The organism is Streptomyces luteosporeus, from assembly GCF_039532865.1.
GTDB lineage: Bacteria > Actinomycetota > Actinomycetes > Streptomycetales > Streptomycetaceae > Streptomyces > Streptomyces luteosporeus.
This window is the reverse complement of sequence record NZ_BAAASL010000010.1, coordinates 178870-292357: the sequence shown is the minus strand read 5'-3', so window position 1 is coordinate 292357 and position 113488 is coordinate 178870. Positions and strand designations below refer to the sequence as shown.

Sequence of the window (113488 nt, the reverse complement as noted above, 5' to 3'; positions counted from 1 at the left end):
TGACCTCGTCGGCGAGCTTGTACACGTCCACCTGGGCACGGCCGCAGGACGGGCACGAGACGATCTCCAGCCGGCGCTGACGCAGACCCAGGGACTCCAGGATCTGGATGCCGACCTTGATCTCCTCCGCCGGCGGGGCGGAGAGGGAGACGCGGATGGTGTCGCCGATGCCCTCCGAGAGCAGGGCGCCGAAGGCGACGGCCGACTTGATGGTGCCCTGGAAGGCCGGACCCGCCTCGGTCACGCCCAGGTGGAGGGGGTAGTCGCACTGGGCGGCGAGCTGGCGGTAGGCGTTGACCATCACGACCGGGTCGTTGTGCTTGACCGAGATCTTGATGTCCCGGAAGCCGTGCTCCTCGAAGAGCGACGCCTCCCACAGGGCGGACTCGACGAGGGCCTCCGGCGTCGCCTTGCCGTACTTCTGCAGCAGGCGGCGGTCGAGGGAGCCGGCGTTCACGCCGATGCGGATCGGCACACCGGCGTCGCCGGCCGCCTTCGCGATCTCCTTGACCTTGTCGTCGAACTGCTTGATGTTGCCGGGGTTGACGCGGACGGCGGCACAGCCGGCGTCGATCGCGGCGAAGACGTACTTCGGCTGGAAGTGGATGTCCGCGATCACCGGGATCTGCGACTTGCGGGCGATGATCGGCAGCGCGTCGGCGTCGTCCTGGGTCGGGCAGGCGACGCGCACGATCTGGCAGCCGGAGGCGGTGAGCTCGGCGATCTGCTGCAGGGTCGCGCCGATGTCGGAGGTGCGCGTCGTCGTCATGGACTGCACCGAGACGGGGGCGTCGCCGCCGACGGCCACGGATCCGACCTGGATCTTGCGGCTGACCCTGCGGTCGGCGAGCTTGATCGGAACGGAAGGCATTCCAAGCGAAATCGCTGTCATCTGGCGAGCAACCCCAAGGTATGAATCAAGGTCCCGAGATCGGCGGGCTCCGACTCCGAGGTTACGGCACGAGCTCCCTTCGGAGCACATTGCCGGTCCCCTGGCGGGGGCGCGCGGGGGCGCCTGCGGCGGACTGTTCCCCAGCCCCGCCCCTTCGCCGTTTCCCGGGGGCAAGCCCCCGGACCCCCGGACCAGGCTTCGCCCGGTGTCCTCAAACGCCGGACGGGCTGAAATCAGCCCGTTGGGGGCACCCCCAGCAGTAGCTGGGGGAGATTGAGGACGACAGCCCCACTACGTCAGCCGTACCGGGTTCACCACGTCCGCGATGAGCACCAGCAGCGTGAAGCACACGAAGATGCCCGCCACCACGTACGCCACCGGCATCAGCTTCGCCACGTCGAAGGGGCCCGGGTCGGGGCGCCGGAAGACCTTGGCGACGGTGCGCCGTACGGACTCCCACAGCGCGCCCGCGATGTGCCCGCCGTCCAGCGGCAGCAGCGGCAGCATGTTGAACAGGAAGAGCGACAGGTTGAAGCCCGCCACCAGGAAGAGCATGGTGGCGATCTGCTGCGACGGCGGGATGTCGAGGTTGAACACCTCGCCGCCGACCCGTGCGGCGCCGACGACGCCCATCGGGGAGTCCGCCTTGCGCTCGCCGCCGTCGAAGGCGGCGTTCCACAGGTCGGGGATCTTGCCGGGCAGGTCGATCAGGGATTCGACGCCGGACTGGACCATGTCGCCCATGCGGTCGACGGACTGCCCGAAGGACTGCTGGACGACGCCGGTGGCAGGCGTGAAGCCGAGGAAGCCGGCGGTGACGTACTCGCCCTTGATGGGGGCGCCCTTGCCGTCGTACTTCTGGACCTGGTTGGAAATCAGGTCCGCGTGCAGCGTCTTCTCGGTGCCGTCGCGCTCGACCGTGATCGTGGCCGGGCCGGTGGTGCGGCGGATCTCCTTCTGGAGGGTGCCCCAGTCGCCGACGCGGTGGCCGTTGAAGGCGACGATGCGGTCCTTGGGCTGGAGGCCGGCGGCCTTGGCCGGGGAGTCCTTGGCGCCGGTGGGGCACTTGTCGGCCGGGCTGCTGGCCTTGACGACGCAGTCGGAGACCTGGGAGACGGTGGTGGTCTGCGTGGAGACGCCGAAGGTCATCATGACGCCGAGGAAGACCACGACGGCCAGGACGAGGTTCATGAAGGGCCCGGCGAACATGACGATCACGCGCTTCCACGGCTTGCGCGTGTAGAACATGCGGGTCTCGTCGCCGGGGCGCAGCTCCTCGTAGGCGGCGGAGCGGGCGTCCTCGATCATGCCGCGCCAGGGGGAGGTGGAGCGGGCGCTGATGCGGCCGTCCTCGCCGGGCGGAAACATGCCGATCATGCGGATGTAGCCGCCGAGCGGGACGGCCTTGATGCCGTACTCGGTCTCGCCCTTCTTCCGCGACCACAGGGTCGGCCCGAAGCCGACCATGTACTGCGGCACCCGGATGCCGAACATCTTCGCGGTCGACAGGTGGCCCAGCTCGTGCCAGGCGATGGAGAAGAGCAGGCCCACCACGAAGACGACTATCCCGAGGACGGTCATCAGTGCTGTCATGCGCGGGCCTCCGAGGTCGTACGAGCCGCCAGTTCGCGGGCCCGGGCGCGGGCCCAGGTCTCCGCCTGCAGGACGTCCGAGAGGGTCAGGCGGGTTCCCGCGGCGGGGGTGCCGTGTTCCGCCACCACCTCGGCGACGGTGTCCACGATCCCATTGAACGGCAGCTGCCCGCTCAGGAACGCATCGACGCACTCCTCGTTGGCGGCGTTGAAGACGGCGGGGGCGGTGCCGCCGAGGGCGCCGACGTGCCGGGCGAGGTCGACGGAGGGGAAGGCCTCGGTGTCGAGGGGGAAGAATTCCCAGGTGGAGGCCTTGGACCAGTCGAAGGCGGGGGCGGCGTCGGGCACCCGGTCGGGCCAGCCGAGGCCGATGGCGATGGGGCCGCGCATGTCCGGCGGGGTGGCCTGGGCGAGGGTGGAGCCGTCGGTGAATTCCACCATCGAGTGGACGTACGACTGGGGGTGGACGACGACCTCGATGCGCTCGAAGGGGATGTCGTAGAGCAGGTGGGCCTCGATGACCTCGAGGCCCTTGTTGACCAGGGTGGCCGAGTTGATCGTGATGACCGGGCCCATGGACCAGGTGGGGTGGGCCAGCGCGTCCTGAGGGGTCACGGAGGCCAGCTCCGCCTTGGTGCGGCCGCGGAAGGGGCCGCCGGAGGCGGTGACGACGAGCTTGCGCACCTCGGAGCGGGTGCCGCCGAGGAGGGCCTGGAAGAGGGCGGCGTGCTCGGAGTCGACGGGGATGATCTGCCCGGGCTTGGCGACGGCCTTGACCAGGGGGCCGCCGACGATCAGCGATTCCTTGTTGGCCAGGGCCAGGGTGCGGCCGGCCTCCAGGGCGGCGAGGGTGGGGGCCAGGCCGATGGAGCCGGTGATGCCGTTGAGGACGGTGTGGCACTGGCTGCGGGCGAGCTCGGTGGCCGCGTCGGGGCCGGCGAGGACCTCGGGCAGCGGCTCGCGGCCGTAGCGGGCGGCCAGGGCCTCGCGCAGGGCGGGCTCCTTGTCCGCCTGCGCGACGGCGACCGTGCGGACCCCCAGTCTGTGCGCCTGCTCGGCGAGCAGCTCCACCCGGCCGCCGGCGGCGGACAGGGCGGTGACCGTGAACCGCTCGGGGTTGCGCAGCACCAGGTCGATGGCCTGGGTGCCGACCGAACCGGTCGAGCCGAGGATCACGATCTCGCGCGGGCCGCCTCCGGGCACGGCGGCGGAGTAGCGCAGGTGGGGGTCAGCGAGGGAGTCCGTCATCCCCCCATTGTGGCCGTACCGCCGGTCCGGCCCGACAGCGCGTCCCGGCAGTACGACCCGGTGGGGTTCACCCGTTCATCGGATCGGGGGTTCTTCGGCTCACCGGATCGGCCGGTGGACGTTCTCGGCCTTGGACGGGCCGGGGGTGGCGTCCGCGATCCAGGGGCCCTCGCCGCTGGGGTCGACGATGCCGGCCTCCAGCCATGTGTACGCCCCGCCCATGACGCCCGAGACGACCTTGCGGTCGAGGTCGTCGGTGTTGGTCCACAGCCGCCCGAAGAGCTCCTCGACGCGGATGCGGGACTGCCGGCAGAAGGCGTCGGCCAGCTGGTACGCCTCGGTACCGTGCTCGCCGCGGGAGCGCAGGTGCTCGGCGCGCACGCAGGCGGCGCTCATGGCGAACAGCTCGGCGCCGATGTCGACGATGCGGCCGAGGAAGCCCTGCTTGGTCTCCATGCGGCCCTGCCAGCGGGACATGGCGTAGAAGGTGGAGCGCGCCAGCTTGCGCGAGGACCGTTCGACGTAGCGCAGGTGGCGCGAGAGGTCGCGGTGGCCGGTCGGGTGGAATTCGGCGTACGTCCGCGGCAGCTGCCCGGGGCCTGCGACCAGCTTGGGCAGCCAGCGGGCGTAGAAGCCGCCGGCGCGGGCGCCGGCACGGGCCTTGTCGCCCAGGGACTTGTCCGGGTCGATGAGGTCGCCGGCGACCGACAAATGAGCGTCGACGGCCTCGCGGGCGATGAGCAGGTGCATGATCTCCGTGGAGCCCTCGAAGATCCGGTTGATGCGCGAGTCGCGCAGCATCTGCTCGGCGGGGACGGCGCGCTCGCCGCGGGCGGCCAGGGAGGCGGCGCTCTCGTAGCCGCGGCCGCCGCGGATCTGCACCAGCTCGTCCATCATCAGCCAGGCCGCCTCGCTGGCGTAGAGCTTGGCGAGGGCGGCCTCGATGCGGATGTCGTTGCGGTCCTCGTCGGCCATCTGGCTGGAGAGGTCGACGATCGCCTCCAGGGCGAAGGTCGTCGCGGCGATGTAGGAGATCTTCGAGCCGACGGCCTCGTGCTTGGCGATGGGCTTGCCCCACTGCTCACGGGCCGAGGACCACTCGCGGGCGATCTTCAGCGCCCACTTGCCGCTCGCGGCGCACATGGCGGGGATCGACAGCCGCCCGGTGTTGAGCGTGGTCAGCGCGATCTTCAGGCCGGCGCCCTCGGGGCCGATGCGGTGGGAGGCGGGCACCCGCACCTGGTGGAAGCGGGTGACGCCGTTCTCGATGCCGCGCAGGCCCATGAAGGCGTTGCGGTTCTCCACGGTGACGCCCTCGGCCGTCGCCTCGACGACGAAGGCCGTGATGCCGCCCTTGTGGCCCTCGCTGCGGGGCACGCGGGCCATGACGACGAGCAGGTCGGCGACGACGCCGTTGGTCGTCCACAGCTTCACGCCGTCGAGGACGTAGTCGTCGCCGTCGGGCACGGCGGAGGTCGCGAGCCGGGCCGGGTCGGAGCCCACGTCCGGCTCGGTGAGCAGGAAGGCGGTGATGTCGGTGCGCGCACACCGCGGCAGGAACTTCTCCTTCTGCTCCTGCGTGCCGAACAGCTTCAGCGGCTGCGGCACGCCGATCGACTGGTGGGCCGACAGCAGCGCGCCCACGACAGGGCTGACGGAGCCGACCAGAGCCAGGGCCTTGTTGTAGTAGACGTGGTTCAGACCGAGGCCGCCGTACTTCGGGTCGATCTTCATGCCGAAGGCGCCGAGCTCCTTGAGCCCGTCGACCGTCTCGTCCGGGATGCGCGCCTCACGCTCGATGCGGGCGCTGTCGATGCGCGTCTCGCAGAAGTCGCGCAGCTTGGCCAGGAACTCCTCGCCGCGCCGGACGTCGTCCGGGGCGGGCGTCGGGTGCGGATGGATCAGATCGAGACGGAACCGGCCGAGGAAGAGCTCCTTGGCGAAGCTGGGCTTCTTCCAGTCCTGCTCGCGGGCCGCCTCGGCGACCTGGCGCGCCTCGCGCTCGGAGACCGGTCGTACGGATGGTGCGGTCATCAGGCACCTCACCGCTGGAGTCGAAGGTGTCCGGTCGACTACCGACCGGTACTACTCGTCCGTATGTACCCCCATGTACCTACCCGATCCCCACCGGCTCTACCAGTCCCCGTGCACACGAGACCGCGCCCCGGGCGGAAGCGGTTGCCCGGGGCGCGGTGGTTCGGTGGAGCGGTCCGTTACAGGCTCAGGCCCGTCAGGACGAGGACGCGCTCGTAGGTGTAGTCGTCCATCGCGTAGCGCACGCCCTCGCGGCCGACGCCGGACTGCTTGGCGCCGCCGTAGGCCATCTGGTCCGCGCGGTACGACGGCACGTCGCCGATCACCACGCCGCCGACCTCCAGCGCCCGGTGGGCGCGGAAGGCGGTCTGCAGGTCGTGCGTGAAGACGCCCGCCTGCAGGCCGTACGGGGAGTCGTTGACCGCGGCGAACGCGGCCTCCTCGCCCTCGACGCGGGACAGCGTCAGGACCGGGCCGAAGACCTCCTCGCAGGCCAGGGTGGTGCCCGCCGGCACGTCGGCCAGCACGGTCGGGGCGTACGTGGCGCCCTGGCGCTTGCCGCCCGCCAGCAGCTTCGCACCCGCCGCGACGGCCTCGTCCACCCACGACTCCACGCGCTTGGCCGCGTCCTCGCTGACCAGCGGGCCCACATCGGTCGAGGCGTCGGACGGGTCGCCCGTCACCTGGGCCTCGACGGCCGCCACGACCTTCGGCACCAGACGCTCGTACAGCGAGGCGTCGGCGATCACGCGCTGCACGGAGATGCAGGACTGGCCGCCCTGGTAGTTCGAGAAGGTCGCGATGCGCTGCGCCGCCCAGTCCAGGTCGGCCTCGGAGGACCAGTCGGCCAGGACGACGGCCGCGGCGTTGCCGCCCAGCTCCAGGGTGACGTGCTTGCGCGGCACGGAGTCCAGGATCGACCAGCCCACCGGGCCGGAACCGGTGAAGGATATGACCGGCAGACGCTCGTCCTGCACCAGGGCGGGCATACGGTCGTTCGGCACCGGCAGCACGCTCCACGAGCCCGCCGGCAGATCGGTCTCGGCGAGGATCTCGCCCAGGACGAGGGACGAGATCGGCGTCGCCGGAGCCGGCTTGAGGATGATCGGGGCACCCACCGCGATCGCCGGGGCGACCTTGTGCGCGCTCAGGTTCAGCGGGAAGTTGAACGGCGCGATACCGAGGACGACGCCGCGCGGGATCCGGCGGGTCAGCGCCAGACGGCCGGTCGAACCCGGGTCGGTGTCCAGACGCTGGGCGTCACCGGCATTGAACCGGCGGGCCTCCTCCGCGGCCCAGCGGAAGACCGAGACGGCACGGCCGACCTCGCCGCGCGCCCACTTGATGGGCTTGCCGTTCTCGGCCGAGATCAGCTGGACGATCTCCTCCGTGCGCTCCGTCAGCCGCTTGGCGACGTGGTCCAGAGCGGCGGTGCGCACGTGCGCGGGCGTGGTGGCGAACTCCTCGCGCACGGCGTACGCGGCGGCGACGGCCTCCTCGACCTGCGCCTCGGTGGGCACGCTCACGGTGCCGACGAGACGACCGTCCCAGGAGTTCGTGACGTCGAAGGTCTCCTCGCCGGTGGCCTCGCGGCCGGCCAGCCAGAACGCGTGGGGAGCAGTCACAATCGGCCCTTCCCAGGTGGGGGTGTGGATGTTGGCTCCCCCACGGTAGGTCTGGGACGGCGGTGCGTCGCTTGTCCGGTATGGAGCGCGAACCGCGGCGGGTGCGCCGCAATGGAGGGGCGCCTGCGGCGGGCCGAGCCCCGGCCCCGCCCTCTCCCCGTCTCCTAGCGGGGCTGCGCCCCCTAGCACCCCCGGACCGGGCTTCGCCCGGTGTCCTCAATCGCCGGACGGGCTGAAATCAGCCCGTCCGGCGTTTGAGGACCGGGGGTCCGGGGGCGGAGCCCCCGGGAGACGGGGAGAGGGCGGGGCTGGGGAACGGCCGCCCGCAGGGCCGCCCGACCGGCGGCTGGAAAAAGCGGCTCAAAACCGTCTGAAACCTGCGTTTGCCGACCAATCGGCCGGGGATTGATCCTCTCGCTCTCAAGATTGTTTCGCGCGGTGACCCCACCGCAACAGCACCACTCCAGCCAGTCACAGAACAGGAACCCGCATGCTCCCTTCCATGCCGCGCCCCGACCGCGAAGCCTTCCTCGCCGAACCACGCGTCGGCGTCCTCGGTGTTGCCGATCCCCGGGGCGGCGGCGGTCGCGGGCCGCTGGTCGTGCCGCTCTGGTACGACTACGAGCCCGGCGGCGAGGTCGTCCTCGGCACGAACCGGGAGAGCATCAAGGCCCGGCTCTTACGCGACGCCGGGCGTTTCAGCCTCTGCGTGCAGGACGAGAAGCGGCCGTACCGCTATGTCAGCGTCGAGGGCCCGATCACCTCGATCGAGGATCCGATCGATCCGGCCGTGCGCGAGGCCCTGGCCCACCGGTACCTGGATCCGCAGGAGGCCCGCGACTACCTCGCGGCGACCGTGGCCCAGTTGCAGGACGACGTCCTGTTCCGTATGCGTCCGGAGCACTGGCGCAGTGCCGACTTCGCCGCGTTCGCGGCGGACTTCGCCGGGGAGGCGTGATGAGCGGCGCCGGCACCGGCACTTCGTTACGCCCCGACACGCTCATACCCGGCATACCCGGCATACCCGGCTACCCGCGGGACGGCCTCATACCGGAGCTGTTCGAGGCGCAGGCCGCAGCCCGCCCGGACGCGCCCGCGGCCCGGCACGGGGAGCGCGTCATGACGTACGGGCAGCTCGACGCCCACGCAGACGCCCTGGCGGCGCGCCTGGTCGCGCACGGTGTCCGGCCCGGTGAGCTGATCGGCGTGTGCGGCAGCCGCTCGCTGGAGGCGCTGGTGGCCCTGCTGGGCATCCTCAAGGCCGGCTGCGCGTACGTGCCGCTGGACGAGGACCTGCCACCGGCTCGGTTGCGGGCCATGGCCGAGGACGCGGGGCTGAGCGCGGCGGTCGCGCTGCCGGGCAGTACGCGTCGCGTGCGCGGTCTACGCGCGTCGGTCGAGGTCGGCAGCGTCGATGCGCCCGCCGGGGCACACGCCGCCGTCCCGCGCCGGACCCGCTCCGCGACCGACTGCGCCTATGTGGCCTTCACCTCCGGTACGACCGGTCGTCCCAAGCCCGTGGCGATACCCCACCGTGGCGTGGTGCGCCTGGTGCTCTCCGACTCCGAGGTGCCGCCGCCCGGTCCGGGTGACGGCGTGCTGCACGCCTACGGGCTGTCCTCGGACGCCTCGACGATCGAGATCTGGGGCGCCCTGCTGACCGGCGCCTGCCTCGTCATCGCGGATCGCGAGGAGCTGCTCTCCCCCGACGCCCTGGAACGGCTCTTCCACGCGGCGGACGTGACCGTGGCCTACCTGACGACGAGCGTCTTCCACCTCGTCGCCCGTACCCGCCCCGAGGCGCTGGCGCTGCTGCGCTTCGTCTCCGCCGGCGGGGAGGCGATGGACCCGCGACTGGCGAACGCGGTCCTCGCGGCCTGCCCGGGCACGACGGTGGTCAACTTCTACGGCCCGACCGAGAACGCCGTGGTCTCCACCGCCCACGTGCTGCGCCCGCTGCCCGAGGACGCCACGAGCGTCCCCCTGGGCCGCCCGTTCGGCGCCTCCACGTGCCACGTCCTGCGCGCCGACGGCTCGGTGGCGCAGCCGGGCGAGGAGGGGGAGCTGTACGTCGGCGGGGACGGGCTGGCCCTGGGCTACCTCGGCGATGCGCGCCTGACCGCCGAGCGGTTCGTCGCGCTGCCCGCGGTGGAGCCGGGCGGGCTGCTGTACCGCACCGGCGACCGGGTCGTACGGACCGCCGACGGGCTGCTGGAGTACCGCGGCCGCCTCGACCGCCAGGTCAAGCTGCGCGGCGCGCGCGTCGAACTCGACGAGGTGGAGGCCCGGTTACGGGCCCACGCCGAGGTCGGCGAGGCCGTCGTCGAGATGGAGTCGGGTGCCCTGACCGCCTATGTGACCGCCGCCGCGCCGGGCCGCCCCCTGCCGCTGCCCGACCTGCGCGCGTACTGCGCCCAGTGGCTGCCTCCGCAGGCCGTACCCCACCTGGTGCCCCTGGACCACTTCCCGGTGACCAGCGGCGGCAAGGTCGACCGCACCCGTCTGAGGGCCGCGGCACCCGCGCCGCACGCGGACGACCGCAGGACGGGCACCACGGACGAGCCGAGGGCCGGGGGCCTGCTCGGCGTCCTGACAGAGGTGTGGCAGCAAGTACTGCGCGTGCGTCCCCTGCCCGGCGACGACTTCTTCCTCCTCGGCGGCGACTCCCTGCTCGCCTCGGAGGCCGTCACCCGCACCCTGGCCGTGCTCGGCCTCGACGCCGCCCTGGGCTCCACCCTGATCAGGGCCCTGCTGGCCGCGCCCACGCTGGAGGGCTTCGCGGACGCCGTACGCGAAGCCCGGGGCGGTTCCCTGCGGACCGCGGGGCCGGAAGAGGTCGTCGACTTCGTCCGGGAGACCGAGCTCGGCTTCCGCCTCCCGCCCGCCGAGGGCCCGGCCCCGTGCCCGCAGGACCCGAAGGACGTCCTGCTCACCGGCGCCTCCGGCTTCGTCGGCGCCCACCTGCTGCACCGTCTGCTGCACGCGACCACCGCCCGCGTCCACTGCCCCGTACGGGCGACGAACCCGGCCCACGCCGAGCAGCGGGTGCGCACCGCACTCGCCCGCTACGGGCTGCGCCTGGAGGAGGCCGAGTGGCGGCGTGTGGAGTGCTTCCCCGGTGACCTCACCCAGCCGCGGCTGGGCCTGCCGGCCGCCCACGCCGACGCGCTGGCCGGCCGGCTGGACCTGATCGTGCACAACGGCGCCCGCGTCAACTTTCTCTATCCGTACGAACAGTTGCGCGCGGCGAACGTCGACGGCACCCGGGAGGTCGTCCGCATCGCGGCGCGACGCCGCGTGCCGGTGCACTTCGTCTCGACCGTCGCCGTCGTCGCCGGATTCGGCACCGCCGGCGTGCGCGAGGTGGCCGAGGACCTGCCGCTGGCCCACGCGGACGGGCTCACCATGGGCTACGCGGAGAGCAAGTGGGTCGCCGAGGGAGTGCTGCGGCGGGCGGCCGAACAGGGCCTGCCGGTGGCCGTCTACCGGCCGTACGAGGTGACGGGCGACCGGGTGCACGGCGTGTGCAACACCGAGACGGCCATCTGCTCGCTGTTCAAGGTGATCGCCGAGACCGGGCTGGCCCCGGACATCGAGCTGCCCATGGACTTCGTCCCCGTCGACCACCTCGCCGAGTCCCTCGTGCACATCGCCACGCACCGGCCGGCCGACGGACGCGTCCACCACCTCACCAACCCCCGCCCGGCGATGCTCTCCGACGTCCTGGAACGGATGCGCGCGGCGGGCTTCGCCCTGCGCACGCTGCCGTACGACCAGTGGGTGGGCGAGCTGGTGCGACACGTCGCCGAGAACCCGACGAGCGCCACGGCGCCGTTCGTGTCGCTGTGCGTGGACCGCAGCCGGGGCGCCGACATGTCCGTGAAGGAGATGTACCTGAAGGGGACCTTCCCGGTGCTGGGGCGGCGCAACGCCGAGGAGGCGCTGGCCGGCAGCGGCCTGCACTGCCCGCCGGTCGACGCCGCACTGCTCGACCGGTACCTGGAGTACTTCTTCACCTCCGGCTACCTCGCCCGCCCCGTCGCCCGCACCCAGGAAAAAGAATCGGAGTGCACCGCATGAGCCTGCCCGAGACCCTCATCCCCGTCCCGGAGGCCGAGCCCGGCACCGCGGGACCGCCGTGCGCCTACGCCCGCCTGCGCACGGAGGCGCCCGTCGTCAAGGCGCAGCTGCCCAACGGCGAGACGGGCTGGCTCATCAGCCGCTACGAGGACGTGCGCGCCGCGTTCGCCGACCGCCGGCTCGTCCGGCCGCTGCTGTCGGCCTGGCCGCCCCGGGAGGGGGACGACGCCCCGCCGCCGGCCCTGCCGACCTTCCTGGAGATGACCGGCGAGCACCACGAGCGCGTCCGTCGCACCGTGCTGCCGATGTTCGGCCGGAAACGGCTGGAGTTCATGGCGCCCCGGATCCGGTCGATGGCCGGGGAACTCGTCGACGCCATGGTCGCCGGGGCGGACGGCGGGACCGCGGACCTCGTCGCCTCCTACGCCGACCCGCTGCCGCTGCGCGTGCTGTGCGAGACCGTCGGCCTGCCGTACGAGGACCGCGACGTCTACCTGCCGCACACCCTCGCGCTCCTCGGCGCGTCCGGCCTGACGATGGACGAGGTGCTCGCGGCCCTGAACGCGCTGCAGGACTACGCCGGCGACCTCATCTCCCGCAAGGAGAAGGAGGGCACCGGCGGGGACGGGGGCGAGGACTACATCCGGCTGCTGCTGGCGGAGAGCCGCCGGCCGGGCGGCGAGCTGAGCAGGGACGACGTCGTCAGCTTCGTCGTCACCATGCTCATGGCCGGCTACAAGACAAACATCCAGCACACGAGCAACGCCCTGCTCGTACTCCTCACCCACCCCGACCAGCTGCGGATGCTGCGCGAGGAGCCCGGGCGGATCCCCACCGCGGTGGACGAGCTGCTGCGGTACGTGCCGCTGATGAACGCCATCAACATCCTCGTCGCCACCGAGGACTTCACCCTGCACGGGCAGCACATCCGCGAAGGCGACGCGGTCGTCCCTGTGCCGGCGTCCGCCAACCGCGACCCGCAGGCGTTCGCCGATCCCGACCGCCTGGACCTCACCCGGACCCCCAACGCGCACGTCGCGTTCGGGCACGGACCCCACGCCTGCACCGGCGCACACCTCACCCGCATGCAGCTCGCCATCGCCATCGAGGTGCTGCTGGAACGGCTTCCCGGCATCGAGCTGGCCGCTGCGGCGGAGACCCTCCCCTGGGACGAGTCCACCCCGCTGCGCGCCCCGGCCCGGCTCCCCGTCCGCTGGTGACACGGTGACACACGAGGAAAGAGACCCGCACCCCATGACCGCACTCCCGCACTATCCCTTCAGCACCGACGGCGACCGGCTCGCCCCCGAACTCGACGACCTGCGCAGCCGCTGCCCCGTCGCCCGCGTCGGCACCAACTCCGGCGAGGAAGCCTGGTTGGTGACGGACTACGAGCTGGCCCGGCACGTGCTGCGGGACCGCTCCTTCGCACGCTCCGTCCTCGGCGAGGCGGACAGCCCCGCCCAGGACGCGCCCATCCTCGCGCCCGAGCTCCTCGACGCCATGAACCACCTCCAGCAGGCCGGACTGCGCGACGAAGTGCTCAAGGCCCTCGGCCGCGACCAGCCCGCACTGCCCGCCGACTGGGTCGCGGGCATCACCCACGAGGGCCTGGACGCGCTGGTGAAGGAGGGCGCCCCCGGCGACCTGCAGCGCCACTTCGCCGAATGGGTCGCCGCCCAGTGCATGTGCCGCCTCCTCGGCCTGCCCTTCGAGGACCACGAATGGCTCGCCGTGCGGGCCGACCTGGACCTCACCATGGTCACTCCCACCCACGAGGAACTCGCCCGCAACTGGGAGGAGATCCGCGTGTACATGCACGAGCACATGACCGGCCGCCGCCCCGGCGCACCCCGCGGCCTCGCGGACCGCCTCGCCGACCTCAACGCCGCCCACCAGGGGCTCACGGACAAGCAGCTGTCGAACATCGTGTCCGTCCTGTTCGTCAGCGGCTACGAGGACTTCGCGAGCTTCCTCGGCGTCGCGGCCTTCAACCTGCTGCAGCACCCGGACGTCATGAGCGCGGTGCGCGACCGGCCGGAGACGATGCCGCAGTGCGTGGAGGAGCTGCTGCGGTGCAGCGTCGTCCTCGGCAACGCGATCCCCCGCTTCGTCACGGAGGACGTCGAGCTGGGGCCGGCCCGGGTGAAGCAGGGCGACATGATCCTGCTCTCCCTGGACGCGACCAACTACGACCCGGCCGCGTTCCCCGACCCGCAGACCTTCGACCCCACCCGCTCCCCCAACCCGCACCTGCGCTTCGGCTACGGCCGCCACCACTGCCCGGGGGCGCACCTGGTCCGCCGCCAGTCGGAGATCGCCTTCCGCGTCCTGCTCGACCGCCTGCCGGGCGCCCGGCTGGCGGTACCGCCGCAGGAGGTGCCCTGGCACCCGAACCGGATGGCGATCATGCCGGCGGGCATACCGGTCGCTTGGTGAGCGACCAGGCGCCGTTTCCCGGGGCTACGCCCCGGACCTCGGGGGCGGTGCGGCCCGGTGGGCCGGTTTGTGCCCACCCGTTCCGCCCTGCGGAACGACTGCCCACAAACCGGCGGCTCAGCCGCCCGGAGGGCCGCTCGTCGCCTGGAGCGCCAGCCACAGCTCCATGCGGACGTCGGGGTCGTCCAGGGACCGTCCCAGGATCTCCTCCACCCGCCGCATCCGGTACCGCAGCGTGTGCCGGTGCACCCCCAGGTCCGCGGCCGCCGCGTCCCACTGTCCGTGGCGCGACAGCCATGCCCGCAGTGACGCGACGAGGTCGCCGCGCCCCGTCGCGTCGTGTTCGTGGAGCGCCCGCAGCAGCCCGTCGGCGAAGGCGCGGACCGCGTCGTCGGCGAGCAGCGGCAGGACGGAGCCGGCGGCGACCTCCTCGTGTTCGACGAGGACGCGCCCCCGGCGCCGGGCGACGGACAGGGCCTGTTCGGCCTGCCGGTGGGCGGCGGCCGCGCCGGTGGGTCCGGCCGGGCCGGAGAGCCCGAGCGCCGGCCCGGCGGGGGCGCTGTCACCGGCGGCGCTGCGCCGCTCCTCCACGGCGCGCGCGTACGCCTCGCACGCCCCCACCGCCGCGCCGCCGTCGGGGGCGAGGACGGTGACGCGCGCGCCCTCGGCGACGACGAGCACCGCTTCGGCCGCCCGGCCCGCGGCGGTCTCCGCGGCGTCGGCGAGGGCGCCGAGACCGTTCTCGTCGCCGGGTGCCGCCCCGGCGGCCTCCGCGGCCTCGGCGACGAGGATGCGGAAGGGCGCGTCGAGCAGGTTGCCGTACAGGTCGCCGGCGACGGCCCGCGCGTGGTCGGGTTCGCCGGCGAGGAGCATGCGCAGCACCGCGGCGCCGAGGCGGGCCTCGGCTTCCTGCAGGGCGCGGGAGCGCTCGGTGGTCAGGGTCAGCAGGGCGACGGCGGAGTGCACGGCGTAGCGCTCGGCGGTGCCGAGCGGGGCGCCGGTGCCGACGGCGAGGACGCCGCGGGCGCGCCGTCCGGAGCCGAGGGACTGCAGTTCGACGCGGTCGCCGCCCTCGTCGTCGGTGCCGGAGCCGACGACGGCGCTGGCGGGGGCAGGGCGCTCGCGCAGCCGTTCGACGTCGGCGCCGAGCCGGGCCGCGCGGCGTGCGGCCCATTCGGGTGCGGCGGCGACGACGGCGCCGGAGGCGTCGTAGAGGGCGGCCCAGCCGCCGAGGTGGGCGGCGAGGCGGGCGATGAGGGCGGCGGGGCCTTCGGGGGCGAGGGCGGCGCGGGTCAGTTCGCGCTGGGCCTCGAAGCCGGCGGTGACGGCGCGGTACTGGTCGGCGGCGATGGCTGCCGAGACGGCCTTGGTGATGGCGAGGAACGGGGTGCGGCGCGGCACCTCCAGCAGGGGCAGGCCCTCGGCCTCGGCGGCCTCGACGAGGGCTCGCGGCACTTCGTCGTAGTTGACGCCGACGGCGAAGCCGAGTCCGACCACGCCGGCGCCGACCAGGCGCCGCACGTAGCGGCGCATGGCCTCGGGGTCCTCGGCGTCGAGCTTCATGGCGGTGATGAGCAGCAGCTCGCCGCCGTCCATCCAGGGCACGGGGTCGGCGAGCTCGCTGACGTGCGCCCAGCGCACGGGCGTGTCCAGCCGGTCCCGGCCCGCGAGAACGGAGAGCTTCAGCGCGGAGTGGTGGACGAGTGAGGCGAGCGTGAGGGGCATGACACCTTCGGTGGAAGAACGGCTGTGACCGATTCTGCCTCAGTGGAGCGTCGTCGGTTCAGTTCGACAGCTCGACCAGCACCGGTGGTGTGCTGTCCCCCTTCGCCGAGGTCACGGAGAGGACCGCGCAGCCTGCGGGCACCGAGTGGGCGAGCTCCGAGGCGGACCACCGTTCCCGCTCGACCTTGCGCACGGTGACGGACTGGGCGGTCACGGCCCGGCCGGTGATCACGCGGCGCACGACGTGGGTGACGCGGGTGATCGGTTCGTGGGCGATGACCTGGCGGTCGGTGACGTCGCGGGTCTCGACCCATTCCTTGCCCCACACCTCGGCGAAGCGGGCGCCGTCCCACGTGGTCACCCCGGAGAACGCCATGCGGCAGCCCACCGAGCCCAGCAGCGCGCTGCGCAGCGCCTCGGGCACGTCGTCGAGGGTGCGCAGGGTCAGTACGGCGCCGGCGCGGGCGGAGCGCAGCCGCTGCAGTCCCCGTACGGACTCGGGGGTGACCGTGTGCGTCGCGTCGTCGAGGACGAGGCAGGCGAACAGGGAGCGGTCGGCGCGGGCCGCCGCGCATTCGGTGAACTGGGCGAGGATCAGCCGGGCCAGCACGCGCGAGGCCTCGGCGTGCCCGCGTTCGGGCAGGTCGATGCGCACGCGCAGCGGGTGTTCGAGGGTGCGCAGGGAGAAGGTGCGGCCGGGGCGGGTGGTGTCGAAGAAGGCGGCGAAGGCGGGCCGGTCGAGCAGGGCGAGCCGGTCGGCGAGCGCGGGGGCGGGGTCGCCGGGCCGGTGGGCCTGGCGCTGACGGGCGTCGAGCTCGCGGCCGAGCGCCTCGTGCCCGCCGGCGGCCAGGCGCTCGCGCAGGGCGCCGAGGGCGGCGGGCGAACCGTCGAGGAGTTCGCGCAGCTCGGGCACGGACGGGAAGCGGCCGTGAACGGCCCGGAAGGGGCCCAGCAGCTGGGCGAGCGCGGTGGCGGCCCGCCGGCTGTCCCCGCCGGGCAGGGCGGTGGTCAGGTCGCCGACGAGTCCTTCGGCGAGGACGGCGGCCGCCTCGTCGGGGTCGTCGGTGCCGCCGTAGAGGTCGAGGTCGTAGGCGGAGTCGGGGCGGCCGATGCGGACGACGACGTCGAAGGCGTCGTCCGGGGCCAGGGCGGCACCGGAGGCTCCGACGGCGACGACCGCGGCACGCCCGGCGAGGGCCTGCAGGCACAGCGATTCCAGGACGGGCCGCACGAGGCGTTCGGTCTTGCCGCAGCCGGGCGGGCCGACGGCCAGCAGGGAGGTGGCGAGCAGACCGGCGTCGAGGGCGCAGCCGGCGCCCCGGTGCCGGTACGGGTTGCGCTCGTCGTCGACAGCGGTGCCCAGGCGCACCTGGCCGGCCAGGAGGTCGTGGCGGGCGGTGCGCGCGGGCAGGTCGCGGGCGCCGGAGGGGTGGGCGCAGGCGGCGGCGCCCTGTTCGAGCACGGCGTCGGTGAACGCGGCGAGCCGGTCGGGCCGGGCGCGCGCCGCTTCCCAGGCGCGCTCGATGCGCGCGTGGTCCACGTCGTTCATGACCCCGGCGCGCGCGTCGGCCGCGAGCCGGTCGGCGGCGGCGTGCGCTCCGGCCGCGCGCAGGTGCGGCCACTCGGCGGGGTCGTGCGCCGTGCCCGGCCTCTCGGGCAGGGGTTCCCCGCCGTCGTCCCACAGCCGGCGCAGCGCCGGCGTCACCCAGCGGCGCCACACCTGCCCCCAGCGGCCCAGGCGCCCGAAGACGACGAGGAGGACGAGGGCGCACAGCGTGTAGTAGGCGTAGACGACCCAGACGGCCAGCATGCCGCCCTGCCGCCAGGAGTCGGGTGTCAGCGCGAACAGCGGCCAGATCCAGTAGTGCCCCAGGTAGCCGTTCCACAGCAGCGACCACAGCAGCCAGCCGCACAGCAACGCGATGACGGCCCCGCTGAGCAACTGGCGGCCCGGAATGCGATCGGGCTCCTCCGGCGGCCTGGGCCGGTACCCGAAGGCCCAGATCCCGGGCCCGGCGTCCGCCCGCGGCGCCCGCAGCCACGTCAGGAAGGACGAGGCATGGGCGACGGTGCCGTACGGGTCGGCCGCCTGCGGCAGCGACGGCGGGGCGGTCGCCGGGCGCCCCGGCCCGTCGGCCGGCCCGCCCGGCGACGGGGGGACCGGCGGCGCGCCCGCGGCACCGGCCGGCTTGTACAGCGGCGGCCCCGACGCCGCGGCCTCCGGGCCCGCCGGGTCGGGGCCCGGCCGCGGCCCGGGCGGGGACTGCCGGGGCAGCGGCACGAGGGGGGGCGCGGCCCCTGGCGGGGCCGGCGGGACGGCCGGGGGGGTGCCCCGCGCCCCGGCCGGGCCGGGCCCCGGCGGCAGCCCGCCGGGTGGCGCCGGCATGTCGCCCGTCATTCCTTCGGTGTCCATCGTTGCCCTCGCCCCCAGCCGGCCCTCGCGCCCGCCCGCGTGTGTGAACTGTCCGACCGGCCCAATCTAGTGGGCCACCATGTCCGATACGGACAACCGGACGCGTGCACTTCTCCCGAACGGAACATGCCCCGCCCCGGCCACCACCCCTAGCCTGCGACCAAAAGCCCGTACTTTCCCCTGGAGCTCTTCCATGACCGAACTGTCCGGAGGCGCCGCCCTCCCCCAGGAGCGCCGCGTCGTCACCGCGATCCCCGGCCCCAAGTCGCAGGAGCTCCAGGCTCGCCGTCTCGCCGCTGTCGCGGGCGGCGTGGGCTCCGTGCTGCCGGTGTTCACCGCGCGGGCCGGCGGCGGGGTCATCGAGGACGTCGACGGCAACCGTCTAATCGACTTCGGCTCCGGCATCGCCGTGACCTCGGTCGGCGCCAGCGCCGAGGCCGTCGTGCGCCGTGCCTCCGCGCAGCTGGCCGACTTCACCCACACCTGTTTCATGGTGACCCCCTACGAGGGTTACGTGGAGGTCTGCGAGCAGCTCGCCGAGCTGACCCCGGGCGACCACGCGAAGAAGTCGGCGCTGTTCAACTCGGGCGCCGAGGCCGTCGAGAACGCCGTCAAGATCGCCCGTGCGTACACCAAGCGCCAGGCCGTCGTCGTCTTCGACCACGGCTACCACGGCCGCACGAACCTGACGATGGCGCTCACCGCCAAGAACATGCCGTACAAGCACGGCTTCGGCCCGTTCGCGCCCGAGGTCTACCGCGTGCCGGTGGCGTACGGCTACCGCTGGCCCACCGGCCCGGAGAACTGCGGCCCGGAGGCCGCCGCCCAGGCCATCGACCAGATCACCAAGCAGGTCGGCGCGGAGAACGTCGCCGCCATCATCATCGAGCCGGTCCTGGGCGAGGGCGGCTTCATCGAGCCGGCCAAGGGCTTCCTGCCGGCGATCGTGAAGTTCGCCAACGACAACGGCATCGTCTTCGTCGCCGACGAGATCCAGTCCGGCTTCTGCCGCACCGGCCAGTGGTTCGCGTGCGAGGACGAGGGCATCGTCCCCGACCTGATCACCACCGCCAAGGGCATCGCCGGCGGTCTGCCGCTGGCCGCGGTCACCGGCCGCGCGGAGATCATGGACGCGGCCCACGCGGGCGGCCTCGGCGGCACCTACGGCGGCAACCCGGTGGCCTGCGCCGGTGCGCTCGGCGCCATCGAGACCATGCGCGAGCTGGACCTCAACGGCAAGGCCAAGCGCATCGAGGAGGTCATGAAGACCCGCCTCGCCGCGATGCAGGAGAAGTTCCCGGTCATCGGCGACATCCGCGGCCGCGGCGCCATGATCGCCATCGAGCTCGTCAAGGACCCGGCGACCAAGGAGCCGAACGCGGAGGCCGCCGGCACGCTGGCCAAGGCGTGCCACGCGGAGGGCCTGCTGGTGCTGACCTGCGGCACTTACGGCAACGTGCTGCGCTTCCTGCCCCCGCTGGTCATCGGCGAGGACCTGCTGAACGAGGGCCTCGACATCATCGAGGGTGCGCTCGGCCGTCTGTGAGCCGTCTGTGCGCCTGCCGTGCGCCGGTGAAGAACCTGTGCGGGGCGGGTGGTGGACGGGTGATCCGCCTATCGGACCGGCCGTAGCTGCCGTACGGTTTCTGCAGATGAATGAAACACCCCGTCCGCAGGGGACTGCGGGCGACGCCGTGCCGGTACCTCCCCAGTACGGGCACGGCCGTGCCTTCGCGCACGCTTCTCACCGATCGGACGGCCGCCCGCCCCACACCCCCCGGGGCGCGCGGCGCACCGGCCGGTTCGGCGGCCTCGGAACCATCCCCCCGGTTCCGGGGCCGCCGCTCGTGTCCCTCCTGCTCGGCCTCGTCCTCGCCGCCACGACCTGGCAGGTCGCCGCGCACGGGCCGCTACGGGCACTCGACGAGCGGCTGGGGCGGGCGGCGTACGGCCCGTCGGGGCTCACGCGTTTCCTCGCCGACCTGGGCAATGCGTCGGTGGCCGTGCCGGTGCTCGTGGCGGCGGCCCTGTGGGCCGCGCGACGGCATTGGCGCTCGTCCGTGGCTGCCGCGCTGGCCATGGCCGCCGTACCGGCCGTCGTCGTGCCGTTCAAGGCGTTGGTCGGGCGGGTGGGGCCGCCGGCCATGGCCGGTGCGCCGCACGAGTTCTTTCCGTCCGGGCACGCGGCCACGGCGGCGGTGGCGTACGGGGCGGCGGCGTTGCTCCTGTGCCGCCGGCGGGTGTGGCTTTGGGCTGTCGCCCTACTCAACGTTGCCGTTGGGGTGGGGCTCGTGGTGTGCGGGTATCACTGGCCACTGGACGTGGTCGGGGCGTGGGCGCTGGCCGGTGCATTGCTGATGTGCGTTGCCCGTGTGCGGGCCGGTGGGTGGCGTGTGCCCACCCGTTCCTCCCCCAGCTAACGCTGGGAGGGGCCCCCAGCGGAACGCCTGCCCACACGGCGCTTCCCGCTAAGGCCTGTGTGCCCCGTAAGGGGCGCGGGGAACTGCGCGACAAGCCACGATGCACCCGCGGATCACGTCCTAGCTGTCGAAGCCCAGCCCTAAGCGGTCCAGCGTGCGCAGCCAGAGGTTTCTGCGGCCGTTCTCGTCCGCCCGGGTCATCGCCCACTGGGTGATGCCGATGCCCATCGAGCGGACCGGCTCCGGGGGGAAGGGCAGGGGCTTGCTGCGGACCATTTCCAGTTCCGTGCGCTCCGTGCGCCTGCCCGCCAGCAGGTCGAGCATGACGTCCGCGCCGAAGCGCGACGCGCCGACGCCGAGGCCGGTGTAGCCGAGGGCGTAGGCGACGCGGCCGCGGTGGGCGGTGCCGAAGAAGGCGGAGAAGCGGGAGCAGGTGTCGATGGCCCCGCCCCAGGTGTGGGTGAAGCGCACCCCCTCCAGTTGCGGGAAGCAGCGGAAGAAGTGCTCCGCCAGGCGCTGGTAGGTGGGCGGGTGGTGGTCGTACTCGGCGCGGACGCCGCCGCCGTAGCGGTAGACGATGTCGTAGCCGCCCCACAGGATGCGGTTGTCGGCGGTGAGCCGGAAGTAGTGGAAGTGGTTGGCGCTGTCGCTCAGGCCCTGGCGGCGCCGCCAGCCGATGTCCGCGAGCTGCCCGTCGGTGAGGGGCTCGGTCATCAGGGCGTAGTCGTAGACGGGGGCGATGTACGGGCGCAGGCGCTTGACCAGGGAGGGGAACGCGTTGGTGGCGAGGGCGGCCTGGCGGGCGAAGACGCGGCCGTAGGGGGTGCGCACGGCGATGCCGGCGCGGCGTACGGACAGCTCGGCGCCGGGGGTGTGCTCGTAGAGGCGTACGCCCAGGTTCCGGCAGGCGCGCTTGAGGCCCCAGGCGAGCTTGGCGGGGTGGAGCATGGCGACGCCGGTGCGGTTCCACAGGCCGGCGAGGAAGGTCGGGGAGTCGATCTCGGCGCGGACGGCGTCGCGGTCGAGGAAGGTGTGGCCGGTGATGCCGAGCTTCGTGGCCTCGTCGGCGGCCAGGCGCAGTTCGTGGGCCTGGTGGGGGGCGGTGGCGACGTCGATCTCGCCGGTGCGTTCGAAGTCGCAGTCGATGCCGTGGCGGGCGAGGGCGGCCTCGATGCCGTCGAGGTTGCGGCGGCCGAGGTCTTCGAGGGCGGGGAGTTCGGCGGGCCAGCGGGCGTGTCCGTTGGCCCAGCCGTGGGTGAGGGAGGCGGCGCAGAAGCCGCCGTTGCGGCCGGAGGCGGCCCAGCCGGCCTCCTGGCCCTCGATGAGGACGACGTCCCGGCCGGGGTCGCGTTCCTTGGCGTTCAGGGCGGTCCACAGTCCGCTGTAGCCGCCGCCGACGACGAGCAGGTCGCAGTGCTCGTCGCCGACGAGGGCCGGCAGGGGGTCGGGGCGGGAGGGGTCGTCGAGCCAGTAGGGGCGGGGGGTCGCGTCGGAGAGTGCTTTCACATGGGTCATGGCGCCGGTGGCCATGGTTCTCAGCTCCTTTGTCGGCGTCTCCCGACCAGTTGTCCGGCGAGGACGCACAGCACGGCGACGGCGAACATCGCCGTCCCGATGACATTGATCTGAACGGGCGTGCCCCTTTGGGCGGATCCCCAGACGTACATGGGGAAGGTCACGGTCGATCCGGCGTTGAAGTTGGTGATGATGAAGTCGTCGAAGGACAGCGCGAAGGACAGCAGCGCGCCGGCGACGATGCCGGGGGCGGCGATCGGCAGGGTGATGCGCAGGAACGTCTGCAGGGGGGTGGCGTACAGGTCCTGGGCGGCCTGTTCCAGGCGGGGGTCCATGCTCATCACGCGGGCCTTGACGGCGGTCACCACGAAGCTGAGGCAGAAGGTGATGTGGGCGATGAGGATGGTCCAGAAGCCGAAGCTGACGCCCATGTTGAGGAAGAGCGTGGCCAGCGAGGCGGCCATGACGACCTCGGGCATGGCCATGGGCAGGAAGATCAGCGTGCCGACGGTGCCGCGGGCGCGGAAGCGGTAGCGGGCGACGGCGAAGGCGATCAGGGTGCCGAGGACGGTGGCGCCGAGGGTGGCCCACAGGGCGATCTGCAGGCTCAGCGAGAGGGAGCCGCACAGGTCGGCGACGCCGCAGGGGTGGGTCCAGGCGTCGGTGGAGAAGTGCTGCCACTCGTAGTTGAAGCGGCCGTTGGGCTTGTTGAAGGAGAACACCGTCACGACGGCGTTGGGCAGGATCAGGAACGCGAGGGTGAGCAGGCCCGCGATGACGACCAGGTTGCGGCGCAGCCAGCGCATCAGACGACCTCCTCCGTGCCGGACTTGCGGATGTAGAGCGTGACCATGGCGAGGATGGAGGCCATGAGGATGAAGGAGAGGGCGGCCGCGGTCGGGTAGTCCAGCACGCGCAGGAACTGGGACTGGATGACGTTGCCGATCATCTTCTGGTCGGCGGAGCCGAGCAGTTCCGCGTTGATGTAGTCGCCGGCGGCGGGGATGAAGGTGAGCAGGGTGCCGGCGACGACGCCCGGCATGGACAGCGGCAGGGTGACCTTGCGGAAGGTGGTCAGGGGCCGGGCGTACAGGTCGCCGGCGGCCTCCAGCAGGCGGCTGTCGATGCGTTCGAGCGAGGTGTAGAGCGGCAGGATCATGAACGGCAGGAAGTTGTAGGTCAGTCCGCACACGACGGCCAGCGGCGTGGCGAGCACGCGGTGGCCCTCGGTGACGCCGAGCGCGTTGGTGACGGTCAGCACGTGCAGCGAGTCCAGGGTGCGCACGACGGGGCCGCTGTCGGCGAGGATCGTCTTCCAGGCGAGGGTGCGGATCAGGAAGCTGGTGAAGAAGGGTGCGATGACGAGCACCATCAGCAGGTTGCGCCAGCGGCCGGCGCGGAAGGCGATCAGGTACGCCAGGGGGTAGCCCAGCAGCAGGCACAGAGCGGTGGCGGTGGCGGCGTAGGCGACGGAGCGCAGGAACTGCGGGTAGTACTCGGCGAGGGCGTCGGAGTAGGTGGCGAAGTGCCAGGTGACGCGGAAGCCTTCTTCGAGGGAGCCGGTCTGCAGGGAGGTCGAGGCCTGGTAGACGAGGGGGGCGGCGAAGAAGACGAGCAGCCAGGCGATGCCCGGCAGGAGCAGCCAGTAGGGGACGCGCTTCCTGCGGCGGACGGCCTTGTGCAGGGCGCTGTCGGCGGCGGGGGCGGCGGGTGGTGCGGGAGGGTGGTCGGTGGCGGTCGTCATCGTCACGTACCTGCCTCTCGCGCGTCGGTGCCCGCCTCGCCCGTCGTTCCGGCGGACACGGCCTGGGAGGCGTCGAGGCCGAAGCTGTGCGCAGGGTTCCAGTGCAGGAGGACCTCGGCGCCGGGGGCGAGGCGGGCATCGCGCTCGACGTTCTGCTCGTAGACGGACAGACCGGTGCCCACGGGGCTGTCGACGAGGTACTGGGTGGAGACGCCGGTGAAGCCGGCCTGGGTGATGCGGCCGGGCACGGCGTTGCGGCCGGCGGGGACACCGGCGGCGTCGTCGGCGTGGGTGAGGGTGATCTTCTCCGGCCTTATGCCGAGCAGGAGTTTCTCGCCCGGCCGGGCGCCGGCTGTACATCGTGCCCGGGGCAGGGTGAGTTTGGTATCACAGGCGCGCAGGACGATGTCGTCGCCGGAGGCGTCGAGGACGTCGGTGGTGATGAGGTTGGAGGTGCCGAGGAAGTTGGCGACGAAGGTGGTGCGCGGCATCTCGTAGAGCTCGGTGGGGGTGCCGAGCTGCTCGACCCGGCCGGCGTTCATCACCGCGACAGTGTCGGCCATGGTCATGGCCTCCTCCTGGTCGTGGGTGACGTGGATGAAGGTGATGCCGACCTCGGTCTGGATGCGCTTGAGCTCCAGCTGCATCTGACGGCGCAGCTTGAGGTCGAGGGCGCCCAGGGGCTCGTCGAGGAGCAGGACGTCGGGGTGGTTGATCAGGGCGCGGGCGACGGCGACGCGCTGCTGCTGGCCGCCGGAGAGCTGGTGCGGGCGGCGGCGGGCCTGGTCGCCGAGCTGGACGAGGTCGAGCATCTCCGCGACCTGCTTCTTGACGGACTTCACGCCGCGGCGGCGCAGGCCGAAGGCGACGTTCTCGTGGATGTCCAGGTGCGGGAAGAGCGCGTAGTTCTGGAAGACCGTGTTGACGGGCCGCTTGTAGGCGGGCAGTGCGGTCACGTCGCGTCCCCCGAGGGCGACGGTGCCGGTGGTGGGCTCGTCCAGGCCGGCGATCATGCGCAGCGTGGTGGTCTTGCCGCAGCCGGAGGCGCCCAGCAGGGCGAAGAAGGAGCCCGCGGGGACGGCGAGGTCGAGCGGGTGCACGGCGGTGAAGTCGCCGTAGGTCTTGCTGATGCCGGCGAGGCGCACGTCGGTGCCGCTGGTGCCGGTGGTGGCGGTTGCCGTCATGGTCTGGTCCAGGGGTTCGGGGAACGCAAACAGGAAAGGGTGACACACGGTGCGGCCTGGTTCCGAAACGGGCCGTGTCGCATGCCTACTCCTCCGCCGTCCGCGCACCTGTACCCACAGGCCGCTCCACCGGATTGGTTTGCCGATCCTGGCAGAGACCTCCGCTTCCAACAAGGGATTCCGTCGACAGTTTTCGGTCGTGCAACGGATTCGGTGACGGGGGCGGCCGACGGCGGGTGCCGTCCCCCGTCACCGGCGGGCGTCAGCTCACGCCGAGCAGGCTGGCCGCGAAGAGCATGCCGAGCAGCGGGAGCAGGACGGTGGCGACGATGCCGCACACCAGTCCGGCCGTGGCGGCGCCCTTGTTGGTGGCCTCCCCCTGGGTGGCCTTGTGCCGGCCGATGGCACCGAAGATGATCGCGAGGATGCCGAGGATGACGCCCAGGACCCAGAAGATGAAGGTCAGGCTGAAGACGACGCCGATGATGCCCAGCACCAGGCCTGCGGTGCCCATGCCGTTGCTGGGCTGCGGCGGCATGCCGCCGCCGTAGCCGGGCATCGGGTAGGGCTGCACGGGCGGGGCCGCGGGGTAGGCGGGCGGGGTGCCCGGCCCGGCCGGCCCGGGGTAGCCGTAACCGGCCGGGGGCTGCTGCGGCTGCTGGGGCGGGTAGGGCGGCTGGGCGGCGTACGGATTGTTCTGGTAGTTCGACATTGCGAAGATTCCCCTCCTGTCAAGGTGCCGGGCAAGCGTAGGGGGAGATCACCCGCCGGGGCAGCCCGATTCGGCTGTCGGTCCGGCATGCCACACTTCGTGCATGTCGAAGATCGAAGCGGGTGCGGGGGCGGCGCCGGCCGGTGGCGGGGCGGACGGCCCGCGGTCGGTGGCGGAGCTCGTGGCGGCCGTCGCGGGCGAGGAGCGCCTGAAGTACGTGTTCTTCTGGGGGCACCGGCCGCCGCGCGGCGGCGGCGCGGGGCCCGGCTGCTTCAGCCAGTGGTGGCCCTCCCCGTTCACCGTCGACGGCGTGGAGTACGCGACGGCCGAGCACTGGATGATGGCCGGCAAGGCCCGGCTGTTCGGCGACCGGGAGGCGCTGGCGCGGGTGCTGGCGGCGGGCCATCCCAAGGAGGCGAAGGACGCCGGGCGTTCAGTGCGCGGCTTCGACGAGCAGGAGTGGGTGCGCCACCGCTACGGGCTCGTGGTCGAGGGCAGCGTGCACAAGTTCGCGCAGCATCCCGAGCTGGGGGCGTATCTGCTGGGCACCGGGAGCCGTGTGCTCGTCGAGGCCAGCCCCGTGGACCGGATCTGGGGGATCGGGCTGGCCGCCGACGACGAGCGGGCGCAGGACCCGGCCCGCTGGTGCGGGCTGAACCTGCTGGGCTTCGCTCTGATGGAGGCGCGTCAGCGCCTGGCGGCCACCAGCGGTGCGGGGCCGGGCGGGGCCGGCATGTAGGCGCCGTAGGTGGCGTCGTCCGGGTCCTCGTTGTCGTTGTAGTCGTTGCTCGTGGCGTTGGAGTAGATGTACAGCAGGAGCATCAGCACCGAGGCGACGATGGCCACGGGGCCCAGGATGAGCCCGGTCAGCGCCTGCCCGCCGTTGGTCGCCTCGCCGGTGCGGGCCTTGCCCCGGCCTATCGCCCCGAAGACGACCGCGAGGACGCCGAGGATGACGCTGAAGACGACGCTGGGCGCCAGGATCGTGCCGACGATGCCGAGCACCATGCCGGCCGTGCCGAGCCCGTTGTTGGGCACCGGGGGCGGTGCGGGCCAGCCCTGCGGATAACCGGGCGCGGCGTAGCCGTAGGCGCCGGTGCCGTAGGCGGTCTGCCCGTACGGCGCGCCCTGGGGGCCGGCGCCGGGCGCGTAGGCGTAGGGGCCGCCCGGGTACGCGCTGGGGGTGCCGGGCCCGGTCGGGGCGGGCGGCACCGGGGGCACCGCGTCGCCGGGCGGGGCCGGCTGGGGCGGCACGACGGGCGCCGCCGGGGCGGGGGGCACTGCGGGCGCGGAGGGCGCGGGAGCCGCTGCGGCGGGGCCGGGCGCGGGCTCCACCACGGTGGGCGTCGGCCGGGCGGCCGGCTTCTCCAGCGGCACACGGCCGGGCTCCGGCGGGGCCCAGGGGTTCCCGCCCGGCTGGTCGTGCTGCGCGTCGTCCTTGTCGGACATGGTCCTCCCCAGTCGATACCCCGTCATGCTAAGCCCTGGGCGATGCCCCGGCGGCCATCGCGCATACGATGATCGGCACGCCGTCGCCCCGAAGCCCAGCAGCCATGGAGGCCCGCATGTCAGGACTCGACTCGTTCATCGCAGGGCTGCCGAAGGCCGAACTGCACGTGCACCACGTGGGGTCGGCCTCCCCCCGCATCGTCGCCGAGCTGGCCGCCCGGCACCCCGACTCCCCCGTGCCCACCGACCCCGAGGCGCTCGCGGACTTCTTCACCTTCCGCGACTTCGCGCACTTCATCGAGGTCTACCTCTCGGTGGTCGACCTCGTCCGCGACGCCGAGGACGTGCGGCTGCTGACCTACGAGGTCGCCCGCGACATGGCCCGGCAGAACATCCGCTACGCCGAGCTGACGGTGACGCCCTACAGCTCCACCAGGCGCGGCATCCCGGACGTGGCGTTCGTCGAGGCCATCGAGGACGCGCGCAAGGCCGCGGAGTCCGAGCTGGGCGTGGTGCTGCGCTGGTGCTTCGACATCCCCGGCGAGGCCGGGCTCGCCTCCGCCGAGGAGACCGCGCGCATCGCCTGCGACCTGCGCCCCGACGGCCTGGTCTCCTTCGGCCTGGGCGGCCCCGAGATCGGCGTGCCGCGGCCGCAGTTCAAGCCGTACTTCGACCGGGCCGTCGCCGCCGGCCTGCACAGCGTGCCGCACGCCGGCGAGACGACCGGGCCGCAGACGATCTGGGACGCCCTCACCGAGCTGCGGGCCGAGCGCATCGGGCACGGCACCAGCGCCACCCAGGACCCGCGGCTGCTGGCGCACCTGGCCGAGCACCGCATCCCGCTGGAGGTCTGCCCCACCTCCAACCTGGCCACGCGGGCGGTGACCGACATCGATCGGCACCCGGTCAAGGAGATGGTCGCGGCCGGGGTGCTGGTGACGATCAACAGCGACGACCCGCCGATGTTCGGCACCGACCTCAACACCGAGTACGCGGTGGCCGCGCGGCTGCTGGACCTCGACGCCCGGGGCGTCGCCGCGCTGGCGAAGAACGCGGTCGAGGCGTCGTTCATGGACGCGGCGGGCAAGGCCGCCCTGCACGCCGAGATCGACGCGTACACCGCCGCGTGGCGGGGCTGACGGCGCCGTGAGCCTGCCGCCGCCCGCCTGCGTCGCCGTCGCCCACCGCGGGGACCCGTACGTCCACCGCGAGAACACCCTGCCCTCCATCCGGTCGGCGCTGCGGGCGGGGGCCGGGGCAGTGGAGATCGACGTACGGCTGGCCCGGGACGGCGTGCCCGTCCTGCTGCACGACGCGACGCTGAAGCGGCTGTGGGGCCTGGACCGGCCGCTGGCCGCGCTGACGGCCGCCGAGGTGCGCGAGGCCACGGCGGGCGGCGTGCCGACGCTGCGCGAGGCGCTGGCGGAGATCACCGAGGGCGTGCGGCTGTTCGTGGACCTGCCCGACGCGGCGGCGGCCCCGGCGGCCGTCGCCGCGGTGCGCGAGAGCGCGGCGGGGGCGCACGTGTACTACTGCGGCGGGCCGGCCTCGATGCTCGCCGTGCGCCGGGCGGACGCGGAGGCGGAGATCGCGCTGACGTGGACGACGCTGGCGCCGCCGCGCCCGGCGCTGCTGGCCGCGGTGCGGCCGCACTGGCTCAACTACTGCTTCGGGCTGGTCACGCCCGAGCTCGTCGCCCGCCATCACGCCGACGGCCTGCTGGTGTCGGCGTGGACCGCCGACACCCGGCGCACGATGCGCCGGCTGCTGGGGGCCGGCGTCGACTCGATCACCACCAACCGCATCGGCGCGCTGCGCGCGCTGCTGGCGGGGTGAGCGGGGCCGTCACAAGCCGACGATCTCGTTCCACTCCTTGGCGAAGGCAGGCCGTTCACGGGCGGTCATGTCGCGGGCGGTGGCGAGCCGCTTGCGCATGTCGTCGGTGGGGAAGATCAGCGGGTTCTCCGCCAGTTTGGCGGTCTCCTTCTCCCCGGAGGAGGCCAGCACGTCGCGGGCGGCCGGCACCGGGCAGACGTAGTTGACGGAGGCGGCGAGCTCGGCGGCGACCTCGGGCCGGTAGTAGTGGTCGATCAGCGCCTCGGCGTTGCGCTTGTGCCGCGCGAGGTCGGGGATCATCAGGCTCTCCGCCCACAGCTCGGCGCCCTCCTCGGGGACGACGAACTCGATGTCGGGGTTGTCGGCCTGGAGCTGGATGATGTCGCCGGAGTAGGCCTGGGCGGCCAGGACGTCGCCGGAGGAGAGGTCCTTGATGTAGTCGTTGCCGGTGAAGCGGCGGATGTGGCGCCTGCGGACCAGGCGGCGCAGCTGGTCGGTCATGGTGTGGAAGTCGTCGGCCGTCCAGCGGGTGACGTCCGCGCCGTTGCCCATCATCAGCAGGGCGAAGGCCTCGTCCATGCCGGAGAGCAGGGTGACGCGGCCGCGCAGGTCGTCGCGCCACAGGTCGGAGGTGTGGCGTATCTCGCGGCCGAGTTTCTTGCGGTTGTAGGCGATGCCGGTGATGCCGGACTGCCAGGGCACGGTGTGCAGCCGGCCCGCGTCGAAGGAGGGCTTGCGCAGCAGCGGGTCGAGGTGGCGGTCGACGTGGGGCTGGGCGGCGCGGTCCATCTTCTGGACCCAGCCGAGCCGGACGTAGCGGGAGGCCATCCAGTCGCTGACGACGATGATGTCCCGGCCGGTGTCCTGATGGTTCATCAGGGCGGGGCTGATCTTGCCGAAGAACTCGTCGTTGTCGTTGATCTCCTCGGTGTACTTCACCGAGATGCCGGTGCGCTGCTCGAACTCCTGCAGGGTGGGCCGCTTCTGCGGGTCCTTCTCGTCCACGTCGATGTACAGCGGCCAGTTGGCGAAGACGAGCTTCTTCTCGGCGCCCGAGCGGTCGGCGGCGGCCCGCTCGCCCGGGGCGACGTACGCCGCGGGCACCCCGCAGCCGGCGAGGGCCGCGGCCCCGGCACCGGCGCCCAGCGCGCGCAGCAGGGTACGGCGGGAAAGGGGCTTCACGGGCGTCTCGCAATCGAACCGGCGGGGCGGGGCGGCGGTCGATGATACCGGGGGCGGGAGCCTGCTGCCCCGCCCCCGGGAGCCGCAGGTCAGCCCAGCGAGGTCATGACGTGCTTGACGCGCGTGTAGTCCTCGAAGCCGTAGGCGGAGAGGTCCTTGCCGTAGCCGGACTTCTTGAAGCCGCCGTGCGGCATCTCGGCGACCAGCGGGATGTGGGTGTTGATCCACACGCAGCCGAAGTCGAGCGCCTTCGACATGCGCATCGCGCGGGCGTGGTCCTTGGTCCACACCGAGGAGGCCAGGGCGTACTCGACGCCGTTGGCGTACTCGACGGCCTGCGCCTCGTCGGCGAAGGACTGGACGGTGATGACGGGGCCGAAGACCTCGTTCTGGACGATCTCGTCGTCCTGCTTGAGGCCGGAGACGACGGTCGGGGCGAAGAAGAAGCCCTTCTCGCCGACGCGGTGGCCGCCGGTGTGGACCTTGGCGTGGCCGGGCAGGCGCTCGATGAAGCCGGTGACCTGCTTGAGCTGGCCCGCGTTGTTCAGGGGGCCGTACAGCACGTCCTCGTCGTCCGGCTGCCCGGTCTTGGTGTCGGCGGCGGCCTGGGCGAGGGCGGTGACGAAGTCGTCGTGGATCGACTCGTGGACCAGGACGCGGGTGGCGGCCGTACAGTCCTGGCCGGCGTTGAAGAAGCCGGCGACGGCGATGTCCTCGACGGCCTTGGCGATGTCGGCGTCCTCGAAGACGACGACCGGGGCCTTGCCGCCGAGCTCCAGGTGGACGCGCTTGAGGTCGCGGGAGGCGGACTCGGCCACCTGCATGCCGGCGCGCACCGAGCCGGTGATGGAGGCCATGGCCGGCACCTTGTGCTCGACCATCAGGCGACCGGTCTCGCGGTCGCCGCAGATGACGTTGAAGACGCCCTTGGGGTGGCCCAACTCCTCCAGCACGCCGCCGATGATCTCGGCGATGAGCACGGTGGAGGCGGGGGTGGTGTCCGAGGGCTTGAGGACGACGGTGTTGCCCGCGGCGAGCGCCGGGGCGAACTTCCACACCGCCATCATCATCGGGTAGTTCCACGGCGCGACCTGGGCGCAGACGCCGACCGGCTCGCGGCGGATGATCGAGGTCATCCCCGCCATGTACTCGCCGGCCGAGCGGCCCTCCAGCATGCGCGCGGCGCCGGCGAAGAAGCGGATCTGGTCCACCATCGGCGGGACCTCTTCGCTGGCGGTCAGGGCCACCGGCTTGCCGGTGTTCTCGACCTCGGCGGCGACGAGCTCGTCGGCGCGGGCCTCGAAGGCGTCGGCGATCTTCAGGAGCACCTTCTGGCGCTCGGCGGGGACCAGGTCGCGCCAGGCGGGGAAGGCGGCCTCGGCGGCGGCCATGGCGGCGTCCACGTCGGCGGCACCGGAGAGCGGGGCGGTCGCGTACGCCTCGCCCGTGACGGGATTGACCACCTCGGTGGTCCGCCCGTCGGCGGCGTCCCGGAACTCCCCGTCGATGAAATTGCGCAGGCGGCGCAGCTCGGTGGTCACGTCGTGCCACCCCTTCGTGTCGGACGTCCAATGGCTGAGACGCACAGCCTAGTCAGGGGGGCCGCGCTTTCGACATACCCGCAGAGGGAGAACAACGGAATCAGTGCTTCCCAGGTCGCTTGACGACGAATTTCATCGTGAAGGGCTTGCCGCACCGCCGAGTCCTGTTGCATGGTGGGAGGCGTGGCCACTCGTAGCGCAGACCCCAAGAGCACGACCGGCACCCAGCCGATCGACGCCGTCTCCCTGGCGATCATCGAGCAGCTCCAGGAGGACGGCCGCCGCCCCTACGCGGCGATCGGCAAGGCCGTCGGCCTCTCCGAGGCCGCCGTCCGGCAACGCGTGCAGAAGCTGCTCGACCAGGGCGTGATGCAGATCGTCGCCGTCACCGACCCCCTCACCGTGGGATTCCGGCGGCAGGCGATGGTCGGCATCAACGTCGAGGGCGACCTCGACCCGGTCGCGGACGCCCTGACCGCGATGGACGAGGTGGAGTACGTGGTGGTGACCGCGGGCTCGTTCGACCTGCTGATCGAGATCGTCTGCGAGGACGACGACCATCTCCTCGACACGATCAACAAGCGGATCCGGACGCTGCCCGGCGTGCGCTCCACGGAGAGCTTCGTCTACCTCAAGCTCCGCAAGCAGACCTATACATGGGGAACTCGATAGCCGTGAGCAGCAAGGACCTCAGCAGGACGGCGTACGACCATCTGTGGATGCACTTCACCCGGATGTCGTCGTACGAGAACGCCCCCGTGCCCGTCATCGTGCGCGGCGAGGGCACCTACATCTACGACGACCGGGGCCGGCGCTACCTCGACGGCCTGGCCGGGCTGTTCGTGGTCCAGGCCGGCCACGGCCGCGCCGAGCTGGCCGAGGCGGCCGCCAAGCAGGCGCAGGAGCTCGCCTTCTTCCCGGTGTGGAGCTACGCCCACCCCAAGGCGGTCGAGCTGGCCGAGCGCCTGGCGCACCACGCGCCGGGCGACCTGAACAAGGTCTTCTTCACCACGGGTGGCGGCGAGGCCGTCGAGACGGCGTGGAAGCTGGCCAAGCAGTACCACAAGCTGACCGGCAACCCCACCAAGTACAAGGTGATATCGCGGGCCGTGGCCTACCACGGCACCCCGCAGGGCGCGCTGTCCATCACCGGGCTGCCCGCGCTGAAGGCCCCCTTCGAGCCGCTGGTCCCCGGCGCGCACAAGGTGCCCAACACCAACATCTACCGCGCGCCCTCCTTCCTCGACGAGGGATCCGGCGTCTCCCCCGAGGCGTTCGGCCGGTGGGCCGCCGACCAGATCGAGCAGCAGATCCTCTTCGAGGGCGCCGACACCGTCGCGGCCGTCTTCCTGGAGCCGGTGCAGAACGCCGGCGGCTGCTTCCCGCCGCCGCCCGGCTACTTCCAGCGGGTGCGCGAGATCTGCGACCGGTACGACGTGCTGCTGGTCTCCGACGAGGTCATCTGCGCCTTCGGCCGCCTGGGCACGATGTTCGCCTGCGACAAGTTCGGCTACGTGCCCGACATCATCACCTGCGCCAAGGGCATGACCTCCGGCTACTCCCCCATCGGCGCCGCGATCGTCTCCGACCGGATCGCCGAGCCGTTCTTCCGGGGCGACAACACCTTCCTGCACGGCTACACCTTCGGCGGGCACCCGGTCTCGGCCGCCGTGGCCCTGGCCAACCTCGACATCTTCGAGCGCGAGGGCCTCAACCGGCACGTGCTGGACAACGAGGGCGCCTTCCACACCACGCTGGCGAAGCTGCACGACCTGCCGATCGTCGGCGACGTGCGCGGCAACGGCTTCTTCTACGGCATCGAGCTGGTGAAGGACAAGGCCACCAAGGAGTCGTTCACGCCGCAGGAGTGCGAGCGGCTGCTGTACGGCTTCGTGTCGAAGAAGCTCTTCGAATCCGGCCTGTACTGCCGCGCCGACGACCGCGGCGACCCGGTCATCCAGCTGGCGCCGCCGCTGATCGCCGACCAGGGCACGTTCGACGAGATCGAGCAGATCATCCGTGGCGTCCTCACGGAGGCGTGGACGAAGATCTGACGTCGTCAGAGTGTCGTCAGGGTGTCGTCAGGGGTGCCTCGCGGGCGGATGAGCCCGATGGGAGGAAATGAGGCACCCCAGCGCCGAGCCTGGGCGGAGGCTAGGATCCCGGTTCCGTACGGTGCCAGTGACCCAATGGCCTCCGGTTCGTTCACCCGGTCGGGGGAGCGAACCCTCTCAAGCGACCCGAGGTGCTCGATATGGTGGCCCCGCCGGACAACGACGTGCTCTGGGCACGCGGACTCCACTACTCCTACAACGGCTCCCCCGCCCTGACCGGGGTGTCCATCGGCGTCCGCGAGGGCGAGATCCTCGCCGTCACCGGACCGCGCGGCTCCGGCAAGACCACGCTCCTGAAATGCCTGTCCGGACAGCTGCTGGCCGACCCGGGCGAGGTGTGGTTCAACAGCGGCCCCGTGCACACCCTCTCGCGCGCCGCGCGGGAGCGGCTGCGCCGCGACCGGTTCGGCTGGATCGACAGCCGGCCGCACCTCGTGCCCGAGCTGACCGGCTGGGAGAACGCCGCCCTGCCGCTGCTCGTGCGCGGCACCGGCCACCGCGCCGCCAAGCAGACCGCCACCGAGTGGCTCGAACGCCTCGACGTCGGCGACTGCGCCCGCAAGCGGCCCGGGGCCCTCACCCAGGCCCAGCGCCAGCGCATCGCCATCGCCCGGGCGCTGGCCGCCGACCCGACGGTGGTCTTCGCCGACGAGCCCACCGCGCCCCTGCACGCCACCGACCGCGCGCAGGTGCTGCGCACCCTGACCACCGCGGCCCGCTCGCACCACATCACCGTCGTGCTCGCCACCCTGGACGAGGAGAGCGCCTCGCTCGCCGACCGCACCGTCGGCCTCGTCGACGGCCGCCGCGGCTCGCTTCCCACGCCCGAGGCGTCCGAAGGGGAGGGCAGGGCCGCGTGCTCAGTCTCCGCCTAGCGCGCGGCGCCCACCCGCTCGTCCTGCTGCGCCGGCTGCTGGTGGTCCTCGCCGCGGCCGGGGCCGGTTTCCTGCTGCTGTGCGCGCTCGGGTACGCCGTGGCCCACCCGGACACGCCGCAGGAGTCGCTCGTGCGGCTGCTGTGGTGCCTGGCGCCGCTGGCCGCCGTCGTGCAGTTCGCCGTCGCCGTGGCCCGCAACGACCCCGCGACGCGGCCGCGGGACGGCATGGACGCCATCGGCTTCGGCCCCGTACGGCTGTCGGTGCTCGCCGCCACCTCCACCGCCCTGTCCTGCGGCACCGGCAGCGTCCTGGCTCTGCTGGCCTACCTGGAGCTGCGCGGCGACCTCGGCGGCACCCCGCTCAGCGGCGCGGCCGCCCGCGCCCTCGACGGGCAGGCCGGCCTGCCGTGGGGGGCCGCCGTGACCCTGCTGGGCCTGCTGCCGGCGCTCGGCGCCGGCGCCTGCGCCCTCTTCCTGCGCCCGAGCCGCGAGCGCAGGGCGCGCGGCGCCCACGCCGCACCCACCGATGATCCCGCGCCCTCCACCCCCCGCGAGGACCGCCCCGCCCACATCGGGCTGCCCTGGGGCGTTGCCGTCATCGCCTGCGGCCTGGCCCTGGAGGCGTACGTCGGCCACGCCCCGGCGCCCGCCCCCGAGACCCTGCTGGCCCTGCCCGGCCAGGACGGCGGCTCCTCCCCCGCCCTGCTCGGCGGCTGGCTGCTCACCTTCGCCGGCCTGGTGCTGGCCGGCCCCGGGCTCACCCACTGGTGCGGCGCCCTGCTGTCGTCCGGCCGGCCCGGGCCCGTACGGCTGCTGGCCGGCCGGATACTGCAGGACGCGGCGGCACGGGTCGGACGCCCGCTCGGCGTGCTGTGCGCCGTGGCCGCCGGGGCCGTGGCGGCCGTCGAACTGTACGGCGCGCTGTGGCGGCCCACCGGGCCCGGTCCGTTCGGGCCGCTGACCTGGCTCGGCGCGGGCCTGGTGATCGCCTGCGTGACCGCCACCGCGCTCACGGCCGCGGCCGACACCCGCACCTCCCGCGCGGAGACCTCGGCCGCGCTGGCCCGGCTCGGCATCCCGGCCTCCCTGCTGCGCGGCGCCGCCGCCGTGCGCACGGGCGCCCTGGTCGCCGTCCTGGCGCCCCTCACCTGGGTGATCGCCGAGCTGACCGCCCTGCCCCTGACCCGTTCTTGACCACTTCTTGACCCAAGGCAACTCCGCGGCCCGAAACCACGTCTGCTTCAAGAGCGACTGGAATTCAGGCGAACGGAGCTCTTGGTGATCATCGGCCTTGTCACGGCTGTCGCGGCCTCGGTGTGTTACGGCACAGGATCGGTCCTGCAAGCCGTGGGGTCGCGCAAGTCGGCCCGCAGGGAGGCCGCCAAGGCCTCCACCACGGGCACCACCCAGCACGGCGGCCCCAGCCTGTCCTCCACCGCCAAGGCCGCCGTGACCTGGGAGTTCATGGTCGGTACCGTCCTGGACTTCCTCGGCTTCGGCCTCGGCGCGCTCGCCGCGCGCATGCTGCCGCTGTTCCTCTCCCAGACCGTCATCAGCGCCAACCTCATCGTCACCGCGCTGCTGAGCATCAAGCTGCTCGGCATACGTCTGAACGGCAGGGAATGGGTTTCGATCGGCGTCGTCTGCTCGGCCCTTGTGCTCCTGGCGACCGCCGCCGGGCACGAGGGCAGCGGCGCCACCGCCATGTCCACGCACTGGTGGCTCCTCGCCATCTCCGTCGTCCTCATGGGCGGCGGCACCGTGGCCGTACGGCTGCTGGGCGCCCGGGCGGCGATCCTGGCCGGCCTGCTGTCCGGCCTCGGCTTCGGTGCCATCGGCGTCGGCGTGCGCATCCTCGACGGCATCGACCCCTTCGACCTGCCGACCATGCTCGCCGACCCCGCGCTGTACGCCATCCTCGTCTCCGGCTCCGTCGGCATGTACCTGCACACGGTGGCCCTGCAGATCGGTTCCGTGAACGGCGCGACGGCGGCCCTGGTCGTCGGCGAGACGGTGCTGCCCGGCATCATCGGCGTGATGTGGCTCGGCGACGCCTCCCGCGACGGCTTCGCCTGGGTCGCGGTCCTCGGCTTCCTCCTCGCCGTCGCAGGCGCGGTAGCGGTGGCCTGGTTCGGCGAACCGGACGCGCACGCGGCTGCGCCGCAGGCCGAGCCGGACACGCACGCGGCTGCGCCGCAGGCCGAGCCGGACAAGGTGCCCACACCTGTGGCGTGAGGCCTCCCTGGATGGTGCACCTGGTTGTGGGCAGGCGTGCCGCAGGGCGGCACGGGTGGGCACAACCGGCCCACCGGGTCGCACCACCCCGGGGTCCGGGGGCGCAGCCCCCGGTTACGGGAAGGGGCGGGGTGGGGGAAGGACAACCACCTCGTCCACCGCGAACGCGACGCCCACCCGGTCACCGACCTCCGGCGCATCCCCCAGCGGCACCGCCGCCTCAAGCTCCGGCCCGGCCTCCGGCCGAAGCCGCACCACCACGTGGTCCCCGCGGAACGTCCGCGCCCCCACAACACACCGCAAGCCGTCCCCCGCGGCAGCGACCCGTACGCCCGCCGGCCGCACCAGCACCCGTCGCTCCCCCGCCGCCGTGCCGTCCGGCACCGGCAGCTCGCCCCACGGCGTCCGTGCCGTAGGGCCGTTCACCGTTGCCGGAACGACGTTGCGGAATCCCAGGAAGCGCGCCACGAATTCCGATGCCGGCCGCTGCCACACCTCCAGCGGCGTGCCGATCTGTGCGACCCGTCCGCCTTCCTGCATGACGACGACCCGGTCGGCGAGGGCGAAGGCCTCGCCCTGGTCGTGCGTGACGGCCAGCACCGTCGTCCCCAGGCGCCCGAAGAGCTCGCGCAGTTCGACGACGAGCCGTTCGCGCAGGCCGCGGTCGAGCTGGCCCAGGGGTTCGTCGAGCATGAGCAGCCGTGGCCGGGGGGCCAGGGCGCGGGCGAGGGCGACGCGCTGCTGTTCGCCGCCGGACAGTGCGCCGACCGGTCGGCGCTGTGCGCCGGGCAGGCCGACCAGTTCGAGGAGTTCGGCGACGCGCCGCTCGGTCTCGGCGCGGTCCGTGCGGCGCATGCGCAGTCCGAAGGCGACGTTGCCTGCGACGTCGCGCTGGGGGAAGAGCTGGTGGTCCTGGAACATGAGGCCCACGCCGCGCCGGTGCACCGGTACGCCGCTCTGGTCGCGGCCGTCGAGGTGCACGCGGCCTTCGTCGGCGCTCTGCAGGCCGGCCACGACGCGCAGCAGGGTGGACTTACCGCTGCCGCTGGGGCCGAGCACGCAGACGGTCTCGTGCTCGGCGACGGTGAGGCCGACGGCGTCGAGCGCCGTGCGGGCGCCGAAGCGGACGGTGACGTCCTCCAGCCGGAGCATGGACATCTAGAACTCTCCCGTACGGTCGGTGCGCACGCGCTCCAGGACCAGCAGCGCGGCGGCGCACACCAGCATCAGGATCGTGCTCAGGGCCATGGCCTGCCCGTAGTTGAGTGCGCCGGGCCGGCCGAGCAGCCGGGCGACGGCCACGGGCAGGGTGGGGCTGTCGGGGCGGGCGATGAAGACGGTGGCGCCGAACTCGCCGAGCGAGACCGCGAAGGCGAAGCCGGCGGCGACGGCCAGGGCCCGGCCGACCATGGGCAGGTCGACTTCGCGCCAGGCCCGCAGCGGGGAGGCGCCGAGCACGGCGGCGGCCTCCCGGAGGCGGGTGTCGACGGCGCGCAGCACGGGCAGCACGGTGCGGACGACGAAGGGCACGCCGACCAGGGCCTGGGCGAGCGGGACGAGGATCCAGGAGGTGCGCAGATCCAGCGGGGGCTCGTCCAGGGCGATCAGGAAGCCGAAGCCGACGGTGACGGCGGAGGTGCCGAGGGGGAGCATCAGCAGCGCGTCGAAGCCGCGTACGAGCCTGCCCTCGCGGCGGGTGAGCGCGGCCGCGGCGAGGGAGCCGATGACGACGGCGACGGCGGTGGCCGCCGCCGCGTAGGCGAGGGAGTTGCCGATGGCTTCGAGGGGTGCGACGACGAAGGTGCCGGCGGTGCCGCCCGCGGAGGCGAGGGCACGGTAGTAGGTCAGGCCGTATCCGTCGGGTCCGTCGAGGGAGCGTTCGACGAGGACGGCGAGCGGCAGGATCAGCAGCAGGGCGATGACGGCCAGGACGGAGGCGAGCAGCGTCCACTGGGCGGCGCCGCGGGGGCGGCGGGCGGTGCGGGCGGCGTCCACGAGCCGCAGGGTGGCTTCGCGCCGCCGGACGGTGCGGGCGTGCACGAGGAGCAGCACGGCGACGGCCAGGAACTGCAGCAGCGTGAGCACGGCGGCGGTGGGCAGGTCGAGCAGTTGCGCCGTCTGCTGGTAGATCTCCACTTCCAGCGTGGCGTAGCGCGGGCCGCCGAGGATCTGCACGACGCCGAAGGAGGTGAAGGTGAAGAGGAAGACCATGAGGGCCGCGGCGGCCACGGCCGGGGCGAGGGCGGGCAGCGTGATCCGCCGCCAGGCGGTGAGGCGGCCGGCGCCGAGGACGCGGGCGGCCTCCTCCTGGCGCGGGTCGAGCTGGGCCCACAGTCCGCCGACGGTGCGGACGACGACGGCGTAGTTGAAGAAGACGTGGGCGAGCAGGATCGCCCAGACGGTGGTGTCCAGGCGGACGCCCCACAGTTCGTCGAGCAGTCCGCCGCGGCCGAGCAGGGCGAGGAAGGCGGAGCCGGCGACGACGGTCGGCAGGACGAAGGGGATGGTGACCACGGCTCGCAGCAGCTGTTTGCCGGGGAAGTCGAAGCGTGCGAAGACGTACGCGCCGGGGAGCGCGAGCAGCAGCGTGAGCGCCGTGGAGGCGGCGGCCTGCCAGGTGGTGAACCACAGGACGTGGCCGGTGGCGGGGTCGCCGAGCACCTCGCCGATGCGGGCGAGCTGCCACTGGTCGCCGTCCTTCAGGCCGCGGGCGACGATGGCGGCGACGGGGTAGGCGAAGAAGATCCCGAAGAAGGCGAGCGGCCCGGCCATCAGGGCCAGGCGCGTCGCGGTCCGCCGGGCGCCGCCGCGCGGGGCGGCACCCGGGGGTGCGTCGGTCACTTCAGGACGAGCGAGGACCACGTCTTGATCCACTGGTCGCGGTGCTGGGCGATGCGCTGCGGGTCCAGCGTCGCCGACTGCGTGATCTTCGCGCCGTACTTGGTGAACAGCTCGGGGACGCGCGCGTCCCGGTTGACGGGGTTGACGAACATCTGCAGCGGCATGTCCTCCTGGAAGGTCTTGCCCACCAGGAAGTCGATCAGTGCCTTGCCGCCCTCGGTGTTCTTCGCCCCGCTCAGCAGGCCGGCGTACTCGACCTGCCGGAAGCAGGTGCCGGTCGCCACGCCCGTGGGCGCCTCGGCCGGCTCGGGCTTGACGCCCATCACCTCGGCGGGCGGGCTGGAGGCGTAGGAGACGACGAGCGGCCGGTCGCCCTTGGCCTTCTTGCCGGCGGCGGAGCCGGAGAAGCGGGTGTTGTACGCCTGCTCCCAGCCGTCGACGACCTCGACGCCGTTGTCCTTGAGCTTCTTCCAGTAGTCCTGCCAGCCGTTCTCGCCGAAGGCGGCGACGGTGCCGAGCTGGAAGGCGAGGCCGGGCGAGGAGGTGGCGACGTTCTCGGTCACCAGGAGGTTCTTGTACTCCGGCTTGACCAGGTCGGCGAAGGTCTGCGGCGGCGCGAGCTTCTTGTCGGCGAAGTAGGCGCGGTCGTAGTTGACGCAGATGTCGCCGTAGTCGGTCGGGGTGACGCGGTCCTTGGTGTCGCCGCGCAGCTCGGCGGGGACGCGGTCCGCGCCCTTGGCCCGGTAGGGCGTGAACAGGCCCTTGTCGAGCGCGCGCGACAGGAGGGTGTTGTCGACGCCGAAGAAGACGTCGCCCTGGGGGTGGCTCTTGGAGAGGATGGCCTGGTTGACGGCCGCACCGGCGTCACCACCCTTGATCACCTGGACCTTGTAGCCGGTCTGCGCGGTGAACTGCTTCAGGACCGCGTCGGAGGCCACGAACGAGTCGTGGGAGACGAGCCGGACGGTCTTGTCGCCGGAACCGCTGCCGCCGGAGCCCGAACCGGAGCCGGAGTCCGGGCTGCCGCAGGCGGCGAGGACGGGCAGGCCGAGGGCCGCGGCGGCCGTCGCCACGACGGCACGCCGAAGGATGGTGTTCATGGTGGTGCTGACTCCCTACGCCGGTACTAACCGGATCAGGTCCGAGGGTCTGCGGGCCGTGCCGCACTCTCAGCGCTCGCTGCGCTCCCCTGTCGGAATGTTCATTTGTACGAAGTGCGCGACGTTGCGCGAAGGAACCGTACCAGGGCGGCCGCGGGCCCCTGCCGGGCCCGCGGCGGCCGCTCAGCGCTCGGCGGCGGCCAGCTGGCCGCAGGCTCCGTCGATCTCCTGGCCGCGGGTGTCGCGGATGGTGACGGGCACGCCGTGGGCGGCGATCGCCTCGACGAAGGCCCGCTCGTCCTCCGGGCGGGAGGCCGTCCACTTCGAGCCCGGGGTGGGGTTGAGCGGGATGAGGTTGACGTGCACCCGCCTGCCCTTGAGCAGCCGGCCCAGCAGGTCACCGCGCCAGGCCTGGTCGTTGATGTCCCGGATGAGGGCGTACTCGATGGAGATCCGGCGCCCGGACTTCTCCGCGTACTCCCAGGCGGCGTCGAGGACCTCGCGGACCTTCCAGCGGGTGTTGACCGGCACCAGGGTGTCGCGCAGCTCGTCGTCGGGGGCGTGCAGCGAGACCGCGAGACGGCACTTGAAGCCCTCGTCCGCGAACCGCAGCATCGCCGGGACCAGACCCACGGTCGAGACCGTGATGCCGCGCTGGGACAGGCCCAGGCCGTCCGGCTCGGGGTCGGTCAGCCGGCGGATGGCGCCGACGACGCGCTTGTAGTTGGCCAGCGGCTCGCCCATGCCCATGAAGACGATGTTGGACAGCCGCGCGGGACCGCCCGGCACCTCGCCGTCGCGCAGCGCGCGCATGCCGTCGACGATCTGGTGCACGATCTCGGCCGTCGACAGGTTGCGCTCCAGGCCGGCCTGGCCGGTGGCGCAGAACGGGCAGTTCATGCCGCAGCCGGCCTGGGAGCTGATGCACATCGTCACCCGGTCCGGGTAGCGCATCAGCACCGATTCGACGAGCTTGCCGTCGTGCAGGCGCCACAGGGTCTTGCGGGTGGTGTCGTCGTCGCACGAGACGTGGCGCACCACGCTCATCAGCTCCGGCAGCAGCTCCTCGGCCAGCTTGGTGCGGGCCGCGGCCGGGATGTCCGTCCACGCCTCGGGCTGGTGCGCGTACCGCGCGAAGTAGTGCTGGGACAGCTGCTTGGCGCGGAACGGCTTCTCGCCGATCGCGGCCACGGCCTCGCGGCGCTCGGCGGGCGAGAGGTCGGCGAGGTGCCGCGGCGGCAGCTTGGCTCCGCGCGGGGCGACGAAAGTGAGTTCTCCGGGCTTAGGCATGGTCCTACCAGTGTCGCAGACGCGGCGAGGGGGCCCGCCGTCCTGTGGACGACGGGCCCCCTCGCGGTGAAGACGCAGGTCAGGCGGCTTAAGGGATCAGCCGACCCCGACGAAGGCCACCATCAGCAGCCAGACCACCGGAGCGGTCGGCAGGAGCGAGTCCAGCCGGTCCATGCTGTGCCGATATGCGGCTGCCGCCGCGTGGCGCCGTGTCACCCGCTGCCGACGAAAGCCACCATCAGCAACCACACCACCGGTGCCGTCGGCAGGAGCGAGTCCAGCCGGTCCATGATCCCGCCGTGGCCGGGGAGCAGGGCGCCCATGTCCTTGATGCCCAGGTCCCGCTTGATCATGGATTCGCCGAGGTCGCCCAGCGTGGCGCTGACGGCGACCGCCAGACCCAGCAGCAGACCCTGCCACCAGACGCCGCCGTCGATGAGGAACTGCATGCACAGCGCGCCCGCCACCATGGCGAAGAGCACCGCGCCGACCAGGCCCTCGCGGGTCTTGCCGGGGCTGATGCGCGGGGCGAGCTTGTGCTTGCCGAACCGCCAGCCCACCGCGTACGCCCCGGTGTCGCTGACGACGGTCAGGATCAGGAAGGTCAGCACCCGCCAGGCGCCGTCCTGCGCGGCCAGCATCAACGCCACGAAGGTGGCGAGGAAGGGCACGTAGAAGGCGGCGAAGATGCCGGCGGTGACGTCCTTGAGGTAGTCGTCCGGCGTCTCCGTCATCCGCCACACCAGCACGGCGAGCGCGGTGAAGGCCATGGCCACCCACGCGCCCTCCGCGCCGCTCACGTACCCCGCGACGGTCATCGCGGCGCCGCCGATCGCCAGCGGCACCAGGGGGGCCCGGATGCCCTTGCGCTCGGCGAGGCGGGAGGTCAGCTCCCACAGCCCGACCACCACGGCGATCACGACGACGCCGAGGAAGACGGGCTTGTAGATGAACAGGGAGGCGAGGATGACGGCACCGAGGCCGACGCCCACCCCTATCGCCGCGCGCAGGTCCCGGCCGGCGCTCTTCTTCGCCTTGGGCGCCTGGGGGGCGGGCTCGTGCGGCCGGATGGCGGGCTCCCCTGTGTCACGGTGATCGCGTTCGTCGTGGAACAGGGGGCCGCCGAGGTGCGCGGCCCCCTGCTCACGGTCGTCATCGTCGTCCTGGTATCCGCCTTCTCCGGGCACAATGGGCATGGGGCGAGTCTGCGCCGCGTCGCCCATGTCGTGCACAGGACCCGCCGGGAGACCGTCCTCCCAGCGGGTGCCGGGAGGGGGTCCGGCGTCGGTGGCCCCCCAGTGACCGGGGCGCGGCGGGGCTCCCCAGGATGCGTCGTTCATCAGACCTCGAGGAGCTCGGCTTCCTTGTGCTTGAGCAGCTCGTCCACCTGCGCGACGTACTTCGCGGTGGTGTCGTCGAGCTCCTTCTCCGCGCGGCGGACCTCGTCCTCGCCGGTCTCCTTGTCCTTGACCAGCTTGTCGAGGAGGTCCTTGGCCTTGCGGCGGATGGAACGGATGGAGACCTTGGCGTCCTCGGCCTTGGTCTTCGCGACCTTGACGTACTCCCGGCGGCGCTGCTCGGTCAGCTCGGGGAAGGTCACCCGGATGATGTTGCCGTCGTTGCTCGGGTTGACGCCGAGGTCCGAGTCGCGGATGGCCTGCTCGATGTTGCGCAGCGCGGTCTTGTCGAACGGGGTGACGACGGCCATGCGCGGCTCCGGCACCGAGAACGACGCCAGCTGGTTGATGGGCGTCAGCGCGCCGTAGTAGTCGGCCACGATCTTGTTGAACATCGCCGGGTGCGCACGCCCGGTGCGGATCGCCGCGAAGTCCTCCTTGGCGACCACGACGGCCTTCTCCATCTTCTCCTCGGCCTCGAGGAGGATCTCTTCGATCACCACTTGCTCCTGGTGTTATCAGTAAGCAGAGCCTCGCCCCTGCGCGCGTCTTCTCCTGCACGGTGTCCGACCGGCAGGCAGTTGTCCATCCCCGTGCCGAGGTCTTCCCCCGGCACGGAGTTGCCGTCCGCCTCATTTCGGCGGCCAAGGCGGACGGCTGCGGGTCGTCAGTCCCGCGTGGCCTGGTCGCTCACGAGCGTGCCGATCTTCTCACCCTTCACCGCACGGGCGATGTTGCCCTCGGCGAGGAGCTCGAAGACCAGGATCGGCAGCTTGTTGTCCATGCACAGGCTGATGGCGGTGGCGTCGGCGACCTTCAGTCCGCGGGCGAGCACCTCGCCGTACTCGAGGGCGTCGAACTTCACGGCGTCGGGGTTCTTCTTCGGGTCGGAGTCGTAGACCCCGTCGACGCCGTTCTTGCCCATGAGGATCGCCTCTGCGTGGATCTCCAGGGCGCGCTGGGCGGCGGTGGTGTCGGTGGAGAAGTAGGGCATGCCCATGCCCGCGCCGAAGATCACGACGCGGCCCTTCTCCAGGTGCCGCACGGCGCGCAGCGGGATGAACGGCTCGGCGACCTGGCCCATGGTGATGCCGGTCTGGACCCGCGTCTCGACCCCCTCCTTGGCGAGGAAGTCCTGCAGGGCGAGGCTGTTCATCACGGTGCCGAGCATGCCCATGTAGTCGGACCGGGCCCGGTCCATGCCGCGCTGCTGCAGCTCGGCGCCGCGGAAGAAGTTGCCGCCGCCGATGACGACGGCGATCTCGTAGCCCTCGCGGACGACGGCCGCGATCTCCCGGGCGATGGCGTGCACGACATCGGGGTCGACGCCGAGCCCACCGCCGCCGGCGAAGGCCTCACCTGACAGTTTCAGCAGGAACCGACGGCGTGTGCCCTGCTCGGCGTGTGTGTCGTCGGCGGCCTGCGTGGCGTCCGCACCCTGGTTCATTGGAGTTCTCCTCGTGCACATACCAAGAAGGCCATTGCCGGATGGATCCTTGCGGTTCCCTCAGCGGCAATGGCCTCCTCGTCACATCAGCGGTCGGCCGGTGGGCGGCCGACTGCGTACGACCCTAGCGGGTCGCGGGTCATTCGCTGCCCTGCGGACGGCTCAGGCGCCGACGCGGATGCGGGCGAAGCGCTTGAGCGTGACGCCGGCCTCGTCCAGGACCTTCTGGACGGTCTTCTTGTTGTCCTTCGCGAAGGCCTGGTCCAGCAGGACCTGCTCCTTGAAGAAGCCGGTGACGCGGCCCTCGACGATCTTCGGCAGGGCGGCCTCGGGCTTGCCCTCCTCGCGAGCGGTCTCCTCGGCGATGCGGCGCTCGTTCTCGACGACGTCGGCCGGGATCTCCTCGCGGGAGAGGAACTTCGGCGCGAAGGCGGCGATGTGCTGCGCAACGTCCTTGGCGACCTCGGCGTTGTCCTTGTCGAGCTCGACGAGGACACCCACCTGCGGGGGCAGGTCGGCGGCCGTGCGGTGCATGTAGGCGTAGACCTTGCCGTCGGCGAAGTGCGCGAAGCGGTCCACGACGATCTTCTCGCCGAGGGTGGCGTTGGCCTCGTCCACGAACGCCTGGACGGTCTTGCCGGCCTCGATCTCGGAGGCCATGAGGGCCTCGGCGTCGGCCGGAGCGGTCTTGGCGATGTGGGCGGCCAGGGCGTCGGCCACGGCGACGAACTTCTCACCCTTGGCGACGAAGTCCGTCTCGCACTTCAGCTCGACGATGACACCGGAGGTGTTGTCGTCGGCGATGAGGGAGGCGACGGCGCCGTTCTCGGTGGTGCGGCTCTCGCGCTTGGCCACACCCTTCAGGCCCTTGACGCGGACGATCTCGACGGCCTTCTCGAGGTTGCCCTCGGCCTCGTCGAGCGCCTTCTTGCAGTCCATCATGCCGGCGCCGGTCTGCTCACGGAGCTTCTTGACGTCAGCGGCGGTGTAGTTCGCCATCCTTCAATCCTTCTCGTGCACTGGGCCTTGCCGGGCCCCACGCGGGGCCTCGGGCAGGCTGGTCCGTCTTGAGGTCACCACACCTGTCGGCTCCCGTCCCGCTGACGGGGTCCGACAGTGGATCCGCCGGGCGTACGGCGGGGGCTTGCCGCCCCCGCCGTACGCCCGGTGCGGCAGAGCCTTAGGCCTGCTCGGCGTCCGCGGCCGGCTTCTCGGCCTCGGCGGGGGCCTCGGCCTCGGCGGCGGCCGGCTCGTCGGCCTTCTTCTCGCCCTCGAGCAGGTCGCGCTCCCACTCGGCCAGCGGCTCGCCGGCGGCCTTCTCGCCCTTGCCCTCACCGGCACCGCCGGAGCGGGCGATCAGGCCCTCGGCGACGGCGTCGGCGATCACGCGGGTGAGCAGGGTGACGGAACGGATCGCGTCGTCGTTGCCCGGGATCTTGTAGTCGACCTCGTCGGGGTCGCAGTTGGTGTCGAGGATGGCGACGACCGGGATGCGGAGCTTGCGCGCCTCACCGACGGCGATGTGCTCCTTCTTGGTGTCGACGACCCAGATGGCGCTCGGCACCTTCTGCATCTCGCGGATGCCGCCGAGGGTCTTCTCCAGCTTGGCCTTCTCGCGGGAGAGGACCAGGAGCTCCTTCTTGGTCAGGCCGGAGGCGGCCACGTCCTCGAAGTCGATGAGCTCGAGCTCCTTCAGGCGCTGCAGGCGCTTGTAGACGGTCGAGAAGTTGGTGAGCATGCCGCCCAGCCAGCGCTGGTTGACGTAGGGCATGCCGACGCGGGTCGCCTGCTCGGCGATGGCCTCCTGGGCCTGCTTCTTCGTACCGACGAACATGATGGAGCCGCCGTGCGCGACGGTCTCCTTGACGAACTCGTAGGCGCGGTCGATGTACGACAGCGACTGGAGCAGGTCGATGATGTAGATGCCGTTGCGCTCGGTGAAGATGAAACGCTTCATCTTCGGGTTCCAACGACGGGTCTGGTGACCGAAGTGGACGCCGCTCTCCAGCAGCTCCCGCATCGTGACGACGGCCATGGCCGTGCTCCTTGAGGTATTCGGTTTCCACGACGACCGGGCGGTCGCCGCGCCTGACGCCCCGGTGCGTCCGCCGCGGTCGGCGCCCGTGCGGGGAGCCGTTCCGAGGACCGAGGGACACGGCCACCGTGCTGCCCGGAAGGGCGAGAAGCGCCGGTGGCGGGGCGTGCGAAGTCGATCCGGTGACCCGGATCGCCATGAGAAGTGTACGGGACGGCAGAAGGCGCGGGTGACGGCGTTGTCCACAACCCCCGAGTAGTCCACAGATCCTCGCCAAGATCCCCACGAGTCGGTGATCGGGGCCATGGTCGTGGCATGCGACGACGACTGCTTCTTGTCCTGGTGGCAGTGCTGCTGGCGTGGGCGCCGGCGGCTGCCGCCGAGCCGCCCGGCGGCGAGCGGGCCTGGCCCGTCCCGGGGGCGCACGGGGCCCGGCCCCTGGTCCTGCGGGCCTGGGAGCCGCCCCCGGTGCGGTGGGCCGCCGGCCACCGCGGAGTGGACCTGGCGGCGGCCCCGGGCACACCGGTGCGGGCGGCGACGCCGGGGCGGGTGTCCTACGCGGGCGAGGTGGCGGGGCTCGGCGTGCTGGCGGTGGAGCTCGCGCCGGGGCTGCGCACGACGTACGAGCCCGTGCGGGCGGTGGTGCAGGAGGGAGAGATGGTGCGGGCGGGGCAGGTGATCGGGGTCGTGACGCCGAGGGCGGGATGGCACTGCGGGGTGGGGTGCGTGCACTGGGGGCTGCGGGACGGGGAGGAGTACCGCGATCCCCTGAGCCTGCTGCCCCCGTGGCTCCTGCGACGCCCACCGTCGCGCCTGCTGCCGCTGGTGGTGAGCGTCCCGTAGGGGCGCGGGGCAGTGTCGATCTGCGGCTCCGCCGCGCGGGCGCGCCAAGCCACGGCGAACGCGCAGGTGTCGGCTGCGGGCCGTCCGTGGCCGATCGCGCAGTTCCCCGCGCCCCTACGGGGCGCCGTGGTGCCGCGTGACGAGGATCCGCCGGGCAGGCGCTAGCCGCGCACGCCCCGCAGGGTCATGCCCACCGCCGCCTCCGTGATCGTCGTGGGGTCCTCCGCCGCGCCCAGCTCGATGCGGCGGACCGCCGCGTCGACGACACCCTGCAGCAGCATCGCCGCCAGCCGCGGCTGCTCGTGGCCGAGCGCCTCCAGTGCCTCGACGACCATCGCGATCAGGCCGCCGTGCGCGGCGCGGATCTTCTCGCGGGCGCCCGCGTCGAGCTCGCCGGCGGAGATCGCCACCACGGCCCGGTGCCGGCGGTCGCCGACGAGTGCCAGCTGCCGGCGCACATACGCCTCGATCTTGTCCTCGGGGGTGGCGGCGGCGGCCATCGCGGCTTCCACCTCGGCGGCCCAGACCGGGAAGTCGACGGCGCACAGCTCCTCGACGACGGCGGCGCGCGAGCGGAAGTACTCGTAGACGGAGGACCGGGCGAGGCCCGTGCGCTCGGCGAGCGCGGGGAAGGTCAGCGCTTCCGTCCCGCCTTCGGACAGCAGGGAGCGGGCGGCGTCCAGCAGGGCGCCGCGCTGCATCGTCCGGTGCTCGGCCACTGAGGCCGCTCGAATCCTGGGCACGCTCCCACTTTACGGACAGGAGCGGGCCCGGACGACGGTGGAGGGACGATTCAGCGACGTCGGCCCCGGCACGCTCAGCGCCCGACGTCCGCGAGCTTGGCCCGCAGTTGCAGGACGGACTTGGTGTGGATCTGGCTGACCCTGCTCTCGGTGACGCCCAGCACCTGGCCGATCTCGGCGAGGGTGAGGCCCTCGTAGTAGTAGAGGGTGACGACGGTCTTCTCCCGCTCGGGGAGGGTGTTGATCGCCCGGGCCAGGAGCCGGCGCAGCTCGTGGTCCTCGGCGACCTCGACCGGGTCGTCGGCCGCGGTGTCCTCCAGGGTGTCCATCAGGCTCAGCCGCTCGCCGCCCTCGCCGCCGACGTGCAGCAGCTCCTCCAGGGCCACCACGTTGGCGAGGGACAACTGACTGAAGACGGCGTGCAGTTCCTCCAGGGAGATCTCCATCTCGGCCGCCACCTCGGCCTCGGTGGGCGTGCGGCGCAGGGCCGCCTCCAAGGTGGCGTACGCGCGCTCCACGGCGCGCGCCTTCTGGCGCACCGAGCGCGGGATCCAGTCGAGCGCGCGCAGCTCGTCGATCATCGCCCCGCGGATGCGGGTGATGGCGTAGGTCTCGAACTTGATGGACCGGCCCGGGTCGAACTTCTCGATGGCGTCGATCAGCCCGAAGATCCCGGAGGAGACGAAGTCGGCCTGTTCGACGTTGGGCGGCAGCCCGACGCTGACGCGGCCCGCCACGTACTTCACCAGGGGCGAGTAGTGCAGGATCAGCTGCTCCCGCAGCCGCTCGTCGCCCGTGGCCTTGTACGACCGCCACAGCTCGTCGAGCGTCGTGGGTGCGGGAGGGCGCACGGCGCCGCGCGCTGCGGGCGGTACCGCCGCGCGGTCGGACCCGGAGGTGTGCTGGGGCATTCGTCGTTCTTCAGCCGTTCTGCCGTGGACGTTGATCAGGTGGTGTGACGATCGGTCGATGGGAGATCGGGCGGTACGAAGGGATGATTTCCGTGAGCGTAGCGTGACCGGGACGCTGCGGTGAGCGATGGACTCCCTTCGGTGGGTGGAGATGCGGTCCGCCGGCGGCGGCGCGCCGCACGACGGCGGCCGGGACGCGGGGCACGGGGCCGCTCGGCGCCCGCCGTATCGGCCGGCCGGGTCGTCGCCTTAACCCTTTCACCCGATCACCCCAGGTCAAGAACCGCCTCGCCGCGCAGGGGGGCGCCGTTGGAGGGGCTTGGAGCCTTCGTCTGTTGACGGCTCGTCAGCCAATTGCCAGCGATCGCCCAGCCGTTCCACGAACCCCAGCGCCTGCAGTTCGTACAGGCTGGCGAGTGTCCGCTCGGTGCCGAGGCCCGCCTCCCGGGCGAGAAGGGCGAGGCCCGCACCGCCCCGGCCGGGCACGGCCTCCAGCACCGCGGCGGCGGCCGGCGCCAGCAGGTCCCGGGCGAGGACGGGGCCGCGCCGGGCGGGTGCGAGCTCTCCCATGGTGCCGACCAGCTCGGCGATTTCGTCGGCATCGGTGACCAGACACGCCCCCTCGCGCAGGAGTTCGTGCACGCCCGCCGACAGGCCGGAGGTGACCGGCCCCGGCACGCCCATCGTGTGCCGCCCCAGCGCCCGCGCCCGGCGCGCGGTCACCAGCGACCCGCTGCGGTACTGCGCCTCGACGACGACCGTGCCCCGGGTCAGGGCGGCGATGACGCGATTGCGCAGCACGAACCGGGCCCTCGTGGGGTGCCCGCCCGGTGGCAGCTCCGCCAGCACCAGGCCCTGTTCCGCGATCCGGTCGATCAGCTCGGCATGGCCGCGCGGGTAGGGGACGTCGATGCCGGAGGCGAGCACGGCGACCGTGGCCCCGCTCACGGCCAGCGCGCCCCGGTGCGCCGCGCCGTCCACTCCGAAGGCCGCGCCGGAGACCACCACCCAGCCGCGCTCGGCCAGCCCCGCGCCCAGCAGGGAGGCCACGTGGGAGCCGTAGTCGGTGCAGGCCCTGGCTCCGACCACCGCCACCGAGCGCAGCGCCCACAGCCGCACGTCCGGGCTGCCGCGCACCCACAGCCCGACGGGCCGGGCGTCCGCCAGGTCGTCCAGCTGGCTGGGCCACTGCAGGTCGCCGGGGATCAGGAAGCGCCCGCCGAGCCGGGCCACGGTCTCCAGGTCGCGCCCGGGGTCCAGGGCGGCGGCCCGGGCCGCGCACGCCGCGAGGCGGTCCTTCCGGGCACCGGGCGGGGGTGGCCCGGCCCCGGTCAGGGCCTGCAGCAGCGCCTGGGCGCCCAGCTGCCGCAGCCATCGCCCCACCTGCTCGTCGCCGGGCTCGGTCAGGCGGGTCAGGGCGGCCCGGGCCAGCCGCTCGGATGCGTCCGGGCCGCTCATTCCCAGCCGCCCGCCCGCACCGCGCCGCGCCGGACGCCCGTGCGCAGCTCCAGTGCCTGGAGCACGTCGCCGGCATCCGGCCGGTCGTGCCCGGCGAGGTCGGCCACCGTCCAGGCGACCCGCAGCACCCGGTCGAGCCCGCGCGCGGTCAGCAGCCCGCGCTCCATGTCCCGCTCGGCCTCGGCCAGCGCCCCGGGCACGACGCTCCAGCGGGTGCGCAGCTCGTGCCCGGGCACCTGGCTGTTGGTGTGCCAGGGCGTGCCGGCCAGCCGGGTGGCGGCGCGCTCGCGGGCGGCCCGCACCCGCGCGGCGACGTCCGCAGTCGACTCGGGCCGGGCCCCGGGCCCGGTCAGCTCCGAGCGGGTCACGGGCTCGACGGTCACTCTGAGATCCACCCGGTCCATCAGCGGCCCGGAGAGCCGGCCCAGGTAGCGCCGGACCGCGCTCGGCGGGCAGTCGCAGCCGTCCGCCGTCATCCCGTGCCGGCCGCAGGGGCAGGGGTTGGCCGCGAGAACCAGCAGGAAGGAGGCCGGCAGCCGCATGACCCCGCCCGAGCGGGCCACGACCACGTGCCCGGACTCCAGGGGCTGGCGGAGGGTGTCCAGGACACGGCTGGAGAATTCGGGCGCTTCGTCCAGAAAAAGCACCCCGTGGTGAGCCAGGGACACCGCCCCCGGCCGGGGCAGGCCCGAACCTCCGCCGACGAGCGAGGGCATGGACGCCGAGTGGTGCGGCGCGCAGTACGGCGCGCGGTCGATCAGCGGCTGCCCGGCGGGCAGCACGCCCGCCACCGAGTGCACCGCGGTGACCTCCAGCGACTCGTGCGGCGTGAGCGGTGGCAGCAGGCCCGGCAGCCGCTCGGCCAGCATCGTCTTTCCGGCCCCGGGCGGGCCCAGGAAGAGCAGGTGGTGCCGGCCCGCGGCGGCGACCTCCAGCGCCCTGCGCGCCCGGGCCTGCCCGGCGACCTCGGCGAGGTCGGGCCGGCCCGCCCCGTCCGGCGCGATCGCGGGGATGCCGCTGCCCGGCAGGGCGAGCCCGGCGGACACCGGGTCCGGCCGGCCCTCCGCCGCCGGCTCCTCGTCCTCCTCGGGCACCGGCGCGTCCGTCAGCACCGCGATCAGCTGGCGCAGGCTGCGCACGCCCAGCACCGAGACGCCGGGCACGAGGGCGGCCTCCGCCGCCGTCCGCTCGGGCACCACGACCTGGCGGTACCCGGCGTCGGCGGCCGCCAGGACAGCGGGCAGGACGCCGCGCACCGGGCGGACGCGGCCGTCGAGGCCCAGCTCGCCGATCATCACCAGGTCGGCGATGGACCGGGGGTCGATGCGCTCGGCCGCCCCCAGGACCGCGCAGGCCACGGCCAGGTCGAAGCCGCTGCCGCCCTTGGGCACCGAGGCGGGGCTCAGCCCCACCGTGAGCTTCTTCTGCGGCCACTCGGCCCCAGAGTTGGCCACCGCGGCCCGCACCCGGTCGCGGCTCTCCGTCAGGCTCTTGTCGGGCAGGCCCACCAGGGTGAAGGCGGCGACGCCCGGCTCCAGGTCGGCCTGGACCTCGACCACCACGCCCTCGACTCCCGCCAGGGCCACCGAACACGTCCGTGCGAAGGCCATCAGGCCACCCCCCGGACGTGCTCGACCACGGGCGCGCCCCGGTCGGGCACGACGACGCCCACCAGGTCGATGCGCACGCCGCCCGCCGGTGCCCCGCCGTGCCGGAGGAGCCAGTGGGCGGCCAGGGTGCGCAGCCGCTCGGCCTTGGCGGGGGTGACCGCCGCCATCGGGTGCTCGTAGGGGCCCGCGCGGCGGGCCTTGACCTCGCAGATCACCAGGGCGTCGCCGTCGGCGGCGACGATGTCGAGCTCGCCGGACCGGCACCGCCAGTTGCGGGCGAGGACGCGCATGCCCGCCTCGGCGAGCCTGCGGGCCGCCAGCTCCTCGCCGTACCGCCCGAGCGCCCTGCGCGCTCCGGCGGACGTCCGCTCGCACTCTTTTCCAGCCGGGTTCCGGGACATCGGCACCACCTCCGGCACCGACTGTGCCGCCCCGGCCCGCAACTGTTGGATCTTGGTGGATAACCCGGCGCCTGGGGAAAACCCGGTGACCCGATCAGGTACCCGGAAGGTCCAGGTCCGTCTTGTTGAGCTCCTCGATGTTCACGTCCTTGAACGTGAGCACCCGCACCTGCTTCACGAAGCGTGCCGGCCGGTACATGTCCCAGACCCACGCGTCCGCCATCGACACCTCGAAGAAGACCTCCCCCTGCACGGAGTGGACCTGCATCTCGTAGTCGTTCGTCAGGTAGAAGCGCCGCTCGGTCTCGATCACGTATTTGAACAGACCGACGACGTCGCGGTACTCCCGGTAGAGCTTCAGCTCCATCTCGGTTTCGTACTTCTCGAGGTCCTCGGCGCTCATGGCATGTTCCCCTTCAGCCGTGCGTCCCCCCATTGTGCGTCAGGCGTGCTCCGTCTCCAGCAGCACCGGCGCACTCGGGGGTCCCTCGTCGAGCAGCGTGCGCAGCAGCTCGGCGAGTCTGGTCGGGTACACCGTCTCACGGGTGTCCAGCAGTTCCCCGCAGCTCCACCAGCGCAGCCCGTTCAGGCTGCGCCGCTCCAGCTCCGTCCCGCCGCCCGTCCAGGTGGGCTCCTGGCGGGTGCGGGCCAGGTAGTAGCGCTCGTCCTGGTCCCAGCGGCGGCCGGCGAAGGGGAAGGAGCACCTGCGCCGCCACAGCAGCGGCCCGAGCTCGACCTCGGTGATCCCGGTCTCCTCGGCCAGCTCCCGCCGCGCGGCGCTCTCCCAGTCCTCGCCGCCCTCCAGCCCGCCGCCGGGGGTGAACCACCAGGTCAGGGAGGGGTCGTCCGGCTCGTAGCCGTGCAGCAGCAGGATCCGGTCGGCCGGGTCGAGCAGGATGACGCGCGCGGCCCTGCGCAGCGGCCCGGGCTCGCTGCCGGACCCGCCGCCAGGCTCATGGCCGGGCCCGCCGCCAGGCTCATCGACGGGCTCGCGACCGGGCTCGCGACCAGGCCCACGACCGGGCTCACCCATGGGACGACACCGCCGTCCTGCCCGGGCTGCGGGAGCGCCACCGGGCCAGCGGGCCGTACGCGGCTCCGCCGAAGATCAACGCAGCACCCAGGCCGGCGGCGGTGACGATCAGCGGCAGCGGCCCGGGCCGGGAGGTGCCGCCGGGCAGGGCGGCGAAGGCGTCCGGTCGTTCGATCATGCCCCAGCCGGAGACGGGCCAGGCGGTGGCGTCCACCCGGGCCCGTACGGTCTCGCGGGGCACCGAGCCCTGCCCCGTGCCGGCCATGTGGCTGCGGGAGTCGACGGAGTCGCTGCGGTGGTCGCCGAGGAGGAAGAGGTGCCCGGGCGGGACGGTGGCGGAGAAGGGCGCCGGGGAGGCCGGGCCCGCCCCCTGCAGATACGGTTCTTCGACCGGTTGGCCGTTGATCGTCAGCCGGCCCTGCGGGTCACAGCAGGCGACCTTGTCGCCGTCGACGCCGACGACGCGCTTGACCATGGGCACCGAGCCCCAGACCTTGTCCTCGAAGACCACGATGTCCCCACGCCGCACCTCGGCACCGGAGACCCGCTCGGCCAGCACCCGGTCCCCGCGCCCGATGGTGGGCGCCATGGAATCGGTGGGCACGGTGTAGGGCCGGTAGAGCCAGGCGGCCCAGGCGAACCCGCCGAGGAAGAGCACGCAGCCGACGGCCACGGCCAGCCCGGACAGCACCCTGCCCGTGCGGCCCGGGCCGTGCTCGTCGCGTCCCTCTGTGCTCATGCCGCCCCCGCCCGGGTCGATGATCGGTGCGCGGAAGCGCCCGGGAACGGCGCGGCCGTTCCCCGCTTGCTCCGCGACCGCACCCTACCCGGGGGTACCGCCCGAGGTCAGCCCCTCGGCGTCGCGGCGGGCGCGGCCTCGCGCAGCGCGCCCGCGTCCCGGCGCAGGATCCGGCGGCGCCGCCACAGCACCAGCGGCACCGCGCCCGCGAGGCCGAGGGCCGCCGGCGCCGAGCCGGCCGCGGCGCTGAGCCCGGGCTGGTCGAAGGTGTCCGGCACCGGCAGCGTGGACCAGCGGTCGACCGGCCAGGCGACGACGATGGCGCGCCCGACGACCTGGTCCTCGGAGACCGTGCCCTGGAAGCGGTCCAGCTCCTGGTGGTAGCGGGAGTCGAGGGAGTCCTGGCGGTGGTCGCCCATGACCCAGATCCGGCCCTGCGGCACCTTGATCGGGCCGAAGGGCTTGTCGCCGCAGGGGGTGTTGCCGGGGAAGATGTACGGCTCGTTCAGCGCCTTGCCGTTGACCGTGACGGGCTCGTTGTTGCCCTTGCACTCGACGGTGTCGCCGCCGACCGCGATGACCCGCTTGATCAGGTCCTTCTCCTCCGCGGAGGGCATCAGGCCGATGAAGCTGAGCACCTTCTGCAGGCCGCCGGCCACCGGGCCGTTGTCGGTGGTGGGGGTCTCGCCCAGCCAGCCGCCCGGATCGTGGAAGACGACGACCTCGCCGCGCTCGGGTTTGGAGCCGAACCACGGCGTGAGCTTGTCGACCAGCACCCGGTCGCCGCGCTGCAGGGTGTTCTGCATCGACTCGGACGGGATGGAGAACGCCTGCACCAGGAACGTCTTGATCAGCAGCGCGAGCACCAGGGCGATGCCGACCAGGATCGGCAGCTCCTTCCAGAACGAGCGCTGCTTCTGCCGCTCGCCGCGCCCGCCGTCGTCCCGCCCGCCGTCGTCGCGGCCGCCGTCGTCCGTGCCCGCCGGCTCGCGGCCGTCGTCGTTCCGGCCGCCGGCCGGGGAGGAACCGGCCTCGTGCGGCGCCTCGCCGCCGGCCGCCCCCGCGGGCTCATCCGTCTGACCGGTGTGCTTTTCGGGTTCGCCGTGTCCGGACCGTGCGCCGACCGCCAAATCCCCCACATCCACTCCTCACTCCGCACTGCCGCCTGTCGTACACACGACGCAGGCCCACCACTCCCATAACGAGCGGGAGTTCCGCAGGGGTCGGGAGCCGGATCAATCCTTCTTGATCCATGGGGGACACACTATGCGGCCCGGCGCCCGATTGCGTCCCCGCGGCCCGCGCCGCCGGCGGCGCGTTGCGCACCGCCGCGAACGGGCCCGGTTCGGCCAGCCGGCGCCAGTGTCCGAAGGGCCAGGCGATCACCACCGCGCGTCCCACCACCAGGTTTTCGCCCACGGTGCCGTGTTGCGGCTCGTCGAGGTGGTAGCGCGAGTCGGCGGAGTCCGAGCGGTGGTCGCCCATGACGAAGAGCCGTCCGGGCGGGACGGTCACCTCGAAGGCGATCTGCGAGGGCGGATTGCCGGGGTGGAGGTAGGGCTCGACGAGCGGTGTTCCGTTGACCGTGATTTTGCCGTCGGTGTTACAGCACTTGACCGTGTCGCCACCGACTCCGATCACTCTCTTGATCAGGTCCTGTTCGTCGGCCGACGGCAGCAGGCCGACGTAGCTGAGCACCTGCTTGGCCTGCTTCACGCCCACCGGGTCGTCGCCCCCGTAGCGCTGCTCGCCCTCCAGCCAGCCGCCGGGGTCCTTGAAGACCACCACGTCCCCGCGCTGCGGCCGGGTGCCGAACCACGGGGTGAGCTTGTCCACCAGCACCCGGTCCCCGATGCGGATGGTCTGCTCCATCGAACCGGAGGGGATGACGAACGCCTGCACGAGGAAGGTCTTCAGCACGAGCGCGATGAGCACCGCGACGCCTATCAGGACGGGCACTTCCTTGTACACCGACCGGCGCCGGCGCCGCCGCTTCACGCGCCGGGCCGCCTTGCGGCGTGCGGCCCGGCCCCCGGTGGCGGGCGGCGCCGTCCCGGCGGCCTGCCCGGCCCTGCGCCGGGCGGCGCGGCCTTCCGTCGCGGGCGGCGGGGCCCCGGGCTCCGTACGGGCGTCCCGGGCCCGGCCCTCGCGTACGGGGGCGCGCCCCCGGCTACCCATGGGTGCCCCTCGGAGCGGCCGGTACGCCCTCGAAGGCGCCGGTCCCCCGCACCGAGCCCACGCGGCTCAGCGGCCAGCCGATCCAGTCGGCGCGCCCGACGACCCGGTCGAGGGGGACGGTGCCACCGCCCGGTTCGCCGAGGTGGTCACGGGAGTCCCGGGAGTCACTGCGATGGTCGCCCATGACCCATAGCTTGCCCTCCGGCACCACGATGTCGAACGGCACCCGCGAGGGGACGTCGCCGGGGAAGAGGTAGTCCGCCTCCAGCAGCGGCCGGCCGTTGACCTCCAGCCGGCCCTGCCGGTCGCAGCAGCGCACCCGGTCCCCGCCGGTGCCCACGACGCGCTTGACGTAGTCGGTCCCGGGGGCGGGCCGCATGAGCCCGAGGGCGGAGCCGCCCTTGCGGATGAGCGCCATGACGGCGTTCTCGGCCGGCGGGTCCTGGACGAAGGACTCGGTGCCGTCGAAGACGATCACGTCGCCGCGCTGCGGCTCGGCGCCGAAGCGGTAGGCGAGCTTGTTGACCAGCACCCGGTCCCCGACCCGCAGGGTGTTCTCCATCGAGCGGCTGGGAATCGTGAAGGGCTGCACCACATAGCCGCTGACCAGCAGCAGCGTGACCATGCACACGGTCAGCATCACCCCGGCCCGGCGCAGCGGGCCGCCGTCCGACAGCCACTGCCGGGCCCGCGCGAGGTGGCGGCGGGGAAAACGCGCGGAGCGCGACCGCTGCTCCCCCGCCCGGTCGGGGCGGGGGGAGCGGTCGCGCTCCGGAAGCGGTGCGAGCTGTGCGTCGGTGTCCATCGGTCCGAGAGCCTATCCGGCCGCCCGGGGACACCGGCGGGAAGCTCAGTTGTCGCGCTTCTCCTTGATCTTCGCGGCCTTGCCGCGCAGCTCACGGAGGTAGTACAGCTTGGCGCGGCGGACGTCACCACGGGTGACCAGCTCGATCTTCTCGAAGATCGGGCTGTGCACCGGGAAGGTGCGCTCGACGCCGACGGAGAAGGAGACCTTGCGGACCGTGAAGGTCTCGCTGACGCCCGAACCCTGGCGGCGGATGACGACACCCTTGAACTGCTGGATACGGGAGCGGTTGCCCTCGATGACGCGGACGTGGACGTTCACGGTGTCGCCGGGGCGGAACGCCGGGACGTCGGTGCGCAGCGAAGCGGCGTCGACGGCCGAGAGACGGTTGGACATGAATGTCTGCTTCCTCGCCGATGCCACAGGTCATCAGCGGTACTCGTACGGGAGGTGAAGGGGTGCCCCACCGTCGGGCGGACGTCGTTCCCCCTGTGGCAGGGGCGTGCGCCGGACGCAAGGCAACGGCTCATTCTTCCACGGGGGGCGCCACTGGCCCAAATCGGCCGTCGGCGCCGGGGCCCCAGCCGAGGATCGAGAGCATTTCGCGGTCCTTCTTGTCGAAGGCGGCCGGGTCGGCGCGCTCGATCAGGTCGGGCCGGTTCTGCGTGGTGCGCCGGAAGGCCTCGTCGCGGCGCCAGCGGGCGATCTTCCCGTGGTGGCCGCTGAGGAGGACGTCCGGGATGCCCCGGCCGCGCCACTCCGGCGGCTTGGTGTAGACGGGCCCTTCGAGCAGGTCGGCCATGGCGCCGGGGGCGAAGGAGTCGTCGCGGTGGGACTCGGCGTTGCCGAGGACGCCGGGCAGCAGCCGGGCGATGGCCTCGACCATGACCAGGACGGGGGCCTCGCCGCCGGCCAGGACGTAGTCGCCGATGGACACCTCGCGCACGTCGAGGCGCTCGGCGTACTCCTCGATGACGCGGCGGTCGATGCCCTCGTAGCGGGCGGGGGTGAAGACCAGCCAGGGCTTCTCGGAGAGCTCGACGGCCAGTTCCTGGGTGAAGGGCTTGCCGCTGGGCGTGGGCACGACCAGGACCGGCCGCTGCCCCTCCCGGCCCGAGGCGATGATCTCGTCGAGCGCCTCGCCCCAGGGCTCGGGCTTCATGACCATGCCGGGGCCGCCGCCGTAGGGGGTGTCGTCGACGGTGTTGTGCTTGTCGTGCGTCCATTCCCGCAGGTCGTGGATGCGCACGTCCAGCTGACCGCGGGCCCGGGCCTTGCCGACGAGGGAGACGTTCAGCGGTTCGAGGTACTCGGGGAAGATCGTGACGACGTCGAGGCGCATCAGGCGTCACCCTCCGGGCCCTCGGTGCGCGAGCCGGCGACCTCGGCCTGCCCGCTGTCCAGCAGCCCGCGCGGCGGGTCGACGACGGCACGCTGGTTGTCTAGGTCGATCTCCGTGACGATCTCCGACACGAAGGGGATCATCACCTCGCTGCCGTCCTCCCGCTCGACGATGAACAGGTCCTGGGAGGGCAGGTGGGAGATCTCCGAGATGCGGCCGACGTGCGTGCCGTCGACGGTGACCACGTCGAGGTCGACCAGCTGGTGGTCGTAGTACTCCTCGGGGTCCTCGGGCGTCTCGTCGGGGTCGACCTCGGCGATCAGCAGGGTGTTGCGCAGCGCCTCGGCGGCGTTGCGGTCGGCCACGCCCGTGAAGCGCAGCAGCAGCCGTCCGCTGTGCACACGGCCGGACTCCACGGTCAACGGCCCCACGCCCGCGGGATCGGTCATCAGCACCGCGCCGGGGCCGAGCCGCAGCTCGGGCTCGTCCGTGCGCACCTCCACGGTGACCTCGCCCTTGATGCCGTGGGCCCGGCCGATCCTGCCGACTACCAGCTGCACGCTCTTCGGTCCCCTTCTGGTCCGGTTCCTCAATTGTCGCTTCTACGCGGGGGGTGCACACGACAGAGGCCGGGGGCGGTCTCCCACCCCCGGCCTCATGCCGGTGCGCTATCGCTGCTCAGCGGACGTTGTCCACGTCGACCAGGTCGACGCGGATGCCACGGCCGCCGAGGGCGCCGACGACGGTACGCAGAGCACGTGCGGTGCGGCCGTTGCGGCCGATCACCTTGCCGAGGTCGTCGGGGTGGACCCGGACCTCCAGCACCTGCCCGCGACGCAGGTTGCGCGAGGCGACCTGCACGTCGTCGGGGTTGTCGACGATGCCCTTCACGAGGTGCTCAAGGGCCTCCTCGAGCATCCTCAGGCCTCGGTCGACTCAGCGGACTCGGCGGCGTCGGCCTCGTCCTTCTTCTCCGACTTCTTGGCCTTCGGGGTGATGGCCTCGCCCTTCACCTCGCCGGCGGCGTTCACGGCGGCCTCGAAGAGACCGCTGGTGTCGGCCTTGGGCTCGGCGACGAGCATCGGGGCCGGGGCCGGCAGACCCTTGAACTTCTGCCAGTCGCCGGTGACCTTCAGGATGGCCAGGACCGGCTCGGTCGGCTGCGCGCCGACACCCAGCCAGTACTGCACGCGCTCGCTGTTGACCTCGATGCGCGAGGGGTTCTGCACCGGGTGGTACAGACCGATCTCCTCGATGGCCCGGCCGTCACGGCGGGTACGGGAGTCGGCGACGACGATGCGGTAGTGAGGCGAACGGATCTTGCCCAGACGCTTCAGCTTGATCTTGACTGCCACGGAAGTGGTGTCTCCTGGTCTTGACGTGGTGGGCACAACGAGATGCCACGTGGGGTTGCGGTACTCGGGTGCCCGATGGACGCGTCAGCCGGAGGAGAGAGGGGTCCTGTGCGACTGTCGAGTACAGCGACCTATTGTGCCACACGGTGTGTCGAACTCAGCGACCGGAGCCGACGGGGACGGCTTCGGGGATCCGGAAGGGCTGACCGCAGCCGCCGCACATGATCGGCGCCTGGGCCAGCACGGACGGCACGACCCGGACGTTGCGCCCGCACTCGCACACCGCCTTCACCCGCACGCCGCCGCCGGACGAGCCGTGCCGCGCCGCGGGCCCCCGGAAGGTGCGCGAGGTGTCGGCGGCCGTCGCGACGGTGTGGGCCTTGAGCGCGCGCTGCAGTCTCTCGATGGTCGGCCGGTAGCGCTTGCGCGCCTCCGCGTTCAGCACGACCAGGGAGAAGCCACTGCTGGGATGCGGCTCCTCGCTGTGGTCGAGCCCCAGCTCCTCGGCGATCGCCAGGAACCGCCGGTTGTGGTAGCGGCCGGCACGGGAGGTGTCGCGGACACCGCGGGCGGCCGCGATGCCGTGGACCGCCTCGTGCAGCAGCCTCTCGAAGGAGAGCTCGGCGCCACAGGCGGACGACGACTCCCCGATCAACGATTCGGGCGCGGCTAGATCCGGCAGCTCGGGGTGGTACCGCTGAATGTCGGCCCACGCCTGCGCCAGCTCTGCGGCGAGAACAGGTGGTGTCGTGCTCACGTCGTGACAACGAGCAGGCACAGCCCGGTGTTCCGATACCGGGCCATCTCAAATATTTTGCACGTACCAGTCAGTTTCCCGACTGATGCGTCCTGACGAGGGCGGGTGCGCAGAACTGCGGAGAAGGGGGATGACCCGCTCACCCGTTCGCAAGGTGGGACGTACTGACTCCGGGGTAAGCACCTCGGCGTAAGCACCTCGGCGTACGGACGCCGGCGTAGGGACGCCCGCAAGCGCGAACCCCCGGGCGCGCGCCGTGGGGCGCGCACCCGGGGGTGTCCGGCTCAGTAGGCGCGGGCCACGATCGCGATCGCACCCGGCGCGTCGTCGGAGTCCGGCACGGAGCCGTCCTCGGCGACCAGGCAGCGCACGGTCACGGCCTGCTCGGCGAGCTTGGCCTCGCCCTCGGTGCCCAGCGTCGCCCACGGGATGCGGGCCCAGCCGCCGGCGGCAGCGGCCTCGGCGGCCTCCTCGATGGTCTTCACGTCCGTCGTGCGCGACTCGCGGCGCTCGCGCGACTGGCGCAGCAGCAGCTCCTGGTCCTCCTCCAGGACCTTCGGCAGCAGCGCGGCCAGCTCGTCGATGCGCACCGGCTCCTTGCCGCCGGGGATCCGGCGGGCCAGCATCGCGGTGCCGTTCTCCAGGTCGCGCGGGCCGATCTCGATGCGCACCGGGACGCCCTTGAGCTCCCAGTCCACGGCGCGGCGGCCGAAGGGGGTGTCGGTGCGGTCGTCGACCTGCACGCGCACACCGGCCGCCTTGAGGACGTCGCCGATCTCGCGGACCTTGGCCAGCACGGCCTCGTCGCCCTTGATCGCCAGGACCACGGCCTGCACCGGCGCCAGGCGCGGCGGCACCCGCAGGCCGTTGTCGTCGCCGTGCGACATGATCAGACCACCGACCATGCGGGTGGACACGCCCCAGGAGGTCTGCCAGACCAGCTCCTGGTGGCCCTCCTTCGACAGGTACGAGGTGTTGAAGGCCTTCGCGAAATTCTGGCCGAGCTCGTGGCTGGTGCCCAGCTGCAGCGCCTTGCCGTCACCCATCATGCCCTCGAGGGTGAGGGTGTTGATGGCGCCGGCGAACCGCTCCTTGGGCGTCTTGCGGCCGAGCACCACGTCGATGCCCAGGACGTTCACCATGAAGTCGTAGTAGACGTCCCGGTGAATGCGCGCCGCGTAGTCGCGGGCGTCCTCGTAGGTGGCGTGCGCGGTGTGGCCCTCCTGCCAGAGGAATTCGCTCGTGCGCAGGAAGACGCGCGGACGCATCTCCCAACGGACGACATTCGCCCACTGGTTGATCAGCAGGGGCAGGTCGCGGTAGCTCTGCACCCACTTCGAGAAGTACTCGTTGATGATCGTCTCGGAGGTCGGCCGCACCACGACCGGCTCCTCCAGCTCCTTGCCGCCGCCGTGCGTGACGACCGCCAGCTCGGGGGCGAAGCCCTCGACGTGCTCCGCCTCCTTCGTCAGGTACGACTGCGGGATGAACAGCGGGAAGTACGCGTTGGAGGCGCCCGCGTCCTTGATCCGGGCGTCCATCTCCTGCTGCATGCGCTCCCAGAGCCCGTACCCGTACGGTCGGATGACCATGGTGCCGCGCACCGGGCCGTTGTCGGCCAGCTCGGCCTTGTTGATCAAGTCCTGGTACCAGCGCGGGAAGTCTTCCGCCTGGGGGGTGAGAATGGGAGCCTTTGCCATGCTGCGAATGGTACGGGGCACCCGCGGCCGAGTGTGAATCCGTCCGCCCGCAACCCCGCCTTCCCGGCCGGTCGGCCCGGCGCGTTTTGCGACAGGGCGCCTGATCCGCGCACGTCGCGGGTACTTCCATTTCAGGCGATGACACCCGGCACATGCCATCGGGGCGCACGGGGGAACCTTCTCGCACAACCCCCTGGACTAGTGACGTCGAGCGCAGTTCCCTTGCATCGGGGGGTTTCTGCACGGAGCACGAACGGCGGCACGTCACGGGGGCGGGAGCGCGCCGCGTCGCACGGGCGACGCGGAACGCCGAACAGCGGCACAACGGACCAGGACACGTCACCCGGCGGATTGGGGCCCTTTCGATGACACCAACGCTCGTGCGGCGGCACCGGCCGTCCCCGACCTCGCCCGAAGCCCGGGCCCGCGACTGGGCGGAAATCCAGGAACGCATGCTGGTGCCGCTCTACGAAGCGGTCTACGACCGCCTGGAAGCGGGCCCCGGCACCCGGCTGCTCAGCCTCGGCTGCGGATCCGGCCTCGCCCTGCTGATGGCCGCCGCCCGGGGCGCCAGCGTCAGCGGCGTCGACCAGGACGGCCGCCGGCTCGCGCTCGCCCGCGAACGGCTGCTGCCCGACGGCGCCCCCGAGAGCGGACGGCGCCTGGGGCTGGGCGGGCCCGAGGCCGTCCACGACCCCACCGGCCCGGCGTTCAACCTGATCACCGCCTTCGACCCGCTGTACTGCGCGGGCGGCGGCACCCGTGGCCTGGCCCAGACCCTCGCGCGCGCCACCGCACTGGCGACGCCGGGCACCCCCGTCGTCCTGGCCGGCTGGGGGCCGCAGGAGCGCTGTGCCGCCTCGGGCGCCCTGCGCGTCGCCGCACGCCTGGCCGATCCCATGTGCGCCCCCGCGCGCTGGCGGCCCAGCGGCCGCGACGACCTGGAGGACCTCGCCCGCACCGCGGGGCTGACCCCCGACGGTTCCGGCCGCGTCTCCTGCCCGTACGGCTACGCCGACCTGACCAGCGCGGTGCGCGGGATGCTCTCCACGGGCGCCTTCGACGCGGCGATCCGGGCCACCGACGAGGACCAGGTCACCAAGGAGCTCGTGGAGGCCCTCCACCCGTACCAGCGGCGCGACGGGACGGTGTGGATGCCCAACGTCTTCCGCTACCTGATCGCACGGGTGCGCTGAGGACCGAAGGGCGCCGCCACGCGAACGGCCTCCGGCGAAGGATCGCCGGGGGCCGCGCGAGAGCCTGCCGCGGGTGGGCTCGGCCCACTCGGCCTCAGCCCATGAACTTCTTGAACTCGTCGGGCAGTTCGAAGCCCTGACCGTCCTGGCCGGACGGCAGGCCCAGAGGGTTGCCCGCCTGCGCCTGCTCACGGCGGGCGGCGGCCGCCTCGGCCTCGGCCTTGCGCTTCATCGGGTTGCCCGACTGCCGCTTGCCCTTGCCCTGCTTGAGCTGCTTCTTCTTGCGCGCCCCGGCGCCCGCGCCGGGCATGCCCGGCAGCCCCGGCATGCCGGGCATACCGCCCTGGGCCATGCGGGACATCATCTTGCGGGCCTCGAAGAAGCGCTCGACCAGGTTCTTCACGGTGCTGACGTCCACGCCCGAACCCTTGGCGATACGGGCCCGGCGGGAGCCGTTGATGATCGTCGGGTCCTGGCGCTCGGCCGGGGTCATCGACTTGATGATCGCGGCGGTGCGGTCGACCTCGCGCTCGTCGAGGTTGTTGATCTGGTCCTTGAACTGACCCATGCCCGGCAGCATGCCGAGCAGCTTGGAGATCGAGCCCATCTTGCGGACCTGCTCCATCTGGGCCAGGAAGTCGTCGAGCGTGAACTCCTTGGGACCCTTGGCGAGCTTGGCCGCCATCTTCTCGGCCTCGGCCTGGGAGAAGGTCTGCTCGGCCTTCTCGATCAGGCTGAGCACGTCGCCCATGCCGAGGATGCGGGACGCCATGCGGTCCGGGTGGAACGCGTCGAAGTCGTCCAGCTTCTCGCCGTTGGAGGCGAACATGACCTGCTTGCCGGTCACGTGCGCGACCGACAGCGCGGCACCGCCGCGGGCGTCGCCGTCGAGCTTGGAGAGCACCACGCCGTCGAAGCCGACGCCGTCACGGAAGGCCTCGGCGGTGTTGACCGCGTCCTGACCGACCATGGCGTCGACGACGAAGAGGATCTCGTCGGGGGAGACCGCGTCGCGGATGTCGGCAGCCTGCTGCATCATCTCGGCGTCGATGCCGAGACGGCCGGCGGTGTCGACGATGACGACGTCGTGCTGCTTGGTGCGCGCGTAGTCGATCGAGTCCTTGGCCACCTGCACCGGGTCGCCCACGCCGTTGCCGGGCTGCGGCGCGTACACGCCCACGCCGGCGCGCTCGGCGACCACCGCGAGCTGGTTGACGGCGTTCGGACGCTGCAGGTCGCAGGCGACCAGCAGGGGCGCGTGCCCCTGGGCCTTGAGCCAGCGGCCGAGCTTTCCGGCGAGCGTCGTCTTACCGGCACCCTGCAGACCCGCGAGCATGATCACGGTCGGGGGCTGCTTGGCGAAGCGCAGGCGGCGCGTCTCGCCACCGAGGATGCCGATGAGCTCCTCGTTGACGATCTTGACGAACTGCTGGGCGGGATTGAGCGCCTTGGAGACCTCGGCACCGAGCGCCCGCTCCTTGACCTGCTTGATGAAGGCCCGGACGACCGGCAGCGCGACGTCGGCTTCCAGCAGGGCGATGCGGATCTCACGCGCTGTGGCGTCGATGTCCGCCTCGGTCAGGCGGCCTTTGCCCCGCAGATTCTTGAAGGTCGCTGCAAGGCGATCGGAGAGGGTGTCGAACACGGCGCTCGTGGGTCCTCATGGTCAGGGGGCAGGGTCAATCGCCCTCAAGAGTATCCGGCCCGGTCGCCCCCGGGCCCTGCGCGGTCGACAATCCCTCCCCCAGGGCCCGCGTCACCGCCTCCGCGAGCCGCGCCGCATCGCGCTCCGACAGCGGCTCGCCGTGCGCACCGGTCACATAGAACGCGTCCACCACACTCGCCCCCAGCGTGCTCACGTGCGCGCTGCGCACCCACACGCCCTGCGCCTCCAGGACGCGGCCCAGGCGGTGCAGCAGTCCCGGGGCGTCCTGGGCGCGGACCTCCAGGACGGTGGCGTCGCGCGAGGCGCCCTCGCGCGCCACCACGACGCGCGGTGGCGCGTGCACGGGCCTGCGGCGCCGGGCGTACGCCGCCTCGCGCTCCGCCAGGCGCGCGGCGATGTCCAGCGAGCCGTCCAGGGCCCGTACGAGGTCGTTGCGCAGGCGGGCCGCCTCCGGCAGGGAGCCGTACTCGGCCGCCACGCGCCAGTGCAGCAGCAGGACACCGGGGTCCACCGCGCGCAGCTCCGCCGAGCGCACGGTCAGCCGGTGCAGGGCCAGCACGCCCGCCGCGGCCGGCAGGACGCCCGGCTGGTCGGGGACGGCCATCGACAGCTCGACGCCGACCGGCTCCTCCCCCGCCTGCTCGGACTGTCCGGCGCCCCCGGCACGCAGGACGACGACGGGAGCGCCGGTACGGGCCGCCTCGGCGGCCTGCCCGCGCTGCTCGGCGGTGGGCTCGGCGCGGTCCCGGCCGGCCGGCAGGGGCCGGCCCTCCAGGACCGCGGCCGCGCGCCGCACGAGGTCGGCGACCAGGGAGGCGCGCCACGAACTCCAGGCGGCGGGCCCGGTCGCCAGGGCGTCGGCCTCGGTGAGGGCGTGCAGCAGCTCCAGCGTGCCGGCGCTGCCGACGGCCTCCACGACCGTACGGACGGTGGCCGGGTCGTCGAGGTCGCGCCGGGTCGCCGTGTCGGCCAGCAGCAGGTGGTGCCGGACGAGGGCGGCGACGACAGCCGCGTCCGCACTGCCCAGGCCGATGCGCAGGGCCACGTCGTGCGCCAGGGCCGCGCCCGTCTCGCTGTGGTCGCCGGGGCGGCCCTTGCCGACGTCGTGCAGCAGCGCGGCGATCAGCAGCAGGTCGGGGCGGTGGACGCGGCGGGTCAGGGCGGCCGCCTGCACGGCCGTCTCCACCAAGTGGCGGTCGACGGTGAAGCGGTGGATCGGATTGCGCTGCGGCCTGCTGCGCACGTGCTCCCACTCCGGCAGCAGCCGGGCGACCAGGCCCTCGGCCTCCAGGGCCTCCCAGACGGCCACCGTGGGCTCGCCGGCGCCCAGCAGGGCCACGAGCCGGTCGCGGGCCTCGGCGGGCCAGGGCACCGGCAGCGGGCCGGCGGCGGCAAGTCGGCGCACCGTGTGCCGGGACAGCGGCAGACCCGCCTGCGCGGCCGCCGCGGCCGCCCGCAGCGGCAGCAGGGGGTCGTGCTCGGGCCGGGCCGTGCGGGCGAGGACGGCCTCGCCGTCCTGCTCGACGACGCCCTCGGCGAGCGGGACGCGCTCGGGCTCGACGAAGCCGCCCCGCCCGCCCCGGCCGCCCAGGATCCGGCGCAGCCGGGGCCGGCCGGAGCGGGCGCGCAGCACGCGGCCGACCTCGCGCCAGGTGACGTCCGCGGCGTACGAGACGGTGCGGGCGGCCTCGTAGACCTGGCGCAGCAGGGCGTCGGCGTCCGACAGGCCGCGGGCGGTGGCGACCTGGTCCTGTTCCTGCAGGGCGAGGCGGTCGCTGGCGCGGCCGGTGGTCAGGTGGAGCGCGTCGCGGGTGTCGAGCAGGAGGGTGCGGGCGGCCTCCAGCCCGTCGCGCGGGGCGTCCGCGAGCCACGAGGCGGCGACGGCCCGCAGGGCGGTGGCGTCGCGCAGACCGCCCCGGGACTCCTTGAGGTCGGGTTCGAGCAGGAAGCGCAGTTCGCCGTGGCGGCGGGCGCGCTCCTCGCACAGCTCGCGCAGCTCCGGCAGGCGGTGCGGGGCCTGGGCGCGCCAGTCCTCGTACGCGACGGTGCGCACCGCGGCCGTCAGCTCCGGGTCGCCGGCGAGGTGACGGGCGTCGAGCAGACCGAGGTGCACCTTGAGGTCACCGGCAGCCGCCTTGCGGGCCTCGGCGGGGGTGCGGACGGAGTGGTCGAGACAGAGCCCCAGATCCCACACGGGGTACCAGAGGCGGTCGGCGACGGCGGCGACGGCGGGCAGGCCCGCGGTGCCGTCGTGGAGCAGCAGCAGGTCGAGGTCGCTGCGCGGGGAGAGCTCACCGCGCCCGTACCCGCCGACGGCGACGAGCGCGACGCCGTCGGTGGACCGGCCCAGCAGCCCGCCGAGCCACTGATCGGTGATGCGCGCGAGCCGCGCACGCAGCGCCGCACCGGTGTGCGGCGCCTCGCTGAGCAGCCGCAACCGCGCGGCGGCGTACCCGCCGGCGGCGGGGGACGGTTTCCGGGTCACGGTGCTTTCCCCTGTGCTGATTGCCGTTTCGCGGCCGCCGACCGACGACCACGCGATGCGGGTCCCCCGCGCGGGGCGGGGCCCGCTTGGGGCGCCCCGTCAGGGGCGCGGGGAACTGCGCGATCAGCCACCGACGGCCTGCAGCCGACGCGCCACCGCGGGGGGCCCGGGCGCGGCACGGCACTCCGTCTGCGGGCGCGTCGTGGCTTGTCGCGCAGTTCCCCGCGCCCCTGACGGGGCGCTGCATGATCCGCCGGTGCAGCGAGCCGAAACGAGGCCCGGGCCAGGGCCCGGCCGGGGCGCGGGCCCCCTGGACCGCATCGGCGAGCGTCCTGCGGTGGGCCGGACGCCCGTGTCCGGGACGGAGCGCCGGTAAGCCGGCCCCCGCGAAGGCTCCGTGGGCTCCCGGAGCGGGCCGGTGCGGGTCGCGCCGGAGGCGGCACGGTGCCGGGGCGCTGCGCGCCCCGGCGTCCCGTACCGGACCGGAGGTCACAGCGCGTCGGGGCCGTGTTCGCCCGTGCGGACGCGGACGGTGGTTTCGACGGGGACCGTCCAGACCTTGCCGTCGCCGATCTTGCCGGTGCGGGCGCTCTTGACGATGACGTCCACGATGTCGTCGGCGTCGGCGTCCTCCGCGAGGACCTCTATGCGGATCTTGGGGACGAGGTCGATGGTGTACTCCGCGCCGCGGTAGACCTCGGTGTGGCCGTGCTGGCGGCCGTATCCCTTGGATTCGGTGACGGTCAGGCCGTGCACGCCGAAGGCGCGCAGGGCGTCCTTGACCGCCTCGAAGCGGTGGGGCTTGACGATGGCGGTGATGAGCTTCATGCGTCCACTTTCCTGTCGCTGTTCTCGTGGGCGCCCTGGGGTCCGGGAGCGGGGGTGCGGGAGGCCGGGGCGCCGCCCACCGCGCTGAAGTCGTAGGCGGTCTCGGCGTGGAACGCCTGGTCGATGCCGCCGACCTCGTCCTCCTCGCTCGCCCGGAAGCCGACGAGCCGGTCGACGAGTTTGGCCAGCAGCCAGGAGACGGTGAAGGAGTAGGCCATGACGGAGAAGGCGCCGAGGGCCTGGCGGCCGAGCTGGGTGAGGCCGCCGACGCCGTCGACGGCCAGGAGGCCGACGAGGAGCGTGCCGATGACGCCGCCGACGAGGTGGACGCCGACGACGTCGAGGGAGTCGTCGTAGCCGAGGCGGAACTTCCAGCTGACCGCCCAGGAGCAGACGGCTCCGGCGACGACGCCGATGAGCAGGGCGCCGAAGGCGTTGACGGCCGCGCCGGAGGGGGTGATGGCGACGAGTCCGGCGACGGCGCCGGAGGCGGCGCCGAGGGTGGTGAAGGCGCCGTGCCGGATGCGTTCGTAGGCGAGCCAGCCGAGCATGGCGGCGCCGGTGGCGACCTGGGTGTTCATGGCCATGGTGGCGGCGGTGCCGTTGGCGGCGAGGGCCGAGCCGGCGTTGAAGCCGAACCAGCCGAACCACAGCAGTCCCGCGCCGAGCATCACCAGCGGCAGGCTGTGGGGGCGCATGGGGTCCTTCTTGAAGCCGATGCGCTTGCCGGCGACGAGGACGGCGGCCAGCGCGCCGACGCCGGCGTTGATGTGGACAGCCGTGCCGCCGGCGAAGTCGATGACCTTGAGTTTGAACAGCCAGCCGTCGGCCTGCCAGACCCAGTGGGCGACGGGAAAGTAGACGATGCTGACCCACAGGGTGATGAACAGCGACCAGGCGCTGAACTTCACCCGGTCGGCGAGGGCGCCGCTCATCAGGGCGGGGGTGATGACGGCGAACATCAGCTGGAAGAGGGCGAAGGCGAGGACGGGGATGCCTTCCTTGCCGCCGGTGAGGGTCTCGGGGCGGATGCCCCGGAAGCCGGCGTGGCCGAGGTCGCCCAGCAGACCGGCTCCGGTGTCGTCGCCGAAGGCGAGCGAGTAGCCGAAAAGCACCCACAGGACGGTGACGATGCCGAGCGAGATGAAGGACATCATCAGCATGTTGAGCGCGCTCTTGACCCGCACCATGCCGCCGTAGAAGAAGGCCAGGGCGGGTGTCATCAGCATCACGAGTGCCGCACTGATCAGTACGAACGCGGTGTCTGCGCCATTCAACGTCGTGGTCTCCTCACGGCCGCGGCCCGTGCCCCCGAGCGGGCCGGTGGTCCCGGTGGGGCGGTGTGGCCCGAGGGTGTCGCAACGGGGTTTCGGTCAGTGCCGTGAGGTGTTTCACGCCGGTTGCGAGGTCCGTGCACGTGTTACGGCGCGGTGAACGCGGCGCGGCCTGCGGGAGGGCGGCCGGGCGCGGCGGCCGTCCGCGCTCGACCTGGCGTGGGGGAGCCGAGTCGGGTGTACGGGGAGGGCCGCCGCGGCCGGGTACGGGGTGCCGGGAGGGGGCCTTCAGACCGCCTGGGCGGCGGGCTCGGCGGACTCCGGCAGGTGGGTGGCGAGCTGTTCGCCGAGCTCGCGCACGGCGGGGAGGTCGCCGAAGTCGCGCACGGCGCTGTCGACGGTCTTGCGCAGCCGGTTGTTGACCCGCTCGGAGCGGACCTGCCGGGCGATGCGCAGCGCCTTGACGACGGGCTCGGTGATGGCCTCCGGCTCGCGCTGCATCAGGTGCACGGTGGCCATGCCGACGAGGTTGAGCGCATACGACCGCTGGTGGACGCCGTCCTGGGAGAACAGCTCGACGGCGCGCTCCATCTTGGGCCGGGCCAGCTGGGCGTAGGTGGGGCTGCGTCCGGCGACGTAGGCGAGGTCGCGGTAGGAGTGGGCGTTCTCGGCGTTGAGCTCGGCTTCGGAGAAGAAGCCGATCCAGTCGGGGTCGCCGTCGCCGGCAGTGATGTCGGCGAAGCAGTCCTCGGCCATGTTCACGGCGCGCTTGACCTTGGCGGGCTGGCCCATGTTGGCGTACGCCCGGGCCTCCATGGCGTACAGCATGGCCTGCGTACGGGGGGTGGCGCTCTCGCGGGAGCCGTACTGGCCGAGGTGGATGAGCTCCAGGGCGTCCTCCGCCCGGCCGAGGTGGATCATCTGCCGGCTCATGGTGGAGAGGATGTACGACCCGAGGGGGCGGTTGCCGGCTTCCTTGGCAGCGTGCAGTGCGAGGACGAAGTACTTCTGGGCGGTAGGGTGCAGCCCGACGTCGTAGCTCATCCAGCCGGCGAGCTGGGCCAGCTCGGCGGCGACGTGGAACAGGCGCCGGGCGGTGTCCTCCGGCTGCGGTTCCTGCAGCAGGTCGGTGACCTCGTGGAGCTGGCCCACCACGGCCTTGCGGCGCAGGCCGCCGCCGCACTGGGCGTCCCACTGGCGGAACATCACGGTGGTGGACTCCAGCAGCTCCAGCTCGGGCTCGGAGAGGCGGGAGCGGCGGGGGCGGTCGCGCTCGGTGCGGTCGGCGGGCCGGCCGCCGGTGGGACCGGGCACCAGCCAGCGCTGCATGGGCTCGATCAGGGCGGGGCCGGCGGTCAGGGCGAGGGAGGTGCCGAGGAAGCCGCGGCGGGCGAGCATCAGGTCGCTGCGGGAGAACTCGCTGAGCAGCTCCACGGTCTGGGGGGCGGCCCAGGGCAGGTCGATGCCGGAGACGGAGGGGGACTGGTGGGCGGTGCGCAGCCCGATGTCCTCGACGCCGACGACGCAGCCGAAGCGCTCGGAGAAGAGCTCGGAGAGGATCTTGGGGATGGGCTCGCGGGGCTGCTCGCCGTCGAGCCAGCGCCGCACACGGGAGGTGTCGGTGCTGACGTGGTGGGCGCCGAGCTGCTTGGCCCTGCGGTTGACCTGGCGGGCGAGCTCGCCCTTGGACCAGCCGCTGCGCAGGAACCAGGAGTTGAGCTGTTCGTTGGGGCGCTTCTCCGGCCTCTCGGCCCCGCCGGTAGTGCTGACATTGCCGCCCACGGGAACGCCCCCATCCGAAGCTCTGCGTCTACGTGCGTCTACGTCTACGTGCTGTCTACGCATCCTGTGTCCACACGGACCGGTGGTCACACGTGCGTTCACACGTCTGCGTGCGAACCGCCTCCAGCTTGCCGCCCGTTGCGGCCGCCCGTCCGGCAGGATTCGGGTACCGAAAGTAATCCTACGATCACCGCTCGGGCGAGTGGGGTCCAGGAAACGCCACCATTCGCCACCCCAAGGAATGAACTCCTTCCTCACCCATCGCGATTGACTTGACAGGGAACGGCCGAAGGAAACCCAAGGGAGGGTGTATCGATGCGCGCCACCGCGCGCAATGCCGGGCGCACCACCCATCGCACACCGTCACGCCCCCTCCGGGCGGGCATCGGCGACCGTGCGTGTCCGAGACACTCCGACACGTAACCATCGGCGAACACGACCCGTTGGAGGGGGCATGGGCTTCACAATCGGCGGCATCCGGGACCTGCGCTCGAGCTCTCGGCGCCGAGGCCGCGCGTCCGAGTACGTGACGACGGTCGCGGAGTACACCGGCCTGTGGGGCTGGGACGTGGTCCCCGGTGCCCGGGCCTCGCGCGGCGGCGGCCCGGCCTGCTCGTGCGGAGCCGCCGACTGCCCCTCCCCCGGCGCCCACCCGCTGTCGTTCGCCCCGCCGGTGCCCGCGGGCGCCACCCTCGACGAGGCCGCCGCCGCGTGGGCCGAGGTGCCGGGCGCGGCCGTGCTGCTGCCGGTGGGCCGGTCCTTCGACGTGCTGGAGGTCTCCGAGGCGGCCGGGCGGCACGCCCTGGCGCGACTGGAGCGCATGGGGGTGCCGCTGGGGCCGGTGGCGCTGACCCCGCACGGGCGGGCGCTGTTCTTCGTCGCCCCGGGCGCCGCCGCGGAGCTTCCGCAGCTGCTGTACCGGATGGGCTGGGACGACGCCCGGCTGGACCTCAAGGGGCTGGGCCGCGGCGACCACGTCACGGCGCCGCCGTCGGACTTCGCCGGGCTCGGGCCCATGCGCTGGCTGCTGCCGCCCGCCCTGGACACGGCCGGCCGGCCGCCGGAGGCGCGGCTGCTGCTGGGCACGCTGGCGTACGTGTGCCACCGCTCGGGCGGCGCGGGCAGCTGAAAGGGGTGTCCTCGTGGCAGCGATGCTGCCACGAGGACACCCCTTTTCGCGGGCCTTTTCGCGGGCCCTTTCGCGGGTGTGCGGGCCTCAGCCCAGCAGGGCGTCCACGAACGCCTCCGGCTCGAACGGCGCGAGGTCGTCCGCGCCCTCGCCCAGGCCGACGAGCTTGACCGGCACGCCCAGCTCGCGCTGGACGGAGACGATGATGCCGCCCTTGGCGGTGCCGTCGAGCTTGGTGAGCACGATGCCGGTGATGTTCACGACCTCGGCGAAGACCCGGGCCTGGGTCAGGCCGTTCTGACCGGTCGTGGCGTCGAGGACGAGCAGGATCTCGTCGACCGAGCCGTGCTTCTCCACGACGCGCTTGACCTTGCCGAGCTCGTCCATGAGGCCGGTCTTGGTGTGCAGGCGGCCGGCGGTGTCGATCAGTACGACGTCCGCGCCCTCGGCGATGCCCTCCTTGACCGCGTCGAAGGCGATCGACGCCGGGTCGCCGCCCTCCGGGCCGCGCACCGTACGGGCGCCCACCCGCTCGCCCCAGGTCTGCAGCTGGTCGGCGGCGGCGGCACGGAAGGTGTCGGCCGCGCCCAGGACGACGGACTTGCCGTCGGCGACGAGCACGCGGGCGAGCTTGCCGGTGGTGGTGGTCTTGCCGGTGCCGTTGACGCCGACGACCATGACGACGCCGGGCTTCTCCTCGCCGTTCACGGCCACGCCCGGCTCGGTGTGGACGCTGCGGTCGGCCTCGGTGCCGATGAGGGCGAGCAGCTCCTCGCGCAGCAGGCCGCGCAGCTCCTCGGGCGTACGGGTGCCGAGCACGCGCACGCGCTCGCGCAGGCGCTCGACGAGCTCCTGGGTGGGGGCGACGCCGACGTCGGCGGTCAGCAGGGTGTCCTCGATCTCCTCCCAGGTGTCCTCGTCGAGGTGCTCGCGGGAGAGCAGGGTCAGCAGACCCTTGCCCAGGGAGTTCTGGGAGCGGGAGAGCCGGGCGCGCAGGCGCACCAGGCGACCGGCGGTGGGCTCGGGGACCTCGATCTCCGGCTCGGCCGGGGCCTCGGGCAGGGCGGGCTCCACGACGGGGGCCTCGGGCTCCGGCGTCTTCGCCGGGGGCAGTTCCACTTCCTCGACCGTGCGGCGGGGTGCCGCGGTCGGGGTCTCGGCCTCCTCGCCGATGTGCGGCTCGGCGGGCGGCGCGGTGACGGACGGGGTCGGGGTGCTCGGCGGAGCGGGCGGCAGCTGCTTCTTCTTGCGGCTGCTGACCACGAGCCCGCTGATCGCGCCGAGCGCGACCACAGCGATGACGACAGCAAGGATGACGATTTCCATAACGGACCCAGTATCGGACACCACGGGGATCGGGCACCGCGACGCAAGGTTGTTGTGGTTTTCCACAAGGACGAATGGCCCTAACCGGCCAAAGTTAGATCAAAGTACGATGGCGTGGGCTTGCGCAACGCGCGTAGAGTCCGCACCGTCCCTTTCTGCCCAGGCCCCGCCCTGGTTCACCCCGCACGGAGCCCCCCACATGGCCCCCACCATGGACAACGCTGCCGAAGGCGCCAACGTGTCCAGCCCCGACGGCGCCGCAGGCGCCATCGAGACCCGCGGCATCGAGCCCGTACCCGACCACGAGCGGCACGGCCGGGTCCGGGAGCTCTTCCCGACCTGGGTCGCCGCAAACATCAGCGTGCTGCTGCTCACCATGGGCGCCGCGCTGGTGGTCTTCAACAAGCTGAACTTCTGGCAGGTCCTCGTCGTGGCCGCGTGCGCCGCGCTGGTGTCCTTCGGCCTGGTCGGTGTGCTGTCGGTGTCCGGCAAGTGGGGCGGCGCCCCCGGCGCGATGCTCTCGCGGGCCACGTTCGGCGTGCGGGGCAACCTCTTCCCCGGCGCGATCCTGTGGGTCGCCCGCTTCGGCTGGGAGACGATCAACGCGGTCACCGGCGCGTACGCGGTGCTGACCGTCCTCGACCTGGTCCTCGGCGTCAAGAGCAACACCGTGCTCATCGTCGTGACGCTCTTCGCCTTCGTCGCCTGCACGTTCCTGGTCAGCGGCATGGGCCGCAAGGCGCTCAACGTCTGCAACACCTGGTCGACGTACCTCTTCGGCGTCTTCAGCGTGCTGGTGCTCGGCTACCTGATCGCCAACATCAAGTGGGACGAGGTCTTCTCCCGGCCCGCCGGCACCACCGCGATGATGATCGCCGGTGTCGGCACCATCGCCGCCGGCGGCATCAGCTGGGTGCCCACCGGCCCGGACTTCGCCCGGTACCTGCCGCACGCCGCCTCCGGCAAGAAGATCGTCGGTGCGACCGTCTCCGGCGCCGGCATCGTCATGGTGCCGATGGTGCTCATGGGTGCCGTGATGGCCGTGGCGACGCCCAAGCTCGCCGACGCGCCGGACCCGGTCTCCTTCCTCGGCGACATCCTGCCGACCTGGCTGGCCGTGCCCTACCTGATCACCGCCATCGTGGGCATGCTCCTGATCAACAGCCTGTCGATGTACTCCGCCGGCTTCACCGCCCAGACCATGGGCGTCAAGCTGCCGCGCGCCATGGCCGTCAGCATCAACGCCTTCATCTCCCTCGCGGGCGGCCTCCTGCTGATGCTGGTCGCCAAGAGCTTCCTCAGCTCCTTCATCACCTTCCTCATCCTGCTGGCCGTCTCCTTCTCCGCCTGGATCGGCGTCTACGCCGTCGACATGGCCCGCCGCCGGTCCCGCGCCGTGCGCTACGACGCCGAAGCGCTGATGGACACCGGCCGCACGAGCCGCTACTGGTACGTCGGCGGCTTCTGCTGGCAGGCCATGACCGCCTGGGGCGTCGCCCTCCTCGCCGGCCTCGCCTTCACGGACTGCGCCTGGTTCAGCGGCCCGCTGTCGTCGACGTTCGTCGGCAAGTACGGCCTGGGCTGGGCGGCGACGATCCTCATCTCGGCCGCGGTGATGGCCGCGCTGCCGGTGCCGCGCGAGAACGCGGCGGAGGCCGTGACGGTCGCCGAGCCGGCGGAGCCGGAGAAGGTGCCGGCGGCGTAGCCGCCGCCCCCCTCCCCCGCACGCGAAGGGCCCCTCCGGGGGCCCTTTCGCATACCCGGGCCCTGCGGGCGGCCGGTTGCGGCGCCCCGTAGGGGCGCGGGGAACTGCGCGACAAGCCACGACGCGCCTGCAGACGGGGTGCCGTGCGGTGCCCGGGCCTTGCCGGTGGTGCGTCGGCTGCAGGCCGTCTGTGGCCGATCGCGCAGTTCCCCGCGCCCCTACGGGGCGCCGTCGTACCGCCCGCCGCAGGCGCGCCCCGCAAGTGGGGCGCAAACGGCGGCTGCCCCCGGCTCGTACGAGCCGGGGGCAGCCACAGGGAGAGGGGCGGCGGGGGGTTAGCCCATCTCCTCCAACGCCTTGCCCTTGGTCTCCTTCACGAACTTCATCACGAAGGGAATGGAGAGCACGGCGAAGACCGCGTAGATCACGTACGCCCCGGACAGGTTCCAGTCCGCCAGGCTCGGGAAGCTGGCCGTGATGGCCCAGTTGGCGACCCACTGCGCGGAGGCGGCGACGCCCAGCGCCGCGGCGCGGATGCGGTTGGGGAACATCTCGCCCAGGAAGACCCAGACCACGACGCCCCAGGAGAGCGCGAAGAACAGGACGAAGGCGTGGGCCGCGATCAGGGCGACGGTGCCCTGCGTGGTGGGCAGGGTGCCCTCGGCCGACTTGGAGGCGAAGGCCCAGGCCTCCAGGGCCAGGGAGACGGCCATGCCGACGGAGCCGACGAGGGCGAGCGGCTTGCGGCCGATGCGGTCGACGAGGACCATCGCGATCACGGTGCCGACGATGTTGATGATCGACGTGGTGAAGCTGTAGAAGAACGAGCTCTCGGGGTTGACGCCGACCGACTGCCACAGCGTCGAGGAGTAGTAGAAGGCGACGTTGATGCCGACGAACTGCTGGAAGACCGAGAGGCCGATGCCGATCCAGACGATCGGGAGCAGGCCGCCCTTGCCGCCGACGAGGTCCTTGAACGTGGACTTGTGCTCGCTCTTCATCGCGTGCTCGATCTCGGCGACGCGCTTGTCGAGGTCGATGCCGGAGCCCTCGACCTCGGCCAGGACCTGCTTGGCCTTGTCGGTCTTGTTGACGGAGATCAGGAAGCGGGGCGACTCGGGGATGGCGAGGGAGAGCAGGCCGTACAGGACGGCGGGGACGACCATGACGCCGAGCATGACCTGCCAGGCCTCGATGCCCATGATCTTGCCGCGCTGCTCGCCGTGGGCGAGGTTCAGCAGGCCCCAGTTGACGAGCTGGGAGACGGCGATGCCGACGACGATGGCGGCCTGCTGGAAGGCGCCGAGGCGGCCGCGGTAGGCCGGCGGGGAGACCTCGGCGATGTAGGCCGGGCCGATGACCGAGGCCATGCCGATGGCGATGCCGCCGAGGACGCGCCAGAAGGCCAGGTCGTACAGGGAGAACGGCAGGGCCGAGCCGACCGCGCTGATGGTGAAGAGGACCGAGGAGATCTGCATCGTGCGGATGCGGCCGATGCGGTCGGCGAGGCGGCCCGCGGTGGCGGCGCCGACGGCGCAGCCGATCAGCGCGATGGCGATGACCTGGGCCAGGGCGGCGGAGCCGATGTCGTACTTCGCACGGATGCCCTCGACCGCACCGTTGATGACGGAGCTGTCGTAGCCGAAGAGGAAGCCACCCATGGCCGCGGCCGCGGTGATGAAGATGACGTGGCCGAGGTGGTCCGGAGCGGCCTTGCGGCCCTCGGACCCCTGCGCCGTCGCAGTGCTGGTCAAGGTTTTCTCCTGGAACCCGGCGACACTGCCGGGGTGGGGGGCGCCTCGGTGGGACCCAACGATCAACCACGTGAAGGCGTGAGCAACGCGGCAAACCTTATGCCTTCAGTTTTTTAAGTCAATAGGGTGTGAGGAAGAAATCAGATCACCGTTTGCCCCTTGTTAACTTCAAGAGTTGAAGTGATCTTGATTCAGCGCAGTCGCTGGCTGACGACCTTCGACACGCCGTCGCCCTGCATGGACACTCCATACAGGGCGTCCGCCACCTCCATCGTGCGCTTCTGGTGCGTGATCACGATGAGCTGCGAGCTCTCCTGCAGCTCCTTCATGATCCTGATCAGCCGCTGGAGATTGGTGTCGTCCAGGGCCGCCTCCACCTCGTCCATCACGTAGAAGGGGCTCGGACGGGCCTTGAAGATGGCGACGAGGAGCGCCACCGCCGTCAGCGAGCGCTCGCCGCCGGAGAGCAGGGACAGCCGCTTGACCTTCTTGCCCGGCGGGCGGGCCTCGACGTCCACGCCGGTGGCCAGCATGTCGTCGGGGTCGGTCAGCACCAGCCGGCCCTCGCCGCCGGGGAAGAGCCGGGAGAAGACGCCCTCGAACTCGCGGGCCGTGTCGTGGTACGCCGCCGTGAAGACCTCCTCCACCCGCTTGTCGACGTCCTTGACCACCTGCAGCAGGTCCGCCCGGGTCTTCTTCAGGTCGTCGAGCTGCTCGGAGAGGAACTGGTGCCGCTCCTCCAGCGCCGCGAACTCCTCCAGCGCCAGCGGGTTGACCTTCCCCAGCTGCTGGTAGGCGCGCTCGGCCGCCTTCAGGCGCTTCTCCTGGGCGGCGCGGTCGTAGGGGACGGGCCGGTTGCGGGGGTGAGCGGGGTCCTCGGGCAGCACCTCGCCCTCGGCCGGGGGCGAGGGCGGTACGGGCTGGTCGGGGCCGTACTCGGCGATCAGTACGGCGGGTTCGACGCCCAGCTCCTCCAGGGCCCGGCCCTCCAGCTGCTCGATGCGCAGCCGCTTCTCCGCCCCCAGCACTTCGCCGCGGTGCACGGAGTCGGTGAGCTTGTCGAGCTCGGCCTTCAGGTCGCGGGCGGCGCCCCGGCCGGCGACGAGCTCCTCCTCCCGCTCCGTCTTGGCGGCCTCGGCGGCGCGCCGCTCCTCGTCGGCGCGCACGAGGGAGGCCTCGACGTGCGCCAGCAGCTGCCGGGCGCCGGCCGCGACGGCGGCGGCCACCTCGGCCTCGTGGCGCAGCCGGGCGCGGCGGCGCTCGGCGCGGGCCCTGGCCTCGCGTTCGGCGGCGGCCGCGCGGTCGAGGGAGTCGGCCCGGCCGGCGAGGGCCTTGACGCGTTCCTCGTGCGTACGGACCTGCAGGCGCGCCTCCATCTCGGTCTGGCGCGCGTTGGCGCCGTCGGCGGCGAGGCGGTCGCGTACGGAGGTGTCGGGCTCGTCGGTGCCGTCGGCGGCGGCGAGCTCCTCGGCCGCGGCGAGGCGGGCGGCCAGTTCCTCGGCCTCCTCGGTGGCGCGGGTGAGGGCCTCGCGGGCGCGTTCGGCCGCGGCGGCCGCGCGTTCGGCCTCGCCGGCGGCGGCGCGGGCCTGGCCGGCGAGCCGGCCGAGCGCCTGGGCGCCCTGCGAGCGTTCCCGCTCGGCGGCGCTGCGGCGGGCGGCGAGCTCCTCGACGAGCGCGGCGGCGGCGCGGCGGCGTACGCCGGCGGCCTCGCCCTCGGCGCGCAGGGCGGCGCAGCGCTCGTCGAGGCGGGTGAGGGAGGAGGCCGCCTCGTCGACGGCGGCCTGGGTCTCCAGCAGGCTGGGCGCCCCGCCGGAACCGCCCTGGGCGTAGTGGGCGCCGAGCAGGTCGCCCTCGGCGGTGACGGCGGTCAGGTGCGGCCGGGAGTGCACGAGGGCCTCGGCGTCCTCGAGGGTGTCGACGACGACGAAGTCGCGCAGCAGCCGGTGCACGGCGGGCAGCAGGGTCTCGGGGCCGCGCACGAGGCGCGCGGCGTACAGCGGCCCTGCGGCGTCCGGCCCGCCGGGCAGGGACGTTTCCTCCGGTGCCCCGGCGAGGAGGAGGGTGGCCCGGCCGGCGTCCTCCTTCTTCAGGACGCGCAGGGCCTCGGCCGCCGCGGCGGGGCCGGTGACGGCGACGGCGTCGGCGGCCGCGCCGAGGGCGGTGGCGACGGGCAGTTCGTGGCCGGGGGCGACGCTCAGCAGTTCGGCGGCCGGGCCCAGCACGCCGGTCAACCGTTCCTTCGCGCTCAGCAGGGCGCCGGTGCCGTCCTTGCGGCGCAGGCCGAGGGCGAGGGCGTCGTGGCGGGCGGCGAGGGCGGCGCGGTCGCGTTCGGCCTCGGTGACGGCCTCGCGGGCGGCGTCGAGGTCGGTGTCGGCCTCGGCGAGGGCGGCCCGGGCCCGTGCGTGGGCGGCGGCCAGTTCGGCGTCCTCGGCGTCGGTGCCGCCGGCCTCGGCGAGGTGGCGCTCGTACTCCTCCTGGGCGGCCGCGGCGCGCTCGGCCGCCTCCTGGCGGGCCTGTTCCAGCCGGCCGATCTCGGCCTCGGCGGAGGCGGCGCGGCCGCGGGCGGCGGTGACCCGGCCGTGCAGCCGGGCGAGCTGTTCGCGGCGGTCGGCGACGGCGCGGGCGGCGTCGCGCAGCCGGCGTTCCTCCTCGGCGAGGCGGCGTTCGAGCTCGGCGCGGTGCGCGGAGGTGTCCTCCAGGGCGCGGCCGGCCGCCTCCAGGGCGGCTTCGAGTTCGGCCTCCTGTTCGCGGATGCGGGCGGCCTCGCGTTCGAGGTCCTCGGGGTCGCGGCCGCGCCGGTCCTCGGCGGGGGCGGAGGTGGCGCTGGTGACGCGGGCCTCGGCGAGGCTGACGGTGCCGCGGACGCGTTCGGCGAGGCGGGAGAGCTCGTACCAGGTCTGCTGGGCCCGGGCCAGGCGCGGGGCGAGGGCGCGGACCTGCTCCTCCAGGGCGGCCTCGCGCTGGGCGGCGGCGCGCAGCTCGGCCTCGGCGGCCTCCTTGCGGGCCTTGAGGGCGGCCTCGTCGGCGATCTCGGAGCGCAGGGCCTCGCGCAGGGCGACGAGGTCGTCGGCGAGCAGGCGCAGCCGGGCGTCGCGCAGGTCGGCCTGGATGACGGCGGCGCGGCGGGCGACGGCGGCCTGCCGGCCGAGCGGCTTGAGCTGGCGGCGCAGTTCGTCGGTGAGGTCCTGGACGCGGGCGAGGTTGGCCTTCATCGCCTCCAGCTTGCGCAGCGCCTTTTCCTTGCGCTTGCGGTGCTTGAGGACGCCCGCGGCCTCCTCGATGAAGGCGCGGCGGCCCTGGGGATCGGCGTGCAGGACGGAGTCGAGCTGGCCCTGGCCGACGATGACGTGCATCTCGCGGCCGATGCCGGAGTCGGAGAGCAGTTCCTGGATGTCCAGCAGGCGGCAGGTGTCGCCGTTGATCTGGTACTCGCTGCCGCCGTTGCGGAACATGATCCGCGTGATGGTGACCTCGGCGTACTCGATGGGCAGGGCGCCGTCGGAGTTGTCGATGGTCAAGGAGACCTCGGCGCGGCCGAGCGGGGGACGGCCGGTGGTCCCCGCGAAGATGACGTCCTCCATCTTGCCGCCGCGCAGCGACTTGGCCCCCTGCTCGCCCATGACCCAGGACAGGGCGTCGACGACGTTGGACTTGCCCGAACCGTTCGGACCCACCACACAGGTGATGCCGGGTTCGAAGCGCAGGGTCGTGGCGGAGGCGAAGGATTTGAACCCGCGCAGGGTCAGGCTCTTGAGGTGCACGCGGGAGGACTCTACCGGCCGGCCGCCCCGCGCCCGGGCGCTGCCGCTGTGTCGCTCGTTGTTCGCACGGGTTTCACCCTGCGAGGGGCAGGGCACATGAAGGGCACGTCGTGCGTGAGGCGGCGATCGGGGGGCGCGACCGACACGGCCTTCAGGGGCGGACCGAGGGGGGAGCCGGCGGGGGGATACGACGAAGGGACGCCGAAGCGTCCCTTGCAGCTGCGACTCCTGGTGGCTGATGGTGCAGCCCGACCGGGCCCCCGGGGGCAGGGCACGGATCAGGCGAGCGCAGGCTCCGCCTTGGATACGTCGATGGTGTCGAGCAGCGAGTCACCGCGGTGAGCGGCGGCAGCCAGCGCGTCGTTCTCGGCCTGCATCCGGATGAGCTCGGATTCGAGGTCCTGGACACGCTGCTGGAGCCGTCGCATCTCGGAGAGGACTCGGGGGTCGGAGCCGCCGACGTAACCGAGAAGCGCCTTTGCCATGATGGATGGTCCTCCACACTGAGTGACCGACCGAAGCGGTGTGGGTCGTGAGGGATTCGCACCCGCGGTGTCTGCCATCGCTACTACGGTCTTCCAATGCCAAACAGCTTAGGTGCGCGGGGCTTCCAGAGTCTCACCAAATGGTTTGACGGTCAACACGATCACACCCTGTATCCGCAGGCGTCCCGGGGGTGCGCGCCGGTAATCGGCACCGCATTCCGCACCCGGGGCCCTCAGGGGCGCTTGGAGATCATCCGTTGACAGGCAGCCTTGCACGCTGCGGCCCGCTTGGCAACCATCGGGCGATTTCCGTCCCTCACATATGCCGCCGGCATATGTGAGGGACACCCGTCCGGCGCCATTCCGGGCGGAAACCCGGCCAATATCCGATTTCCCGGCCGTACGGTCAGCGGATCTCGAAGCCGGCGTAACCCCCCTTGGGCGCGTCCCAGATCTCGGTGACACCGTCGACGCGCCCGGGCGTGTCGCCGTCCCGCAGCCAGTCGAGCAATTGTTCGCAGGCTCCGCGGGGGCCCTCGGCCACGACCTGCACGCGACCGTCGGACAGGTTGGAGGCAAAGCCGATCAGATCACCGATCCGCAATGCGTTGGCCCGAGTGAACCAACGAAAGCCAACACCCTGCACATGGCCGCGCACCCACGCCGTCAGACGGACATTCTCGTTCATGCCTGCACGTTAACCGGGCAATTACATAAGCAGCACTTCGACCCCGCACCCCGTGCCGTACAGTCGCGGCCGAATAAGGCTCCCCCGTACGAGTGACCACTTCGACACCGACACGTGAGGAAGACTGCGGATGGGTCGCCATCGACGCTCCGAGGACCCGGCCGAGGCGGTCACCCAGCCCCTCCCCGTCGTACGCCCAGGTGGTGGTGGCGGGCGGCACCGCAGCCCGCACCGGGGCGGGCGGAAGAAGACGCCGCACCCGCAGGCCCTGGCTGCGGCCGCCGCGAAGGGCGGCAAGGGGGCCCCGGGCCGGCGCGCAGGGCTGCTGGGCGCCTCGGCCGCGGTGGCCATGGGCGCCGTGGCCATGGTCTCGGGCCTGCTGCCGGGCGGGGTCTTCCCCGCCGGGGACGGGCAGCCGCCGGGGACGGGCGCCGGCGGTCAGGTGCGCGCCGACAGCCCGCCCGAGGCAACCGTGCCCATCGCCCCGGCGGGCCCTGCGCCCGGCGCGGGCGCCCGGCCGCAGCGGCCGGCCGACCGGCCGGCGGGCGACCGCGAGGAGGCGGTGGCGCAGGACGGGGCGATGCAGCAGGTAGAGCAGGTGGGCTTCCACGAGCCGGCCCGGACCGCGCCCGGCCGGGACGCCGGACCGCGCCACGCCGCCGCTCCCGCGTCCTCCCCCTACGCCGCACCCTCCGGGCATCCGGCCGGCGTGCCGCGCCCGGCCGCACCGGCACACGGGCAGCACGCGCCGCACGCCCCGCACGCGCACCACTCCCCCGCGCCCGACGATGACGACGAGGACGTGCAGCCGCTGCGCGCCGCGGCGCTGGCCGACCCGCACGCGGCCGCCGCCCACCTGGTGGTGGCGCTGGTCAACGCCGAGCGGGCCAGGGCCGGCTGCCGCCCCTTGCGGGCCGACGTGAGGCTGAACCGGCTGGCGCAGTCCTTCAGCGACGACATGGAGCGCCGGAGCTTCTTCGACCACACCGACCCCGACGGCCGGACCCCCTGGGACCGGGCGGCCCGGCGCGGCATCAAGAACCTCGGCGGGGAGAACATCGCCCGCGGCCACCCGGACCCCCACACGGTGATGGAGGCCTGGATGCGCAGCAGCGGGCACCGCGCCAACATCCTCAACTGCGACTACCGCAGCATCGGCGTGGGCATCCGCCACGGCGGCAACGGCCCCTACTGGACGCAGGACTTCGGCTACTGACACCGGTCCGCGGACCACGGGCGCCCGTGGTCCGCGGACCGCCTGCCGTCAGGCGGCGGCGCGGCCGGCGACGAAGATCCGGGCCTGCTCGGCGACACGGCGGCCGAGGTGCTCGGCGGTGGCTATGTCGGCCTTGTGCACGCCCTCGGGGCCCTGGTCGTTGTTGGACTGGGCGGCGGCGCCGAGGAAGAAGCCCAGGCGGTTGAGGTCGTTCTCTGAGGCGGTGCTGCTGTTCCAGCCCGGCATCAGGCCGAGGCCGACCCAGTGCATGCCGTGCTGGGCGGCGAGCACGGTGAAGAACTGCAGGGTGTGCAGCTTGTCGCCGCTCTTGGAGGCGGAGTTGGTGAAGCCGGCCGCCAGCTTGTCCTGCCAGGCGCGGGTGAACCAGCGCTTGGAGCTGGCCTCGGCGAAGGTGTGGAAGGCGCCGGAGGCGGTGCCCATGTAGGTGGGCGAGCCGAAGACGATGGCGTCCGAGGCGTCCAGCAGCTCCCACTGCTCGTCGGTGATCTGCCCGACGTCGACCAGGTGGACGGTGGCGCCGGCGTCGGCGGCCCCGGCACGGACGGCCTCGGCCAGGACGGCGGTGTGGCCGAAGCCGGAGTGGTAGGCGATGGAGACGACGGGCGTGGTCATGGTGGCTCCCTGGACGGTGCTCGCTACGGCGGGGGTGCTGGCACGACCAGCACTGCGAAAAGGTAAGCACTAACTTTTGGAAAGCGCAACCCCCTGCGCAGCGCTGTGCAGGAGTATGGTGTCTGCATGGGGACGATTGACGAGCACCACGACCAGCTGCCCTTCGACGTCTTCGCCCGCAGCTGCCCCTCGCGCGAGACCCTGGGGCACGTCACCGGCCGCTGGGGCGGTCTGACGCTGTGCGCCCTGCGCGAGGACACCCTGCGCTTCAACGAGCTGCGCCGCCGCGTGGAGGGCGTGAGCGAGAAGATGCTGTCCCAGACGCTGCACGCGCTCGAACGCGACGGCCTGGTCTCGCGCGACGCACAGCCGACCAACCCGCCGCGGGTCGACTACGGGCTCACGGAGCTGGGGCAGGAGGTGGCCGACCGGCTGCTGGGCCTCGTCGAGGTGCTGGAGCAGCGGATGCCCGACGTGCTGGAAGCACGCCGCGCGTACGACGCCGAGCGCGCCTGAGCACCGGCCCCGGCGGTCGGGCCGTGGGGCGCGTCAGGCCGTGGGGCGCGGCGGGCGCTGGCAGCGGGGGCAGAAGTAGCTGGAGCGGTTCATCCACGGGCGCCGGCGGATGGGTGTGCCGCAGCGGCGGCACGGTTCGTCCTCGCGCCCGTACGCGTCCAGGGAGCGGTCGAAGTAGCCCGACTGGCCGTTCACGTTGACGTAGAGGCTGTCGAAGCTGGTGCCGCCGGCCGCGAGGGCCTCGTTCATGACCTCGCGGATGTGCGTGAGCAGCTCCGCCGTGCGCGGCCGGGTCAGGCCCGCGGTCGGGCGGTCGTAGTGCAGCCGGGTGCGCCACAGCGCCTCGTCGGCGTAGATGTTGCCGACGCCGCTGATCAGCGACTGGTCGAGCAGGGCCCGCTTGACGGTGGTGCGTCGCCGGCGCAGCGCGGCGTGGAAGGCGTCGTCGTCGAAGGCCGGGTCGAGGGGGTCGCGGGCGATGTGCGCGATGACGTCCGGCAGGCCCTCGGGGTCGCCGGGCACGGTCTCGTGCAGCGAGAGGCCGCCGAAGGTGCGCTGGTCGACGAAGCGCAGCTCGGTGGCCTCGGCGTCGGCGAAGCGGAAGCGGATGCGCAGGTGCTTCTCGTCGGGCGAGCCCTGGGGCTGGACGAGGAGCTGGCCGCTCATGCCGAGGTGGGCGAGGACCGCGAGAGCGGGGGTGCCGGTGGCGGTCCCGGTCGGCGGCTCGACCGGCAGCCACAGGTACTTGCCGCGGCGCCGGGCGGTGCCCAGGCGCTGCCCGGTCAGCCGGGCGGCGAAGTCCTCGGGGCCGGCCACGTGGCGGCGCACCGCCCGGGCGTGCAGGACCTGCACCGATGCGACGGTGCGGCCGCACGCCCAGCGCTCCAGGCCGGAGCGGACGACCTCGACCTCGGGCAGTTCGGGCAACGGTGCTCCTTCGTCGCGATCTTTGTCACTGAAGTCACTGAGGACGCCCGGACGCCCGGATGAAGACGCCGGGATACGCCACCGCCGGGCGGCCCGCAAGGGGGCCGCCCGGCGGTGAGCGGGACGGTACGTCAGCCGGAGGCTTCGGCGGTGTCGTCCTGCCCGGCCGCCTCGACCGCGGTACCCGCCTCGGCCGCGGCCTTCTCGGCCTTGACGCGGGCTTCGGCGGCGCTGTTGATGGCGCGCCAGGCGGACTCCGCCGCCTGCTGTTCGGCTTCCTTCTTGCTGCGGCCGGTGCCGGTGCCGTACGCGACACCACCGACGCGGGCAGCAGCCGTGAAGGTCTTCTCGTGGTCCGGGCCGGTCTCGGTGACCAGGTATTCCGGCACGCCGAGGCCTTCGGTGGCGGTCAGCTCCTGGAGGCTGGTCTTCCAGTCCAGGCCGGCGCCGAGGTTGGAGGACTTCTCGATCAGCGGATCGAAGAGCCTGTGCACCAGCTCGGCGGCCGCGTCGAGGCCCTTGTCGAGATAGACCGCGCCAATGACCGCTTCCAGGGTGTCGGCGAGGATCGATGCCTTGTCCCGGCCCCCGGTGCCCTCCTCGCCCCGGCCGAGCCGGATGAAGGAGCCGAGGTCCAGGGTGCGGCCGACCTCGGCCAGCGCCCGCGAGTTGACCACCGCGGCCCGCAGTTTGGCCAGCTGGCCTTCCGGCAGGTCGGGGTGGATCCGGTAGAGGGTGTCGGTGACCACCAGGCCGAGCACGGAGTCCCCGAGGAACTCCAGCCGCTCGTTGGTGGGCAGCCCGCCGTTCTCGTACGCGTAGGAACGGTGAGTCAGCGCACGCACCAGAAGGGCGGTCTCGAGGCTGTACCCGAGCCGCCCTTCCAGAAGCGTGTGGGACGAGGCCGTGTCCGCCGGCGCCTTCTTCGGCGTAGTGGCGTCTGACATGGAGCCTGTCACCCGCCGATCAGACCGCGAGGACCTGGCGCTTGTTGTAGGTGCCGCAGCTGGGGCACGCGATGTGCTGCTGCTTCGGCTCGTGGCAGCGCTCGCACGCCACCAGAGGGGTGACCGCAGCCTTCCACTGCGACCGGCGGTGGCGCGTGTTGCTGCGCGACATCTTCCGCTTCGGAACAGCCACGGCTACTTCTCCTGTGAGTCATCCCCGTTGGCACGGGGTGCGTTGTCCATCTCTCCGGCCGTGTCGCCGGAGAGTCCCTGCAGTGCCGCCCAACGAATGTCGACGGTCTCGTGGTGGTGGTCCGGGTCGTCCGCCAGCCGTGCCCCGCACTCGGAGCACAGACCAGGGCAGTCGTCCTGGCACACCGGCTGCAGCGGCAGTGCGAGCACCACCGCGTCACGCAGCACCGGTTCGAGGTCGAGCAAGTCGTCCTCGAGGAAGAGCATGTCCTCCTCATCGTCCTCAACGTCGTCGTCCGCGGCCACGATGCGGCCCCGGGCGTCGGCGTCGGGGTAGGAGTACATCTCCTGGAAGTCCACGTCGAGCTCTTGCTCGAGCGGCTCCAGACACCTTACGCACTCCCCGGTGAGCGGTGCACGGGCGGTGCCTGTGACGAGCACCCCTTCCATGACCGACTCCAGCCGGAGGTCCAGCTCCACCGCGGCGCCCTCGGCCACGCCGATGACCTCGATGCCGAGGTCCTGCGGGGCGGGAACGGAGCGGGAGACCCTCTTGAGCGCACCGGGACGCCGGCCCAGCTCGCGCGTGTCGAACACGAGAGGGTTACGGGGGTCGAGGCGGGCGTTCAGGGCTTCCTGCTTTCTACGCTGCGGTGACGGCGACCCCCCGGGTCGAGACACGGCGGGCAGCCCGGATCGCGGGACGTACGCGCGACCGAAGAGCCAGGATACTGGACGGCCCCCGCTGGGCCCAATCCGCACCCGGGCGGACGGCCCGAGGGGCCGGTCAGTGCCCCTGCTCGTACTGCCTGAGCTGGTTCAGGTCGATCATCGAGGTGTCGAAGAAGCTGGTCTCGTCGAGCGCGGCCGCCTGTCCGCCGCGCCCCTGAGACTGGGGTGCCTGGTGGGGCTGCCGGTGCGTCTCGACCGGGTAGACGGCCGCCGTGCCGTACGCCTGCGGCGCCTCCTGCGGCTGCCAGGCGTAGGGGTCGCTCTGCTGGTAGCCGCCGGGGACGGCGTAGGGGTCCGCCTGGTGCGGGTAGTGCCCGCCGTAGTCGTAGTCGCCCTGCTGGGGGGAGTAGCCCGCGGCGGGCGCGTAGTCGCCCCAGGCGGGCTCCTGCGGCGCCGCGGGGGCCACCGGCGGCTCCGGGGCCGCCTGGGGGGCGGGGGCGGCCGCCTGGGGCCCGGCGAGGCCCGCCAGGAAGTCCGCGTCGCTGGTGGGCCGGCCCGCGGCCATGCCGTCCTGGGCGGCGAGGTGGGCGCCGAGCTCGTCGACGGGGCGGGCGCCGAGCAGCTTCTCGCGGCCCCGGCCGACGGCCTCCAGGGTCTTGGCCAGGACCGCCGAGACGGCGCTGAGCTTGGCGTCGACGTAGGCGTCGGCGTTGTGGCGCTGGGTGTGCGCGTCGGTGCTGCGCTCGGGGGCGTCGTCGGCCGCCTCGCCCTCGTACCCCTCGTAGCCGCCCTGCACCGCTGCGGGGAGCCCGAGCAGCTTCTCCCGGCCGCGGTCGATGGAGCCGCGGGTCTTGGTGAGCACGACCTCGAAGTTGGCGAGCTTGCTGTCGACGTAGTCGTCGGCTCCGGCGCGGATCTCCGCCGCCTCGCGGTGGGCCTCGGCGAGGATGCGGTCGGCCTCCTCGCGGGCGAGGCGGGCGACCTCGGTCTCGGCGACCAGGGAGCTGCGCTGGTCGCGGGCGGCCTGCAGGATCCGCTCGGCCTCGGCGCGGGCCTCGGCCACCAGCTGCTCGCGGTCGCCGATCACCTCGCGGGCCCGGTCGAGGGAGCCGGGCAGCGCGGCCCGTACCTCCTGCAGGCCCGCCAGCAGGTCGGCCCGGTTCAGCACGCACGAGGCGGACATGGGCAGGGCGCGGGCACCGGCGACGGTCGCGACGATCTCGTCGAGCTTCTTCTGGACGTCCACCTTGACGATCGCCGCCTTCGTGACATCTTCGGGCCCGGCGGGCCCTGGGGAGGGAACGGGGACGACTGTACGGCCGCCGGACCCCGCCCGGCATGCTCTGACGGTCAGTCAGTTCGCGGCTGTCGCGCGAGCCGCTCGGTCAGGGCTTCGAGCACCACCGGCGGCACCAGGTGGGAGACGTCGCCGCCCCAGGCCGCGACCTCCTTGACCAGGCTGGAGGAGAGGAAGCTGTAGGTGGGGTTCGTGGGCACGAAGAGGGTCTCGACACCGGAGAGGCCGTTGTTCATCTGGGCCATCTGCAGCTCGTAGTCGAAGTCGCTGACCGCCCGCAGCCCCTTGACGATGGCGGGGATCTCGCGCTGCTTGCAGAAGTCGACGAGCAGGCCGTGGAAGGACTCCACCTCCACGTTGCCGTACTCGGCCGTGACCCGGCGCAGCAGCTCTATCCGCTCGTCGACGGTGAACAGGCCCTGCTTGGATTTGTTGATCATCACGGCGACGTGGACGACGTCGTACAGCTTTGACGCCCGGGCGATGATGTCGAGGTGCCCATTGGTGACGGGGTCGAACGACCCCGGACAGACGGCGCGGCGCAACGGTGGTTCCTCGCTCTCCGGTCCATTCATGACGTGCCCGAATCCCTGTCGGCTGTGCACGCCGAAGCGGCGTGACCGTACCAAAGCGTCCCCTCGCCGTAGCGACGGGCCCTCAGTGCGTCGAACCCCTCCGGCCAGCGGAATTCCCCGCCTCGGGTGCTGCGCTCCACAGTGACGAGGGCCTCTTCGGCGAGCCACCCCCTGCGCCGGAGTGTGAGGAGGATCTCCCGAAGATCGTCATCGGTGACCGCGTAGGGCGGGTCGAGGAAGACCACGTCGTACGGCTGCCCGGGCACCGGCCCGGCCACCACCTGTTCGGCCTTGCCGGAGCGCACCTCGGCGCCCGGCAGGCCGACCGTGCGGACGTTGTCGCGGATGACGCGTACGGCACGGGCGTCGGCCTCGACGAGCAGGACGTGCCCGGCGCCGCGCGAGAGCGCCTCCAGGCCGACCGCGCCCGAGCCGCCGTACAGGTCGAGCACGCGCGTGCCCTCCAGGGTGCCCAGGAAGGACACCCAGGTGGAGAACAGGCCCTCCCGCGCCCGGTCGGAGGTCGGGCGGGTGCCGGTGCCCGGCGGCACGGCCAGGCGGCGTCCGCCGGCGGCGCCGGCGATCACGCGGGTCATGGGTCTTTCCGGTCCTTCGTCGCGGTGCGGGATGCGGGCGCCGGCACGGGCCGTCGCCGGACCCAGCGTATGGCGTCCCCGCGCCGCGGGCGCACGGCAGCGCCCCGAAGGGGCGCGGGGCAGTGTCGATCTGCGGCTCCGCCGCGCGGGCGCGACAAGCCACAACGCGCCCGCAGACGGAGTGCCGTGCGGTGCCCGGGCCCCCGGGTGGCTTGTCGGCTGCAGGCCGTCGGTGGCCGATCGCGCCCACGCGGCGGCAGCCGCAGATCGACACTGCCCCGCGCCCCTTACGGGGCGCCGTGGTGCCGCATGACGAAGATCCGCCGGACAAGCCCTAGCCCTTGTCCAGGTACTCGGCGCGCTCCTGGTCCAGCAGGGCGTCCAGGGCGGTGCGCAGGTCGGGCAGGGCGGCGAGGTCGGGGTCGGCGGCGACCACCGCGGCGGCCTCCTCGCGGGCGGCGGCGATGATCTCCTCGTCGTCGATGACGGCCAGCATGCGCAGCGAGGAGCGCACGCCGGACTGGGCCTGGCCCAGCACGTCGCCCTCGCGCCGCTGCTCGAGGTCGATGCGGGAGAGCTCGAAGCCGTCCAGCGTCGCGGCGACCGCGCCCAGCCGGGCCCGGGCCGGGCTCGCCTCGTGGGCCTCGCTGACCAGCAGGCACAGCCCGGGCGCGGATCCGCGCCCGACGCGGCCGCGCAGCTGGTGGAGCTGGGAGACGCCGAACCGGTCGGCATCCATGATCACCATCGCGGTGGCGTTGGGCACGTTCACACCCACCTCGATGACGGTGGTGGCCACGAGCACGTCGACCTCGCCGGCGGCGAAGCGGCGCATCACGTCGTCCTTGGCGTCGGGCTGCATCCGCCCGTGCAGCACCTCCACGCGCAGCCCGGCCAGCGGCCCGGCCGACAGCTGCTCGGCCACCTCCACGACCGCCAGCGGAGGCCGCCGCTCGCCGTCCCCCTCCGCCTCGGCCTTCGCCTTGGCGGCGGCCTTGGCCCGGGCGCCCTCGTCCTCCTCGTCGCCGATGCGCGGGCAGACCACGTACGCCTGGTGGCCCGCGGCCACCTCCTCGCGCACCCGCTCCCAGGCCCGGGCCAGGAAGTGCGGCTTGTCCTTGGCGGGGACCACGTGCGTGGCGATCGGCGAGCGGCCGGCGGGCAGCTGGTCGAGCACCGAGGTCTCCAGGTCGCCGAAGACCGTCATGGCGACCGTGCGCGGAATGGGCGTGGCGGTCATCACCAGCAGGTGCGGGGGCTGGGCGCCCTTGGAACGCAGGGCGTCGCGCTGCTCGACGCCGAAGCGGTGCTGCTCGTCGACCACGACCAGGCCGAGGTCGTGGAACTGCACCTTGTCCTCGATCAGCGCGTGCGTGCCCACCACGATGCCCGCGTCGCCCGTGACGAGGTCGAGCAGCGCCTGACGGCGGGCGGCCGTGCCCATGGAGCCGGTCAGCAGCACCACCTTGGTGCCCTGCTCGGCGCCGCCGAGCATGCCGCCCTCGGCGAGGTCGCCCATCATCTCGGTGATGGACCGGTGGTGCTGCTGGGCGAGCACCTCGGTGGGGGCGAGCATCGCCGCCTGTCCCCCGGCGTCGACGACGGCGAGCATCGCGCGCAGGGCCACCATCGTCTTGCCGGAACCCACTTCGCCCTGCAGCAGCCGGTGCATGGGGTGCTCGGTGGCCAGGTCGTCGAAGATCTCGGCCGAGACGGTGCGCTGGCCCTCGGTCAGGGTGAAGGGCAGCTTCGCGTCGAACGCGTCGAGGAGCCCGCCGGGGGCGGGCTTGCGGGGCACGGCGGGCAGCTGGGAGTCGGCGTGCCGGCGGCGGGCCAGCGCCACCTGCAGCACGAACGCCTCGTCCCACTTCAGGCGGGAGCGGGCGTCGGCGATGTCGGCCTTCGTGCGCGGCCGGTGGACCTTGCGGAAGGCCTCCGGCAGCGGCAGCAGCCCGCGGCCCTCGCGCAGCCGCTCCGGCAGCGGGTCGCGCACCTGCGACCAGCCGCCGGCCTCCATGGAGGCGAGGACGGCGTCGACCGCCTTGGAGATCTTCCAGGACTCCATGCGGGAGCAGGCCGGGTACAGCGGGATCAGCTGGTTGGCCCACGCCTCGACGGCGCCCGCCCCGCTGTCCTCGCCGAGCATCTCGTACGCCGGGTGGGACAGCTGGCGCACGTTGCGGAAGGTGCCCACCTTGCCGGCGAACATCCCGCGCCGGCCGGGCACGAGCTCCTTTTGGTGGTGGTAGATCGAGCGGCCGAAGAAGACCAGCTGCAGCCGCCCGCTGCCGTCGGTCAGCGTGACCTCCAGGCGCTGCCCGCGCCCGGCGTTGAACTTGTGCACGCGGGCGTCGCTGACCTGGGCGACGACGGTGACGTGCTCGTCGAGCGGCAGGTCGGCCAGGCGCGTGAGCTCCCCGCGCTCGGCGTAGCGGCGCGGGTAGTGGTGCAGCAGGTCGCCGACCGTGTGCAGGTCGAGGTGCTCGGCCAGCACCTTCGCGGTGCTGCCGCCGAGGGTCTTCTTGAGGGGTTCTTCCAGCGCGGGCACGGGTCCATTCCACACCACGGCACCGACAGCCGGGGCCGTGCCGGGCCCGGAGCCGGGTCTATTCGACGCCGATCAGCAGCGGGGCCGCCTGCTGGCCGCCGTGGTAGACGACCGTGTCGACGGCGAGGTGGCCGCGGCGCACGTGCCGGCGCAGCCGGTCGGCGACCGCGTCGGGCACGCCGTCGCCCAGCACCAGGGTGACCATCTCGCCGCCGGCGGCGAGCATGCGGTCCAGGACGGTCTCGGCGGTGGCGGCCAGCTCGCCGCCGATGACGGCGACGTCTCCGTCGATGAGGCCCAGCACGTCGCCGGCCTGGCAGACCCCGGCCATCGTCCACGACTGCCGCTCGGCGACGACCAGCTCGGCGTGGCGGGTGGCCCCGGCGGCGGAGGTCATGGCGACGACGTCCTCGTCGAAGCGGCGGGCGGGCTCGTGGACGGCCAGCGCGGCGATCCCCTGCACCGGGGAGCGGGTGGGGATCAGGGCCACCCGTACGCCCTCGGTACGGGCCTGCTCGGCCGCGGCGGCCGCGGCGTGCCGCAGGTCGGCGTCGTTGGGCAGCAGCACCACCTCGCGGGCGTTGGCCCGGCGGACCGCCTCCACCAGCTCGCCACTGGCCGGCGGCTCCCCCGGCCGTACGGCGACGACGGTGGCCCCCGCCTGCGCGCACAGGGCGGCCAGGCCCTCGCCGGGCACGACCGAGACGACCGCCCGCTGCACGGGCTCGGCGGCATGGACCGCGCGCTCCTGCGCGGCCGCGCCGAAGTGCGTGATGCGCACGCGGTAGGGGCGGCCGGCCTCGATGCCGGCCTCGACGGCGGCACCGGCGTCGTCGACGTGCACGTGGACGTTCCACAGCCCGTCGCCGCCCACGACCACCAGGGACTCCCCCAGCACGTCCAGGCGGGCGCGCAGCCGGGCGACGGCCGCGTCGTCGGCCTCCAGGAGGTAGATCACTTCGAAGGCCGGGCCGGTGGGGCCGTCGTCGTGCGGTCCGGGCCCCCGGTCGGCGGGGCAGCCCTCGGCCAGCCAGCCGTGGGCGGCCGCCGCCGGGACCGCGGCCCGCGCCGCGCGGTCAGGCGCCGCCGCGGTGCCGGTCAGCGCCGCGGACAGCGCCCCGAGCACCTCCACCAGGCCCTTGCCGCCCGCGTCGACCACGCCCGCCTCCGCGAGGGCCGCCAGCTGGCCGGGGGTGGCCGCGAGCGCGGTACGGGCGCCCTCGTACGCCGCGCCCGCCACCGCGGCGGCATCGCCGGCGGTCACGGCCGCGGCGTCCGCCGCCGCGGCCGCCACGGTGAGCACGGTGCCCTCCACGGGGCGGGCCACGCCCTCGTACGCCGAGTCCACGGCGCGGCGCAGCGCGCGGCGCAGCAGCGCCGCCCCGTCACCGCGGTGATCCTCGTCACCGGCGGCCGCCAGCACCTCGGCCATGCCGCGCAGCAGCTGGGCCAGGATGGTGCCGGAATTGCCGCGGGCGCCTATGAGGGCGCCGTGCGCCATCGCCCGGACGACCTCCGCCAGGCCCGGGCGGGAAGCGGGGCCGGTGGTCGCGTGGGCGTCGAAGACCGCGTCCACGGCGCGGGCGGCGGACTCGACGGTCAGGTAGAGGTTCGTGCCGGTGTCGCCGTCCGCCACGGGATAGACGTTGATCGCGTCGATCTCCTCGCGGGCCCGGCCCAGCGCGTCCAGCGCCAGGGCGCACCAGGTGCGTACCGCCGTGGCCTCCAGCGCTTGCGGCACGTGGGGTCCTCCTCGTAGGTGGGCTCGATCGATGCGGGAGCAGAGTAGACCGGTGGGCCGCTGCGAGGGGCGGGGCAGGCGGCCCCGGGGCCGGTCATGGTAGTTTCGTTGTCCAGGAGCGGCCGTTGTATGCTGCTCCGGTTGCCTGATGAGAATCAGGCTTTCCCCTGGCAAGCCAGTCACCTTCGACCCGGCACGCCGGGATTTCCCGTAAGTGCATCTGAAGTCTTTGGAGTGACCCGTGGCTGCCAACTGCGACGTCTGCGGCAAGGGGCCGGGCTTCGGCAACAACATCTCCCACTCGCACCGCCGTACGTCCCGTCGCTGGAACCCCAACATCCAGCGTGTGCGTGCCGTGGTCGGTCGGACGCCGAAGCGCCTCAACGTCTGCACCTCGTGCATCAAGGCCGGCAAGGTCTCGCGCTAACTAGCTAGTAGCGCGGCAGCCTCGCCGTACCTTGAAAGCCGGTCCCTGCGGGGGCCGGCTTTTTGCATGCGATGCACCCCGTCAGGGGCGCGGGGAACTGCGCGATCAGCCACCGACGGCGCGCAGTCGACGCACCATCCCGTGGGCCCGGGCGAAGCCCAGCACTTCGACTGCGGGCGCGTCGTGGCTTGTCGCGCAGTTCCCCGCGCCCCTGACGGGGCACTGCACGATCCGCCGGACAGCCCTGGCTAGAGGTTCCACCCGTGGTGCACCGGGCCGATGCCCGAGCCCAGGGGGTAGCCGGCCGCTATCGCGCCCGTGACGTAGGTCTTGGCGGAGGCCACCGCCTGCGGCACCGGCTGTCCGTGGGCCAGGCCGGACGCGATCGCCGACGCCAGCGTGCAGCCCGTGCCGTGCGTATGGCGGTTGTCGTGGCGGGGGGCGCGCAGCCGGTGTTCGGTGGTGCCGTCCGTCAGGAGGTCGACCGCGTCGCCGTCGAGGTGTCCGCCCTTGACGAGCACCCACCGCGGCCCGTACGCCAGCACCGCCTCGGCCGCCGGCCGCAGGTCGGCCTCCGAGCGCACCCGCACGCCCGTCAGCCAGGCGACCTCGTCGAGGTTGGGGGTGGCGACCGTGGCCACCGGCAGGAGTTTCGTGCGGACGGCGTCGAGTGCGGAGGCCGCCAGCAGGGCGTCGCCGTGCTTGGAGATGCCCACGGGGTCGACGACGACCGGCACGGAGAGGCCGGCGAGCAGCCCGGCGACCTCCTCCACGAGCTCGGCCGAGGCGAGCATGCCGGTCTTGACCGCCTGGACGCCGATGTCGTCGACGACGCTGCGGAACTGGGCCCGCACGACGTGGGCCGGCAGGGGCCAGGCGCCCTGGACGCCGAGCGAGTTCTGGGCGGTGACGGCGGTGATCACGCTCATGCCGTGCACCCCGAGGGCGAGCATCGTCTTGAGGTCGGCCTGGATGCCCGCACCGCCGCCGGAGTCGGATCCGGCGACGGTCAGGACGCGAGGAGGGAGGGACACGGGGTGAATCTACTCGCCGGGCTCCAGGCCGTCGCCGAAGTGGTCCCAGCCACCCGCCTTGTCCCAGGGGGCGCCGTCGACGGTGACCTGGGGCAGGGCGGAGGGGCTGACGACCTCGCCGATGACCTTCCAGCGGGCCGGCAGTTTCACGTCCGGCGGGAAGGTGGCGACGATGGCGTGGTCCTCTCCCCCGGTGAGCACCCACTGCAGGGGGTCGACGCCGACGGCCTGGCCGATGTCGGACATCTGGGTGGGTACGTCGATGGCGGCCGTGCGCAGGTCGATGCGGACCTTGCTGGCCTCGGCGATGTGCCCGAGGTCGGCGATGAGGCCGTCGCTGACGTCGGTCATGGCGGTGGCGCCGAGGGCGGCCGCGGCGGGGCCGGCGTGGTACGGCGGTTCGGGCCGGCGGTGGGCCTCGACGAAGGCGCGCGGGGAGCGGAAGCCGCGGGAGAGCACGGCGAGGCCGGCCGCGGACCAGCCGAGCCAGCCGGTGACGGCGACGACGTCGCCGGCGCGGGCGCCGGAGCGGGTGACGGGCTCCTGGTTGCGCAGGTCGCCGAGGGCGGTGATGGCCACGGTGATGGTCTCGCCGCGCACGACGTCGCCGCCGACCACGGCGGCGCCGGCGACCTGGCACTCGTCGCGGATGCCGTCCATGAGCTCGGTGGGCCAGGTGGCGGGGAGCTCGGCGGGCACGACGAGGCCGAGCAGGACGGCGGTGGGCACCGCGCCCATGGCCGCGATGTCGGCGAGGTTCTGCGCGGTGGCTTTACGGCCGACGTCGTAGGCGGTGGACCAGTCGCGACGGAAGTGCCGCCCCTCCAGGAGCACGTCCGTACTGGCCACAACCCGGCGGTCGGGCGCTGCGACCACCGCGGCGTCGTCGCCCGGTCCCAGACGGACCGCCGGGGTGGTGGTGAGCCGGGAGGTCAGCTCTCTGATGAGCCCGAACTCCCCCAGCTCGCCCACGGTGCCTTTCACTGAGCTCCTCCTCGGAGTGTCGGTTGCTGCGTCCGTGACGTGTTCCGCGCCGCGCAGGCCGCGCGGGTCTCCCCGCCGCGGCGGGCGACGCGGTACCGTGGCGTCTCTTCTCCCCACATGATCCTCGTAGCCGCCCTGGAGGTTCCGTGGTACAGGCGTACATCCTGATCCAGACCGAGGTCGGCAAGGCGTCGACCGTGGCCGAAGTCATCGGAAAGATCGAGGGAGTGATCCAGGCCGAGGACGTCACCGGGCCGTACGACGTGATCGTGCGGGCCCAGGCGGACACCGTTGACGAGCTCGGCCGGATGGTGGTGGCCAAGGTGCAGAAGGTGGAGGGCATCACCCGCACGCTGACCTGCCCGGTGGTCCACATCTAGCTCCCCGTATGCTCGGGCCGGTGAAGTCTGCACTCCACCGGCCTTCCGGCCTGCCCGTGCTCGCCCTGCTGCTCGCCGCCGCGGCCTGCGCGGTCACGGCCTGCTCGGGGCCCGGCGGTCAGGCCGGGCCCGCGGTGCCGACGCCGCCCGCGGCCGAGGCGGCGCTGTGCCGGGCGCTGCACGCGCAGCTGCCGGCGACCGTGGACGGGCTGAAGCGGCGCGCCACCGATCCGGCCTCGGACCTCACGGCCGCCTGGGGCGACGGCGTGCGCATCACGCTGCGGTGCGGGGTGCCCAAGCCGGAGCTGCTCAAGCGGCGGCCCGACGCGGACTCGGTGGACGTGGACGACGTGGGCTGGCTGCCCGAGCGGCAGTCCGACGGCAGCGTCCGCTGCACCACCGTGCGCCGGAGCGCCTGGGTCGAGGTGACCCTGCCGAGGAAGGTGGTGGGCGACGCCGGTGACATCAGTGCGCTGACCGATCTCTCCGGCGCCGTCCGCAGGACGATCCCCGAGGGGATCATCTCCTGAGCCCTCCCCGGCCGGCGGCTAGCGCAGGCCGGTCGGCCGGCGCAGGGCGGCCTCCAGGAGGCGGTCGACCAGCTCGGCGTAGGTCAGCCCGGTCACCTGCCACATCCGCGGGTACATGGAGATGGGCGTGAAGCCCGGCATGGTGTTGATCTCGTTGATCACGAACTCGCCGTCCTCGGTGAGGAAGAAGTCGGCGCGCACCAGGCCCTCGCAGGACGCGGCCTCGAAGGCGCGCACGGCGAGCTCCTGGACCTCGCGGGTCTGCTCCTCGGTGAGCGGGGCGGGGACGATGCCGGGGGCCGAGTCGATGTACTTGGCCTCGAAGTCGTAGAAGTCGTGCGCGGAGACCGGCGGGATCTCGGCGGGCACGCTGGCGCGCGGGCCGTCCTCGAACTCCAGCACGCCGCACTCGATCTCGCGGCCGCGCAGCAGCGACTCGACGAGGATCTTCGGGTCGTGGCGGCGGGCCTCCTCGATCGCCTCGTCCAGGCCGGCGAGGTCGTCGACCTTGGTGATGCCCATGGAGGAGCCGGCGCGGGCCGGCTTCACGAACAGCGGCCAGCCGTGCTCGCCCGCGAAGTCGACGATCTTCTTGCGGGCGGCGGACGGGTCGTTCTCCCATTCGCGCGGGCGGATCACCACGTACGGGCCGACGGCCAGGCCGAAGGAGGTGAAGACGCGCTTCATGTACTCCTTGTCCTGGCCGACGGCGGAGGCCAGGACGCCGGAGCCCACGTAGGGGATGCCGGCGAGGTCGAGCATGCCCTGCAGGGTGCCGTCCTCGCCGTAGGGGCCGTGCAGCACCGGGAAGACGACGTCGACCTCGCCGAGCGCCTTGGGGACGGCGCCCGGCTCGGCGAGGACGACTTCGCGGTTGGCGGGGTCGACGGGCAGCAGGACGCCGCCCTCGGCCGACTCGGCCAGCTGCTCGACGCTGGGCAGGCTCCGCTCGGTGATGGCCATCCGCTCGGGCTCGTCGGCGGCGAGCGCCCAACGCCCCTCGGTGGTGATGCCGATCGGCAGCACGTCGTACTTGCTGCGGTCGATGGCGCGCAGCACGGCGCCGGCGGTGACCACGGAGATGGCGTGCTCGGAACTGCGACCGCCGAAGACGACCGCGACGCGCGGCTTCCGGGCGGTGCTCTGGGGGGAGGTCTCGCTGCTCATATCGGGTTGAGAGTACCTGGTGGCGTCGGGTGGGTCAGTGGCGCTCGGGCTTGGCGCTGCGCGCCATGAGCTCCTTGAGGGCGACCATGGGCGGCTTGCCCTCGTGGACGATGCCCACGACGGTCTCCGTGATCGGCATGTCGACATGGTGACGCCGGGCCAGATCGAGCACGGATTCGCAGGACTTGACGCCCTCGGCGGTCTGCTTGGTGACGGCGATGGTCTCTTCGAGGGTCATGCCGCGGCCGAGGTTGGTGCCGAAGGTGTGGTTGCGGGAGAGCGGCGAGGAGCAGGTGGCGACCAGGTCGCCCATGCCGGCCAGGCCGGCGAAGGTGTGCGCGTCGGCGCCCATAGCCAGGCCCAGGCGGGTGGTCTCGGCCAGGCCCCGGGTGATCAGGGAGGCCTTGGCGTTGTCGCCCAGGCCCATGCCGTCGGCGATGCCGACGGCCAGGGCGATGACGTTCTTCACGGCGCCGCCGAGCTCGCAGCCGACGACGTCGGTGTTGGTGTAGGGGCGGAAGTACGCAGTGTGGCAGGCGGTCTGCAGGCGCTTGGCGGCCTCCTCGTCGCGGCAGGCGACGACGGCGGCGGCGGGCTGCCGGGCGGCGATCTCGCGGGCGAGGTTGGGGCCGGTCAGGACGGCGACGCGGTCCGCGGAGACCTTGGCGACCTCCTCGACGACCTCGCTCATCCGCTTGGCCGTGCCCAGTTCGATGCCCTTCATCAGGGAGACCAGGACGGTGTCGGGGGCCAGCAGGGGCGCCCACTGCGCGAGGTTGCCGCGCAGGGTCTGCGAGGGCACGGCGAGGACGGTGAAGTCGGCGTCCCGGGCGGCCTCGGCGGGGTCGGTGGTGGCCCGTACGGCCGCCGGCAGTTCGACGCCGGGGAGGTAGTCGGGGTTGGTGCGGCCGGTGTTGATGGCCTCGACGAGCCCGGCGCGGCGGCCCCACATGGTGACCTCGCAGCCGGCGTCGGCCAGCACCATGGCGAAGGCGGTGCCCCAGGAGCCGGTGCCGTAGACGGCGCAGCGCGTCACTTGCTGTCCTCCTCGGCCGTCGTCGCCTGCCGGGTGCGGGCGGCGGCGCGGGCCTTCTTGGGGTTGTAGGGCTCGGCAGGGGCCGGTTCGCCGCGCAGTTCGGCGAGGAGGTCGGTGATGGCCTTCATGATGACGGCGGTCACCTCGCGCAGCACCTCGGCGGTGGGCTCGCGGTCGTAGTAGGCGGACAGGTCGACGGGCGGGCCGGCCAGCACCTTGAGGGTCTTGCGGGGGAAGAGCCGCAGCTTCTTCTCCTTGGCGTAGGGCGGCATGGCCTCGTTGGCGCCCCACTGGGCGACGGGGATCACGGGGGCGCGGGTGAGCAGCGCCACGCGGGCGGCGCCCGTCTTGCCCTCCATGGGCCACATGTCCGGGTCGCGGGTGAGGGTGCCCTCGGGGTAGAAGGCCACGCACTCGCCCCGGTTGATGGCGTCCACGGCGGCGCGGAAGGCGTTGGCGGCGTCCGCGCTCTCCCGGTAGACGGGGATCTGCCCGGTGCCGCGCAGCACGGCGCCGACGAAGCTGCCCTTGAACAGGCCCGCCTTGGCCAGGAAGCGCGGGACGCGCCCGGTGTTGTACTGGTAATGGGCGTACGACAGCGGGTCGAGGTACGAGTTGTGGTTGACGGCGGTGATGAATCCGCCGTCGGCCGGAATGTGCTCCATTCCCCGCCAGTCCCGCTTGAAGAGAACCACGAGCGGCGGTTTGGCCAACACCGCGGCAAAGCGGTACCAGAAGCCGATTCTGTGGCGGGACACTCGGACACCCTTCTGTCGGGACCTGGAAGCTGCTCGGGCGCTCTCGCTCACCCGGGGGCCGGACAAGTGTCGCCCCAGGTACCCGGTCTGTCGAGAACACCGTAACCCCGCGCCCCGCCCGGGCCGGCGGCGGCGTTGCACAATGACCCCCGTGCCGACGACGGAGGGGACGCAGGTGGGCTGGACGCTGGTGGTGCCGGTGAAGCCCCTGGCCGTGGCCAAGAGCCGGCTGGCGGCGGGCACGGGCGCGCTGCCGGCGCCCGCGCTGGCACTGGCCTTCGCCCAGGACACCGTGGCGGCCGCGCTGGCCTGCGCGTCGGTACGGGATGTGGTGGTCGTCACGGCGGACGCCCGGGCCGGCACGGAGCTCTGCGCGCTGGGCGCCCGGGTGCTGCCGGAACCGGCGGGCGGCGGACTGAACGCCGCCCTCGCGCACGGGGCGCACCTGGTGCGGGCCCGGTGCCGGCGGGCGGGGGTGGCCACCTTGAACGCCGATCTGCCGGCGCTGCGCCCGCACGAACTCGGCCTTGTGCTCGATTCCGCCGCCGAATTCCCGCGCGCATTTCTCGCGGATTCGGCGGGAATCGGTACGACGCTGCTCGCGGCCGCCCCCGGAATGGAATTGGCTCCCGCGTTCGAGGGCCGCTCCCGCGCCCGGCACGCGGCGTCGGGGGCCCGGGAGATCGCCCTGACGGGCGTGGATTCGGTGCGCCGGGACGTGGACACGGAGGCGGACCTGCGGGCAGCTCTGGCGCTGGGCGTGGGGCCGCGCACGGCCGCCCTGGCGGGGCGCTTGTCATTGCCGGGCGCCCCGTAGGGGCGCCGTGGTGGCGCGTGAATGGAGATCCGCCCGTCAGGGCCTAGGCTGCACTCATGCAGGCCACCGCGTACACCTTCGATCCTTCGACCCGTTCCGGGAGCGTCCTCCTGGACGACGGCACGCCCGTGTCCTTCGACGCGGCGGCGTTCGACGCGGGGGGCCTGCGGCTGCTGCGGCCCGGGCAGCGGGTGCGGATCGAGTTCGCGGAGCCGGCCGGCGGGCCGGTGGCCGAGCGCCGGGTGATCCTGGTGACCCTGCAGACGTTCTGAGACCTTCCCCTGCACACACCGCGGGCCGGGCTCCCCAGGGGAGCCCGGCCCGGCGCGTTGACGCTGTGCGGTGCGGCCTTCGCCCTACTTCTTGCGGGCGGTGGTCTTCTTCGCGGTGGCCTTGCGCGCGGTGGTGGTGCGGGTGGCGGCCTTCTTGGCGGGCGCGGTCTTCTTCGCCGTCGTCGCCTTCTTCGCCGTGGCGGTCTTCTTCGCCGGCGTGGCCTTCTTCGCCGTCGTCGTCTTCTTGGCGGCGGCCTTGGTGGCCGGGGTGGCCTTCTTCGCCGTCGTCGTCTTCTTGGCGGCGGGTGCCTTCTTCGCCGTGGTCTTCTTCGCGGCTGCGGCCTTCGTCGGGGCGGCCTTCTTCGCCGTCGTCGTCTTCTTCGCCGCGGCGGCCTTCTTGGTCGTGGCCTTCTTGGCCGCGGCCTTGGTGGTGGCCTTGCCACCGGTGAGGCTGCCCTTGGGCGCCTTCTTGACGGAGACCTCGCCGGCCTTCGGGAGCTTCTTGGTACCGCTCACCAGGTCCTTGAAGCCCTGGCCCGCGCGGAAGCGCGGCACCGAGGTCTTCTTGACCCGCACACGCTCGCCCGTCTGCGGGTTGCGGGCGTAACGGGCCGGGCGGTCGACCTTCTCGAACGAGCCGAAGCCGGTCACCGAGACCCGGTCACCGGCACACACCGCACGGACGACCGCATCCAGGACCGCGTCGACCGCATCCGCGGCCTGCTGACGGCCGCCGAGCTTGTCGGCAATCGCTTCAACGAGCTGCGCCTTGTTCACGTCTTCCCCTTCGGAGACATTGGCTGGAATGTGCTCCAGCTTTTTCGCACGTTAGGCAGATATATACCGCAAATCAAACACGAAACGGTCTAATCACCCTTGTGCCGCAACGAACCCGGCGCATCACGGAGTTCCGTGCATGCCGGGGTCTTGGGGGAAACGGCCCTCGTCAAGGTCGTTCATCAGCCGGTCCAGACGCCTTGCCGCGCCTTGGAGATCGTGCTTCGCCGAGGCCGTGATGGCCAGCAGCTGCCGGGACAGCGCCATCCGTACGCCCTCCGGGACTTGCAGTGTGCGCACTCTTGTGTGCGCTTCCTTCAGTTGGGCGGCGACGAGCCGGTAAAGCCCGAGTTGGCTGTCGCGTTCCATGCACCGATTGTGCCATCTGAGGCGAGTTGTCGCTTCACGGGCCCTCAACAACGCACCGCGCCCCCTGTCCGAAGACAGGGGGCGCATCATGCCAAACCCAGGGTGAGCAGCGAAAATCCGGGGCCGCGGCGGGGGTGGAGGAGCCGGTCGACACTGGGCCAAACGAGCCCGAATCGACTCGTCAGAACGGCGTCGTGACCGGCTTGTACGCGGGCCGGCCCTGCTCGAAGGCGGCGATGTCGGCCTCGTGGCGCAGGGTCAGCGCGATGTCGTCGAGCCCCTCCAGGAGCCGCCAGCGGGCGTTGTCGTCAAGCTCGAATCCGGCCGTGATGCCGGCGGCCCGCACCTGGCGGGTCACCAGGTCGACGGTCACCTCGACCGAGGGGTCGGATTCGGTCAGCTCCCACAGGGCCTCGACGGTCTCCTGCGGCAGCACGACGGTCAGCAGACCGTTCTTCAGCGAGTTGCCGCGGAAGATGTCGGCGAAGCGGGAGGAGACGACGGCCTTGAAGCCGTAGTTCTGCAGCGCCCACACCGCGTGCTCGCGGGAGGAGCCGGTGCCGAAGTCCGGGCCGGCGAGCAGCACGGTGGCGCCGGCGCGCTCGGGGCGGTTCAGGACGAACTGCGGGTCCTTGCGCCAGGCCTCGAAGAGGCCGTCCTCGAAGCCGTCGCGGGTGACCTTCTTCAGCCAGTGCGCGGGGATGATCTGGTCGGTGTCGACGTTGCTGCGGCGCAGCGGCACGGCCCGGCCGGTGTGCGTGGTGAAGGCTTCCATGGTCAGGCTCCCGAGGGGGTCGAGGCGTCGGCGAGGTCGGCGGGCGAGGAGAGGCGGCCGGCCACGGCCGTGGCGGCGGCGACCTGCGGGGAGACCAGGTGGGTGCGGCCGCCCTTGCCCTGCCTGCCCTCGAAGTTGCGGTTGGAGGTCGACGCGCTGCGCTCGCCGGGGGCGAGTTGGTCGGGGTTCATGCCCAGGCACATCGAGCAGCCCGCGTGCCGCCATTCGGCGCCGGCCGCGGTGAACACCTTGTCCAGCCCCTCCTCGACCGCCTGCAGGGCCACCCGGACGGAGCCGGGCACCACCAGCATCCGTACGCCCTCGGCCACCGTGCGGCCCTGGAGCACCGCGGCGGCGGCGCGCAGGTCCTCGATGCGGCCGTTGGTGCACGAGCCCACGAAGACGGTGTCGACGCCGATCTCGCGCAGCGGCTGACCTGGTGTCAGTCCCATGTATGCGAGCGCGCTTTCGGCGGCGGACCGCTCGGAGGGGTCGGCGAAGGAGGCCGGGTCGGGCACGGCCGCGGACAGGGGTGCTCCCTGGCCGGGGTTGGTGCCCCAGGTGACGAACGGCGACAGCGCGGAGGCGTCGATGACGACCTCCTTGTCGAAGACCGCGTCGTCGTCGGTGCGCAGGGTCCGCCAGTGGGCCACCGCGGCGTCCCAGTCGGCGCCCCGGGGGGCGTGCGGGCGGTCCTTGAGGTAGGCGAAGGTGGTCTCGTCGGGGGCGATCATGCCGGCCCGGGCACCCGCCTCGATGGACATGTTGCACACCGTCATCCGGGCCTCCATCGAGAGCTTCTCGATGGCCGGGCCGCGGTACTCGATGACGTGGCCCTGGCCCCCGCCGGTGCCGATGCGGGCGATGACGGCGAGGATCAGGTCCTTGGCGGTGACGCCCTCGGGCAGCTCGCCCTCGACGGTGACCGCCATCGTCTTGAAGGGCGCGAGCGGCAGGGTCTGGGTGGCCAGGACGTGCTCGACCTGGCTGGTGCCGATGCCGAACGCGAGCGCGCCGAAGGCGCCGTGGGTGGAGGTGTGGCTGTCGCCGCAGACCACCGTCGTGCCGGGCTGGGTCAGTCCCAGCTGCGGTCCCACTACGTGGACAACGCCCTGCTCGACGTCGCCCAGGGGGTGCAGCCGCACGCCGAACTCGGCGCAGTTGCGGCGCAGGGTCTCCAGCTGGGTGCGCGAGACGGGGTCCGCGACGGGCTTGTCGATGTCGAGGGTGGGGGTGTTGTGGTCCTCGGTGGCGATGGTCAGGTCGAGCCGGCGGACCTTGCGGCCGGCCTTGCGCAGGCCGTCGAAGGCCTGCGGGCTCGTGACCTCGTGGAGCAGGTGCAGGTCGATGAAGAGGAGGTCGGGCTCGCCCTCGGCGCGCCGGACGACGTGCTCGTCCCAGACCTTCTCCGCGAGTGTCCGTCCCATCGCTGTCCGTCCTGTGTGGTGGGTGCTGTTCGTTCCAGGTTGGCGCTTCTCCGGGAAAATTGAACTTGCGTTTCACAGAGTGAGACGGAAGTATCGTTGCATGGACAACTCTAGTGGCGCCTCAAGCGGTGTGGGCGTTCTCGACAAGGCGGCTCTGGTACTGAGCGCTCTGGAGTCCGGTCCGGCGACGCTCGCCGGGCTGGTCACGGCGACCGGGCTCGCGCGCCCCACGGCGCACCGGCTCGCGGTCGCGCTGGAGCACCACCGGATGGTGGCGCGGGACATGCAGGGCCGGTTCATCCTCGGCCCGCGGCTCGGCGAGCTCGCGGCGGCGGCCGGCGAGGACAGGCTGCTGGCGACCGCCGGGCCGGTCCTGACGCACCTGCGCGACGTGACGGGCGAGAGCGCGCAGCTCTACCGCCGGCAGGGCGACATGCGCATCTGTGTGGCGGCGGCCGAGCGGCTGTCCGGCCTGCGGGACACGGTGCCGGTGGGCTCGACGCTGCCGATGAAGGCCGGTTCCGCGGCCCAGGTGCTCATGGCCTGGGAGGAGCCGGAGCGGCTGCACCGCGGGCTGCAGGGCGCCCGTTTCACGGCGACGGCCCTCTCCGGCGTACGGCGGCGGGGGTGGGCCCAGTCGATCGGTGAGCGCGAGCCGGGCGTGGCCTCGGTCTCCGCGCCCGTGCGCGGCCCCTCCAACCGCGTGGTGGCCGCCGTGTCGGTCTCCGGCCCCATCGAGCGCCTGACGCGCCACCCGGGCCGCATGCACGCCCAGGCGGTGCTGGACGCCGCGGTCCGCCTCACGGAGGCCCTGCGCCGCGCGGGGTGAAGCGGGGTGGACACGCAGGGGGTCCGGGGCGCGCGCCCCGGGCCCCGGCCTTTTCCGTCGGCGCCGCACGCACGAAAAATGCCCCCCGCTTTCGCGAGGGGCATTTTCCTTTTACGTACCCCCGACCGGATTCGAACCGGCGCTACCGCCTTGAGAGGGCGGCGTGCTAGGCCGCTACACAACGGGGGCTTGCTTTTCTTTTGTCTGCAGACTCGAAAGCAATCTGCGCTGGGCTACCAGGACTCGAACCTAGACTAAATGAACCAGAATCACTCGTGCTGCCAATTACACCATAGCCCATGGTGGTTTTTTAACCAGTACCCCCGACCGGATTCGAACCGGCGCTACCGCCTTGAGAGGGCGGCGTGCTAGGCCGCTACACAACGGGGGCCCTAGCGATTCCCTTGCGGGAACCAGTACCCCCGACCGGATTCGAACCGGCGCTACCGCCTTGAGAGGGCGGCGTGCTAGGCCGCTACACAACGGGGGCTCGCACTGCGTTTTGCTTCGAGAGAGAGTTTATCAAGAGAATTCGAAGCGATTTTCTCTTGCTGGGGTACCAGGACTCGAACCTAGACTAAGTGAACCAGAATCACTCGTGCTGCCAATTACACCATACCCCACCGTAACTCCACCCCCCGCAAGGGGTCTTGTCCGGCTTGCGCCCTCCGCTCCGGCCTCTCGGCCCTCTCGGGCGGCGCAGGAAGAACATTACCCGAAGGTGGACCGGTGACCAAAATCGATAAGCCAGGACCGTGTGGAGCCCGTGAACGGGCCGGTGGACGGGCCGGTGGACGGGCCGTGAACGACGAGGGCCCGGCGGCCCCACGGGGAGGCTGCCGGGCCCTCGTACGGGCTGGGAGGGGCCGTCAGGCGCCCAGGCGCGCCAGGGCGGCGTCCACGCGCGTCAGGGTGCGGTCGCGGCCGAGGACCTCCAGGGACTCGAACAGCGGCAGGCCCACCGTGCGGCCCGTGACGGCCACGCGGACGGGGGCCTGGGCCTTGCCGAGCTTCAGGCCGTGCTCCTCGCCGGCGGAGACGACGGCGGCCTTGAGGGCGTCGGCGTTCCAGTCCGCCTCGGCGAGCTTGGTGCGGGCGGTGCGCAGCAGGTCGGCGGAGCCCTCCTTCATGGCCTTCTGCCAGGAGGCCTCGTCGTCGACCGGCTCGTCGAGGAAGAGGAAGTCGACGTTGGCGGTGATGTCGGAGAGCACCGTCAGCCGGGTCTGGGCGTGCGGGGCGATCGCCTCCCAGGCGGCCTGGTCGAACTTCTCCGGGGCCCAGGGGGCGTGCGGGGCGCGCAGCCACGGCTCGCAGGCCTCGGCGAAGGCCTTCGGGTCCAGGCGCCGGATGTGGTCGGCGTTGATGGCCTCGGCCTTCTTGAGGTCGAAGCGGGCCGGGTTGGCGTTGACGTCCTCGATGTCGAAGGCGGCGACCATCTCCTCGACCGTGAAGATGTCCTTGTCGGCCGACAGGGACCAGCCCAGGAGCGAGAGGTAGTTCAGCAGGCCCTCGCGCAGGAAGCCGCGCTCCCGGTAGAGGTTCAGGGAGGACTGCGGGTCGCGCTTGGAGAGCTTCTTGTTGCCCTCGCCCATGACGTACGGCAGGTGGCCGAAGGCCGGCGTGGTGCCGTTGCCGACGCCGATCTCGGCGAGGGCCTTGTACAGGGCGATCTGCCGCGGGGTGGAGGAGAGCAGGTCCTCGCCGCGCAGCACGTGCGTGATCTCCATCAGCGCGTCGTCGACCGGGTTGACCAGCGTGTACAGCGGGGCGCCGTTGGCCCGGACGATGCCGTAGTCCGGCACGTTCTCCGGGGTGAAGGTCAGCTCGCCGCGCACCAGGTCGGTGAAGGTGATCGGCTCGTCGGGCATCCGGAAGCGGACGATGGGCTCGCGGCCCTCGCGCTCGTAGGCGGCCTTCTGCTCGGCGCTCAGGTCGCGGCACGTGCCGTCGTAGCCGGAGGGGCGGCCGGCGGCGCGGGCGGCCTCGCGGCGCTCGTCGAGCTCCTCGGCGGTGCAGTAGCAGTGGTAGGCGTGGCCGGCCTGCAGGAGCTTGGCGGCGACGTCCTTGTAGAGGTCCATGCGCTGCGACTGGCGGTACGGCGCGTGGGGGCCGCCCACCTCGGGGCCCTCGTCCCAGTCGAGGCCCAGCCAGCGCATGGCGTCGAGCAGCTGCTCGTACGACTCCTCCGAGTCGCGCGCCGCGTCGGTGTCCTCGATGCGGAAGACCAGGGTGCCGCCGTGGTGGCGGGCGAACGCCCAGTTGAACAGGGCGGTGCGGACCAGACCCACGTGCGGGTTGCCGGTCGGCGAGGGACAGAAACGTACGCGGACGTTCGCGTTAGCCACGCTTGATCACCTTGTTGGTGAGAGTGCCGATGCCTTCGATGGTGACGGCGACCTCGTCGCCGACGTTCAGGGGTCCGACCCCGGCCGGGGTGCCGGTCAGGACGACGTCGCCGGGCAGCAGCGTCATCGCCTCGGTGATGTGGACGATCAGGTCCTCGACGGAGCGCAGCATGGCGCCGGTGCGGCCCTGCTGGCGCAGCTCGCCGTTGACGGTGCAGGAGATCGCCACGTCGGCGGGGTCCAGCTCGGTCTCGATCCAGGGGCCGAGCGGGCAGGAGGTGTCGAAGCCCTTGGCCCGGGCCCACTGCTTCTCGCGCTGCTGGACGTCGCGTGCGGTGACGTCGTTGGCGCAGGTGTAGCCGAGGATCACGTCCTTGACGCGCTCGCGCGGGACCTCGCGGCACATGCGGCCGATGACGACGGCGAGCTCGGCCTCGTGGTGGAGCTCGCTGGAGAAGGAGGGGTAGACGATGGGGTCGCCGGGGCCGGCGACCGCGGTCGACGGCTTGAAGAAGGCGACCGGAACCTCCGGCACCTCGTTGCCGAGTTCCGCGGCGTGCTCGGCGTAGTTGCGGCCGATGGCCACGACCTTGTTGGGAAGGACGGGCGGCAGCAGGCGGACCTTGCTCAGCGGAATCCGCTGGCCCGAGCGCTCGAATTCCGCGAAGGGGTGTCCCTTGATGATGTCGAGGACGGGACCGTTCTCGGTCGACTCGTCCCCTTCCACGACGCCGAAGGCGACGTTTCCCTCGATGGAGAACCTGGCGATGCGCACGGGAGGCGTTTTCCCCTTGTCGTGTGTGGCCGGGTGATCGGCCGGAGGTCGGACACCCCAGGCTATCGCGGGGGGTCCTGCCGGCCCGTGCGCCGCCGTTCTCGAAAGCGCCTCGTTACTCCGCGGCGGGCGCCTGGGACGCGGGCGCGGTCATCAGGACGGTGCGCCGGGGGTTGGCGGTGGCCGTGGGCAGCTGCTGGGCGTGCTGCGGGCGCAGCTCGTCGGCGATGCGCAGCGACTCGGCGTCCTTCAGGTGCGCGAGCGTGGTGCGGCGGGGGTTGGCGATCTTCCGGGTGGGGGTGGCCGTGGGGGCGGTGTTCACGTCGGTCCTCGCGTGGGGATCGGGGGCTTGTCGGTGCTTTCACCGGGCGTTTCCTGCGCCCGTGCAAAGGAACCAGGCTAGGCGCGTCTATCCCCAGCGGCGGGGCGGACGAGTCCCGGCTTTCCTGTGAGTTTGCTCACGACTGGACCGAAAAATGCGGCATACCGGGCGGCCGCCGGGCTACGACGAAACGGACATTGCAGGACTGAATCTGACGTTCCGCTCCTGATCATGGCGACTGGGACACGCCCGGGGCGACACCCCGGCCCACACGACCGATGACTACAAGTCCGACATTAAGGACCAGATCTTCTACGCTGCGTCACGTAGGCCCTCACGCGCGGTGACCGTCGCGTCCACGGCCGCCACCGGCCTTGTTGGGAGATCCGGCACTGTGCTGGAATTCCCGGGACCGCCAGGGGGGCACCGCGGTCCCCCCACGACTCGACACCGTCCCTCCGCTCATCCGGGGGGACGCCTGGTCCAGAGGTTGCGACGCTAGTGCAGGGACGTTTCAAGAGGGATGGCAGCGCTGCGGCGGAGCCGGAGCCGCGCGGTGCAACCGACCGCGGCACGCCCGCCGGCGCGCCGGAGGCGCCGAACGGCGGCGAGGCCGCCCAGCGGCCCAAGGAGAAGGGTGAGAAGGCCGGCAAGCCCGGCCCCAGCGGCCCGGGCTCACGAATAGCCCTGCGCAACTGGCGAATCAGTACCCGTCTCGTCTCGCTGCTCGCCCTCCCCGTCGTCGCCGCGACGACCCTGGGTGCGCTGCGCATCAACGAGTCGCTGACCAACGTCGACCAGCTCGACCACATGAAGCTCCTCACCGAGATGACGGGCAAGGCGACCCAGCTCGCCGACGCCCTGCAGGAGGAGCGGGACAAGTCGGCCGGTCCGATCGTCCAGAAGAACAAGGGCGACGACTCCGTGGTCGCCCCGCGGCAGAAGACCGACCGCGCCATCGACGCCTTCCGTGAGACGACGAAGAAGGTCAAGGCCAACGACCCGACGATGGTCGGCGTCCAGACCACCCTCGTCGACATCACCAAGCAGCTCGACAAGATCAAGGCGGTCCGGGAGAGCGCGTACACCGACGAGCAGTACATCTCCCAGACGGTCAACAACTACGACGGACTGATCAACGCGCTGCTGTCGCTGTCCCAGGACATGGCCCAGGCCACCAGCAACAGCGACATGATCACCTCGACCCGCGCGCTGGCGACGTTCTCCGCCGCCAAGGAGTACGCCTCCATCCAGCGTGCGGTGATCTCCGCCGCGCTCGCCAACCCCAAGGGCGCGAGCCTGTCGGCCAACGACCACCAGTACGGCAAGGCCGCCCTGGACGCCGAGGAAGAGGCCCTGCGCCGCTTCACCGCCATCCGGGCCGGCGACTCCGCCGACCTGCTCAAGGCCCTCAACGGCGGTGACACCAACGTCACCGCGGCGAACACCTTCGCCGAGCGGGCCTTCGGCAACACCGACGCGTTCAAGGGCGAGAAGACCAGTTACCGCGACTGGTACGACCAGGACAGCGTCAAGCTCGAAGAGATGGCCAAGATCGAGCAGACCCTGCTGTCGCAGATGGACCAGAAGGCCCAGGAGCTGCGCGACGAGGCCCAGCAGGACGCCATCCTCAACGGTGCCCTCATCGTCCTCGTCCTCGGCATCTCGCTCGTCGGCGCCTTCGTCGTGGCCCGCTCCATGGTGCGCTCGCTGCACCGTCTGCAGGACACCGCCCAGCGGGTCGCCAACGACCGTCTGCCCGAGCTCGTCAAGCAGCTCTCCGAGTCCGACCCGCAGGACGTCGACACCTCCGTGGAGTCCGTCGGCGTGCACAGCCGGGACGAGATCGGCAAGGTGGCCGCGGCCTTCGACCACGTGCACCAGGAGGCCGTCCGCCTCGCCGCCGAGCAGGCCCTGCTGCGTGGCAACGTCAACGCGATGTTCACCAACCTCTCGCGCCGGAGCCAGGGCCTCATCCAGCGTCAGCTGTCCCTGATCTCCGAGCTCGAGAGCCGTGAGGCCGACCCGGACCAGCTGTCCTCGCTGTTCAAGCTCGACCACCTCGCCACCCGCATGCGCCGTAACGGCGAAAACCTCCTCGTCCTCGCGGGTGAGGAGCCCGGTCGCCGGTGGACCCGCCCGGTCCCCCTCGTCGACGTCCTGCGCGCCGCCGCGTCCGAGGTGGAGCAGTACGAGCGCATCGAGCTGTCCGGCGTGCCGCCGACCGAGGTCGCCGGCCGCGTCGTCAACGACCTCGTCCACCTCCTCGCCGAGCTGCTGGAGAACGCCACCTCGTTCTCCTCCCCGCAGACCAAGGTCAAGGTCACCGGTCACGCGCTGCCCGACGGCCGCGTGCTGGTCGAGATCCACGACACCGGCATCGGTCTGTCGCCCGAGGACCTCGCAGCGATCAACGAGCGGCTCGCCTCGCCGCCCACCGTGGACGTCTCCGTCTCCCGCCGCATGGGCCTGTTCGTGGTCGGCCGCCTGTCCCTGCGACACGGCATCCGCATCCAGCTGCGCCCGTCGGACTCCGGCGGTACGACCGCGCTCGTCATGCTGCCGGTCGACGTCGCCCAGGGCCACAAGAAGCCGGCCCCCGGCGGTCAAGCCGGCCAGGCGGGCCCCGGTGGTCCCGGTGCGCCGGCCGCCGGTGCCGGTCCGCAGCGCCGCCAGGTGACGGGCGGCCCGCGCCCGGCCGGGCCGCAGGCCGGCGGGCGTCCCGGTGCGCCCGAGGGCGCCGCGCCGCGCCGCGCCGGCGGCCGCGGTGCCGGCGCCGCCGCCGGCAGCCTCTTCGACACCGCCCCGCGCGGCGGCAACGCCGCCCCCGGTGGCGACGGCCGTGCCGCGCTGCCCCCGCGCGGTGCCGGGGCCCCCGGCGGGCCCGCCGGCCAGGCCGGTCCCGCGGCGATGCCGCCGGCCGGTGGTCCGGGCCGCAAGAGCAAGGGCCGCCAGCGCCCGGCCGACGACTGGCCGCTGGCCTCCGACGGTGCGCCGCGCGCGGGCCAGGAGGCGCCGCGCGGCCACGAGAACACCGAGCAGACGGGCGGCTTCCCGCAGCCGGGCGCTGGTGCCCAGCCGGGCGGCGGTCCGGGCGACACCGCGCAGTTCCCGCCGGTTCCCGCCGCGGACGAGCAGCGCCACACCACGGGCCAATTCCCGGCGCCGGGCAACGGCGCCGGTGCGCAGCCGGGCGGCGGTCCGGGCGACACGGCGCAGTTCCCGCCGGTCACCGACGGCACGCCGAAGCCGGCGGACCTCGCGTCCGCGGGCACCACGGGCCAGTTCGCGCTGCCGGCCCGGGGCGAGGACATGTCCGGCACGGGTCAGTTCCCGCAGCCGGGGGCCGAGCAGTCCTCCGGTACGGGCCAGTTCCCGGTGCCGGGCCAGGGCCAGGGCCACGGTCAGGGCATGTCGGGCACCGGGCAGTTCGAGCGCCCGGACCGGGCCGGCGAGCACTCCTCGGGTACGGGGCAGTTCCCCGTCCCCGCCCAGGACGACCCGCTGACCGGCACCGGGCAGTTCCCGCAGGTCTCGGCGACCACGGGGCAGTTCCCCGTGCCGGGCCACGACCGGGACGCCGCCACCACGGGGCAGTTCCCGCAGCCGGCCGCCGAGCACTCCTCCGGTACCGGGCAGTTCGAGCTGCCCGCCGCCGGCGAGGGCGCGGGCACGCCGCTGTT

Annotated in this window: 101 protein-coding genes, 5 tRNA genes and 1 riboswitch (2 of these 107 running past the window's edge); of the genes, 27 read left to right on the top strand and 79 right to left on the bottom strand. The window is 72.7% G+C overall.

Annotation, left to right across the window (positions count from 1 at the left end):
* The 5 genes from ispG to ABD361_RS16110 form a co-directional block, all read right to left on the bottom strand.
* Positions 1 to 892, bottom strand: the 5' portion of a protein-coding gene (gene ispG / locus ABD361_RS16130; protein ID WP_344435975.1) for a flavodoxin-dependent (E)-4-hydroxy-3-methylbut-2-enyl-diphosphate synthase. Its footprint begins 266 nt before the window's first position; 892 of the gene's 1158 nt are visible here — the first part of the coding sequence; it begins with the start codon at positions 890 to 892; the stop codon falls past the left edge of the window.
* 291 nt (positions 893 to 1183) lie between these two features.
* Positions 1184 to 2485, bottom strand: a complete 1302-nt coding sequence (locus tag ABD361_RS16125) for a M50 family metallopeptidase (RefSeq protein ID WP_344435974.1) — start codon at positions 2483 to 2485, stop codon at positions 1184 to 1186.
* The gene (gene dxr / locus ABD361_RS16120; protein ID WP_344435973.1) at positions 2482 to 3732 is read right to left on the bottom strand and encodes a 1-deoxy-D-xylulose-5-phosphate reductoisomerase; all 1251 of its coding nucleotides are present in this window, start codon (positions 3730 to 3732) and stop codon (positions 2482 to 2484) included. The genes ABD361_RS16125 and dxr overlap by 4 nt, the downstream gene beginning before the upstream one ends.
* A 99-nt stretch (positions 3733 to 3831) precedes the next feature.
* Complete coding sequence (locus ABD361_RS16115) at positions 3832 to 5766, bottom strand: acyl-CoA dehydrogenase family protein (protein WP_344435972.1); 1935 nt, start codon at positions 5764 to 5766, stop codon at positions 3832 to 3834.
* Positions 5767 to 5945: 179 nt separating this feature from the next.
* Positions 5946 to 7391 (bottom strand): aldehyde dehydrogenase family protein, encoded by a 1446-nt coding sequence (locus tag ABD361_RS16110; protein WP_344435971.1) that lies wholly within the window; start codon positions 7389 to 7391, stop codon positions 5946 to 5948.
* 490 nt (positions 7392 to 7881) lie between these two features.
* Between ABD361_RS16110 and ABD361_RS16105 the strand changes: the two genes are divergently transcribed.
* Genes ABD361_RS16105 through ABD361_RS16090 form a run of 4 tightly spaced genes read left to right on the top strand, consistent with a single transcriptional unit; the run spans position 7882 to position 13910 of the window.
* Complete coding sequence (locus ABD361_RS16105; RefSeq protein WP_344435970.1) at positions 7882 to 8349, top strand: pyridoxamine 5'-phosphate oxidase family protein; 468 nt, start codon at positions 7882 to 7884, stop codon at positions 8347 to 8349.
* Complete coding sequence (locus ABD361_RS16100; protein ID WP_344435969.1) at positions 8349 to 11471, top strand: amino acid adenylation domain-containing protein; 3123 nt, start codon at positions 8349 to 8351, stop codon at positions 11469 to 11471. Before ABD361_RS16105 ends, ABD361_RS16100 begins: the two co-directional genes overlap by 1 nt.
* Positions 11468 to 12691: a cytochrome P450 family protein gene (locus tag ABD361_RS16095; RefSeq protein WP_344435968.1), complete on the top strand. Its 1224-nt coding sequence runs from the start codon at positions 11468 to 11470 to the stop codon at positions 12689 to 12691. Before ABD361_RS16100 ends, ABD361_RS16095 begins: the two co-directional genes overlap by 4 nt.
* 34 nt (positions 12692 to 12725) lie before the next feature.
* Entirely contained in the window at positions 12726 to 13910 is a 1185-nt protein-coding gene (locus tag ABD361_RS16090; protein ID WP_344435967.1) for a cytochrome P450, read from the top strand.
* A gap of 117 nt (positions 13911 to 14027) precedes the next feature.
* On the opposite strand, the gene ABD361_RS16085 is transcribed toward ABD361_RS16090, so the two are convergent.
* Complete coding sequence (locus ABD361_RS16085) at positions 14028 to 15635, bottom strand: PucR family transcriptional regulator (RefSeq protein WP_344435966.1); 1608 nt, start codon at positions 15633 to 15635, stop codon at positions 14028 to 14030.
* A 58-nt stretch (positions 15636 to 15693) separates the two neighbouring features.
* A complete protein-coding gene (locus tag ABD361_RS16080; RefSeq protein ID WP_344435965.1) occupies positions 15694 to 18021 on the bottom strand; it encodes an ATP-binding protein in 2328 nt (775 codons plus the stop codon).
* A gap of 220 nt (positions 18022 to 18241) precedes the next feature.
* On the opposite strand from ABD361_RS16080, the gene gabT reads away from it, so the two are divergent.
* Positions 18242 to 19594, top strand: a complete 1353-nt coding sequence (gabT, locus tag ABD361_RS16075) for a 4-aminobutyrate--2-oxoglutarate transaminase (protein ID WP_344435964.1) — start codon at positions 18242 to 18244, stop codon at positions 19592 to 19594.
* 301 nt (positions 19595 to 19895) lie between these two features.
* Positions 19896 to 20468, top strand: a complete 573-nt coding sequence (locus tag ABD361_RS16070) for a phosphatase PAP2 family protein (protein ID WP_344435963.1) — start codon at positions 19896 to 19898, stop codon at positions 20466 to 20468.
* A gap of 120 nt (positions 20469 to 20588) precedes the next feature.
* Here the strand turns inward: ABD361_RS16070 and ABD361_RS16065 are convergent, their stop codons facing one another.
* The 5 genes from ABD361_RS16065 to ABD361_RS16045 all read right to left on the bottom strand — a co-directional run bounded on the left by ABD361_RS16065 (position 20589) and on the right by ABD361_RS16045 (position 25623).
* Positions 20589 to 21998, bottom strand: coding sequence for an NAD(P)/FAD-dependent oxidoreductase (locus ABD361_RS16065; protein ID WP_344435961.1), 1410 nt, complete (start codon positions 21996 to 21998; stop codon positions 20589 to 20591).
* A 5-nt stretch (positions 21999 to 22003) separates the two neighbouring features.
* Entirely contained in the window at positions 22004 to 22789 is a 786-nt protein-coding gene (locus tag ABD361_RS16060; RefSeq protein ID WP_344435960.1) for an ABC transporter permease, read from the bottom strand.
* Positions 22789 to 23727, bottom strand: a complete 939-nt coding sequence (locus ABD361_RS16055; protein WP_344436004.1) for an ABC transporter permease — start codon at positions 23725 to 23727, stop codon at positions 22789 to 22791. The genes ABD361_RS16060 and ABD361_RS16055 overlap by 1 nt, the downstream gene beginning before the upstream one ends.
* 2 nt (positions 23728 to 23729) lie before the next feature.
* Entirely contained in the window at positions 23730 to 24911 is a 1182-nt protein-coding gene (locus ABD361_RS16050) for an ABC transporter ATP-binding protein (protein ID WP_344435959.1), read from the bottom strand.
* A gap of 262 nt (positions 24912 to 25173) precedes the next feature.
* On the bottom strand, positions 25174 to 25623 hold the full coding sequence (locus ABD361_RS16045; RefSeq protein WP_344435958.1) for a DUF4190 domain-containing protein: 450 nt from the start codon (positions 25621 to 25623) through the stop codon (positions 25174 to 25176).
* A gap of 103 nt (positions 25624 to 25726) precedes the next feature.
* On the opposite strand from ABD361_RS16045, the gene ybiA reads away from it, so the two are divergent.
* Positions 25727 to 26362 (top strand): riboflavin biosynthesis intermediates N-glycosidase, encoded by a 636-nt coding sequence (gene ybiA, locus ABD361_RS16040; protein ID WP_344435957.1) that lies wholly within the window; start codon positions 25727 to 25729, stop codon positions 26360 to 26362.
* Here ybiA and ABD361_RS16035 read toward each other — a convergent pair.
* Entirely contained in the window at positions 26311 to 27072 is a 762-nt protein-coding gene (locus ABD361_RS16035) for a DUF4190 domain-containing protein (RefSeq protein ID WP_344435956.1), read from the bottom strand. The two genes, ybiA and ABD361_RS16035, sit on opposite strands and share 52 nt — an antisense overlap.
* A gap of 116 nt (positions 27073 to 27188) precedes the next feature.
* Here ABD361_RS16035 and ABD361_RS16030 point away from each other — a divergent pair, with 116 nt between their 5' ends.
* On the top strand, positions 27189 to 28211 hold the full coding sequence (locus ABD361_RS16030) for an adenosine deaminase (RefSeq protein WP_344435955.1): 1023 nt from the start codon (positions 27189 to 27191) through the stop codon (positions 28209 to 28211).
* Between the two features lie 7 nt (positions 28212 to 28218).
* The gene (locus ABD361_RS16025) at positions 28219 to 28908 is read left to right on the top strand and encodes a glycerophosphodiester phosphodiesterase (protein ID WP_344435954.1); all 690 of its coding nucleotides are present in this window, start codon (positions 28219 to 28221) and stop codon (positions 28906 to 28908) included.
* 9 nt (positions 28909 to 28917) lie between these two features.
* On the opposite strand, the gene ABD361_RS16020 is transcribed toward ABD361_RS16025, so the two are convergent.
* Positions 28918 to 30090: a polyamine ABC transporter substrate-binding protein gene (locus ABD361_RS16020; RefSeq protein WP_344435953.1), complete on the bottom strand. Its 1173-nt coding sequence runs from the start codon at positions 30088 to 30090 to the stop codon at positions 28918 to 28920.
* Positions 30091 to 30179: 89 nt separating this feature from the next.
* Positions 30180 to 31631, bottom strand: a complete 1452-nt coding sequence (locus ABD361_RS16015; RefSeq protein WP_344435952.1) for a gamma-aminobutyraldehyde dehydrogenase — start codon at positions 31629 to 31631, stop codon at positions 30180 to 30182.
* Between the two features lie 183 nt (positions 31632 to 31814).
* On the opposite strand from ABD361_RS16015, the gene ABD361_RS16010 reads away from it, so the two are divergent.
* The 5 genes from ABD361_RS16010 (at position 31815) to ABD361_RS15990 (ending at position 36857) form a co-directional block, all read left to right on the top strand.
* Positions 31815 to 32303 (top strand): Lrp/AsnC family transcriptional regulator, encoded by a 489-nt coding sequence (locus ABD361_RS16010; RefSeq protein ID WP_344435951.1) that lies wholly within the window; start codon positions 31815 to 31817, stop codon positions 32301 to 32303.
* Positions 32288 to 33685 carry an aspartate aminotransferase family protein gene (locus ABD361_RS16005; RefSeq protein ID WP_344435949.1) on the top strand — a complete coding sequence of 466 codons (1398 nt, stop codon included), beginning with the start codon at positions 32288 to 32290 and terminating at the stop codon, positions 33683 to 33685. Before ABD361_RS16010 ends, ABD361_RS16005 begins: the two co-directional genes overlap by 16 nt.
* 200 nt (positions 33686 to 33885) lie before the next feature.
* A complete protein-coding gene (locus ABD361_RS16000) occupies positions 33886 to 34620 on the top strand; it encodes an ABC transporter ATP-binding protein (RefSeq protein ID WP_344435948.1) in 735 nt (244 codons plus the stop codon).
* The gene (locus ABD361_RS15995; RefSeq protein WP_344435947.1) at positions 34602 to 35816 is read left to right on the top strand and encodes a hypothetical protein; all 1215 of its coding nucleotides are present in this window, start codon (positions 34602 to 34604) and stop codon (positions 35814 to 35816) included. The genes ABD361_RS16000 and ABD361_RS15995 overlap by 19 nt, the downstream gene beginning before the upstream one ends.
* An 84-nt stretch (positions 35817 to 35900) precedes the next feature.
* The gene (locus tag ABD361_RS15990; protein WP_344435946.1) at positions 35901 to 36857 is read left to right on the top strand and encodes a hypothetical protein; all 957 of its coding nucleotides are present in this window, start codon (positions 35901 to 35903) and stop codon (positions 36855 to 36857) included.
* Between the two features lie 114 nt (positions 36858 to 36971).
* Here the strand turns inward: ABD361_RS15990 and ABD361_RS15985 are convergent, their stop codons facing one another.
* From ABD361_RS15985 to rpsB, 9 genes are all read right to left on the bottom strand, one after another.
* Entirely contained in the window at positions 36972 to 38015 is a 1044-nt protein-coding gene (locus tag ABD361_RS15985) for an ABC transporter ATP-binding protein (protein WP_344435945.1), read from the bottom strand.
* Complete coding sequence (locus tag ABD361_RS15980; RefSeq protein ID WP_425583221.1) at positions 38016 to 39719, bottom strand: ABC transporter permease; 1704 nt, start codon at positions 39717 to 39719, stop codon at positions 38016 to 38018.
* A complete protein-coding gene (locus ABD361_RS15975; protein ID WP_344435944.1) occupies positions 39695 to 40798 on the bottom strand; it encodes a thiamine ABC transporter substrate-binding protein in 1104 nt (367 codons plus the stop codon). Before ABD361_RS15975 ends, ABD361_RS15980 begins: the two co-directional genes overlap by 25 nt.
* Positions 40794 to 40899: riboswitch (TPP riboswitch) on the bottom strand. It overlaps the preceding gene by 5 nt.
* 82 nt (positions 40900 to 40981) lie before the next feature.
* Positions 40982 to 42088, bottom strand: coding sequence for a dual-specificity RNA methyltransferase RlmN (rlmN, locus tag ABD361_RS15970; RefSeq protein WP_344435943.1), 1107 nt, complete (start codon positions 42086 to 42088; stop codon positions 40982 to 40984).
* A gap of 212 nt (positions 42089 to 42300) precedes the next feature.
* Complete coding sequence (locus ABD361_RS15965) at positions 42301 to 43428, bottom strand: phosphatidate cytidylyltransferase (protein ID WP_344435942.1); 1128 nt, start codon at positions 43426 to 43428, stop codon at positions 42301 to 42303.
* A complete protein-coding gene (gene frr / locus ABD361_RS15960) occupies positions 43428 to 43985 on the bottom strand; it encodes a ribosome recycling factor (protein ID WP_344435941.1) in 558 nt (185 codons plus the stop codon). Before frr ends, ABD361_RS15965 begins: the two co-directional genes overlap by 1 nt.
* Positions 43986 to 44152: 167 nt before the next feature.
* Entirely contained in the window at positions 44153 to 44932 is a 780-nt protein-coding gene (gene pyrH / locus ABD361_RS15955; RefSeq protein WP_344435940.1) for a UMP kinase, read from the bottom strand.
* A 162-nt stretch (positions 44933 to 45094) separates the two neighbouring features.
* Positions 45095 to 45931: a translation elongation factor Ts gene (gene tsf / locus ABD361_RS15950; RefSeq protein ID WP_344435939.1), complete on the bottom strand. Its 837-nt coding sequence runs from the start codon at positions 45929 to 45931 to the stop codon at positions 45095 to 45097.
* 181 nt (positions 45932 to 46112) lie between these two features.
* Entirely contained in the window at positions 46113 to 46967 is an 855-nt protein-coding gene (gene rpsB / locus ABD361_RS15945) for a 30S ribosomal protein S2 (RefSeq protein WP_344435938.1), read from the bottom strand.
* Between the two features lie 315 nt (positions 46968 to 47282).
* On the opposite strand from rpsB, the gene ABD361_RS15940 reads away from it, so the two are divergent.
* Positions 47283 to 47810: a murein hydrolase activator EnvC family protein gene (locus ABD361_RS15940; protein ID WP_344435937.1), complete on the top strand. Its 528-nt coding sequence runs from the start codon at positions 47283 to 47285 to the stop codon at positions 47808 to 47810.
* A 161-nt stretch (positions 47811 to 47971) separates the two neighbouring features.
* Here ABD361_RS15940 and ABD361_RS15935 read toward each other — a convergent pair whose 3' ends face one another.
* The 18 genes from ABD361_RS15935 to proS all read right to left on the bottom strand — a co-directional run bounded on the left by ABD361_RS15935 (position 47972) and on the right by proS (position 62842).
* Positions 47972 to 48511: a TetR/AcrR family transcriptional regulator gene (locus ABD361_RS15935; RefSeq protein ID WP_344436002.1), complete on the bottom strand. Its 540-nt coding sequence runs from the start codon at positions 48509 to 48511 to the stop codon at positions 47972 to 47974.
* Positions 48512 to 48627: 116 nt separating this feature from the next.
* Complete coding sequence (whiG, locus tag ABD361_RS15930; protein ID WP_344435936.1) at positions 48628 to 49464, bottom strand: RNA polymerase sigma factor WhiG; 837 nt, start codon at positions 49462 to 49464, stop codon at positions 48628 to 48630.
* 276 nt (positions 49465 to 49740) lie between these two features.
* Positions 49741 to 50922 carry a DNA-processing protein DprA gene (dprA, locus tag ABD361_RS15925; protein WP_344435935.1) on the bottom strand — a complete coding sequence of 394 codons (1182 nt, stop codon included), beginning with the start codon at positions 50920 to 50922 and terminating at the stop codon, positions 49741 to 49743.
* Positions 50919 to 52532, bottom strand: coding sequence for a YifB family Mg chelatase-like AAA ATPase (locus tag ABD361_RS15920; protein ID WP_344435934.1), 1614 nt, complete (start codon positions 52530 to 52532; stop codon positions 50919 to 50921). The genes dprA and ABD361_RS15920 overlap by 4 nt, the downstream gene beginning before the upstream one ends.
* Positions 52532 to 52933 (bottom strand): YraN family protein, encoded by a 402-nt coding sequence (locus tag ABD361_RS15915; protein WP_344435933.1) that lies wholly within the window; start codon positions 52931 to 52933, stop codon positions 52532 to 52534. Before ABD361_RS15915 ends, ABD361_RS15920 begins: the two co-directional genes overlap by 1 nt.
* Positions 52934 to 53027: 94 nt before the next feature.
* Positions 53028 to 53336 (bottom strand): DUF2469 domain-containing protein, encoded by a 309-nt coding sequence (locus ABD361_RS15910; RefSeq protein WP_126916304.1) that lies wholly within the window; start codon positions 53334 to 53336, stop codon positions 53028 to 53030.
* Between the two features lie 39 nt (positions 53337 to 53375).
* Positions 53376 to 53966 carry an NUDIX hydrolase gene (locus ABD361_RS15905; protein ID WP_344435931.1) on the bottom strand — a complete coding sequence of 197 codons (591 nt, stop codon included), beginning with the start codon at positions 53964 to 53966 and terminating at the stop codon, positions 53376 to 53378.
* The gene (gene lepB, locus ABD361_RS15900) at positions 53959 to 54705 is read right to left on the bottom strand and encodes a signal peptidase I (RefSeq protein WP_344435930.1); all 747 of its coding nucleotides are present in this window, start codon (positions 54703 to 54705) and stop codon (positions 53959 to 53961) included. The genes ABD361_RS15905 and lepB (ABD361_RS15900) overlap by 8 nt, the downstream gene beginning before the upstream one ends.
* Positions 54706 to 54812: 107 nt before the next feature.
* Positions 54813 to 55835: a signal peptidase I gene (lepB, locus tag ABD361_RS15895; RefSeq protein ID WP_425583222.1), complete on the bottom strand. Its 1023-nt coding sequence runs from the start codon at positions 55833 to 55835 to the stop codon at positions 54813 to 54815.
* Positions 55774 to 56883: a signal peptidase I gene (gene lepB, locus ABD361_RS15890; protein ID WP_344435928.1), complete on the bottom strand. Its 1110-nt coding sequence runs from the start codon at positions 56881 to 56883 to the stop codon at positions 55774 to 55776. Before lepB (ABD361_RS15890) ends, lepB (ABD361_RS15895) begins: the two co-directional genes overlap by 62 nt.
* Complete coding sequence (lepB, locus tag ABD361_RS15885; protein WP_344435927.1) at positions 56876 to 57688, bottom strand: signal peptidase I; 813 nt, start codon at positions 57686 to 57688, stop codon at positions 56876 to 56878. The genes lepB (ABD361_RS15890) and lepB (ABD361_RS15885) overlap by 8 nt, the downstream gene beginning before the upstream one ends.
* Before the next feature lie 45 nt (positions 57689 to 57733).
* A complete protein-coding gene (gene rplS / locus ABD361_RS15880) occupies positions 57734 to 58084 on the bottom strand; it encodes a 50S ribosomal protein L19 (protein ID WP_344435926.1) in 351 nt (116 codons plus the stop codon).
* A 130-nt stretch (positions 58085 to 58214) separates the two neighbouring features.
* Entirely contained in the window at positions 58215 to 59030 is an 816-nt protein-coding gene (gene trmD / locus ABD361_RS15875) for a tRNA (guanosine(37)-N1)-methyltransferase TrmD (RefSeq protein ID WP_344435925.1), read from the bottom strand.
* Entirely contained in the window at positions 59030 to 59590 is a 561-nt protein-coding gene (rimM, locus tag ABD361_RS15870; protein ID WP_344435924.1) for a ribosome maturation factor RimM, read from the bottom strand. The genes trmD and rimM overlap by 1 nt, the downstream gene beginning before the upstream one ends.
* Positions 59591 to 59708: 118 nt before the next feature.
* A complete protein-coding gene (locus tag ABD361_RS15865; RefSeq protein WP_344435923.1) occupies positions 59709 to 59948 on the bottom strand; it encodes an RNA-binding protein in 240 nt (79 codons plus the stop codon).
* Between the two features lie 2 nt (positions 59949 to 59950).
* Positions 59951 to 60385 (bottom strand): 30S ribosomal protein S16, encoded by a 435-nt coding sequence (gene rpsP / locus ABD361_RS15860; protein ID WP_344435922.1) that lies wholly within the window; start codon positions 60383 to 60385, stop codon positions 59951 to 59953.
* A gap of 157 nt (positions 60386 to 60542) precedes the next feature.
* Positions 60543 to 61142 (bottom strand): hypothetical protein, encoded by a 600-nt coding sequence (locus ABD361_RS15855; RefSeq protein ID WP_344435921.1) that lies wholly within the window; start codon positions 61140 to 61142, stop codon positions 60543 to 60545.
* Between the two features lie 284 nt (positions 61143 to 61426).
* Positions 61427 to 62842, bottom strand: coding sequence for a proline--tRNA ligase (gene proS / locus ABD361_RS15850; protein ID WP_344435920.1), 1416 nt, complete (start codon positions 62840 to 62842; stop codon positions 61427 to 61429).
* 365 nt (positions 62843 to 63207) lie between these two features.
* On the opposite strand from proS, the gene ABD361_RS15845 reads away from it, so the two are divergent.
* The gene (locus tag ABD361_RS15845) at positions 63208 to 64038 is read left to right on the top strand and encodes a class I SAM-dependent methyltransferase (protein WP_344435919.1); all 831 of its coding nucleotides are present in this window, start codon (positions 63208 to 63210) and stop codon (positions 64036 to 64038) included.
* A 94-nt stretch (positions 64039 to 64132) separates the two neighbouring features.
* Here the strand turns inward: ABD361_RS15845 and ffh are convergent, their stop codons facing one another.
* The 5 genes from ffh to nsdA all read right to left on the bottom strand — a co-directional run bounded on the left by ffh (position 64133) and on the right by nsdA (position 72073).
* On the bottom strand, positions 64133 to 65683 hold the full coding sequence (ffh, locus tag ABD361_RS15840) for a signal recognition particle protein (protein ID WP_344435918.1): 1551 nt from the start codon (positions 65681 to 65683) through the stop codon (positions 64133 to 64135).
* 34 nt (positions 65684 to 65717) lie between these two features.
* Positions 65718 to 68189 (bottom strand): [protein-PII] uridylyltransferase, encoded by a 2472-nt coding sequence (locus ABD361_RS15835; protein WP_344435917.1) that lies wholly within the window; start codon positions 68187 to 68189, stop codon positions 65718 to 65720.
* A 489-nt stretch (positions 68190 to 68678) separates the two neighbouring features.
* The gene (locus ABD361_RS15830) at positions 68679 to 69017 is read right to left on the bottom strand and encodes a P-II family nitrogen regulator (RefSeq protein ID WP_344435916.1); all 339 of its coding nucleotides are present in this window, start codon (positions 69015 to 69017) and stop codon (positions 68679 to 68681) included.
* Positions 69014 to 70294 (bottom strand): ammonium transporter, encoded by a 1281-nt coding sequence (locus ABD361_RS15825; RefSeq protein ID WP_344435915.1) that lies wholly within the window; start codon positions 70292 to 70294, stop codon positions 69014 to 69016. Before ABD361_RS15825 ends, ABD361_RS15830 begins: the two co-directional genes overlap by 4 nt.
* A gap of 285 nt (positions 70295 to 70579) precedes the next feature.
* The gene (nsdA, locus tag ABD361_RS15820; RefSeq protein WP_425583219.1) at positions 70580 to 72073 is read right to left on the bottom strand and encodes a transcriptional repressor NsdA; all 1494 of its coding nucleotides are present in this window, start codon (positions 72071 to 72073) and stop codon (positions 70580 to 70582) included.
* A 454-nt stretch (positions 72074 to 72527) separates the two neighbouring features.
* On the opposite strand from nsdA, the gene ABD361_RS15815 reads away from it, so the two are divergent.
* On the top strand, positions 72528 to 73202 hold the full coding sequence (locus ABD361_RS15815; RefSeq protein ID WP_344435912.1) for a bifunctional DNA primase/polymerase: 675 nt from the start codon (positions 72528 to 72530) through the stop codon (positions 73200 to 73202).
* Positions 73203 to 73289: 87 nt separating this feature from the next.
* Here ABD361_RS15815 and ftsY read toward each other — a convergent pair whose 3' ends face one another.
* Positions 73290 to 74528 (bottom strand): signal recognition particle-docking protein FtsY, encoded by a 1239-nt coding sequence (gene ftsY, locus ABD361_RS15810; RefSeq protein WP_344435911.1) that lies wholly within the window; start codon positions 74526 to 74528, stop codon positions 73290 to 73292.
* Between the two features lie 211 nt (positions 74529 to 74739).
* On the opposite strand from ftsY, the gene ABD361_RS15805 reads away from it, so the two are divergent.
* Complete coding sequence (locus tag ABD361_RS15805; protein ID WP_344436001.1) at positions 74740 to 76233, top strand: purine-cytosine permease family protein; 1494 nt, start codon at positions 74740 to 74742, stop codon at positions 76231 to 76233.
* Between the two features lie 335 nt (positions 76234 to 76568).
* Here ABD361_RS15805 and ABD361_RS15800 read toward each other — a convergent pair whose 3' ends face one another.
* From ABD361_RS15800 to ABD361_RS15785, 4 genes are all read right to left on the bottom strand, one after another.
* A complete protein-coding gene (locus tag ABD361_RS15800) occupies positions 76569 to 77987 on the bottom strand; it encodes a sugar porter family MFS transporter (protein ID WP_344435910.1) in 1419 nt (472 codons plus the stop codon).
* A gap of 191 nt (positions 77988 to 78178) precedes the next feature.
* Positions 78179 to 81748 (bottom strand): chromosome segregation protein SMC, encoded by a 3570-nt coding sequence (smc, locus tag ABD361_RS15795; protein WP_344435908.1) that lies wholly within the window; start codon positions 81746 to 81748, stop codon positions 78179 to 78181.
* Positions 81749 to 82026: 278 nt separating this feature from the next.
* Positions 82027 to 82233, bottom strand: coding sequence for a hypothetical protein (locus ABD361_RS15790; protein ID WP_344435907.1), 207 nt, complete (start codon positions 82231 to 82233; stop codon positions 82027 to 82029).
* A 406-nt stretch (positions 82234 to 82639) separates the two neighbouring features.
* Positions 82640 to 82921 carry an acylphosphatase gene (locus ABD361_RS15785; RefSeq protein ID WP_344435906.1) on the bottom strand — a complete coding sequence of 94 codons (282 nt, stop codon included), beginning with the start codon at positions 82919 to 82921 and terminating at the stop codon, positions 82640 to 82642.
* Between the two features lie 130 nt (positions 82922 to 83051).
* Here ABD361_RS15785 and ABD361_RS15780 point away from each other — a divergent pair, with 130 nt between their 5' ends.
* A complete protein-coding gene (locus ABD361_RS15780) occupies positions 83052 to 84137 on the top strand; it encodes a CAP domain-containing protein (RefSeq protein ID WP_344435904.1) in 1086 nt (361 codons plus the stop codon).
* Between the two features lie 48 nt (positions 84138 to 84185).
* Here ABD361_RS15780 and ABD361_RS15775 read toward each other — a convergent pair whose 3' ends face one another.
* A complete protein-coding gene (locus ABD361_RS15775) occupies positions 84186 to 84770 on the bottom strand; it encodes a flavodoxin family protein (protein WP_344435903.1) in 585 nt (194 codons plus the stop codon).
* Positions 84771 to 84896: 126 nt separating this feature from the next.
* Between ABD361_RS15775 and ABD361_RS15770 the strand changes: the two genes are divergently transcribed.
* Entirely contained in the window at positions 84897 to 85286 is a 390-nt protein-coding gene (locus ABD361_RS15770) for a winged helix-turn-helix transcriptional regulator (protein WP_344435902.1), read from the top strand.
* A 33-nt stretch (positions 85287 to 85319) separates the two neighbouring features.
* Here ABD361_RS15770 and mutM read toward each other — a convergent pair whose 3' ends face one another.
* The 9 genes from mutM to ABD361_RS15725 form a co-directional block, all read right to left on the bottom strand.
* A complete protein-coding gene (gene mutM / locus ABD361_RS15765) occupies positions 85320 to 86213 on the bottom strand; it encodes a bifunctional DNA-formamidopyrimidine glycosylase/DNA-(apurinic or apyrimidinic site) lyase (protein ID WP_344435901.1) in 894 nt (297 codons plus the stop codon).
* Between the two features lie 131 nt (positions 86214 to 86344).
* Entirely contained in the window at positions 86345 to 87160 is an 816-nt protein-coding gene (rnc, locus tag ABD361_RS15760) for a ribonuclease III (protein ID WP_344435900.1), read from the bottom strand.
* Positions 87161 to 87179: 19 nt separating this feature from the next.
* Positions 87180 to 87353, bottom strand: a complete 174-nt coding sequence (gene rpmF / locus ABD361_RS15755) for a 50S ribosomal protein L32 (protein WP_086575354.1) — start codon at positions 87351 to 87353, stop codon at positions 87180 to 87182.
* Between the two features lie 2 nt (positions 87354 to 87355).
* On the bottom strand, positions 87356 to 87949 hold the full coding sequence (locus ABD361_RS15750) for a YceD family protein (protein WP_344435899.1): 594 nt from the start codon (positions 87947 to 87949) through the stop codon (positions 87356 to 87358).
* Positions 87950 to 88139: 190 nt separating this feature from the next.
* Positions 88140 to 89270, bottom strand: coding sequence for an ATP synthase F0 subunit B (locus tag ABD361_RS15745; RefSeq protein WP_344435898.1), 1131 nt, complete (start codon positions 89268 to 89270; stop codon positions 88140 to 88142).
* Between the two features lie 104 nt (positions 89271 to 89374).
* The gene (gene coaD / locus ABD361_RS15740; RefSeq protein ID WP_344435897.1) at positions 89375 to 89896 is read right to left on the bottom strand and encodes a pantetheine-phosphate adenylyltransferase; all 522 of its coding nucleotides are present in this window, start codon (positions 89894 to 89896) and stop codon (positions 89375 to 89377) included.
* A complete protein-coding gene (rsmD, locus tag ABD361_RS15735) occupies positions 89893 to 90492 on the bottom strand; it encodes a 16S rRNA (guanine(966)-N(2))-methyltransferase RsmD (RefSeq protein WP_344435896.1) in 600 nt (199 codons plus the stop codon). Before rsmD ends, coaD begins: the two co-directional genes overlap by 4 nt.
* Positions 90493 to 90826: 334 nt before the next feature.
* Positions 90827 to 93040, bottom strand: a complete 2214-nt coding sequence (gene recG / locus ABD361_RS15730) for an ATP-dependent DNA helicase RecG (RefSeq protein WP_344435895.1) — start codon at positions 93038 to 93040, stop codon at positions 90827 to 90829.
* Between the two features lie 58 nt (positions 93041 to 93098).
* A complete protein-coding gene (locus ABD361_RS15725; protein WP_344435894.1) occupies positions 93099 to 94781 on the bottom strand; it encodes a DAK2 domain-containing protein in 1683 nt (560 codons plus the stop codon).
* Positions 94782 to 95022: 241 nt separating this feature from the next.
* Here ABD361_RS15725 and rpmB point away from each other — a divergent pair, with 241 nt between their 5' ends.
* Positions 95023 to 95208 (top strand): 50S ribosomal protein L28, encoded by a 186-nt coding sequence (rpmB, locus tag ABD361_RS15720; protein ID WP_003957616.1) that lies wholly within the window; start codon positions 95023 to 95025, stop codon positions 95206 to 95208.
* Positions 95209 to 95456: 248 nt separating this feature from the next.
* Here rpmB and thiD read toward each other — a convergent pair whose 3' ends face one another.
* Positions 95457 to 96242: a bifunctional hydroxymethylpyrimidine kinase/phosphomethylpyrimidine kinase gene (gene thiD, locus ABD361_RS15715; protein ID WP_344435893.1), complete on the bottom strand. Its 786-nt coding sequence runs from the start codon at positions 96240 to 96242 to the stop codon at positions 95457 to 95459.
* A 9-nt stretch (positions 96243 to 96251) separates the two neighbouring features.
* Positions 96252 to 97226 (bottom strand): thiamine-phosphate kinase, encoded by a 975-nt coding sequence (locus tag ABD361_RS15710; RefSeq protein WP_344435892.1) that lies wholly within the window; start codon positions 97224 to 97226, stop codon positions 96252 to 96254.
* 146 nt (positions 97227 to 97372) lie between these two features.
* On the opposite strand from ABD361_RS15710, the gene ABD361_RS15705 reads away from it, so the two are divergent.
* A complete protein-coding gene (locus ABD361_RS15705) occupies positions 97373 to 97606 on the top strand; it encodes an Lrp/AsnC ligand binding domain-containing protein (protein ID WP_190063090.1) in 234 nt (77 codons plus the stop codon).
* 20 nt (positions 97607 to 97626) lie between these two features.
* On the top strand, positions 97627 to 98136 hold the full coding sequence (locus ABD361_RS15700; RefSeq protein WP_344435890.1) for a DUF3515 domain-containing protein: 510 nt from the start codon (positions 97627 to 97629) through the stop codon (positions 98134 to 98136).
* A gap of 18 nt (positions 98137 to 98154) precedes the next feature.
* Here ABD361_RS15700 and ABD361_RS15695 read toward each other — a convergent pair whose 3' ends face one another.
* Genes ABD361_RS15695 through ABD361_RS15685 form a run of 3 tightly spaced genes read right to left on the bottom strand, consistent with a single transcriptional unit; the run spans position 98155 to position 101097 of the window.
* On the bottom strand, positions 98155 to 99303 hold the full coding sequence (locus ABD361_RS15695) for a D-alanine--D-alanine ligase family protein (RefSeq protein ID WP_344435889.1): 1149 nt from the start codon (positions 99301 to 99303) through the stop codon (positions 98155 to 98157).
* A 34-nt stretch (positions 99304 to 99337) separates the two neighbouring features.
* Positions 99338 to 100339: an NAD(P)H-dependent glycerol-3-phosphate dehydrogenase gene (locus ABD361_RS15690; protein WP_344435888.1), complete on the bottom strand. Its 1002-nt coding sequence runs from the start codon at positions 100337 to 100339 to the stop codon at positions 99338 to 99340.
* Entirely contained in the window at positions 100336 to 101097 is a 762-nt protein-coding gene (locus tag ABD361_RS15685; protein ID WP_344435887.1) for a lysophospholipid acyltransferase family protein, read from the bottom strand. The genes ABD361_RS15690 and ABD361_RS15685 overlap by 4 nt, the downstream gene beginning before the upstream one ends.
* A gap of 175 nt (positions 101098 to 101272) precedes the next feature.
* Here ABD361_RS15685 and cofC point away from each other — a divergent pair, with 175 nt between their 5' ends.
* Positions 101273 to 101914, top strand: coding sequence for a 2-phospho-L-lactate guanylyltransferase (gene cofC, locus ABD361_RS15680; RefSeq protein ID WP_344436000.1), 642 nt, complete (start codon positions 101273 to 101275; stop codon positions 101912 to 101914).
* A 56-nt stretch (positions 101915 to 101970) separates the two neighbouring features.
* Positions 101971 to 102186: a hypothetical protein gene (locus tag ABD361_RS15675; protein ID WP_344435886.1), complete on the top strand. Its 216-nt coding sequence runs from the start codon at positions 101971 to 101973 to the stop codon at positions 102184 to 102186.
* An 84-nt stretch (positions 102187 to 102270) separates the two neighbouring features.
* On the opposite strand, the gene ABD361_RS15670 is transcribed toward ABD361_RS15675, so the two are convergent.
* From ABD361_RS15670 to leuC, 4 genes are all read right to left on the bottom strand, one after another.
* Entirely contained in the window at positions 102271 to 102963 is a 693-nt protein-coding gene (locus ABD361_RS15670) for an HU family DNA-binding protein (RefSeq protein ID WP_344435885.1), read from the bottom strand.
* A 123-nt stretch (positions 102964 to 103086) separates the two neighbouring features.
* Complete coding sequence (locus ABD361_RS15665; protein WP_344435884.1) at positions 103087 to 103332, bottom strand: SCO5555 family protein; 246 nt, start codon at positions 103330 to 103332, stop codon at positions 103087 to 103089.
* 181 nt (positions 103333 to 103513) lie between these two features.
* Complete coding sequence (gene leuD, locus ABD361_RS15660) at positions 103514 to 104107, bottom strand: 3-isopropylmalate dehydratase small subunit (RefSeq protein ID WP_344435883.1); 594 nt, start codon at positions 104105 to 104107, stop codon at positions 103514 to 103516.
* Positions 104108 to 104109: 2 nt separating this feature from the next.
* Positions 104110 to 105534 (bottom strand): 3-isopropylmalate dehydratase large subunit, encoded by a 1425-nt coding sequence (leuC, locus tag ABD361_RS15655; RefSeq protein WP_344435881.1) that lies wholly within the window; start codon positions 105532 to 105534, stop codon positions 104110 to 104112.
* Between the two features lie 100 nt (positions 105535 to 105634).
* On the opposite strand from leuC, the gene ndgR reads away from it, so the two are divergent.
* Positions 105635 to 106363: an IclR family transcriptional regulator NdgR gene (gene ndgR, locus ABD361_RS15650; RefSeq protein WP_344435880.1), complete on the top strand. Its 729-nt coding sequence runs from the start codon at positions 105635 to 105637 to the stop codon at positions 106361 to 106363.
* Between the two features lie 116 nt (positions 106364 to 106479).
* On the opposite strand, the gene ABD361_RS15645 is transcribed toward ndgR, so the two are convergent.
* From ABD361_RS15645 to ABD361_RS15610, 8 genes are all read right to left on the bottom strand, one after another.
* Positions 106480 to 106552 (bottom strand) — tRNA-Glu (locus ABD361_RS15645).
* 39 nt (positions 106553 to 106591) lie between these two features.
* Positions 106592 to 106663, bottom strand: a tRNA-Gln gene (locus ABD361_RS15640).
* A gap of 18 nt (positions 106664 to 106681) precedes the next feature.
* A tRNA-Glu gene (locus ABD361_RS15635) sits at positions 106682 to 106754 on the bottom strand.
* Positions 106755 to 106780: 26 nt separating this feature from the next.
* Positions 106781 to 106853: transfer RNA gene (locus ABD361_RS15630), tRNA-Glu, on the bottom strand.
* A 61-nt stretch (positions 106854 to 106914) separates the two neighbouring features.
* Positions 106915 to 106986 (bottom strand) — tRNA-Gln (locus ABD361_RS15625).
* Between the two features lie 246 nt (positions 106987 to 107232).
* The gene (gltX, locus tag ABD361_RS15620; protein ID WP_344435879.1) at positions 107233 to 108708 is read right to left on the bottom strand and encodes a glutamate--tRNA ligase; all 1476 of its coding nucleotides are present in this window, start codon (positions 108706 to 108708) and stop codon (positions 107233 to 107235) included.
* Positions 108701 to 109483, bottom strand: coding sequence for a fumarylacetoacetate hydrolase family protein (locus ABD361_RS15615; RefSeq protein WP_344435878.1), 783 nt, complete (start codon positions 109481 to 109483; stop codon positions 108701 to 108703). Before ABD361_RS15615 ends, gltX begins: the two co-directional genes overlap by 8 nt.
* Before the next feature lie 115 nt (positions 109484 to 109598).
* On the bottom strand, positions 109599 to 109805 hold the full coding sequence (locus ABD361_RS15610; protein ID WP_344435877.1) for a hypothetical protein: 207 nt from the start codon (positions 109803 to 109805) through the stop codon (positions 109599 to 109601).
* Positions 109806 to 110306: 501 nt separating this feature from the next.
* Here ABD361_RS15610 and ABD361_RS15605 point away from each other — a divergent pair.
* Positions 110307 to 113488, top strand: the 5' portion of a protein-coding gene (locus ABD361_RS15605) for a sensor histidine kinase (protein ID WP_344435876.1). It continues 445 nt past the right edge of the window; only the first 3182 of its 3627 coding nucleotides appear in the window; the start codon lies at positions 110307 to 110309; its stop codon lies off the right edge, out of view.

What these genes read in the sequence shown, in the direction of transcription:
- ABD361_RS16125 (WP_344435974.1), bottom strand. Translation starts at nt 2,485, where the DNA reads ATGACAGCACTGATGACCGTCCTCGGGATAGTCGTCTTCGTGGTGGGC.
- dxr (WP_344435973.1), bottom strand. Translation starts at nt 3,732, where the DNA reads ATGACGGACTCCCTCGCTGACCCCCACCTGCGCTACTCCGCCGCCGTG.
- ABD361_RS16115 (WP_344435972.1), bottom strand. Translation starts at nt 5,766, where the DNA reads ATGACCGCACCATCCGTACGACCGGTCTCCGAGCGCGAGGCGCGCCAG.
- ABD361_RS16105 (WP_344435970.1), top strand. Translation starts at nt 7,882, where the DNA reads ATGCTCCCTTCCATGCCGCGCCCCGACCGCGAAGCCTTCCTCGCCGAA.
- ABD361_RS16100 (WP_344435969.1), top strand. Translation starts at nt 8,349, where the DNA reads ATGAGCGGCGCCGGCACCGGCACTTCGTTACGCCCCGACACGCTCATA.
- ABD361_RS16095 (WP_344435968.1), top strand. Translation starts at nt 11,468, where the DNA reads ATGAGCCTGCCCGAGACCCTCATCCCCGTCCCGGAGGCCGAGCCCGGC.
- ABD361_RS16090 (WP_344435967.1), top strand. Translation starts at nt 12,726, where the DNA reads ATGACCGCACTCCCGCACTATCCCTTCAGCACCGACGGCGACCGGCTC.
- ABD361_RS16085 (WP_344435966.1), bottom strand. Translation starts at nt 15,635, where the DNA reads ATGCCCCTCACGCTCGCCTCACTCGTCCACCACTCCGCGCTGAAGCTC.
- ABD361_RS16080 (WP_344435965.1), bottom strand. Translation starts at nt 18,021, where the DNA reads ATGCCGGCGCCACCCGGCGGGCTGCCGCCGGGGCCCGGCCCGGCCGGG.
- gabT (WP_344435964.1), top strand. Translation starts at nt 18,242, where the DNA reads ATGACCGAACTGTCCGGAGGCGCCGCCCTCCCCCAGGAGCGCCGCGTC.
- ABD361_RS16065 (WP_344435961.1), bottom strand. Translation starts at nt 21,998, where the DNA reads ATGGCCACCGGCGCCATGACCCATGTGAAAGCACTCTCCGACGCGACC.
- ABD361_RS16060 (WP_344435960.1), bottom strand. Translation starts at nt 22,789, where the DNA reads ATGCGCTGGCTGCGCCGCAACCTGGTCGTCATCGCGGGCCTGCTCACC.
- ABD361_RS16055 (WP_344436004.1), bottom strand. Translation starts at nt 23,727, where the DNA reads ATGACGACCGCCACCGACCACCCTCCCGCACCACCCGCCGCCCCCGCC.
- ABD361_RS16050 (WP_344435959.1), bottom strand. Translation starts at nt 24,911, where the DNA reads ATGACGGCAACCGCCACCACCGGCACCAGCGGCACCGACGTGCGCCTC.
- ABD361_RS16045 (WP_344435958.1), bottom strand. Translation starts at nt 25,623, where the DNA reads ATGTCGAACTACCAGAACAATCCGTACGCCGCCCAGCCGCCCTACCCG.
- ybiA (WP_344435957.1), top strand. Translation starts at nt 25,727, where the DNA reads ATGTCGAAGATCGAAGCGGGTGCGGGGGCGGCGCCGGCCGGTGGCGGG.
- ABD361_RS16035 (WP_344435956.1), bottom strand. Translation starts at nt 27,072, where the DNA reads ATGTCCGACAAGGACGACGCGCAGCACGACCAGCCGGGCGGGAACCCC.
- ABD361_RS16030 (WP_344435955.1), top strand. Translation starts at nt 27,189, where the DNA reads ATGTCAGGACTCGACTCGTTCATCGCAGGGCTGCCGAAGGCCGAACTG.
- ABD361_RS16005 (WP_344435949.1), top strand. Translation starts at nt 32,288, where the DNA reads ATGGGGAACTCGATAGCCGTGAGCAGCAAGGACCTCAGCAGGACGGCG.
- ABD361_RS16000 (WP_344435948.1), top strand. Translation starts at nt 33,886, where the DNA reads ATGGTGGCCCCGCCGGACAACGACGTGCTCTGGGCACGCGGACTCCAC.
- ABD361_RS15985 (WP_344435945.1), bottom strand. Translation starts at nt 38,015, where the DNA reads ATGTCCATGCTCCGGCTGGAGGACGTCACCGTCCGCTTCGGCGCCCGC.
- ABD361_RS15975 (WP_344435944.1), bottom strand. Translation starts at nt 40,798, where the DNA reads ATGAACACCATCCTTCGGCGTGCCGTCGTGGCGACGGCCGCCGCGGCC.
- rlmN (WP_344435943.1), bottom strand. Translation starts at nt 42,088, where the DNA reads ATGCCTAAGCCCGGAGAACTCACTTTCGTCGCCCCGCGCGGAGCCAAG.
- ABD361_RS15965 (WP_344435942.1), bottom strand. Translation starts at nt 43,428, where the DNA reads ATGAACGACGCATCCTGGGGAGCCCCGCCGCGCCCCGGTCACTGGGGG.
- pyrH (WP_344435940.1), bottom strand. Translation starts at nt 44,932, where the DNA reads ATGAACCAGGGTGCGGACGCCACGCAGGCCGCCGACGACACACACGCC.
- tsf (WP_344435939.1), bottom strand. Translation starts at nt 45,931, where the DNA reads ATGGCGAACTACACCGCCGCTGACGTCAAGAAGCTCCGTGAGCAGACC.
- rpsB (WP_344435938.1), bottom strand. Translation starts at nt 46,967, where the DNA reads ATGGCCGTCGTCACGATGCGGGAGCTGCTGGAGAGCGGCGTCCACTTC.
- ABD361_RS15940 (WP_344435937.1), top strand. Translation starts at nt 47,283, where the DNA reads ATGCGACGACGACTGCTTCTTGTCCTGGTGGCAGTGCTGCTGGCGTGG.
- ABD361_RS15935 (WP_344436002.1), bottom strand. Translation starts at nt 48,511, where the DNA reads ATGCAGCGCGGCGCCCTGCTGGACGCCGCCCGCTCCCTGCTGTCCGAA.
- whiG (WP_344435936.1), bottom strand. Translation starts at nt 49,464, where the DNA reads ATGCCCCAGCACACCTCCGGGTCCGACCGCGCGGCGGTACCGCCCGCA.
- dprA (WP_344435935.1), bottom strand. Translation starts at nt 50,922, where the DNA reads ATGAGCGGCCCGGACGCATCCGAGCGGCTGGCCCGGGCCGCCCTGACC.
- ABD361_RS15920 (WP_344435934.1), bottom strand. Translation starts at nt 52,532, where the DNA reads ATGGCCTTCGCACGGACGTGTTCGGTGGCCCTGGCGGGAGTCGAGGGC.
- ABD361_RS15915 (WP_344435933.1), bottom strand. Translation starts at nt 52,933, where the DNA reads ATGTCCCGGAACCCGGCTGGAAAAGAGTGCGAGCGGACGTCCGCCGGA.
- ABD361_RS15910 (WP_126916304.1), bottom strand. Translation starts at nt 53,336, where the DNA reads ATGAGCGCCGAGGACCTCGAGAAGTACGAAACCGAGATGGAGCTGAAG.
- ABD361_RS15905 (WP_344435931.1), bottom strand. Translation starts at nt 53,966, where the DNA reads ATGGGTGAGCCCGGTCGTGGGCCTGGTCGCGAGCCCGGTCGCGAGCCC.
- lepB (WP_344435930.1), bottom strand. Translation starts at nt 54,705, where the DNA reads ATGAGCACAGAGGGACGCGACGAGCACGGCCCGGGCCGCACGGGCAGG.
- lepB (WP_344435928.1), bottom strand. Translation starts at nt 56,883, where the DNA reads ATGGGTAGCCGGGGGCGCGCCCCCGTACGCGAGGGCCGGGCCCGGGAC.
- lepB (WP_344435927.1), bottom strand. Translation starts at nt 57,688, where the DNA reads ATGGACACCGACGCACAGCTCGCACCGCTTCCGGAGCGCGACCGCTCC.
- rplS (WP_344435926.1), bottom strand. Translation starts at nt 58,084, where the DNA reads ATGTCCAACCGTCTCTCGGCCGTCGACGCCGCTTCGCTGCGCACCGAC.
- trmD (WP_344435925.1), bottom strand. Translation starts at nt 59,030, where the DNA reads ATGCGCCTCGACGTCGTCACGATCTTCCCCGAGTACCTCGAACCGCTG.
- ABD361_RS15865 (WP_344435923.1), bottom strand. Translation starts at nt 59,948, where the DNA reads ATGCTCGAGGAGGCCCTTGAGCACCTCGTGAAGGGCATCGTCGACAAC.
- proS (WP_344435920.1), bottom strand. Translation starts at nt 62,842, where the DNA reads ATGGCAAAGGCTCCCATTCTCACCCCCCAGGCGGAAGACTTCCCGCGC.
- ABD361_RS15845 (WP_344435919.1), top strand. Translation starts at nt 63,208, where the DNA reads ATGACACCAACGCTCGTGCGGCGGCACCGGCCGTCCCCGACCTCGCCC.
- ABD361_RS15830 (WP_344435916.1), bottom strand. Translation starts at nt 69,017, where the DNA reads ATGAAGCTCATCACCGCCATCGTCAAGCCCCACCGCTTCGAGGCGGTC.
- ABD361_RS15815 (WP_344435912.1), top strand. Translation starts at nt 72,528, where the DNA reads ATGGGCTTCACAATCGGCGGCATCCGGGACCTGCGCTCGAGCTCTCGG.
- ftsY (WP_344435911.1), bottom strand. Translation starts at nt 74,528, where the DNA reads ATGGAAATCGTCATCCTTGCTGTCGTCATCGCTGTGGTCGCGCTCGGC.
- ABD361_RS15805 (WP_344436001.1), top strand. Translation starts at nt 74,740, where the DNA reads ATGGACAACGCTGCCGAAGGCGCCAACGTGTCCAGCCCCGACGGCGCC.
- ABD361_RS15790 (WP_344435907.1), bottom strand. Translation starts at nt 82,233, where the DNA reads ATGGCAAAGGCGCTTCTCGGTTACGTCGGCGGCTCCGACCCCCGAGTC.
- ABD361_RS15785 (WP_344435906.1), bottom strand. Translation starts at nt 82,921, where the DNA reads ATGAACGAGAATGTCCGTCTGACGGCGTGGGTGCGCGGCCATGTGCAG.
- ABD361_RS15780 (WP_344435904.1), top strand. Translation starts at nt 83,052, where the DNA reads ATGGGTCGCCATCGACGCTCCGAGGACCCGGCCGAGGCGGTCACCCAG.
- ABD361_RS15775 (WP_344435903.1), bottom strand. Translation starts at nt 84,770, where the DNA reads ATGACCACGCCCGTCGTCTCCATCGCCTACCACTCCGGCTTCGGCCAC.
- ABD361_RS15770 (WP_344435902.1), top strand. Translation starts at nt 84,897, where the DNA reads ATGGGGACGATTGACGAGCACCACGACCAGCTGCCCTTCGACGTCTTC.
- rnc (WP_344435900.1), bottom strand. Translation starts at nt 87,160, where the DNA reads ATGTCAGACGCCACTACGCCGAAGAAGGCGCCGGCGGACACGGCCTCG.
- coaD (WP_344435897.1), bottom strand. Translation starts at nt 89,896, where the DNA reads ATGAATGGACCGGAGAGCGAGGAACCACCGTTGCGCCGCGCCGTCTGT.
- rsmD (WP_344435896.1), bottom strand. Translation starts at nt 90,492, where the DNA reads ATGACCCGCGTGATCGCCGGCGCCGCCGGCGGACGCCGCCTGGCCGTG.
- ABD361_RS15695 (WP_344435889.1), bottom strand. Translation starts at nt 99,303, where the DNA reads ATGAGCAGCGAGACCTCCCCCCAGAGCACCGCCCGGAAGCCGCGCGTC.
- ABD361_RS15675 (WP_344435886.1), top strand. Translation starts at nt 101,971, where the DNA reads ATGCAGGCCACCGCGTACACCTTCGATCCTTCGACCCGTTCCGGGAGC.
- ABD361_RS15665 (WP_344435884.1), bottom strand. Translation starts at nt 103,332, where the DNA reads ATGGAACGCGACAGCCAACTCGGGCTTTACCGGCTCGTCGCCGCCCAA.
- leuD (WP_344435883.1), bottom strand. Translation starts at nt 104,107, where the DNA reads ATGGAAGCCTTCACCACGCACACCGGCCGGGCCGTGCCGCTGCGCCGC.
- leuC (WP_344435881.1), bottom strand. Translation starts at nt 105,534, where the DNA reads ATGGGACGGACACTCGCGGAGAAGGTCTGGGACGAGCACGTCGTCCGG.
- ndgR (WP_344435880.1), top strand. Translation starts at nt 105,635, where the DNA reads ATGGACAACTCTAGTGGCGCCTCAAGCGGTGTGGGCGTTCTCGACAAG.